Origin of the sequence: Rhodobacter sp. JA431 (assembly GCF_900217725.1) — a bacterium.
Classification (GTDB): domain Bacteria; phylum Pseudomonadota; class Alphaproteobacteria; order Rhodobacterales; family Rhodobacteraceae; genus Rhodobacter; species Rhodobacter aestuarii.
This window is the reverse complement of record NZ_OBMP01000001.1, coordinates 1-115343: the sequence shown is the minus strand read 5'-3', so window position 1 is coordinate 115343 and position 115343 is coordinate 1. Positions and strand designations below refer to the sequence as shown.

Annotated in this window: 61 protein-coding genes and 1 riboswitch (1 of these 62 running past the window's edge); of the genes, 24 read left to right on the top strand and 37 right to left on the bottom strand. The window is 59.0% G+C overall.

Annotated features, from left to right (window positions below; genetic code table 11):
* The 5 genes in view from CRO18_RS00300 to xdhA are tightly spaced (each overlapping or abutting the next) and all read right to left on the bottom strand, a layout consistent with a single transcriptional unit that may run on beyond the window.
* Window positions 1–285, bottom strand: partial view of an ABC transporter permease gene (locus tag CRO18_RS00300; RefSeq protein WP_097080662.1) — the beginning only. It extends 795 nt beyond the left edge of the window; only the first 285 of its 1080 coding nucleotides appear in the window; it begins with the start codon at window positions 283–285; the stop codon falls past the left edge of the window.
* The gene (locus CRO18_RS00295) at window positions 282–1799 is read right to left on the bottom strand and encodes an ABC transporter ATP-binding protein (RefSeq protein ID WP_097081078.1); all 1518 of its coding nucleotides are present in this window, start codon (window positions 1797–1799) and stop codon (window positions 282–284) included. Before CRO18_RS00295 ends, CRO18_RS00300 begins: the two co-directional genes overlap by 4 nt.
* Window positions 1796–2734 carry a xanthine dehydrogenase accessory protein XdhC gene (xdhC, locus tag CRO18_RS00290; RefSeq protein ID WP_097080661.1) on the bottom strand — a complete coding sequence of 313 codons (939 nt, stop codon included), beginning with the start codon at window positions 2732–2734 and terminating at the stop codon, window positions 1796–1798. The genes CRO18_RS00295 and xdhC overlap by 4 nt, the downstream gene beginning before the upstream one ends.
* On the bottom strand, window positions 2731–5019 hold the full coding sequence (xdhB, locus tag CRO18_RS00285) for a xanthine dehydrogenase molybdopterin binding subunit (protein WP_097080660.1): 2289 nt from the start codon (window positions 5017–5019) through the stop codon (window positions 2731–2733). The genes xdhC and xdhB overlap by 4 nt, the downstream gene beginning before the upstream one ends.
* Window positions 5016–6404, bottom strand: coding sequence for a xanthine dehydrogenase small subunit (xdhA, locus tag CRO18_RS00280; protein WP_097080659.1), 1389 nt, complete (start codon window positions 6402–6404; stop codon window positions 5016–5018). Before xdhA ends, xdhB begins: the two co-directional genes overlap by 4 nt.
* 204 nt (window positions 6405–6608) lie before the next feature.
* On the opposite strand from xdhA, the gene dnaE reads away from it, so the two are divergent.
* Window positions 6609–10118 carry a DNA polymerase III subunit alpha gene (gene dnaE / locus CRO18_RS00275; RefSeq protein ID WP_097080658.1) on the top strand — a complete coding sequence of 1170 codons (3510 nt, stop codon included), beginning with the start codon at window positions 6609–6611 and terminating at the stop codon, window positions 10116–10118.
* 2 nt (window positions 10119–10120) lie between these two features.
* Here dnaE and CRO18_RS00270 read toward each other — a convergent pair whose 3' ends face one another.
* On the bottom strand, window positions 10121–11194 hold the full coding sequence (locus CRO18_RS00270; RefSeq protein WP_170952508.1) for an AbrB family transcriptional regulator: 1074 nt from the start codon (window positions 11192–11194) through the stop codon (window positions 10121–10123).
* 45 nt (window positions 11195–11239) lie between these two features.
* Window positions 11240–11446, bottom strand: coding sequence for a SlyX family protein (locus tag CRO18_RS00265; RefSeq protein WP_097080656.1), 207 nt, complete (start codon window positions 11444–11446; stop codon window positions 11240–11242).
* Window positions 11447–11532: 86 nt separating this feature from the next.
* Here CRO18_RS00265 and CRO18_RS00260 point away from each other — a divergent pair, with 86 nt between their 5' ends.
* The 5 genes from CRO18_RS00260 to CRO18_RS18955 all read left to right on the top strand — a co-directional run bounded on the left by CRO18_RS00260 (window position 11533) and on the right by CRO18_RS18955 (window position 16412).
* Window positions 11533–11871, top strand: a complete 339-nt coding sequence (locus CRO18_RS00260; protein WP_097080655.1) for a hypothetical protein — start codon at window positions 11533–11535, stop codon at window positions 11869–11871.
* Window positions 11872–11941: 70 nt separating this feature from the next.
* Complete coding sequence (hisS, locus tag CRO18_RS00255; RefSeq protein WP_097080654.1) at window positions 11942–13441, top strand: histidine--tRNA ligase; 1500 nt, start codon at window positions 11942–11944, stop codon at window positions 13439–13441.
* Window positions 13441–14514 (top strand): ATP phosphoribosyltransferase regulatory subunit, encoded by a 1074-nt coding sequence (locus tag CRO18_RS00250; RefSeq protein ID WP_097080653.1) that lies wholly within the window; start codon window positions 13441–13443, stop codon window positions 14512–14514. The genes hisS and CRO18_RS00250 overlap by 1 nt, the downstream gene beginning before the upstream one ends.
* A complete protein-coding gene (hisG, locus tag CRO18_RS00245; protein WP_097080652.1) occupies window positions 14511–15218 on the top strand; it encodes an ATP phosphoribosyltransferase in 708 nt (235 codons plus the stop codon). Before CRO18_RS00250 ends, hisG begins: the two co-directional genes overlap by 4 nt.
* Before the next feature lie 99 nt (window positions 15219–15317).
* Window positions 15318–16412, top strand: coding sequence for a hypothetical protein (locus tag CRO18_RS18955; protein ID WP_212710036.1), 1095 nt, complete (start codon window positions 15318–15320; stop codon window positions 16410–16412).
* Here the strand turns inward: CRO18_RS18955 and CRO18_RS00235 are convergent.
* The 9 genes from CRO18_RS00235 to CRO18_RS00195 form a co-directional block, all read right to left on the bottom strand.
* On the bottom strand, window positions 16409–17347 hold the full coding sequence (locus tag CRO18_RS00235) for a glyoxylate/hydroxypyruvate reductase A (RefSeq protein WP_097080651.1): 939 nt from the start codon (window positions 17345–17347) through the stop codon (window positions 16409–16411). The two genes, CRO18_RS18955 and CRO18_RS00235, sit on opposite strands and share 4 nt — an antisense overlap.
* Before the next feature lie 9 nt (window positions 17348–17356).
* Window positions 17357–18496, bottom strand: coding sequence for a rod shape-determining protein RodA (gene rodA, locus CRO18_RS00230; protein WP_076484111.1), 1140 nt, complete (start codon window positions 18494–18496; stop codon window positions 17357–17359).
* 9 nt (window positions 18497–18505) lie between these two features.
* Window positions 18506–20440, bottom strand: a complete 1935-nt coding sequence (mrdA, locus tag CRO18_RS00225) for a penicillin-binding protein 2 (RefSeq protein WP_076484110.1) — start codon at window positions 20438–20440, stop codon at window positions 18506–18508.
* Window positions 20441–20450: 10 nt separating this feature from the next.
* Window positions 20451–20990, bottom strand: a complete 540-nt coding sequence (locus tag CRO18_RS00220) for a rod shape-determining protein MreD (RefSeq protein ID WP_097080650.1) — start codon at window positions 20988–20990, stop codon at window positions 20451–20453.
* Window positions 20983–21879 carry a rod shape-determining protein MreC gene (mreC, locus tag CRO18_RS00215; RefSeq protein WP_076484108.1) on the bottom strand — a complete coding sequence of 299 codons (897 nt, stop codon included), beginning with the start codon at window positions 21877–21879 and terminating at the stop codon, window positions 20983–20985. The genes CRO18_RS00220 and mreC overlap by 8 nt, the downstream gene beginning before the upstream one ends.
* Window positions 21880–21920: 41 nt before the next feature.
* Complete coding sequence (locus CRO18_RS00210) at window positions 21921–22955, bottom strand: rod shape-determining protein (protein ID WP_076484107.1); 1035 nt, start codon at window positions 22953–22955, stop codon at window positions 21921–21923.
* Window positions 22956–23239: 284 nt separating this feature from the next.
* Window positions 23240–24799 (bottom strand): 2-isopropylmalate synthase, encoded by a 1560-nt coding sequence (locus CRO18_RS00205; protein ID WP_097080649.1) that lies wholly within the window; start codon window positions 24797–24799, stop codon window positions 23240–23242.
* 271 nt (window positions 24800–25070) lie between these two features.
* Window positions 25071–26570: a sensor histidine kinase gene (locus tag CRO18_RS00200; protein ID WP_139327801.1), complete on the bottom strand. Its 1500-nt coding sequence runs from the start codon at window positions 26568–26570 to the stop codon at window positions 25071–25073.
* Between the two features lie 305 nt (window positions 26571–26875).
* Window positions 26876–28312 (bottom strand): MORN repeat-containing protein, encoded by a 1437-nt coding sequence (locus tag CRO18_RS00195; protein WP_097080648.1) that lies wholly within the window; start codon window positions 28310–28312, stop codon window positions 26876–26878.
* A gap of 146 nt (window positions 28313–28458) precedes the next feature.
* On the opposite strand from CRO18_RS00195, the gene CRO18_RS00190 reads away from it, so the two are divergent.
* On the top strand, window positions 28459–30117 hold the full coding sequence (locus tag CRO18_RS00190) for an NAD+ synthase (protein WP_097080647.1): 1659 nt from the start codon (window positions 28459–28461) through the stop codon (window positions 30115–30117).
* A 125-nt stretch (window positions 30118–30242) separates the two neighbouring features.
* Here the strand turns inward: CRO18_RS00190 and CRO18_RS00185 are convergent, their stop codons facing one another.
* Window positions 30243–31190, bottom strand: a complete 948-nt coding sequence (locus CRO18_RS00185; protein ID WP_097080646.1) for a 1-phosphofructokinase family hexose kinase — start codon at window positions 31188–31190, stop codon at window positions 30243–30245.
* A 157-nt stretch (window positions 31191–31347) separates the two neighbouring features.
* On the opposite strand from CRO18_RS00185, the gene CRO18_RS00180 reads away from it, so the two are divergent.
* Together CRO18_RS00180 and CRO18_RS00175 are read left to right on the top strand one after the other, a co-directional pair.
* A complete protein-coding gene (locus CRO18_RS00180; RefSeq protein WP_076484102.1) occupies window positions 31348–31557 on the top strand; it encodes a hypothetical protein in 210 nt (69 codons plus the stop codon).
* 14 nt (window positions 31558–31571) lie between these two features.
* Window positions 31572–32561: a DUF6976 family protein gene (locus tag CRO18_RS00175; RefSeq protein WP_097080645.1), complete on the top strand. Its 990-nt coding sequence runs from the start codon at window positions 31572–31574 to the stop codon at window positions 32559–32561.
* Window positions 32562–32658: 97 nt separating this feature from the next.
* Here CRO18_RS00175 and CRO18_RS00170 read toward each other — a convergent pair whose 3' ends face one another.
* Entirely contained in the window at window positions 32659–33579 is a 921-nt protein-coding gene (locus CRO18_RS00170) for an MBL fold metallo-hydrolase (RefSeq protein ID WP_097080644.1), read from the bottom strand.
* Between the two features lie 69 nt (window positions 33580–33648).
* Window positions 33649–34053: a metallopeptidase family protein gene (locus CRO18_RS00165; protein ID WP_097080643.1), complete on the bottom strand. Its 405-nt coding sequence runs from the start codon at window positions 34051–34053 to the stop codon at window positions 33649–33651.
* Between the two features lie 98 nt (window positions 34054–34151).
* Between CRO18_RS00165 and gltX the strand changes: the two genes are divergently transcribed.
* The 4 genes from gltX to gcvP all read left to right on the top strand — a co-directional run bounded on the left by gltX (window position 34152) and on the right by gcvP (window position 40194).
* Complete coding sequence (gene gltX / locus CRO18_RS00160; RefSeq protein WP_097080642.1) at window positions 34152–35480, top strand: glutamate--tRNA ligase; 1329 nt, start codon at window positions 34152–34154, stop codon at window positions 35478–35480.
* 157 nt (window positions 35481–35637) lie between these two features.
* Window positions 35638–35728, top strand: a riboswitch (glycine riboswitch).
* Between the two features lie 143 nt (window positions 35729–35871).
* Entirely contained in the window at window positions 35872–36981 is a 1110-nt protein-coding gene (gene gcvT / locus CRO18_RS00155) for a glycine cleavage system aminomethyltransferase GcvT (RefSeq protein WP_097080641.1), read from the top strand.
* A 17-nt stretch (window positions 36982–36998) separates the two neighbouring features.
* On the top strand, window positions 36999–37355 hold the full coding sequence (gene gcvH / locus CRO18_RS00150) for a glycine cleavage system protein GcvH (RefSeq protein ID WP_097081076.1): 357 nt from the start codon (window positions 36999–37001) through the stop codon (window positions 37353–37355).
* Between the two features lie 4 nt (window positions 37356–37359).
* Entirely contained in the window at window positions 37360–40194 is a 2835-nt protein-coding gene (gene gcvP / locus CRO18_RS00145; protein ID WP_097080640.1) for an aminomethyl-transferring glycine dehydrogenase, read from the top strand.
* Between the two features lie 43 nt (window positions 40195–40237).
* On the opposite strand, the gene CRO18_RS00140 is transcribed toward gcvP, so the two are convergent.
* Genes CRO18_RS00140 through CRO18_RS00120 form a run of 5 tightly spaced genes read right to left on the bottom strand, consistent with a single transcriptional unit; the run spans window position 40238 to window position 44034 of the window.
* Window positions 40238–41356 (bottom strand): beta-ketoacyl-ACP synthase III, encoded by a 1119-nt coding sequence (locus CRO18_RS00140; RefSeq protein ID WP_076484095.1) that lies wholly within the window; start codon window positions 41354–41356, stop codon window positions 40238–40240.
* A gap of 56 nt (window positions 41357–41412) precedes the next feature.
* Entirely contained in the window at window positions 41413–42354 is a 942-nt protein-coding gene (locus CRO18_RS00135) for a D-glycerate dehydrogenase (protein ID WP_097080639.1), read from the bottom strand.
* A complete protein-coding gene (locus tag CRO18_RS00130) occupies window positions 42354–42695 on the bottom strand; it encodes a tRNA-binding protein (RefSeq protein WP_097080638.1) in 342 nt (113 codons plus the stop codon). Before CRO18_RS00130 ends, CRO18_RS00135 begins: the two co-directional genes overlap by 1 nt.
* Entirely contained in the window at window positions 42692–43504 is an 813-nt protein-coding gene (gene proC / locus CRO18_RS00125) for a pyrroline-5-carboxylate reductase (protein WP_097080637.1), read from the bottom strand. The genes CRO18_RS00130 and proC overlap by 4 nt, the downstream gene beginning before the upstream one ends.
* A 26-nt stretch (window positions 43505–43530) precedes the next feature.
* The gene (locus tag CRO18_RS00120; RefSeq protein WP_097080636.1) at window positions 43531–44034 is read right to left on the bottom strand and encodes a YbjN domain-containing protein; all 504 of its coding nucleotides are present in this window, start codon (window positions 44032–44034) and stop codon (window positions 43531–43533) included.
* 850 nt (window positions 44035–44884) lie between these two features.
* On the opposite strand from CRO18_RS00120, the gene CRO18_RS00115 reads away from it, so the two are divergent.
* The 9 genes from CRO18_RS00115 to CRO18_RS18500 all read left to right on the top strand — a co-directional run bounded on the left by CRO18_RS00115 (window position 44885) and on the right by CRO18_RS18500 (window position 97626).
* A complete protein-coding gene (locus CRO18_RS00115) occupies window positions 44885–45898 on the top strand; it encodes a BamA/TamA family outer membrane protein (protein ID WP_170952507.1) in 1014 nt (337 codons plus the stop codon).
* A 219-nt stretch (window positions 45899–46117) separates the two neighbouring features.
* Window positions 46118–47413: a TolC family protein gene (locus CRO18_RS00110; RefSeq protein ID WP_170952506.1), complete on the top strand. Its 1296-nt coding sequence runs from the start codon at window positions 46118–46120 to the stop codon at window positions 47411–47413.
* 24 nt (window positions 47414–47437) lie between these two features.
* Complete coding sequence (locus CRO18_RS00105; RefSeq protein ID WP_097080633.1) at window positions 47438–89989, top strand: DUF4347 domain-containing protein; 42552 nt, start codon at window positions 47438–47440, stop codon at window positions 89987–89989.
* A 61-nt stretch (window positions 89990–90050) separates the two neighbouring features.
* Entirely contained in the window at window positions 90051–90377 is a 327-nt protein-coding gene (locus tag CRO18_RS00100; RefSeq protein WP_076484087.1) for a DUF3467 domain-containing protein, read from the top strand.
* Between the two features lie 134 nt (window positions 90378–90511).
* The gene (locus tag CRO18_RS00095; protein ID WP_170952505.1) at window positions 90512–92236 is read left to right on the top strand and encodes an efflux RND transporter periplasmic adaptor subunit; all 1725 of its coding nucleotides are present in this window, start codon (window positions 90512–90514) and stop codon (window positions 92234–92236) included.
* Complete coding sequence (locus tag CRO18_RS00090) at window positions 92236–94398, top strand: hypothetical protein (protein WP_143128577.1); 2163 nt, start codon at window positions 92236–92238, stop codon at window positions 94396–94398. Before CRO18_RS00095 ends, CRO18_RS00090 begins: the two co-directional genes overlap by 1 nt.
* The gene (locus CRO18_RS00085; RefSeq protein WP_170952504.1) at window positions 94382–96367 is read left to right on the top strand and encodes a preprotein translocase subunit SecA; all 1986 of its coding nucleotides are present in this window, start codon (window positions 94382–94384) and stop codon (window positions 96365–96367) included. Before CRO18_RS00090 ends, CRO18_RS00085 begins: the two co-directional genes overlap by 17 nt.
* Window positions 96336–97058, top strand: coding sequence for an efflux RND transporter periplasmic adaptor subunit (locus CRO18_RS00080; protein ID WP_097080629.1), 723 nt, complete (start codon window positions 96336–96338; stop codon window positions 97056–97058). The genes CRO18_RS00085 and CRO18_RS00080 overlap by 32 nt, the downstream gene beginning before the upstream one ends.
* Before the next feature lie 295 nt (window positions 97059–97353).
* Entirely contained in the window at window positions 97354–97626 is a 273-nt protein-coding gene (locus tag CRO18_RS18500; RefSeq protein WP_102026113.1) for a hypothetical protein, read from the top strand.
* Here the strand turns inward: CRO18_RS18500 and CRO18_RS19060 are convergent.
* Entirely contained in the window at window positions 97580–98977 is a 1398-nt protein-coding gene (locus tag CRO18_RS19060) for a pentapeptide repeat-containing protein (protein WP_249275956.1), read from the bottom strand. The genes CRO18_RS18500 and CRO18_RS19060 overlap by 47 nt on opposite strands.
* A gap of 910 nt (window positions 98978–99887) precedes the next feature.
* Window positions 99888–101429, bottom strand: coding sequence for an IS66 family transposase (tnpC, locus tag CRO18_RS00070; protein ID WP_170952503.1), 1542 nt, complete (start codon window positions 101427–101429; stop codon window positions 99888–99890).
* Between the two features lie 1342 nt (window positions 101430–102771).
* Here tnpC and CRO18_RS19230 point away from each other — a divergent pair.
* Window positions 102772–102915, top strand: coding sequence for an AAA family ATPase (locus CRO18_RS19230; protein ID WP_097080626.1), 144 nt, complete (start codon window positions 102772–102774; stop codon window positions 102913–102915).
* A 24-nt stretch (window positions 102916–102939) separates the two neighbouring features.
* Here CRO18_RS19230 and CRO18_RS00060 read toward each other — a convergent pair whose 3' ends face one another.
* The 3 genes from CRO18_RS00060 to CRO18_RS00050 all read right to left on the bottom strand — a co-directional run bounded on the left by CRO18_RS00060 (window position 102940) and on the right by CRO18_RS00050 (window position 106159).
* Entirely contained in the window at window positions 102940–103698 is a 759-nt protein-coding gene (locus CRO18_RS00060; protein ID WP_212710035.1) for a DUF3732 domain-containing protein, read from the bottom strand.
* A 173-nt stretch (window positions 103699–103871) separates the two neighbouring features.
* A complete protein-coding gene (locus CRO18_RS00055; RefSeq protein WP_097080625.1) occupies window positions 103872–105779 on the bottom strand; it encodes an SUMF1/EgtB/PvdO family nonheme iron enzyme in 1908 nt (635 codons plus the stop codon).
* Window positions 105776–106159, bottom strand: coding sequence for a CU044_2847 family protein (locus CRO18_RS00050; protein ID WP_097080624.1), 384 nt, complete (start codon window positions 106157–106159; stop codon window positions 105776–105778). Before CRO18_RS00050 ends, CRO18_RS00055 begins: the two co-directional genes overlap by 4 nt.
* A 1372-nt stretch (window positions 106160–107531) precedes the next feature.
* Here CRO18_RS00050 and CRO18_RS18735 point away from each other — a divergent pair.
* Complete coding sequence (locus CRO18_RS18735; protein WP_097080623.1) at window positions 107532–107801, top strand: hypothetical protein; 270 nt, start codon at window positions 107532–107534, stop codon at window positions 107799–107801.
* A gap of 54 nt (window positions 107802–107855) precedes the next feature.
* Here CRO18_RS18735 and CRO18_RS00040 read toward each other — a convergent pair whose 3' ends face one another.
* From CRO18_RS00040 to CRO18_RS00005, 8 genes are all read right to left on the bottom strand, one after another.
* Complete coding sequence (locus CRO18_RS00040) at window positions 107856–108785, bottom strand: hypothetical protein (RefSeq protein ID WP_097080622.1); 930 nt, start codon at window positions 108783–108785, stop codon at window positions 107856–107858.
* On the bottom strand, window positions 108786–109361 hold the full coding sequence (locus CRO18_RS00035; protein WP_097080621.1) for a hypothetical protein: 576 nt from the start codon (window positions 109359–109361) through the stop codon (window positions 108786–108788).
* 83 nt (window positions 109362–109444) lie between these two features.
* Entirely contained in the window at window positions 109445–110395 is a 951-nt protein-coding gene (locus CRO18_RS00030) for a hypothetical protein (RefSeq protein WP_097080620.1), read from the bottom strand.
* Between the two features lie 151 nt (window positions 110396–110546).
* Complete coding sequence (locus tag CRO18_RS00025) at window positions 110547–111881, bottom strand: CsgG/HfaB family protein (protein WP_097080619.1); 1335 nt, start codon at window positions 111879–111881, stop codon at window positions 110547–110549.
* A 12-nt stretch (window positions 111882–111893) separates the two neighbouring features.
* Entirely contained in the window at window positions 111894–112376 is a 483-nt protein-coding gene (locus CRO18_RS00020) for a hypothetical protein (RefSeq protein ID WP_097080618.1), read from the bottom strand.
* Between the two features lie 952 nt (window positions 112377–113328).
* On the bottom strand, window positions 113329–114021 hold the full coding sequence (locus tag CRO18_RS00015; protein ID WP_097080617.1) for a LuxR C-terminal-related transcriptional regulator: 693 nt from the start codon (window positions 114019–114021) through the stop codon (window positions 113329–113331).
* Window positions 114022–114174: 153 nt separating this feature from the next.
* On the bottom strand, window positions 114175–114672 hold the full coding sequence (locus CRO18_RS00010) for a hypothetical protein (RefSeq protein ID WP_097080616.1): 498 nt from the start codon (window positions 114670–114672) through the stop codon (window positions 114175–114177).
* A gap of 238 nt (window positions 114673–114910) precedes the next feature.
* A partial coding sequence (locus CRO18_RS00005; RefSeq protein WP_212710034.1) for a hypothetical protein occupies window positions 114911–115343 on the bottom strand: 433 nt, incomplete at its 5' end.

The window sequence follows — 115343 nt, the reverse complement described above, 5'->3', positions numbered from 1 at the left end:
CTGGCCCTCGGCCCCAATGTTCCAAATGCCCGCACGAAAGCCCACCGCAAGCCCGGAGGCGATCAGGATCAGCGGGCCCGCTTTCACCAGCAATTGGCCCCGGAAATAGGCCGCATTCGGACCAAAGAGCGGATCATAAAAGATCACCTTGATCGCGGCGATCGGGTCTTTGCCCAAAGCGGCAAACAGAATTCCCCCCGCCACCATCGTGGCAAACACGGCCAAAAGCGGCGTGGCATAGGCCCAAAATTGCGACGGCGTGGGGCGTTTGACGAGGGTGATCATCGTACCGCCTCCTGCATCCCATGCGCGCCGCCGAGCATTAGGCCAATCTCTTCCATACTTAGCCCCTCGGTCGGGCGCGGGGCGGAAAGCCGCCCCTCGTTCAAGGCACAGAAGCGGTCCGATATTTCCATAAGTTCATCAAGGTCTTGGCTGATCACGATCACCGCTGCCCCCTTGGAGGCCAGATCAAGAAGCGATTGCCGGATCGAGGCGGCGGCGGCGGCATCCACCCCCCAAGTCGGCTGGTTCACCACCAACACTTCGGGCGCTTGCAGCACCTCGCGGCCAATCACGAATTTCTGCAAATTGCCGCCAGAGAGCGCGCGCGCGGCCACATGCGGCCCCGGTGTGCGCACGTCAAAGCCCGATATGATCTCTTCGGCAAAGCGCTTCGCCGCGCCCATGTTCAAAAATCCATTGCGGGTAAGCGGGCGGCGCACGGTCCCGGTGAGGATCGCGTTTTCCGTGAGGCTCAGGTTTGGCACAGCGGCATGGCCGAGCCGTTCTTCCGGCGCAGCCAGAAGCCCCAAACGGCGCCGATCATTCGGCCCCAAATCGGCAATGTCTTGGCCATGGAGGCTGACCGTGCCGGGGGCAGAAGGGCTTTCCCCTGAAAGGGTGGAAAGGAGCTCTTCCTGCCCGTTGCCCGCCACACCGCCAATGCCGAGCACCTCGCCCGCCGCCAAGGTGAAAGACACATCTTTCAGCGCCGGGCCAAACTGGCTCATGGGCGCAAGGTTGAGATGCGCGACCTCAAAGATTTTTGCGCCAAGTTTGCGGCCTGCACGGTCGGTCGCGGCAAACTCGCCGCCCACCATCAGTTCTGCCAATTCGCGGGCCGAATTTTCGCGCGGGGTGCAGCTGGCGACCACCTTGCCGCCGCGCAAGATCGTGGCGCTGTCGCAGAGGCTACGAATTTCCTCAAGCTTATGGGAAATATAAAGGATCGCCGTGCCTTCGGCTGCGAGCTTGCGCAACGTGCCAAACAGAATTTCCACCTCTTGCGGCGTCAGCACAGAGGTGGGCTCGTCCATGATCAGGAGCTTCGGGTCTTGCAAAAGACAGCGAATGATCTCCACCCGTTGCCGTTCGCCTGCCGACAAATCGCCGACCGTGCGCGCGGGATCAAGCGGCAGACCATAGGCGGTGGAAATCTCATGAATGCGGCTGGAAAGCGCGCGCATCGGTGGCGGGTTTTCCATGCCCAAAGCCACATTTTCCGCCACGCTCAGCGCTTCAAATAGCGAAAAATGCTGAAACACCATCGCCACGCCAGCGGCGCGGGCGGCGCGCGGTTCGGGCGGCGTATAGGGCGCGCCTTGGAACTGCATCGTTCCGGCATCGGGCTTCACAAGGCCATAGATCATCTTGACCAGTGTGGATTTGCCCGCGCCATTTTCCCCCAAAAGCGCGTGAACTTCCCCCGGTGCGACCTGAAAGCCGACCCCGTCATTTGCCACGACGCCCGGATAGGCCTTCGTCAGCCCTTCGATCTTGAGCAATGCTCCCGTCACCCGGTGCATCCTTCTTTTGCGGCCGTTCCGGCTCTGATGTTGCGTTCTCTCAGTAGCGCGGCGGCGACCGAAATCGCAATGGCCTGTGGTGCCTTTCCAAGCAAAGGGTCGCCTATCGGGCAGGCAATGCGCGATATTTGGGCGGAAGAATGGCCAAGTTCCGTAAGGCGACGCTGAAATCTTGACCATTTGGTCTGCGAGCCAATCAGCCCGCAACCCGCGAATCCCCTGCCCAAAATGCGGTGGCAAAGTTCCAAATCGAGCGCATGGGAAAAGGTGACAATCAGGTGCCGGGCCTGAGGCGGGGCGAGGCTCACCAGATCGGCGGGGTTTTCTGCGATGAGGGGCGTGACATTGGGCGGCAACGTTTCGGGGAATCGTTCCGCTCCGGTATCGGCCCAAGAGATCGCCCAATCGGGCAGGGGGGAAAGCACAGTAACAAGCGCACGCCCGACATGGCCTGCGCCCCAAATCCAAAGCGGGTCGGGCGGCGGGGCGATTGGCTCAATCAGCCAGCCCTCGCGCAGCACGGGGGCTGTGAGTGCGCCGCGCCGCGCTTCGGCCAAGGCTTTGCGGATGGCCAAGGGCATATCTGGCGGACCCCCAAAAGGGCGGGCGAAAGCGGGGCCGTCGATTTTGGCAAGTGTTTCGGCGTTTACGGGTTCAAACGCCAAGGTCACAGCGCCCCCACAGCATTGCCCCATATCTGGCCCCAGCGCGAAACGCTCCACTTTCGGCGCGCGCAGGCCGCGGGCGCGGGCAATCGCTTCATATTCCAGTGTGCCGCCGCCAATCGTGCCCTGCGTGTGATCGGCCCAAACCAACATTTCTGCCCCCGGTTCGCGCGGGGCTGAGCCTTTGACCTCTATCACCAAAACCCGCACGAACGGGCCGTGCGTGGTAGCCTCAGTCAACAGATCAAGCCGTAAGCTCATGCCCGTCCCTCGGCGCGGTGCACGGCAGCCAAGACCGCTTCGGGCGTGGCGGGAGCTTGCAAATCAGGCCAATGCGGCCCGCAAGCGGCGCAAGCCTCCCCGAGCGCCAGAAAGGCCGAAATACCAAGCATGAACGGCGGTTCGCCCACCGCTTTGGACCGAAAGATTGTATCTTCGCGGTTGGGCACATCGTGCAGCGCCACATTGAAGATGCGTGGCCGATCCGAACAGGCGGGGATTTTATAGGTCGAGGGCGCATGGGTCATCAGCCGCCCTTTGCCATCCCACACCAGTTCCTCGGTGGTGAGCCAGCCCGCACCTTGCACATAGGCCCCCTCAACCTGCCCAATATCAAGCGCGGGGTTCAGGCTTGCGCCCGCATCATGCAAAATATCAGCCCGCAAAATCCGGTTTTCGCCGGTGAGCGTGTCAATCACCACCTCTGTCACTGCCGCGCCATAGGCAAAGTAAAGGAAGGGCCGCCCACGGCCCGCGACCCGGTCCCACGAGATTTTCGGCGTTGCGTAAAACCCGGTGGTCGAAAGCGAAATCCGCGCCTGATAGGCCGCTGAAATGACCTCTGCAAAAGGCCAAGACTTGCCCGCGGCCTTCACCGCATCACCTTCAAAAATTACCGTTTCTGGTGCGCAGCCTTCCCGCGCGGCCAAGAAATCAGCCAGCCGCCCGCGCAAGGTTTCACAAGCGGCTTTCACCGCCATCCCGTTCATATCCGCGCCGGACGAGGCCGCCGTGGCCGAGGTGTTGGGCACTTTTGCTGTATCAGTCGCGGTGATCCGCACGGTTTCAGGCGCAACACCCAAAACCGCACTTGCCACCTGTACCATCTTGCGATGTAGCCCTTGGCCCATTTCGGTGCCACCGTGATTGAGCGCGATGGAGCCATCGGAATAGATCTGCACCAAGGCACCCGCTTGGTTGAGATGGGTCAGCGTGAAGGAGATGCCAAATTTAACGGGAGAAAGCGCGATCCCCCGCTTCAATGTTGGATTTGTGCTATTCCAATCCGCTATTTCGGCTTTTCGAGCGGTATAATTGCTGGATTTTTGTAGCTTCTCGATCATCTCATGAAGCTGAAAATCATCGACTTCCTGCCCGTAATGGGTGGTTTGAACGGGCGCGGAGCCGGGGCGCGCGTAGAAATTGCGCCGCCGCAATTCTGCGGGCTCTAGTCCGATCACGCGGGCGAGATGATCCATCGCCCGCTCCATCCCCAACATGCCTTGCGGCCCGCCAAAGCCCCGAAAAGCTGTAGCGGATTGGGTGTTGGTGCGCAGCCGATGGCTTTCAATCCGCAGCGCGGGCACGAAATAGGAACTGTCGGCATGCAGCATCGCGCGGTCACAAACCGGTAGGCTCAGGTCTGGCGCCCAACCGCAGCGCGCCAGTTGCACAAAGTCGGCGCCCACAAGCTTCCCATCCGCATCGGCGCCAATCCGGTAACGGATGCGGAAATCATGCCGCTTGCCGGTGATGGTCATGTCATCATCGCGGTCATAGCGCATTTTGCACGGCCGCCCGGTGGCGCGTGCGGCCACGGCACAAGCAATCGCCAGATGGTTGCCTTGGCTTTCCTTGCCGCCAAAGCCGCCGCCCATGCGCCGCATTTCAACCCGCACATCGTGGAAAGCGAGCCCAAGCGCATGGGCCACTTTGTGTTGGATTTCAGAAGGATGCTGGGTGGAGCAATGCACCGTCACGCCCTCTTCGTCGGGCAGCGCGAGGGCCGATTGACCCTCTAGGTAGAAATGCTCTTGCCCGCCCATCTCAAACGCGCCTTCGGCAATATGCACGGCCGTTGCCAAGGCGGTGTCTACATCGCCGCGCGCCCAAGTGACGGGGCCGCCCTCAAACCAACTCTCGGCCGCAAGCGCTTGATCAATCGTAAGAATGGGCTCTTTGGGCGCATAGGTGATGCGTGCTTTACGCGCCGCAATGCGCGCTGCGCGATGGCTGGTGGCGGCGACCAAAAAGATCGGTTGGCCAAGGTAGTGCACCGTGCCCTCCGCCAAAACGGGCTCCGGTTCGGGCGCGGGGGAGGCGTCATTGGCATGCGGTAGATCTGCGGCGGTGAACACGGCCACCACGCCGGGGCTTTGCCGCACGGGGTCTAGGTCGACCGCGGTGATCGTGGCCGATGCTTCGGTCGACAGCCCAAAGGCCAAATGAAGCGTATCGGCAGGGCAGGGGATGTCATCCAGATAGCGGGCTTGCCCGGTCACATGCAGCCGAGCGGAGTCATGGGGGAGCGGTTTGCCAACACTCATGGCGTCACCTCCAATACCGAAACGGCAGCGCCCGAACGTTCGCGGCTGTAGCGCAAGGCCATCGCCTGCGCGGCATTCATGCGGTAGGCTGCCGAGGCGCGCATATCGCTCATGGGGGTGAAATCCTGCTCAAGTACGGGCAGCGCGGCGGCAAAGCTTTCTTCTGTGAAAGGTTGGTCGATCAAGGCGTTTTCAAAAGCTGTGGCGCGCTTCGGCACCCCTGCCATGCCGCCGAAGGCAACGCGTGCACTTTCAATAATCGAACCTGTAACGGTGATATTGAAGCATCCACAGACGGCAGAGATGTCTTGATCGAACCTTTTGCTCAGTTTGTAGCAAGCCAGATCAGGGGCTGCTTTGGGCAGCGTAACGCTTTCTACAAATTCCCCCGGCAACCGATCTTGTTTGCGATAATCGAGGAAGAAATCCTCAAGCGGCATGTTCCGGCGCACGTTCCCACGGCGCAGGGTAAGGCTCGCCCCCATCGCGATCAGCGCGGGCGGGCCATCGCCGATGGGCGAGCCATTGGCAATATTGCCGCCAATCGTCGCCACCTGCCGCACTTGTTCAGAGGCAAAGCGGCGCAACAGTACGGCCAAGGCCGGATGCGGCCCCTCGGCCCACGCGCGCAGCGCGGCGATGGTGACGCCAGCGCCGATTTCATAGCCGGCATCCGTTTCACTGATTTGCGTCAAGTCCCTGCAATGGCTCAAGAACGCGACTTCGGGCAGGTCGCGCAACTGCTTGGTGACCCAAAGCGCCACATCGGTGCCACCAGCAACCAAGGTCGCATCGGGGTGGGCTTCATACCAATCGGCCAGCTCATCTACGGTTTGCGGCAAAAAGGCAGGGTCTGTCTGCCCCGGCAACCCCGAAGATATTTGTGCAAAATCAAAGTTGAGATCACCTTGCATCCATTCCGGCACCGGCGCGTCCGCCGCCGCTTCCGCCGCGCGAATGATCGGCGCATATCCCGTGCAACGGCACAGGTTCCCAGCCAAAAGATCATCATAATCTGTGCGCCGGTTCGTATGCGCGGCGGCCATTGAAGTGATGAACCCCGGCGTGCAAAACCCACATTGGCTGCCGTGATGGTCGATCATCGCCTGTTGTACCGGGTGCAGTTCGCCTTTGGGACTCGCAACGCCTTCCACCGTGCGCAGCGCCTTGCCCGCCAATTGCGGCATCATCATCAGGCAGGCATTCACCGCGCGGGGACCGGTTTCATCGGTCACAATCACCGTGCAGGCGCCGCAATCGCCCTCGTTGCAGCCCTCTTTCGTTCCGGTGAGCCCCTCTGCGCGCAGCCAATCCAGCACGCTTTGCACGGGGGTCTTAACCGTCACCCGGCGGGTTTCTCCGTTGAGAAGAAACGCGATTTCCATGACATGTTCCGCCGCGATACCTGATTTTCGCCTCCCCGCTCGATGCGGCGTAGAACGGGGGCGCTCCCATCGGGCTAGCTTTGCCGATGGGAAACGGGGAGGCAAGGTTTTCGGCCCCTGAACTGGCGTAGATTGCACCACATGGTCAGAAAATGGGCAGTCAAACCCCTTCCGCTTGCCCCGCCCGCCGCCTAATCTGCGGCTATGACGAAGCCCCGATTCATTCACCTGCGCGTGCACACCCAATATTCGCTGCTTGAGGGCGCGGTGCCGGTGAAGACGCTGATCAAGATGTGCGATGGCATGAATATGCCCGCCGTTGCCGTGACCGACACGAACGTGATGTTCTCGGCGCTCGAATTTTCTGTTTTGGCGCAGGGGGCGGGGTTGCAGCCGATTGTAGGCTGCCAAGTCTCGGTCAATTATGACCCTGCCGCGCCGGGGGAAAAGCCGCGGATGCCTGCGGCTGTGGTGCTGCTGTCGCAGACCGAAGCAGGCTATATGAACCTGATGAAGCTGTCTTCTTGTCTATATGTAGACAAGCATGGGGAGTTGCCCCAGGTCACCGTCGAAGATTTGGAAACCCATTCTGACGGGTTGATTTGCCTCTCTGGCGGGGCCGATGGCCCGGTGGGCAAGCTTTTGCAGGCAGGTCAAGCCGGTAAGGCGCGGCTTTTGATGGAGCGTCTGGCAAAAGCCTATCCAAATCGGCTTTATGTCGAGCTTCAGCGCCATCCGGGTGAAGGCGGCAAGCTGCCAGAGCCTGAGCGCACCACCGAGCGACCTTTCGTGGAAATGGCCTATGATATGGGGCTGCCGCTGGTGGCCACCAATGATGTCTATTTTCCGAAATCGAACATGTATGAGGCGCATGATGCAATGATCTGCATCGCCGAGGGCGCCTATGTGGACCAAAGCGAACCGCGCCGCCGCCTGACGCCGCAGCACTATTTCAAATCCGAAGCCGAGATGGCTGCGCTTTTCGCCGATTTGCCGGAGGCGATTGAAAACACGGTTGAAATTGCGCGCCGCTGCGCCTTTGCCACCTATAAGCGCAAGCCGATCTTGCCGAAGTTCGCCGATGATGAGGTCGAAGAATTGCGCCGCCAAGCGTGGGAGGGGTTGCGCGCGCGGCTTGATGTGATCCCCCATGCGGTGCCGGTCTCTGAATATGAAGAAAGATTGAAATTCGAACTAGGCATCATCGAGCAGATGGGGTTCCCCGGCTACTTCCTGATCGTGGCCGACTTTATCAAATGGGGAAAGGCGCAGGGCATTCCGGTCGGGCCGGGGCGGGGCTCTGGTGCGGGCTCTCTGGTGGCCTATGCGCTTACCATCACGGACCTTGACCCGCTGCGCTACAGTCTCCTGTTCGAACGGTTCTTGAACCCCGAGCGGGTCTCAATGCCGGACTTCGATATCGACTTTTGTATGGACCGCCGCGAAGAGGTGATCCGTTACGTGCAGGAGAAATATGGCCGCGACAAGGTCGGCCAGATCATCACATTTGGTGCGCTTTTGTCCAAAGCTGCGGTGCGTGACGTGGGCCGCGTGTTGCAAATGTCCTATGGGCATGTCGACAAGCTTTCCAAAATGATCCCCGTTGAAGGGGTGAAACCGGTCAGCATTGAAAAGGCTTTGGCCGATGAGCCGCGCTTGCGCGAGGCAGCAAAGGCCGAAGAGGTCGTGCAGCGGCTTTTGAACTATGCCCAAGCGATTGAGGGGCTGTTGCGCAACGCCTCCACCCACGCAGCGGGGGTGGTGATCGGGGACCGGCCCTTGGATGAGTTGGTGCCGCTGTATCAAGACCCGCGGTCTGACATGCCTGCGACCCAGTTCAACATGAAATGGGTCGAGCAGGCGGGCTTGGTGAAGTTCGACTTTTTGGGTCTGAAAACGCTCACCGTGATCCAAAACGCGGTGAACCTGATCTTGAAGTCAAACCGGCCGCTGCATGTGAGTGCCTCGGGCGAAACGCTTTATACCCCTGCCGAGGGGGCCGAGAACCAGATCAACGCGATTCCGATCGACGACGCAAAGACTTACGCGCTTTACGCAGGGGCCAAGACGGTTGCCGTCTTCCAGGTGGAATCGACGGGGATGATGGATGCGCTGCGGCGCATGAAGCCCACCTGTATCGAAGATATCGTGGCACTTGTGGCGCTTTATCGCCCCGGCCCGATGGAAAATATTCCCACCTATTGCGAGGTGAAGCACGGGGTTCGGGAACTCGAAAGCCTGCATCCGACGATTGACCCCATCCTGAAAGAGACACAGGGCATCATCGTTTATCAGGAACAGGTGATGCAGATCGCACAGGTCATGGCGGGCTATAGCCTTGGCGGCGCGGACCTGCTGCGCCGCGCGATGGGGAAAAAGATCGCCGAAGAAATGGCGAAAGAGCGCCCGAAATTTATTGAGGGCGCCAAGGCGACGCACAATATTGATGCAAAAAAGGCGGGCGAAGTCTTCGACTTGCTTGAGAAGTTTGCGAACTACGGTTTCAACAAATCGCACGCGGCAGCCTATGCGATTGTGTCTTATCAAACCGCTTGGCTAAAGGCGAACCACCCTGTGGAGTTCATGGCGGGGGTCATGAACTGCGATATTCACCTGACCGACAAGCTTGCCGTTTATACCGCCGAGACGCGGCGGGGGCTGGGCATCGAGGTGGTGCCGCCTTGCGTGAACCGCTCGCTCGCCACCTTTGATGTGGTGGATCAAAAGCTGATCTATGCGCTGGGAGCGCTCAAAAACGTCGGTGTTGATGCGATGAAGTTGATCGTGGCGGCGCGAGAAGATCAGCCGTTCCGTGACCTTACGGATTTCGCGCGGCGCTGTGATCTGAAACGCATCGGCAAGCGGCCGCTCGAGATGTTGGCGCGGGCGGGGGCCTTTGATCAACTCGACCCGAACCGCAAGCGCGTGTTTGAAAGCCTTGAAGGGTTGATGGCATGGTCCGGTGCTGTGGCTGAGGCCAAAGCCTCGGCTCAGGTGTCGCTTTTTGGCGAAGCGGGCGATGATTTGCCGCCGCCGCGCATGGCCGATACCGATGATTGGCTGCCCGGCGAACGGCTGGCGGAGGAACACAAGGCGATTGGCTTTTATCTTTCAGGCCACCCGCTTGATGACTATCTTCCCGCGCTCAAACGCAAAAAGGTGCTGACGCTGGCAGATGTGACCGCCAAAGCGATCAATGTCGGGCCGTTTGTGGGCAAAATCGCGGGGCAGGTCGCGGCACGGTCCGAGCGCAAATCGGCCAAGGGCAACCGCTTTGCCTTTGTGTCTCTGTCTGACCCGACCGGGCCTTATGAGGTAACGGTCTTCTCGGATACGCTTGAGGCCTGCCGTAGCCATTTGGAGCCTGGGCAAGCGGTGGTGCTCACCGTCAAGGTCGATGTCGAAGGTGAGACGGTGAAGATGCTGTGCAATGCCGCGACGCCGATCGACCAAGTGGCGGCGGAAAGTGATGGCAGTTCGGGGCTGCTTATTCACCTCGAAACGCCTGAGGCGGTAAGCTCGGTTGCAGCACTTTTCGAACGCATTCTGGCCGAAGGGCGGGTGAAATCGCGTGGTCCGGTGACCTTTTCCGTCTTCGACCTTGAAAGACGCTGCCGCTACCAAATTGCTGCGGGGCGGGATCTGCCCGTCAACCCGCAGGTGAAGGGCGCCCTGCGGAGCCTGCGCGGTGTGGTGCAGGTGGAAGAGGTTTAGGGCTATTTGGCAAGCCGTGGCGCCAAGGCGCGCGCGGCGGCCACGGCCAAAACAATGCGCAAAGCATGATGCGCGGTCACAAAGACCGCGCTGAGTTGTAGCGACAGCGCCACAAGCGACATCTCCACCAGCCCGCCCGGCGCAAAGGCGAGGAATACGGCGGAGATAGGCTCATCCACCCAACGCGCGAGGGCGAAAGCAAAGATCGCCGCCAGCCCAATTGAGATCGAGGTCGAAAGCCCCGCCAGCCGTAAGGCGAGCCAAAATCGACGCAATTCCATCCCCGCGAAGCGCACGCCAAGCGAGGTGCCGATGATGAGTTGCGTCAGCGCCACAAGCCAGCTGGGCGGGGCCCCTTGGGCCAGCCCAGACAAGTGCACCAGTGCGGAAATCAGGATCGGCCCGGTGACCATGCCGCCCGGAATTTTGAGCCGCCAGCCGATCAGCCCGCCCATGACGCCTGCTCCCAAAAGCCAAAGCAAATCAATGGCTCCCGGTTGCGCGCGGCTCATGCTCGCCCCGCCCGCAGAGCCCACCGCATGGCCCGAAAGGGCCGTAAAAAAGAGCGGCACCGCGATCAGCGTGGTGATCAGGCGGAGAAATTGCAGCATCGTCAGCATGCGCGTGTCGCCGCCCATTTCCTCGCCCATCTGTACTGTTTCAATCAGCCCGCCGGGCGCCGCGCCGAAAAAGGCGGTGATCGGATCCAGCGTGCCGGTGGCGCGAAGCGCGCGAAAGCTGAGGTAATGGGCGAGCGGAATAAAGAGGCATAAGGCAGCGAGCGAGGGCAACCACGCCACCGCGCCGCGCAGGATTTCCGGCGTGAACGAGGCACCAATCGCCACCCCAATCACCGGAATGAAGAAAAGCCGCAGCTTGGCGGGGAATTGCACCGCACGACCGAGCGGTTTTACCCCCAAAAGGGCGGCCGCGCCCACCGCTAAAAGCGAGCCCACAAGCATCGGCAGCGGCAGATGCAGCGCTTTGGCCACAAAGCCGCCCACCGTGCCAAGGGCCAGCGTGGCTACAAGGCTTGCAGGGTGCAGATCAGCTGTAAACCGTGGGATCGGGCGCATAGGGCCTTCTACGCGCATGCGGCGCAATGCCGCAAGCGCTTCTGCTCACCAATGCGGCGGCTTTTGATCGGCCAAAGGAATTTGCCCGCCCGCCGTGAATTCGCGCTCTGCCTCGCGCTCCATCAAAAGGCCCGTCAACCGGGTCAGGCGGTCCAATTCACGGCCTTGGCGCGCGACGACGTCGCTCAATTCATCCAGCATCTTGGCCTGATGGGCCAGCATTTCTTCCAAATGGGTGGTGTCTTGCGCCATGTCGGGCCTCCTTGACGCATCTCATAGCGCGCCGCGCGCCGATATGCCACGGCTTGGCGACGGGAACGCAGATTTGGGAGGAGAAGATGCGCAAATCCCTTACGATCACGGCAGCCTTCGCTTTGGCCGCCGGGGTGGCTACAGCGCTTTGGGCTTACTCGGGTGAGCAATATGTTGTGTGCAACCTTAACCCCAACGGCGATAACTGGTTGGCGCTGAAGGTGGGGCCTAATATCAATTCCAAGCGGTTGATGAAATTGGGGCCCGGCACTTTCCTTGAAACATGGTCGCCCGATCCGGTTGGCGCATGGCGGGAAGTGACCGTGATGCGCGACATCAACGATTGGCACGGCAATGGCCCGCATGGGTGGGTGCATGTGAACTATATTTGCTACGTCGATTGGCGCGGGAAATCGGGCGGCTAGCGCCCGGGCCGCTTGCCCGTCTGGCCTTTACCCGCTAGACCCTCGCGCAGGAAATCAACGGGTAAAGACCATGGCCAAGGATAAAAAACCTCGTCGTCCGCGCGCCGAGACCCCGAAAGGGTTCCGCGATTATTTCGGCGCTGAGGTGACCGAGCGCGCACAGATGCTCTCACAGATTGCCGAGGTCTATCGCGCGCATGGGTTTGAGGCGCTTGAAACCTCTGCCGTGGAAACGGTTGAGGCTTTGGGGAAGTTTTTGCCTGATGTGGATCGCCCAAATGAAGGGGTCTTTGCTTGGCAAGATGAGGGCGGCGATTGGCTGGCACTGCGCTATGACATGACCGCCCCCTTGGCGCGGGTGGCGGCGCAGTTCCGCAATGATCTGCCCTCGCCCTATCGGCGCTATACAATGGGCCCAGTCTGGCGCAACGAAAAGCCCGGTCCGGGGCGGTTTCGTCAGTTTTATCAATGTGATGCGGATACGGTTGGCGCGTCTTCCGTGGCCGCGGATGCCGAGATTTGCGGCATGTTGGCGGATGCTTTGGAAGCCGTGGGGATTGAGCGCGGTGATTACATCGTGCGGGTCAACAACCGCAAAGTGTTGAACGGCGTGATGGAAGTGGCGGGCGTTTTGGACCCGACCGACCCGGAGAAATTTGCCGAGGAACGCGGCATTGTGCTGCGCGCGATCGATAAGTTCGACAAATTCGGCGAAGAGGGCGTGCGCGCGCTGATGGGCAAGGGGCGGATGGATGCCTCGGGCGATTTTACCAAAGGCGCGGGGCTTTCGGATGCGCAAGCCGATGTGGTGATGGGCTTCATGAACGCCAAGCGCGACACGGGCGCGGAAACCGCGGCGCGGTTGCGTGAATTGGTGGCAGGCTCTGATCTGGGCGCGCAGGGCGTCGACGAGCTTGAATATATTGCGCAAATTCTTGAGGCCCAAGGCTATGGCCCGGATCGGATTGTGATCGACCCCTCCGTTGTGCGCGGCCTTGGCTATTACACCGGCCCCGTGTTTGAGGCCGAACTCACCTTTGAGATTTTGGACGAAAAGGGCCGCAAGCGCAGCTTTGGCTCGGTCGCGGGTGGCGGGCGTTATGACGATCTTGTCAAGCGTTTTACCGGGCAAGAGGTGCCGGCCACGGGCGTTTCGATCGGGGTGGATCGGCTGCTGGCCGCGCTGCGCGCGAAGGGCCAGATTGGTGGCGAGACCGCAGGCCCCGTTGTGGTGACGGTGATGGACCGCGACCGGATGGGTGATTACCTTGGGATGGCCTCGGAGTTGCGTCGCGCGGGCATCCGGGCGGAAGTCTATTTGGGCAACCCGAAAAACTTCGGCAACCAGCTTAAATATGCGGATAAACGGCAAAGCCCGGTTGCGGTGATCCAAGGCGCGGACGAGGCTGAACGTGGCGTGGTTCAGATCAAGGATTTGGTCTTGGGCGCAAAGATCGCGGCCTCCGCTTCTGTTGAAGAATGGAAATCCCAACCCGCGCAATTTGAGGTTCCTCTGGCTGATATGGTTGCAAAAGTGCAAGAGATCCTTGCCCGCAACGGGGGTAATTGATGGCCGGAAAAGCGCAATCGCGGGCCGTGGGGCAACAAATCTTTGCGGCCTTTGAGGCGGCAGGGGCCACCGAAGTCACGCCGGATATCTTGCAGCCTGCCGAGGCGCTTTTGGACCTTTACGGCGAGGATATTCGCGCCCGCGCTTATGTGACGACGGACCCGCTGCATGGCGAGATGATGCTGCGTCCTGACTTTACCGTGCCGGTGGTGCAAGCGCATATGCGCGAAGGCGCAGAACCTGCGCGCTATGCCTATATGGGCGAAGTTTTCCGGAAGCAGGACCATCGCGGCACCGCGCGGGTGGCTGAGTATTTTCAAGCGGGCTATGAGGTCTTTGACCGCACCGATCCGGAAGCCGCAGATGCCGAGGTTTTTGCGCTGTTTGCCGGGGTGCTGAAGCCGCTCGATCTGAATGCCACCATTGGTGACATTGGGCTTTTGCGTGCGGCGGTTGAGGGGCTCGACACGCTTCCCGCCCGTAAAGCGGCGCTCGCCCGCCATATTTGGCGCCCGAAGCGGTTCCATCAGTTGTTGCAACGCTATGCGGGGCTGAGCCCAGTGCCGGAAAGTCGTGTCGCGCTTCTTTCTGGTGCGGCGCAAAGCGGGGCGCCGTGGATCGGCCTGCGCAGCGCCGAAGAAATGGCCGCGCGGATCGCAACGCTGAAAGACGATGCTGAAACTGCGCCGATTGCGGCCGAAGATGTGGCGCGGCTTGATGCGCTTTTTGCGCTGCGTTGCACCGCAGACCGCGCCCCGGCGATGCTGGCCGATCTTGGCATTGCCGCTTTGAGCCCCGCGATTGAACGGTTGGAAAAACGCCTCGCCGCGCTGGATGCCAAAGGCATTGACCTGACCGCGCTCGCCTTTGAGGCAAGCCACGGTCGCGCGACGATGGAATATTACGATGGTTTTGTGTTCAGCTTTGAAGCCGCCGATCCGGCGCTGCCCCCCGTTGCCTCGGGCGGGCGCTATGATGCGCTGACCCGCGTTTTGGGCGGCGGGCGTGAAATTCCGGCGGTGGGCGGCGTCATTCGCCCCGGCCTCGTCGCCGATTTGGGGGGGCTGTCATGAGCGCGATCAAGCTGGGCGTGCCTTCCAAAGGGCGGCTGATGGAGCAGTGCTTTGGTTGGTTTGCCGACCGGGGGTTGACCCTGCGCCGCACCGGGGCCGAGCGGGAATATGCGGGTGCCGTTGAAGGCGCGGAGGCCGTGGAGCTGGTGCTGCTGTCGGCGGGGGAAATCCCGCGCGAATTGGCGGCGGGGCGGGTTCATTTGGGCGTTACTGGGTCGGACCTTGTGCGCGAAAAGCTGGCCGATTGGGAAACGCAGGTCTGCGACCTTGCGCCGATGGGCTTTGGCCATGCCGATCTTATCATTGCTGTGCCCGCCTGTTGGGATGATGTCGACACGCTCGAAGACCTCGATGCTGCTGCCCATGCTTTCCGTGCTGCGCATGGTCATCGGCTGCGGATTGCCACGAAATATCATCGGCTTCTGCGCGAGTTCCTAACGCGCGAGGGCGTGGCGGATTGGCAATCGGTTGATAGCCAAGGCGCGACCGAGGGTACGGTGAAAAACCTCACCGCCGAGGCGGTGGCCGATATCACCTCTTCGGGGGAAACGCTGCGCGCGAACCACCTCAAGATCCTGTCGGATGGGCTGATCCACCAATCTCAAGCCACGCTTTTTGCATCGCGCGGCGCGGATTGGGCCGGGCTTGAAACGCCCTTTGCCAAGCTGTGCGCGCAATTGGGCGTGGACCTGCCTACGCTGTAAGCGAAGGTTGTAAGCGGGCGGTGTCACGCAACTATTGCTTGACCCAGTTGGGGCGGGCCGCATTTCATGGGGAGAGCCCCAGCGAAAGAGGCCCGCGCCATGTCCCAGCTTGCTAGCATTCTGCGCACGACCCTTGCCGCCTATAAAGAGGCCGCGCTTTGCCGCCTTGTCGGGCGCTGGCGACCAAAGCCTCCCGCTGCGCCGAGCTATAATTACAGCTCGGAAACCTTCACCGTGGAGCGGTTCGGGGATTGTCAAAAAGGCAGCTATATTGAGGTCTACCGCCCCGATACGCCTTGGCGCGATGCGCAGGGACGTATGCGGGCGGTGATCTTTTTGCATGGCTTCGTGCTTGGTGCGTCGCAAATCTACCGCGCGCATCTGGAGCATCTGGTGAAACAGGGCACGACCGTGTTTTTCCCCAATTTCCAAACCGGCTTTTGTAGCTTCCCCGATACCGGGCTGATGACCTTGGCCGAGCTTTTGGATGAGGTGATAGGAGAGGGGCGTCCGTCACAAGAAAAGTGGCTGCAAAACGCTTTGGAGAGTGTGGCCGGGGCCTATGAACGCTGCGGTTTTGGTCCGGGGACGGAGGTCGATACCTATGTCTACGGCCATTCGCTTGGGGGGCTCTTTGCGCTGAGCTGGCCCTATTATGTGCAGGCGGGCGGCTATCCGGCGCAGTTGATGCCACTGCAAGTGGTGACGGCTGATCCGATCCCGAGCGGAACGACCACCGCCAAGGCGCAGGCGCCCATGCAACTTGGCGCGGCACTGGCGCGCACGCAAAGCGATGTGGATTTGCAAGTGACCGGGGCCGCGTTGACGATGCCGGTGGCTATTCTGCACGGGGCAGATGATTGGATCGTGCCGAAAGAGCATTGGCAGGCCCCCTTTGGCTGGATCGCAACGCCGCATAAGAAAATGTTTCTGTCGCAAAGCGATACGCATGGCTGCCCGGGGCTTTTCGCGAACCACGAACAAGCCACCGATGATACAAGCTTTTTCCGCCCGTGGCTGGCCACGTTGTTGCTGGATGGTGTGGGCAGCGTTGATACGTTGGATTACGCCTACCTATGGCGTGGGCTGGATCAGGTGGTCGCCCAAGGCGTTCGTGCAGACCAGCTCGCCTTCGAGATGGGGCAATGGTCCGACGGCCACGCGGTCGCACCGATCGTGCCCTATCTGCCTTAATAGCCGCGCCTGCGCTCGACCAAATGTAGCGGCTCCTCGCCTGCCTCAAAACGGCGGATATTCTCGGCGATTACCCGTGCAGCAGAGGCGGGGCGGGTTTCGGCGGCAATATGCGGGGTCACGGTGACCTTTGGATGCGCCCAATAGGGATGCTCGGGCGGCAAAGGCTCTACCCGAAACACATCCAGCGTGGCATGAGCGATCTGGCCCGCATCAAGCGCTGCCAAAAGCGCGTCGTCATCAATCAGATTGCCACGGCCGGGGTTGAGGATCACCGCGCCTTTGGGCATCAGCGCCAGTGTTTCGGCATTCAGCAGATCGGTTGTTTCTGGCGTGTTGGGCAGCACGGTAACAAGGATTTCCGCTTTACTCAGCGCGTGGCGCAACCCTTCGGGGCCAGAGAGGCAGGTGACACCGGGCAGCGCCTTTTGTGTGCGGCTCCAGCCTGTCACGTTAAATCCAAGTCCTGCCAGTGTGGTCGCACAGGCCCCGCCCAAGGCGCCAATCCCCAAAATCACCACGGATCGGTCGCGGGCGAGGGGGGGCACATGGCCTTGGTGATGCCAGAGGCCATCTTGGTGGGTGAGGAAGAAATCAATGTCCAAATGCGCGCGCAGCACATGGCCCGTGACCCACTCGATCATTCCGCGTTCTAGCCCCTCATCGACCATGCGGCACAGAGGTTGCGTCAGCGTGGGGTTGCCCACCACGCGCTCCACACCGGCCCATAAGTTCATCACCGCTTTGGTGTTGGTATAGGCGGTGAAGTCCTGCACCGGGCCAAGGGGCGAATAGATGATGTAATCGACGCTGGCCGGATCAACCGGTGGCAGCAGGATCTGCGCCGCGATACCGGCCTCGGCCAGCACCGCCTTCAGCGCGGGCTCGTAGGCGGGCCAGTTTTCGATCCGATCGGCGAAGAGAAGGGTCAGCATTGGGGGCCTTTATCTTGGGCGGTGGACATGGGCGCTTTGCACAAGGCCAAAGGCGGCCAGCAGGATCATCATAGCGGTGCCGCCGTAGCTGACCAGCGGCAAAGGCACGCCGACCACCGGCATCAGCCCCATCACCATGCCCATATTTATGGCGAAGAAAAAGAAGAACGTCCCCGCCACGCCGAGCGAAACGAGCGAGGCAAAGCGGTCTTTGGTGGCAAGCGCGGTATAGGTCGCAAAAGCGATGATACCGACATAGAGCATCAAAAGCCCAAAGGCGCCCACAAAGCCAAATTCCTCCGCCAAAGTGGTGAAGATGAAGTCGGTATGCTTTTCGGGCAGGAAGTTCAGGTGGCTTTGCGTGCCTTGCATGAAGCCGCGCCCCGACCAGCCGCCCGAGCCAAGCGCGATTTGCGCCTGCATGATGTTGTAGCCTGCGCCGAGCGGGTCCGCGGCGGGGTCAAGGAAGGTGTCGATGCGCTTGAACTGGTATTCGTGCAAAAGTTGCCAAGAGGTGCCACGGCTTTCAAAAACGGCAAAGACAAGCCCAACCACCATCGCGATGACGGTGCCAAAATACCAAAGGCTCACGCCTGCGGCGAACATGACAAACCCGCCACCCATCACCAGCATCACCGCCGTCCCAAGGTCGGGCTGGGTGAGCACCAAGAACGTGGGCAGCAAGATCAGCGCCACCGGAATGGCCACCCAAAGCGGATGCGAGACCTTTTCCACCGGCAGCCAATCATAATAGGCCGCCAGCAGCATCACGATGGAGATCTTCATCAATTCAGAGGGTTGGATGCGGAGTGGGCCAATTTCCAGCCAGCGCTGCGCCCCCATGCCGATGGCACCAAAAAACTCCACCGCCAGCAACAGCAAAAGCGCCACCACATAGGCCACGCCAGAGATGTTGCGCCAAAACCAAATCGGCGTCAGCCCCACCACCAGCATCGCCGCCATGCCCACGCCAAAGCGTTTCATCTGTGGCTCGGCCCAAGTCTCCAAATTTCCGCCCGCGACGGAGTAAAGCATCAAGAAGCCCGCGCAGGCCACCGCAGTGAGCAAGATGATCAGCGGCCAGTTCAGGTACAGCACCTTCGCCGGGCCTGCGGGCATGGTTTTGAGGTTGCTCTCAAGGTAAGACATGGCCGCTCCTTACGCCCGGCTGCGCGTTGGTGGCGCGATTGTCTCCGGGTCGATCAGATCGAGATCATCAAGACGGCGCCGGGCTTGCTCGCGCTGGCTCGAAGGGTAAGCCGCGAGCGGGGGTAAGCCACCGGCCAGCGCAAAAAGCATGATGTCGCGCGCAATCGGTGCCGCTGCGGTGGAGCCGCCACCGCCATGTTCCACAATCAGCGAAACGGCATATTTCGGGTTATCGACCGGGGCGAAGCAGACAAAAAGCGCATGGTCGCGCTGTTCCCATGGCACGGAATTGTTGTTCACCACGGTCGAGCGCACCTGCGAGGTGCCGGTCTTGCCCGCCATCGTCCATTCCGCCGCCGCGATTTTGGAACGGCCCGCCGTGCCATGCGATCCGTTCACGACCGCCCACATGCCCTTGCGCGCCATCGCTAGGCTGGTGTCTTTCACATCCAGCTCTGGGGCGTCCTCAACGGGTACTTCGATCCCATCGCGCGCGCGCAAAAGCCGTGGTTTCACCGCCCGGCCAGAGGCGATCCGCGAGGCCATCACCGCAAGCTGTAAAGGCGAGGCCAGCACATAGCCTTGCCCGATCGAGGCGTTGATCGTGTCGCCCACAAGCCAGTCTTTGCCGTAGCGCGCGGCCTTCCATTCTTTGGTTGGCGCATTGCCCTCGGCCACCGCCGACATCGGCAGATCATGGCGAACGCCAATCCCCAATTTGCGCGCCATCGCCGAGATCGCCTCGATCCCGACCTTTTGTGAGACTTCGTAAAAATAAACGTCGCAGCTTTGCTCGAGACTTTGCCACGCATTCACCCGGCCATGGCCTGCGCGTTTCCAGCAATTGAAACGCCGACCGCCATATTCGACATAGCCCGGGCAGCGCACCGTTTCTTCGGGGCCGATCACGCCCGCTTCGAGCGCAGCCATCAGCGTGACCATCTTGAAGGTGGAACCGGGGGGGTAGAGACCCTGCACCGTTTTGTCGGCCAAGGGGCGGTGATCGTCTTCCATCAACGCCTTGTAATCGGCCGATGAAATACCGCGCACGAAGAGGTTCGGATCGAAAGAGGGCGCGGAGGAAATCGCCAGCACATCGCCATTCGTGACATCCATCACCACGGCAGCGGCGCTTTCTTCGCCCAGCCGGGCAAGGGCAAAGTTTTGAAGCCGTGTATCGAGGGTCAATTGCAAGGCCGTGCCCGGATCACCCTCACGGCGGCCCAGTTCACGCATCTCGCGCCCGGCGGAGTTCACTTCCACCCGGCGCTGTCCGGCTTTGCCGCGCAGATCGTCTTCCAGCTTCGCCTCAACCCCCGATTTCCCCAACTGGAACCGTGGGATACGCAAAAGCGGGTCGGGGTTTTCCAGCTTCGAAAGGTCATAATCCGACACCGGGCCGACATAGCCGATCACATGGGCAAAATCGGGCCCATGTGGGTAAAAGCGCGACAGCCCCACCTCGGGTGTTACACCGGCCAGAGCAGGCGCATTCACCGCGACACGCGAGAACTCTTCCCAACTCAGCCGGTCTGCCAAGGTGATCGGCGCATTTGGAGGGCGGCGCTTCAGCTCATCCAAAAGCTCTTCGGCCTCATCATCGGTGATCGGGATCAAGCGGCGTAGATCGGCCAGCTCCTGCTCCACATCATCGGCATCTTCGCGCGTCATGGTCACGCGGTAGTTTTGTTCATTGCCCGCGAGAAGCACGCCATTTCGGTCATAAATCAGCCCGCGCGCCGGGGGGATTAGCCGGATTTTGACCGAGTTACCCTCGGCCAGCATCCGGTATTCATCGGCTTGATCGAGCTGCATATGCCGCATCCGAAGCCCCAAGGTGGCCACGATGGCCGCCTGCGCCGCGCCCAACATCAGGCCACGCCGGGTGATCGTGGTGCGGCTGGCCTGAGTGGCAGCGGTATTGCGGCGACGCAGTCCCTTCATGCTACCCCCCTCAGATCGGTCGGCCGAAATCATCCACCTCGCCGGTGGCGGGGCGGCGCAGGCCAAAGGCCAATGCCGAGAAGGCCACGACGAAGGGATAGGCGATCAACGTCATCAGCATGCGCAAAAGCTCGCGCCCCAGTGGCGGTTGATCGACCATCAGAAGCCCCAAAACAAAGCGGTCGAGCACCTGCATCGCCACCATCACACCGCCCACCAATGCCATTTCCAGCGCAAAGGGCAGGTCGCGGGAGCCCTCTTCTCGGGCGCGCAGAAATTCGGTGCCAAAGAGCACGATCAGTGTCCAAAGGCCAATCGGGCGCCAAAGCATCAGATCTTCCAGCAAAAATACCGCCACAATCAGCAAGGCTGGCACATAATCGGGGCGGCGCATCACCCACGCGATGGTGAGCGCGACTGTCAGATCTGGTCCCGGAATGCCTGTTGACACCGGATTGGTCGGCAAAAGCCGCAAAAAGAGCAGCAGCAGCACGATAGCGAGGTAAAGCCCCATATGCATGACGCGCCGGGAGGTGATTGGATCAACCATCCGTATCCTCCGTTGCATCGGTGGGCAGCGGCGCTTCTGAGGGGGCGACCAGCGGGCCAATTTCGGTGATCGGCTCCACCGGATGCGAGCGGAGCACGCGCAAGAAATCGAGCCGTTCGTAATCTGCGGCCAGCAGCACCCGTAAGCGGCGGTCTTGGCCTTGCACGACTTGGCCAACCAAAAGCCCTGCCGGGAAGACGCCACCGTCCCCCGAACTCACCACCCGGTCGCCGGGGCGCACAAGATCGGGGTTTTCAAGGAAGTCCAAAGGCGGCAACATTGAATTGTCGCCCGTCAGCATCGCGCGCTGGCCCGAGGGTTGGATCGTGACCGGCACGCGCGAGGCGGTATCTGTCAAAAGCACCACGCGGCTGGTGGATTTGCCTACACCCGAAATGCGCCCCACAAGGCCAAGCCCGTCCATCGTGGCCCAACCATCCACAACGCCATCGCGTGCGCCCACGTTCAAAAGCACCGATTGCCGGAAGGGCGAGCCGCTATCGGCCAGCACCACGCCCGAGACCGAGGTCAGTTTCGGGTCAAGACGCACTTGGTTTTGCGACAGCAGCTTGGCGTTTTGCTGCTCAAGCTGCACCGCCGCCTCTTTCCAAGCCTTCATCTGCTGTAATTCGCGGCGCAGTTCTTGGTTTTGCTCGTAAATTCGAACGTAGCTTTGGAAGCCCTCGACCATGCCAAGCGCTTTGGTCACAGGGACCATCGCCCAGTCAAACGTCGGCACAAAACGGTCAATGAAGCCCGCGCGCAGCCGTTCTACGCGCACGCTATCAATGCGCCACGCCAAGAAGGTGATCGCCAGCAAAAGCGCAAGCACCGCAATCAGAATGCGGCGCAGCGGTCCGGCGTAATCTTCATCACGGTCTTTCGCCACGAAACCCTCCGCTCACGGCTCGGCACTTGGCGCTTGGGGCGTCAGCTGTCGTAGTCGATCACATGGCGCAGTTGCTTTTCGTATTCCAGCGCCTTGCCGGTGCCCAAAGCAACACAATTGAGCGATTGATCGGCAATCGAGATCGAAAGCCCGGTTTGTTCGCGAAGGCTCAGATCAAGTTCACCCAGCAACGCGCCGCCGCCCGTGAGCATCACGCCACGGTCCACGATATCGGCCGCGAGATCGGGCGGCGTGGTCTCCAGCGCCTGCATGACCGCATCGCAGATTTGCTGCACCGGTTCGGCCAGAGCCTCGGCGACTTGCGCGCCGTTGATCTCTATTTCTTTCGGCACACCATTCAGCAGGTCGCGCCCACGCACCAAAAGGCTGGAGCCGCGGCCATCATCGGGCATCCGTGCGGTGCCGATGGTGGTTTTGATCCGCTCTGCGGTGGATTCCCCGATCAGCAGGTTCATGTTGCGGCGCAGGTAGGAAATGATCGCTTCGTCCATACGGTCACCGCCGACGCGGACCGAACGCGCATAAACGATGTCACCGAGCGAGAGCACCGCCACCTCGGTGGTGCCGCCGCCGATATCGACGACCATGTTCCCCGTGGGGTCGGTGATCGGCATGCCGGCACCAATCGCCGCCGCAATCGGTTCGGCCACAAGGCCCGCGCGGCGCGCGCCTGCCGAAAGCACCGATTGACGGATCGCGCGCTTTTCCACCGGGGTCGCACCATGGGGCACGCAGACCAAAATCTTCGGCTTTGAGAAGGTCGTATGTTTGTGCACTTTGCGGATGAAATGTTTGATCATCTCTTCCGCGCTGTCGAAATCGGCGATCACGCCATCGCGCATCGGGCGAATGGCTTCAATCGAACCGGGCGTCCGACCAAGCATCAGCTTGGCGTCTTCGCCGACGGCCAAGACTTGCTTTTTGCCATCTTTAACATGGTAAGCCACCACCGAGGGCTCGTTGAGCACGATGCCCTTGCCCTTGATGTAGACGAGCGTGTTCGCCGTACCGAGGTCGATCGCCATATCGGAGGAGAAAATGCCGCCAAGGCCCATAGATCTGTTCCCATAGTGATTGGTCCGCGACTCGCCGCCCGAGTCCGGTGCCGGGACCATATATTCAAAGCCGCGCTTTGGGGGAAGACGATTCCCGAAATAGGCAAAAGGGGCGGGCGGTAATCCGCAAAGGGCTTGCCTTTTCGCGATTTATATTGAGGTGGAAATCTCGATAAGTTGCTCAAAGAGTCACTTTTGCAACTTCTCACGAATTCGTGCGCCTTTTGCGGTGAGCGCAGAAAAAAGGCGCCCCATTAGGGCGCCTTCGGGATTTTGGGCGGCGATCAGAGCTTGTAGCTGACCGATTTTACATCTGCATCGGGCGCGGTTTTCTGACTGCGCACCCGCAGGCGGTTCAGCGCACCGACATAAGCTTTGACCGAGGCCAAGATCGTATCGGTATCCGCTGCCGATCCGGTGACGATGCGACCGGCCTCTTCAAGCCGCACCGAAACCGTGGCTTGCGCATCGGTCCCTTCGGTCACGGCATGAACCTGATAAAGCTTCAGATGCGCATCGGTCGGGTAGATCGCCTTCACCGCTTTGAAGCAGGCATCCACCGGCCCATCGCCCGGCACGCGGGCGGATTTTTCTACCCCGTTGACCAGCAATTGCAGTTCCGCCTCTTGGCCATCCGAGCCGCAGGTCACGCGGAGCCATTTCACCTGCAGATAGTCGCTGTCGGTGTTGGCGGCGCTGTCGGTCATCAGTGCGATCAGGTCGTCGTCATAGATCTCTTTCTTCCGGTCGGCGAGCGCCTTGAACCGCACGAAGACATCGTTGAGCTGGTTATCGGCCAGTTCAAAGCCGAGATCATTCAATTTCGAGCGCAGCGCGGCGCGCCCAGAGTGCTTGCCCATCGCGATATTGGTTTCAGTGATCCCAATATCGGCGGGTTTCATGATCTCGAAGGTTTCGACGTTTTTCAAAACGCCATCTTGGTGGATGCCGCTTTCATGCAAGAACGCGTTCTTCCCGACGATGGCTTTGTTGAACTGCACCGGGAAGCCGGACACCTGCGCCACGCGGCGCGACAGATGCATGATCTTGGTGGTGTCGATGCCGGTTTGATAGGGCATCAGATCCTTACGGACTTTGAGCGCCATCACCACTTCTTCCAAAGCGGTATTGCCCGCGCGTTCACCCAAGCCGTTGATCGTGCATTCGATTTGGCGCGCCCCTGCCGAAACAGCGGCCAAGGCGTTCGCGGTCGCCATGCCAAGGTCATTGTGGCAATGGGTGGCGAAAATGATCTCATCCGCGCCGGGCACCTTTTCCATCAGCATGGCGATGATTTCGGCGCTTTCTGAGGGCAGGGTGTATCCCACAGTGTCGGGGATGTTGATCGTGGTGGCGCCCGCCTTGATCGCGCATTCTACAACGCGGCACAGGTAATCGCGCTCGGTGCGGATCGCATCCATCGCCGACCATTGCACGTTGTCGCACAGGTTGCGGGCATGGGCGACGGTATCTTGGATGCGGGTCAGCATCTCTTCTTGATCGAGGTTGGTAATGCCCCGATGCAGCGGCGAGGTGCCGATGAAGGTGTGAATGCGCGGGCGGGCCGCGTGTTTCACCGCCTCCCAGCAGCGGTCAATGTCTTTGTAATTGGCGCGCGACAGCCCGGCGATCACCGAGTTTTTGGAGGCTTTGGCGATGGCGGAGACCGCCTCGAAATCGCCTTCCGAGGCGATCGGGAAACCGGCCTCGATGATATCCACGCCCATCTCGTCGAGCAGCATCGCAATTTCGAGCTTCTCTTCATGGGTCATGGTGGCGCCGGGCGATTGTTCGCCATCGCGCAAAGTGGTGTCGAAAATCAGAACGCGGGATTTATCGGTCATGGTCTGGGTCTCGGTCAGTCGGATTTTTCAGTGTCTTAGCCTTGCTCGGTCCCAAATGCCAGCATCTCGCTTGTGGTTTGGGATGTTGGGCGCTGTCCATCTCTGAGCGGTCGCGCCCAAGGGCACGCTCAGAGCAGGCTCAGAAGAAGGAGACCGGACACGGAAAGACAGGGCGCAAACGCCCCGGTCGTACAAGCCAAACTGATCGGCATCCGTGTCATGGGGCGACTATGCCGAGGCGCGGGGAAAATGAAAACCCCCAAAAGCCGCCTCAGGCAGAATAGCGCAGGCCTGGAAACAGGCTTTGCGGGCGGCGCCCGTTCGGCTCTGGCGCAGGCTCGCCTTCGGCTTTGGCCGCCGAATGGGCATCATGAAACGAGATTGAGGGGACAGAGGCGGAAGGCGGCACATTGGCATTCATCGCCGCAGCCGTGTCATCCAGCGCGCCATCAGAAGCGGCAATTGGCAGCAACAGATGCATTGCCGTGCCCTCGTCCGAGGAATTGATCGAGAGGCTGCCGCCAGATTGGCGCACGAAGCCTTCGACCATGCTGAGCCCGAGGCCAGAGCCTTGCCCCACCTCTTTTGTGGTGAAGAAGGGTTCGGTCACGCGGCGCAAAATCTCGTCCGGAATCCCGGTGCCGGTGTCTGCTACGGTGACCTCAGCATATTCGCCTGCCGCCAAAACCGTACCATCGGCCAGTTGGTCTTCCGTGAACAAATGCACTGGGCGGGCTGTGACGGTGAGCGTCCCCCCATCGGGCATGGCATCACGCGCGTTCACCACAAGGTTCACCAAGGCGGTGATAAACTGGCTTTCATCAAGCGCCACCCAAAGCGGGTCGCGCGGTGCTTCAAAGGTTTGCGTGATGCGCGCGGGCAAAAGCCGCCGCGTGAGCAGTTCAAGCTGCTCCAAAAGCGCGCCCACATCGCGGCGGGCCACCTGCATCGGCGAACGCCGGGCATAGGCCAGGAGCTGTTGCACAAGGTCAGAGGCGCGAGAGGCCGCCATGCGCGCTTCGTTCACGGCCGCCTGACGATCTGCATCGGTCTCGAGCCCCTCGTAAAGGTCCAGATTGCCGATCACCGCCGTCAGGATGTTATTGAAATCATGCGCCACACCGCCCGCAAGCTGGCCGATTGCTTCCATCTTTTGCGCCTGAACGGAGCGTTGCGCCGCGCGTTCAGCCTCGATCCGGATACGGCGGTTGGTGAACATGGTCACCGAGAAATAGATCCAAAGCCCGCCGCCGGTCACCGCCACGCCGATCTGCGCGCTCAGCGAGTCGATCTTCAGCAGCGTTTCGTAGAGAATCCAAACAATCGCCGCGCCGATCACCGCGATCTCGCCCAACATGACCGTCAACACACGGTCGGCGCGATGGATCAAAAAGACAAGGAGCGCCCCAATGCCTGCCGCGCCGCCAATGCGGAGCGCAGGGTCTTCTTGCACGATCATCCAAGCGGGCAACCAGATGAAGGCCGCGACAACCGCCCAATAGGTCGCGCCGCTAATCAGCAGCTCGCGGCGCGAACAGGTTTCGCCGCGCGTGCGCATGTAGAGAAAATGGATCAGATGCAGAACGATAAGCCCTGCCATCCAGTAGAGTGACATCGGTAAGCCGGTGTATAAGTTCAGCGTGACGCCACCAAGAATGATCAACCCGAACCGGAAGGCGAGGTCGACCCTACGCCCATATTCGAGGTCGAACAGACGATCGATTTCCGCACGGGGATCCATCGTCAGATCTTCGTCGTAGTGCTTGCTCACCTTACCACCGAACCTGTTCCAATAGGCGCAAGAGCAAACAAATTCCGATCACCGATTCTGTTAACCGATTCCCGGACGTCACTTGTTTCCTACCGCACCCAACACTCTACTACTAGTTCCTTAACACTTGGTCACCCACAACCGGGAGTTGGCTTTTCCGATAGGAAATTAGGGCAAAACTGCGTCAAAACAACGGCGATCTGCCTTTTTTAAAAGGGCGCGCCAAACAAGTGCTGTCAGGATTCAGGCTTGCCGAGGCACGGCATGTTGAAAAAGGCGGCGATGGAGCAAATCGCCGCATCTGCCTAGTTTTTGGGCGCCTGTGTGTCGACCGGGGCCGGAGGCAGTAATTCGGCGGGTTCTGCCAGCCGATCTTCTTCCCAAACGCCGCCTTCGACCTCGCCCGAGGCATAGCGCATCACGCCTTTGCCTTGGCGGCGTCCGCGGACGAACATGCCCTCATAGACATCGCCATTGGCATAGGTGGCTTTGCCCGGTCCGTCGATTTCGCCATCGACCCAAGCGCCCGCATAGGTGAAGCCATCGGGCATTTGCAGCGTGCCAAAGCCCTCGCGCTGCCCAGCGACAAAGCCGCCGGTATAAATTGTGCCATCGGGATGAATGGCGGTGCCTTCGCCTTGCCGCTGGCCATCGGCCCAATCGCCTTCATAGGTGTAGCCATCGGGATAGGTCATTTTGCCCTTCCCGTGCTGGCGCGCGGCCAAGAAATCGCCTTCATAAACAAGCCCGTTGGCGTAGCGTGCCACGCCATGCCCCTCGATCACGCCCGCGGTCCAGTCCCCTTCATAGGTGGCGCCATCGGGGTAGGTGATGCGGCCCGTGCCCTCGGGCATGTCATATTTGAATTCACCCTCGTAGATCGAGCCATCGGGGAATTCGGCGCGGCCTTTTCCTTCGATCCGGCCCTCGACCCAGTCGCCAGTGTAGACATAGCCATCTGTGCCACGGAAGGTGCCGATGCCATTCGGTTTATCCAGCAGGAACTGGCCTTCATAGACATCGCCATTGGCGTAAAGCACTTTGCCCTCGCCCGAGCGTTTGCCTGCGCGCATGCCGCCTTCATATCGGTCGCCATTGGGTTGGGTTAGGACACCTTCGCCCTGCATTTGGCCATTGACCCAATCGCCTTCATAAACAACGCCCGTGGCCAGCGTCAGCTTGCCCTTGCCATGGCGTTGGCCCGCCGCCATGTCCCCCTCATAGCTTGCGCCATCGGGGTAGGTGATCTTACCGCGCCCGGCCTTGACGCCTTGGTCCCATGTGCCCTCATAGCGGTAGCCATCAGGGCCGGTCAGAACGCCTTCGCCGTGATGCAGCGCATTGATGAATTGCCCTTCATAGGTCGTGCCATTGGCATAATGCGCCACACCTTGCCCGGTGATTGCGCCCGCGACCCAATCGCCCTCATAGGTGCTGCCATCGGCGAAAGTGATCTTGCCTTTGCCATCAGGTTTGCCGCGGGCGAAAGCGCCGACATAGACCGATCCGTCAGGAAAGCGGGCCTGCCCTTGGCCGACAATCTCGCCCATGCGCCACTCGCCCTCGTATTCATAGCCCGAGGGGAGTCTGTACTTGCCAAGGCCGTCCTGCTTTCCATCGCGGAACGTGCCTTCATAGATGCCGCCATCCTCGTATTGCTTGGTGATGACGTCTTGTGCCCCCGCAGAGGTTGCGACAAGCGCCACCGCCAGTGCCAGTCCGAAACGACGTGCCTGCTTCATGGTGGTTCCCTGATCAGATCCCATGCACTTAGCCTAGTGTGCAGGCGCGGCAGAAACAAGCGCACCCAGAAGGTGGGAATGGGCGGCCAAGGCTTTTCTCTGCCGCTTGGGGCGGCTACATGAAGAAAAACCATTCCGGGATGCCAATGACCGACCGCTTCCGCCTGACCCTTGCCCAACTCAACGCCACCGTGGGCGCGCTTGATGCCAACGCCGAGAAGGCCTTTGCCGCTTGGGAGGCGGGGCGCGCGGCGGGGGCAGCCCTTGTGATGCTGCCCGAAATGTTCCTGACGGGGTATCAAACGCAGGATCTGGTGCTCAAACCCGCCTTTGTGCGCGATGCGATGGCGGCGATGGCGGCGCTTGCCGCACGGATCGAAGATGGCCCTGCGCTGGGCATTGGTGGCCCGTGGTGGGATGAAACGGGCAGCTATAACGCCTATTGGATTTTGAAAGACGGCCAAGTCGCGGCACAGGTGCTCAAACATCACCTGCCGCATGACGACGTTTTTGACGAAATGCGCCTGTTCGATTCGGGGCCCATCGGCGCGCCGGTGACGCTGGGGCCTTTGTGTTTTGGCCTGCCGGTTTGCGAAGATGCGTGGCACGCTGATGTTGCGGCCGCATTGGCAGGCGCGGGGGCGGAGATGCTCTTTGTGCCCAACGGCTCGCCCTATCGTCGCCAAAAGCTGGACTTACGCCTGAATGTGACCCGTGCGCGGGTGGCTGAAACGGGGCTGCCGCTTGTCTACCTCAACATGATCGGTGGGCAGGATGATCAGCTCTTTGACGGGGCAAGCTTCGTGCTGGATGCCAAAGGCGATGTGGTTGCGCAGCTTCCGGCGTTTGAAGAAGCCATCGAACATCTGGATTTTGAAAAAGGCGCCCAGGGTTGGGCCCCGTGCCCCGGCCCAATGGCGCCGCAACCCGGCGATATTGAACAAGATTACCGCGCAATGGTGCTGGGCTTGGCCGATTACCTTGGCAAGTCGGGCTTCAAAAAGGCGGTGCTCGGCCTTTCGGGCGGGGTGGATTCTGCGCTGGTGGCGGCGATTGCCGCCGATGCTTTGGGCGCGGAAAACGTGCTTTGCGTGATGCTGCCCTCGCGCTACACTTCGCAAGCCTCGCTTGAGGATGCGGCGGCAGCGGCGACGGGGCTTGGCTGCAAGCTTGATACGGTTTCCATTGAAGAGAGCCGCCATGCGGTGGAGGGCGCGCTGGCCCATGTTCTGGCGGGGACAAACCCGGATGTGACCGAAGAAAACATCCAATCGCGCCTGCGTGGCGTGATGCTGATGGCGATCTCTAACAAATTTGGCGGCATGCTGCTCACCACCGGCAATAAATCCGAAGTCGCGGTGGGCTATTGCACGATTTATGGCGATATGGCGGGCGGCTATAACCCGCTCAAAGACCTCTATAAAACCCGCGTCTTTGAAACCTGCCGTTGGCGCAATGAAAACCATCGGGCGTGGATGAAGGGGCCCGCGGGCGTTGCGGTGCCGGTGTCGATCATCGAGAAACCGCCCTCAGCCGAGTTGCGCGACAACCAAAAAGATGAAGACAGCCTGCCGCCCTACGAGGTGCTGGACGCGATCTTGGAGCGGCTCGTCGAAGAAGATCAGTCAATCGACGAAATCACCGCCGCGGGCTTTGACCGCGCGACGGTGCAGCGGATCGAACATCTGCTCTATATTTCCGAATGGAAACGCTTCCAATCCGCGCCGGGGCCACGGCTTACGACCCGCGCCTTCTGGCTTGATCGGCGCTATCCGATGGTGAACCGCTGGCGCGACCGGACCTGACGGGGCAGGGGGGGCGCAGCCCCCACTTGTCCCACGGAGAAATTCCCCGGGGGCAATATGTGCACCAAGGCGAAGATGAGGGGCGTTTAATCGGTGGGGCGGGGATCCGCACCGCCGATTGAAGATCAGATCCGCTCCAGCGTCGAGCCGCGCAGCAGTCGTTTCACATCGCGTTCGGTGCACAGGTCGGTGGCCGGGGTCGTCACCGCTGCCGCTGCGGCGGAGGCACCCCAGCGCAGCGCTTCGGGCAGGCTCAGCCCGCGCCCAAGGCTCAGCGTGAAAGCGGCCACAAAACTATCGCCCGCACCGACTTTAGAGATCACCTTATCGGGTACGGTTTGCGCCACCCAACGTTCGGTGAGCGTGGCAAGCACGTTGCCATCGGCCCCGCGCGCCACCACAACGGCATGGGCGATGCCCTTTTGCACCAACTCCTGTGCGAAATCGGCGCTGTCGGCACGGGTGGGCAGGCGACGCCCGGCCAGTTCTTCGGCCTCGAGATCATCCATCCGCAGCACATCAACCGGTTTGGCTTGCGCTTCCAGCAGGTGATGCAGCGCCTTGCCGGATGTATCAAGGAAGAACCGCGCTCGCGTGCGCGCGATGCGGGTCGCCAGACGCGCCGGGAAATCTTCTGGCACGCCGGGGGGCTGGCTGCCTGAAAGCACGACGATCCCGTTTTCGGGCGCGGATTTGCCGATCCGGTCCAGAACTTTGGTGACATCGCGTCCCGACCACGTCGGACCCGGCATCACGAACCGGTATTGCTCGCCGGTTTTCGCATCGGTCACGGTCAGGCTTTGCCGCGTTTCGCCGGGCGCGGGGAAGGGGGAAAGACCAATCCCTTGCTCTGCCAACAGGTGCATCACCTTATCTCCGGTGGGGCCGCCAAGCGCCACAAAAGCGGTCGAATGCCCACCAAGCGCGGAAATGGCGCGGCTCACATTCAACCCGCCGCCGCCGGGGTCCGTATCGGGGCGTGAGCAGCGCAGTTTGCGCTCTGGCGCGACCTGATCGGCAAAAATAGATAAATCTACGGTGGGGTTAAGGGTAACGGTCAATATGGCTGTCATACCGGGCCTTCCCGGGCCTCAGGGCCCATCTCAAATGCTTCGGCGCTAACATGGCAGGTTCAGCGCACATGTCAAAGGTAGGAATTTCCATTTTTTAGAAACGCGATCTTAACAGATTGCTGCGCTATTTCGTCGCGATCTCTATGGAGGAGCGCCCATGATTCCTGATCTGAACGATCCCCGCTGGAAGCGGGTTTTGACCAACGATTCTGACCTGTCTTCGGCCTCTCTGGCTACGCGCATTTTGATTACCCGTCTGCGCCGTGAGGTGGCGGACGCGCCTGCGACTCTTTCGGCCAAAATGGGCGAGTTGCGGGACTTTGTGGCGAAGAACAGCTTCGCCGTTGCTGACGTTGCGAAATTTTGACGGGAGAGACGCGTATGAAAAATGAAATGTTGACCGTCACCGAGGCTGCGGCCCGGATCGAAGCGGGCGATGTCATGGTGATCGCGGGCGACGAGGCTCTGCTGGTGCAACTGCCCAAGGGCGCGTGGATCGGTGGCACCACCGTTTATTTCGTGACTGAAAACGGCGGTGCCGTGGTGCGCGACAAGCTTTTCTGCACCACCTTTGCCAAAGCGACCGGCGCCACGCCGCGCCATGTGGATGTGGCGGGCCTGCCGACGATCTCCGAGGGCTACAAAGCGGGCGGCGTGACGATGATCATGATCCCGGCTTTCTCGGTGGCGCATTCGCAATTTGCCGTGGATGGCCAAACCTATCCGGGCCTGTTTGACCAGCCGCTTGCGGGTTGGATCACCGGCGTGCATCTGGATGACATCGGCAAAAAAGCCCCGAAAGTGTTCGATGGCTCGACCGGTGTGGGCTATGACGAAGGTGCGGTGCTGTTGCACGTGGCGCTGCCCGAAGGCGCGCAGATCGACCTCGATATTCTCAACATCTTTGCCCAAGGCGATGATGCGAAGCTGAGCTTCACCTTCGAAGACAATGGCTTCTCGGCTAAAACTGCGATGGTGAACGGCGAGCAAGTGAAACTGGCCGACTACATCACCGACAACAAGATCGACACCCGTCTGCCGCTTGTGGCGAACTATTCGGGCGCGCTGGTGAACGTCTCGATCCAATCGGTTGATACCGAAACCGGCGAAGTGAAGTTCTATGCCCCGGTCGTGGCGGGCGTCGAATATCGCATGGCCAATGCGCTTGGCTCCTATTCGCAAGCCTTCGCGCAAGGCGCGGGCGACGGTGGCACGGGCCAATATTCGTGCAACTGCATCCTGAACTATCTCTATGGCGAGTTGGAAGGCCAGCGCACCGGTGGCTTCACCGGCCCGGTCACCTTCGGCGAAATCGCCTATATCCTGCTCAACCAAACCTTGGTGCGCATGGATATCAACGACGCGGCTTAAGCGCCCGGTTCTAAACTACGTCTCTCAATCGGGGACGCGCCCGCCCCGGCGTGATGGCTGATGCCACCACGCCGGGGTTTGGCGTTTTGGGATAGGCTTAGAGGTCGAATTGATAACTTGCGGGAACGAAGTGGAAGCCCTCGCCCTTCGCCTCCAAGAAGCCAACGCCCGGAAATGGCATGTGATAGCCGATGAAGGGCAACCGTTCGGCGGCGATCATCCCCAAAAGCTTGTGGCGCGTGGCGGCGGCTTGGGTCGCGTCCATATCGTATTTCACCTCCCAATCGGGGCGCTCCAGCGACCAAACGTAATGGTTCGCCGTATCGGCCGTCAGGATCAGGTTCTGCCCGGCGCTGTCGATACGAAAGGCCATATGGCCCGGCGTGTGCCCCGGCGCAAAGATCGCGGTTAGCCCTTCGGCCGGGCTGTCGCCATCTGCCAAAAAGGTCATCTGATCGGCGAGCGGGCGCACTTTGGCGTCAAAGCCCGTGTTCCCCGCCCCGGCCCAATAGTCATATTCCACCTTGCCGGTGGCATAGCGCGCATTGGGGAAGGTGGGCGTGGTTCCATCGCTTAAGCCGCCGATATGGTCGCCATGCATATGGGTCAGCACGACAAGCGTTACCGCTTCGGGCGCAACACCTGCGGCGGTGAGCGCGGCAGTGATCCCTTCGGGGGCAAGCCCAGTGTCAAACAACACCACCTCAGAACCCGTCTCCACCAAAGTCGGCGTGAACCCGTTGAGCGAGGCATCGGCGGGAATAAACGCTTCCGCTGAAAGCGCGGCAAATTCCTCTGCTGTGGCGTTGAGCCCAAAGATTGTTTGCGGCTCCGTCATTGGCCGCGTGCCCGCCAAAAGCGTGGTCAAGGTGAAGTCCCCGAGTTTCAACCGCCGATAGGGCACACGCGGGAGCGTTTCTGTGGGGGCGGTTTGGGCGGATGCGCCCGAAATCAGCGCGGGGGTGGCAAGACCGGTTGCGGCGGCAATCAGCGTGGCGCGGCGGGTGAGTGTCGTCATCGGGGCCTCCTGTCTGGGCGCTACCAGATAGGCGGAGGCCTGTTTTGGTCCAGCCGCCTCGCAGAGCTGTTATTCCCACCAGCGGTCGATGGCGGCGATATCCTCATCCGACCAGCCGAAGTGATGCGCCATCTCATGCACAAAGACATGGGCCACCAATTCATCCAGCCCAACATCGCCGCGCGCCACCCATTCATCCAAGATCGCGCGCCGAAAGAGCCAGATCACATCCGGCCCGGTCGGGTCCGCGATGGATTTCTCGGTCATCGGCACGCCTTCATAAAGCCCGGTCAGCTCATAAGGGTCGTCAATCTCCAACTCTTCGAGAAACGTATCGGGGGCCACATCCTCGACCCGCAGCACCACTTGCGCCGCAGCCGCGCGGAACGCTTCGGGCAAAAGCGCTCGGGCGGCCTCGGCCATTGCTTCGATCTCTGCAAGGCTTGGCGCTTCGCAGTCTTTCCAACGGCTCATTTTCTGCCTCCCAACGCGGCGCAACCCGTTTGCGCGCCCTGCTCGATATGGACAAAACGGCCCGCCTGTGAAAGAGGATCACGCAACAGGAGATCGCCATGACCGTTGTGACCCGCTTCGCCCCCTCGCCGACCGGCTATATCCATGTCGGCAACCTGCGCACCGCGCTGATGAACTATCTGACCGCCCGCAAAAATGGCGGCACCTTCATTTTGCGCATTGATGACACCGATCAGGAGCGCTCGAAACAAGAATATGTCGATGCGCTGAAAGCCGACCTTGAGTGGCTGGGCCTGACCTGGGACCGCGAAGAGCGGCAATCTCTGCGGCTTGATCGGTACGAAGCGGCGGCGGAAAGCCTGCGCGCTTCGGGCAAGCTTTACGAATGCTTTGAAAGCCCGACCGAGTTGGACCTGAAGCGTAAGAAGCTTTTGAACATGCACCGCCCCCCGGTCTATGACCGCACGGCGCTGAAGCTCACCGCAGAAGACAAAGAAAAGCTGCGTGCCGAGGGCCGCGAAGGCTATTGGCGTTTCATGCTTGATCTGACCCGGATCGAATGGACCGACGGCATCATTGGCGACATTTCGATTGATGCGGCCTCGGTCTCTGACCCGGTGCTGATCAAGGCGGGTGGGCAGGTGCTTTATACCTTTGCCTCCTCGGTCGATGATATGGATATGGGCGTCACCCACATTGTGCGCGGCGGCGACCACGTCACCAATACCGCGACGCAAATCCAGATCATTGAGGCGATGGGCGGCAAGCCCCCGGCCTTCGCCCACCACAGCCTGTTGACCGGCGCGAAGGGCGAGGAGCTTTCCAAACGCCTTGGCACGCTGTCGATCCGTGATCTGCGTGAAAATGGCATTGCGCCCGAGGCGCTCTTGAGCCTGATGGCGCGGCTTGGCTCCAGCCAGCCGGTAGAACTCAAGCTCAGCCTTGAGGAGATCGCCGAAGGGTTTGAACTGTCGCAATTTGGTTCTGCGCCGACGAAGTTCGACCCCGAGGATCTGATCCCGCTCACCCGTGCGCGCAACCACCAACTGCCCTATGCGGCGGTGGAAGCCGATATTCGCGCGCTGGGCATTCCCGATGCGATGGCCGAGCAGTTCTGGGCCGTGGCCTCGCAAAACATCGACAAGCTGTCGGACCTCAAACATTGGGCGGAACTTGTGCTGGAAGGTGCCGAGCCGGTGATTGACGCCGAGGACGCCGAGTTTGTGGCCGCCGCGATGGCGCTTTTGCCCGAGCCGCCCTTCACCGCCACCACGTGGAGCGAATGGACCGCCAAAGTGAAGGCGGAAACCGGGCGCAAGGGGAAGGGCCTCTTCATGCCGCTGCGCAAAGCGCTGACCGGGCAAAGCCATGGCCCCGAGATGGCCGATCTGATGCCGCTTTTGCAAAAAGTGCGCGCCAAGGGCTAAGCACGGCATCACGCCAAAAGGCTTTTGAAACAGGGTCGGTACTGCCGGTCCTGTTCTTTTTTGTGCAATAGCGACCTGATTGGGTCGTTTTTATCTGTAAAGCGTCGGATTTGATTTTCTTCCTTGCAAGTGCCGCTTTGCCTCGGTTATGCGGGGGAAGTCAGGAACGGGAGACACTGGCCGCAAGGTCAGGGCCGAAGGAGCAACCGCCCCGGTAAACTCTCAGGCAAAAGGACCGGTCTGACAAAAACTCTGGAGAGAGGCCCGCCCATCGCGGACCCGCCGAAGGGATAATGATCTCAGGCGCCTGTGACAGGCACGGACAGGGGGGGCATCGAGCGGGCGCATTGCCCGAGAAATCGGTGCCGGGGAACCGGCTAAGGGGGATGACATGGCCGGGGATACGGGGTGCAAACGCACGTCGCTTTATGATCTGCATGTGGAATTGGGGGCGAAGATGGTCCCCTTTGCGGGCTGGGAGATGCCCGTGCAATATCCGATGGGCGTGCTGAAAGAGCATCTGCACACGCGCGCCAAGGCCGGGCTGTTTGACGTCAGCCATATGGGGCAGGTGATCTTGCCGATCGGCGCGGTCGCGGCGCTGGAGGCGTTGGTGCCGGTGGATATTGCCGGGCTTGGGCTGAACCGTCAGCGCTATGCGCTGTTCACCAATGACGCGGGCGGGATTTTGGATGATCTGATGGTCACAAACCGCGGCGATCATCTGTTTTTGGTCGTCAATGCCGCCTGTGCCGAGGCCGATATCGCGCATCTAAAGGCGCATATCGAGGGTGTCACCGTGGTGGAAGGGCGCGGGCTTTTGGCGCTGCAAGGCCCTGCCGCGGAGGGCGTCTTGGAGGCAATTGTCCCCGGTGCCGCCGCACTGCGCTTCATGGAAACGGCGACCTTTCTGTGGCAAGGCAATGATCTTTGGGTCTCCCGCTCTGGCTATACGGGTGAAGATGGCTATGAAATTTCGGTGCCCGATGAGGTGATTGAAGATTTTGCCCGGGCGCTTTTGGCGCATGAAGCCGTGGCCCCCATCGGCCTTGGTGCGCGCGACAGTTTGCGGCTTGAGGCGGGGCTGTGCCTTTATGGCCATGATATTGATGCCACCACCTCGCCGGTGGAAGCCGGGCTCACGTGGGCGCTGCAAAAGACGCGTCGTGCGGGCGGGGTGCGCGAAGGCGGTTTCCCAGGGGCCGCGCGTATCTTGCAAGAACTGGCCAATGGCCCCAGTCGCAAGCGCATGGGGCTGCGCCCCGAAGGCCGCGCGCCGATGCGCGAAGGCGTTGAGATTTACGCTGCGCCGGAGGGCGGCACGCCCATTGGCACCGTGACGTCGGGCGGCTTTGGCCCCTCGATCGAAGGGCCGATGGCGATGGCCTATCTGCCCGCAGACCTGCCCGAGGGCAGCACCGTTTATGGCGAAATGCGCGGCAAACGCCTGCCCGCGCGCATCACGCCCCTGCCTTTCCACCCTACAAGCTACAAACGCTGAGGAGCACCCCCATGACGATCCTGTTTACCGAAGAGCATGAATGGCTGCGCCCCGAGGGCGATCTGGTCACCGTGGGCATCACCGCCCATGCCTCTGAACAGTTGGGCGATGTTGTGTTTATTGAACTGCCCGAGGTCGGGCGCGTCGTCGAAAAGGGCGAAGAGATTTGCGTGATCGAATCCGTCAAGGCGGCCTCCGATATTCTTGCTCCGGTCGCGGGGGAGATCGTCGCGGTGAATGAGGCGCTGCCCGACACCCCCGGCGCAGTGAATGAAAATGCGCTTGGCACGTGGTTCTTCCAAATCCGGATCAGCGATCCGGCGGCGCTTTCAGGCTTCATGGATGAAGCCGCTTACACGAATTTCATCGGGTAAAATCATGACCTTCACCCCCACGACCTACAACACATATGATTTCGCCAACCGTCGCCACATCGGGCCGAGCCCAGCGGAGATGGAAGAGATGCTTAAGGTGGTGGGGGTGCCCTCGCTTGAGGCGCTGATTGACGAAACGGTGCCGCCCACGATCCGCCAGGCGAAACCGCTGAGCTGGGCCCCAATGACCGAACACGGGCTGCACAATAAGCTGCGCGAGGTGCAGCAAAAGAACGTCGTGATGACCTCGCTCATTGGGCAGGGCTATTACGGCACGGCCACGCCCCCGGTTATTCAGCGCAATATCTTGGAGAATCCGGCGTGGTACACCGCCTACACGCCCTATCAGCCCGAAATTGCTCAAGGGCGTTTGGAAGCGCTTTTGAACTTCCAAACGATGGTGGCAGACCTTACCGGGTTGCCTGTCGCCAACGCCAGCTTGCTCGACGAATCCACAGCCGCCGCCGAGGCGATGATGATGGCGCAGCGCGGGGCGAAATCGAAGGCCAAGGCGTTCTTTGTCGACCTCAACCTGCATCCGCAAACGATTGACGTGCTTGAAACCCGCGCCGCGCCCTTCGGGATTGAAATCCTCAAGGGCCAGCCCGATGAAATGGTGCCTGATCAAGTCTTTGGCGCGATTTTCCAATATCCCGGCACCTATGGCCATGTGCGTGATTTTACCGATTACATCGCCATGTTGCATGAGGTGGGTGCCATTGCGGTGATGGCGACCGACCTTCTGGCGCTGTGTTTGCTCAAAGAACCCGGCGCGATGGGGGCCGATATCGCGGTGGGCTCGGCGCAGCGCTTTGGGGTGCCGATGGGGTATGGTGGCCCGCATGCGGCCTTTATGTCCTGCACCGATAAGCTCAAGCGCACCATGCCGGGGCGGATTGTTGGCGTGTCGATTGATGCGCGTGGCAACAAGGCCTACCGCCTGAGCCTGCAAACCCGCGAGCAACATATCCGCCGCGAAAAGGCGACCTCGAACGTCTGCACCGCGCAGGCGCTTTTGGCGGTGATGGCGAGCTTCTACGCCGTGTTCCACGGGCCAATGGGGCTGCGCGCCATTGCTGAAACGGTGCATTTCAATGCGGTGCGGCTGCATGATGCGTTGGTCGCGGCGGGCGCCGATGTGGCGCCGCAGGCCTATTTTGACACGATCACCGTGCGCGTGGGCGTGGGGCAAATGGGGATCATGGCGGCGGCGCGCCAGCATGGGCTCAACTTCCGCAAAGTGGGCGAAGGGCGCGTTGGCATTTCGGTTGATGAGATGACCGATGACGATGTGATCGCGCGCGTTCTGGCCTCGTTTGGGATTTTACAACCGCCGCCTGCGGGCACGCATCTGGGCTTCCCCGAAGAGATGCTGCGGCAGACAGAATATCTGACCCATCCGGTCTTTCACATGAACCGGGCCGAGAGCGAAATGATGCGCTACATGCGCCGTTTGTCTGACCGCGATCTGGCGCTGGACCGGGCGATGATCCCGCTTGGGTCGTGCACGATGAAGCTCAATGCGGCGGCGGAAATGGCGCCGCTTACGTGGCACCGGTTCAACTCGCTCCACCCTTTCGTGCCCGCAGATCAAGCCGCAGGCTATGCCGAGATGATCGAGGATCTGACGGCAAAATTGTGCGAAATCACCGGCTATGATGCGTTTTCGATGCAGCCCAATTCCGGCGCGCAGGGCGAATATGCGGGGCTGATGACGATCGCCGCCTATCACCGCTCACGGGGCGACGACCAGCGCGATATCTGCCTTATTCCGATGTCGGCGCATGGCACGAACCCTGCCTCGGCTGCGATGGCGGGGATGAAGGTGGTGGTGGTGAAATCTGCCCCGAACGGCGATGTCGATATTGAAGATTTTGCCGCGAAGGCCGCAGAGGCGGGCGATAAGCTCGCCGCCTGCATGATCACTTACCCCTCGACGCATGGCGTGTTTGAGGAAACGGTGAAGACGATCTGCCAGATCACCCATGACCACGGTGGGCAGGTTTATTTGGACGGCGCGAATATGAATGCGCTGGTGGGGCTGGTGCGCCCGGGCGAATGCGGCTCGGATGTGAGCCATCTCAACTTGCACAAGACCTTTGCCATTCCGCATGGCGGTGGCGGGCCGGGCATGGGGCCGATTGGGGTGAAAGCGCATCTCGCCCCCTTCTTGCCGGGGCATTCCGAGACCGATGGCAAGCCCGGCGCTGTTTCGGCGGCGCCTTATGGCTCGGCGTCGATCTTGCTGATTTCATGGGCCTATTGCCTGATGATGGGTGGCGAGGGGCTGGCGCAGGCGACGCGGGTAGCGATTTTGAACGCGAACTACATCGCCGCGCGGCTGCGCAATTCCTATCCGATCCTTTTCATGGGGAACCGTGGCCGGGTCGCGCATGAGTGCATTTTGGACACCCGCCCCTTTGCTGAGGTGGGCGTGACGGTGGACGATATCGCCAAGCGGTTGATCGACAATGGGTTCCATGCGCCGACCATGTCTTGGCCGGTGGCGGGCACTTTGATGGTCGAACCCACCGAAAGCGAGACCAAGGCCGAGATCGACCGCTTTGTCACCGCGCTTGAAGCGATCCGCGAAGAGGTGCGCGACGTGGCCGAGGGGCGGATTTCGGCAGAAAATAGCCCGCTGCGCCACGCGCCCCACACAGTCGAGGATTTGGTGGCAGAGTGGGATCGCCCCTATTCGCGCGAGCAAGGCTGCTTCCCGCCCGGTGCGTTCCGAGTGGATAAATACTGGCCGCCTGTGGGCCGGGTCGACAACGCTTATGGCGACCGGAATCTGGTCTGCACCTGCCCGCCAGTCGAGGCTTGGGCGGCAGAGTAAACTGATCCTGCCCGGAGCCGCGCGCGGCGGCTCTGGGCGTGCTTTAATACCGTTCGACGATCACAGAGCCTACCGAATAGCCCGCGCCAAAAGAGCAGATCAGCCCTTTGTCGCCAGGGTTTAGGTCTGATGAGAACCGATCAAAGGCAATGATCGAGCCGGCGGATGAGGTATTCGCGAATTCTTGTAAGATATTGGGCTGCTCGCCGGGTTCTGGGTCACGCCCTAGCACCTTGCGGCCAATGAAATCATTCATCGTTTTGTTTGCCTGGTGCAGCCAAAGGCGCTTTAGGCTATCCGCTGGCACGGTTTCTTCGGTCAGATGTGCACCGATATGCGTGCAGACCAAGGGCAGCACTTCCTTAAAGACCTTGCGGCCCTCTTGCATGAACTGCATGTCGCGCCGGTCTTGCATCCCATCGGGGCGGTTGCGGCGCAAAAAACCGTTGTTGTTGCGGATCGCGTTCGAAAATTCGGTCGCGCAGCGGGTGGAGCGGATCAGGAAGCCATGTTCGGCATCCTCGGCGCGCTCAATCAGCGTGGCGGTGGCCACATCGCCAAAGATAAAGTGGCAATCGCGGTCGCGCCATTCCAAATGGCCTGAGGTGATTTCGGGGTTCACCACCAGCGCGCGCCGGACCGAGCCCGACCGGATCATATCCGCCGCCGCCTGAATGCCAAATGTGGCCGAGGAACAGGCCACATTCATGTCAAAGGCAAAGCCGCCCGCGCCCAGAAGCTTTTGAATTTCAATCGCAACAGCCGGATAAGCGCGCTCCATATTGGAGGCGGCGCAAATCACTAGATCGACCTCGTCGCCTTTGCGGCCTGCTTTGCTCAGCGCGGCTTCGCAGGCCGCAAGTGCCATTTCGGCCATGATACCGGGTTCGTCGTCAGAGCGTTGCCGCAGGTTCGGGTACATCCGCGCAGGGTCCAAAACGCCCGAGCGGTCCATCACATAGCGGTTTTCAATGCCCGAGGCTTTGACGATAAACTCAGAAGATGAATGCGGGATCGCGGCCATTTCCCCCGCTTCAATCGCGGCAGCATTCTCGGCATTCACCCGGTCAGCATAGGCGTTGAACGCGGCAACCAAATCATCGTTTGAAATCGCCTCAGGTGGGACAAAAACTCCGGTCGCGGTAATCGCTGGCTGATACATGCATGCTCCCCCAAATTTGCGCCACGTTCGGCCCGCTTTTGGGGAAGGTCAAGCGTTCAGACGGGGTTGGGTAGCGCTTTGCCGTCACGGAAGGCGCGTAAATTCTCAATCGCCATCATCCCCATTGCGTCGCGCACCTCTTCGGTGGCGGTGCCAAGGTGGGGCAAGAGGGTGACGTTGTTGAGCCTACGCAGGGCCTCGGGCACCAGCGGTTCTTGGGCATAGACATCAAGCCCCGCACCGCCGATCTGGCCAGCCTCAAGCGCCGTAATCAGCGCAACTCCATCCACCACATCGCCGCGCGCGACATTGATTAGATGCGCATGGGGGCGCATGGCCGCCAATTCCGCCGCGCCAATCATGTTGCGGGTTTCTGCGGTGGCGGGAACGGCGAGCACCACGAAATCGGCCCAAGCCAGCACGTCCGGCAAGGGCAGGGGGCGCGCCGTGAACGGCAAGTCTTTCGGGCTGCGGGTGGCATAGGCAATTTCCATCCCAAAGCCAAAATGCGCGCGGCGCGCCACGGCTTGGCCAATCCGCCCCATGCCGATGATGCCAAGCCGCTTACCCGTGACGTGGGCGCCCAGCATTTGCGTCGGCGCCCAGCCGGACCAGTCGCCCGCACGCAGCATTCGCTCCCCCTCCGAGGCACGGCGGGCAGACATAAGGAGCAGCGTCATCGCAATATCGGCGGTGGCATCGGTGACCGCACCCGGCGTGTTGGTGACATTGACCCCCGCCGCGCGGGCGGCCTGCAGATCAATATGGTTCACACCAACGCCGAAATTGGCCAGCAGTTTTGCGCGGACCGGCCCGGCAAAGGCCTCGGCCCCGAACGCATCGCCCAAAGTGGGCAAAAGCGCATCATACTCCGCCAAGGCGGCACGGGCTTCTTCCACGCGCATCGGCGCATCTTTGGTCCGAAATTCCGCACCGAATTCCTCGCGCAGAATCGTGCTCACACGTGCAGTTTGCGCGCGGCTCACCAAAAGCCGCATCAGAACATCCGCCCGCCAAGCGGCACCTCTTGGCCCGGACCAATCAGCACCACGGCGCCATCGGCATCGGGCAGGCCGAGCACCAAAGCCTCGGACATGAAGGGGCCGATTTGGCGCGGCGGGAAGTTGACGACGCCAAGTACCTGACGGCCCATCAAATCCTCGGGCGTGTAATGCACGGTGATCTGCACGGAGGATTTTTTCACCCCAATCTCAGGGCCATAATCGACCCAGAGCTTGTAGGCGGGTTTGCGGGCCTCGGGAAAAGGCTGCACATCCACGACGCGGCCCACACGAATATCGACCTTGGCGAAATCATCATAGGTGATCGGATCGCTCATTTCCCCAACTCCTTGCCGCGCGCCTCTGCCGCTGCTGTGGCACGTTGCATGAGTGGCGGCAGGCCGGCTTCCGGGTCCATCAACACCGCCAATGCGGCGGCGGTGGTGCCGCCCGGCGAGGTGACATTGACACGCAATTGCGCAGGAGAGACATCGCTGTCTTCGGCCAATTGGCCCGCGCCGCCGACGGTGGCTTTGGCAAGGCTCATGGCAAGTTCTGCGGGCAGGTTTAGGGCTTCGCCTGCAGCCGCCAAAGCTTCAATCATATGGAAGACATAGGCCGGGCCGGAGCCGGAAATCGCGGTGACGGCATCCATCTGATGCTCGCCCTCAAGCCGCACCACTTGGCCCACCGCCGAGAGCAGCCCTTCGGCCAAAGCCAGATGCGCCTCGGTCGTGCTATCATTGCCGCAAATTGCCGTAATGCCCCGGCCAATCGCGGCGGGGGTGTTGGGCATCGCGCGCACCACCGGAGTGGCCGCGCCAAGAATGGTTTCATAGGTGGCGAGCGTCGTGCCTGCGGCCACGGTCACAAACAGCGTTTCGCCCCCGCCCATAGCTTTAAGCGTGGGCAGCGCCTCGCCCATCATTTGCGGTTTGACGGCGACCAGCACCACGGCGGGCGCTTCGGGCAGTTTGCCATTGAGCGCAACGCCGGTGCCGCTCAGCCAATCTGACGGAAAAGGCTCGACCACATGCACCGCTGTGGGGCTTAGCCCTTGGCCGAGCCAGCCCGCCAGCATCGCCGAGCCCATTTTGCCACAGCCCAAAAGCACGAGCCCGCGTTTTTCGATTTCGGAAAAGTCCATCGCAATCTCCCTTGTCGCGGGGGAGATTAGGCGCGCCCGTAAGCCTCGGCAATGGCGACTTTCATCGCCGCTTCTGGCGTTTCTTCGCCCCATGTCGCCAGTTGCATCGCCGGATAGAACCGCTCCGAAACGCTGAGCGCCGCGCGGATCATTCGGTCGACTTGCTCTGGGCTTGCGATCTGCCCGCCCGACAGCACCAACCCATAGCGCCAGACCATCAGCCCCTGTTCCGGCCACCACGTAAAGGCCCCGGTCCAGCATTGGTCATTGATGCGGTTGAGCAATTCGTAAAGCGCGCCCATCCGCGCCTCGGGCGGGTCAAGTTCAAAGGTGGAGATCAACCGCAGCGTTTCATCTTGCTCAGACCAATCAAGGGTGAGCGCGTAGCTGCGCCACTGTCCCTCGACCGACATCGCGATCTGGTCATGGGCGAGGCGGTCAAAATCCCAGTCATGCGCTTGGGCAAGCATCTCGACCACGTCGATCGGATGGATCTCGGTGCTATCGAGATAGTCTTCGCTCAGTGCCATGCTGCCCCCGCTTGCCTGTACTGGTTTGAGGAATGTCCCCAAGAAATCGAATTCGATACTAGGCACGGCGGTTATCCACAGCGCCCCTACCAGATATCGTGCGGGCTGTGGCGAGGTCTGTAAAGTAGATTATGGTGGATAAGTCGTGAATGCGCGGCTTACCCACAAGAAATGCACAGGAAATAGGAGTTTCGGCGACTGTTCTGCACCTTTGGCCCGGACTGGGCGCGTGCGGGATGCTCCTGCGCAGGGTGTCCAGGACAAGAGGCCGATATTGGCATCAAGCTATTCGTCGGCAGCGTTGGGTGCGGCTCTGACACTGTCTGGCGGAACCAGAGCACGGCCTCTGATCCGCCCCATTCCCGCAGTCGTTGCAACCGCAGGTGTTATTTCGGCGGAAAAACGCTTGTCATGCGGGTCGTTTCAGGCAAGGTTACCGTCAATCGGTGAGCCACTTGGGGAGTGTGGGTCTGCGGTGCCGGGGAGAGAGGGAGGACATGGGGCGACTGCGGGCGCCCCAATCATTTCGCGGATGCCCGCCTGATTGGGGTGAGGCAATCTGTTTTCTTCAGTCCAGCGCGTAGAACATACCTTCGGGTGCGCAGAAGATACCTTTAGATCACGTTAACAAGACGAACGATTTCGGTCTGAACCTGAAATCTGGGTATATCTTTGGGTCCAGAGACGTGACCTGAGGGATGAACTCCCCGGAAAATGAAGGCTGCCAGCGATCGACCCTTCGTAACGTGATTGAGGTTGTAAAAATGCGAGGGGGAATATGCGAAGATATAGTCTGGTAAAATCATGTGTTTTGGTGTGTTTTTTCGCGCCTTCTGTCCACGCTCAGGACATGGATCTTGGCGCTGAAAAGGTTGGCTCGCTCGCCTTTGGGGTCGGCTATAATATGGATGCAGGTGCATCCGTATCTGGGCGTTTTCGGCATGACCGCTTTTTAGGCTATGACCAAACACTGGATTTTGGTTTTGACGTCTCAGAAGACGAACACTCCTACGACCTGCTGTTTCAAAACAATGGAATTGGCAACGGAAATCCGAAATTTGCTTTTGTCTTGAGCCACGTTACCAGTGATCGACAATCGCTGATGGGAATTGATACGACAGAGACGTTTTTTAGACCGCAGGCGGTTTTTACCAATCCGAAGTCCCGGCTGACGGTTGAGGCTATTTTTGGCCACGACGAAATCTCGAATGTTGCAGCCGCGCCTGCTGTTTTGCAGGCTGAGGAGGGCGCGCGAGACCTTTATGGCTTGGGTCTTGACTACTCGGCCAAGCGCGCGGGCTGGTCTTATGGCATCAGTGGGGAAGCCATCACCGACGGTCGCGACCTGTCTTACGGCAAGCTCGAAACGACAGCGTCATATGAAATTGCCTTCCCTAAATCTGAGACCGAAGTCGGTGTTCGCTTGGCTGCGGGCATGATTTCTGTGTGGGAGGGGCAAACAACGGTGAATGACCGGTTTTTGCCCTCTTCTGGGGCTTTGCGTGGTTTTGAGGCCGGTGGATTTGGCCCGGCGGACGCGTCCGTGCTGGATGGCGCGCCGGTTGGTGCAACGAATTATGCTGTCATGTCATTTTATGCGCGGCGCACGGGCGTAATCGCGTCGATGCCCGAATTGGCGATTGGTGGGTTTGTGGATTTAGGTTCGGCATGGGGTTTTGACGACAATGGTAATGCTGCGCGTGCCGCGATTGACGACGGTGCAAACCTGCGGGCGTCAATCGGTTTGACCGTCAGCCGCGAGTTTGGTCCTGCGCGGGTCGAGTTGGTTCTCGCGCATCCATTCCAGCATGAAGACACGGATCATCTGCAAGAAGTGCAGATCAACTTTACCAGTAAATTCTAGGAAACTGCTATGCTACAGGCTCCCTTCGTAAAGACGTCTGCTCTGAAGTACGCGGTGCGTGTGTCCTCGCTGTCCTTGGCGCTGGTTGCCGCGGGATGTGGCGGCAACATTAAATTCGAGAAATCCGCTGAAGAGCTTTTGGCGCAGATGGAAAAAGACGGTGCCGTCGTGCCGGTCCCGTCCAGCATGGCGCCAAGCCGGATAAGCACGTCCGGATCCTTGACGTCGTTTGCTGCTGTCGCGGCGCAGACAAGCCCCAATGTCGCGTCCGCGCAGCGTCAGATGATGGCGGCGCAGGCCCGGGTCACAGAGGCAGAACGCGAGTTCTATCCGCAAGTGGCTCTGACGGCTGACAAGATCAATACGCATCAAGTCATCGAGGAAAGCTCGAACCCGTCGTTTGCGGGTGATGATACGCGCTACGACACGACCAACATTGCTTTGACCGCCAATATGCGCTTGCTCGATTTGCCGATGTCGGCAGCGATCGTCGCGGCGCGTTCGGAAGCTGAAGCGCGCCAATCTGATTTTGAAGCGGCGAAACAAGATTTGCTGCAAAATGTTCTGACGGTTTACGCGGATGCTGCCGAGGCGATCGAGCGTTGGCGTCTTGCGAATGCTGAAGTCCAATATTTCAACGCGCGCGCCGAATTTGAGCGCACGCAGTCCGACGCAGGCGAGCTTCGCGCGTCTGAGCGGTCGGTTTCCGCAGCCGAGCTTGCACGTGCGCGCTCAGATGCGTCGATTGCGGCTGCGGACTATCGCATTCGGGCGGATCGTCTTTGCGGGATGGCCTATGACACGACCTGCCCGTATCCGGCTGCTGCGCGCAATGGCGCTTCGCTTCCGCGTCCAACCGCAATTTCGCAAGCGGAGCTAGATCGCGTTGAAAACTCGCCAGAAGTTCGCGCGATGGCGAGCCGTGTCAACGTCGCTTTGCGCGAGGTGGATCAGGCGCGTATGGCCATGTATCCACGTTTGTCCTTGGAAGTTGCCGTTGCCCAGCGTGACCGTGGTGGTTCGCTCTTTGATGGTTCGAGCTTGACCAACACCGAGGATGTGACGCTTCAGTTCGAATGGGATCTTTACACTTCTGGCCGTCTTCGGGCGATCCGGGACGCGCAGTTGAACGAAGCGCTGGCCATTGGTCACGATTACGACGCGCAGCTTCAAGCGGCGGTCAATGATATGCGCGGCGCGACATCGGCGCTCAATGCTTTGTGGCAGCATGATCGGTCTTTGAACGAGGTCATTTCGCTGCGCCGCTCTGCTGTGAATGAGATCTCGAAAGAGATCGAGGCTGGGCTCGCCAATGACCTCGACTTGGCCGAGGCCAAACTGGAATTGGTGCGTGCAGAAGTTCTGCAGCAGCGCACCCGCCGCAACTATATCCTCGCAACTATCGCACGTGCGCGCGCGACCGGGTCGATTGATGATGCGTTGGTCGCTTCTGTCGAACGCGTCTTGTCGGATAATCGTTACTCCGCGCGTGTTTACGGGCGTGTCGCCCGCTAATCCCAGCTCTCAGAAAGTTCCGCCATGAACAAGATGTTTGAGAAGCGCAAGAAGGCTCGTTCTTCTGCAGGTCGTCGTAAAATTGCGATTGAACCCCTAGAGGAAAGAATCCTTCTTTCGGTTGATCTGATCCCCTACGCGCCGGATGAGCGCGAAGAGGATAACGTCTTTTATGAGCGGCAGGTCGAACCCGTTCAGCCTGAGGTCGAACAGACCGCGCAGTCTGTTGAAGAACAGGCTGCGCGTGAGCTGGTGCTTTTGGATTCCACCCTTGGCGATCTTTCGCCCCTTCAAGCAGCGCTTGCAGATATCGGTTTTGGCGGAGCCGATAACAAGACCGTTGCGCTTGTCGGGAGCAAAGACGAAGCCATTGCAGCGCTGTCCACCGGTGTGCGCTACGATGCCATCCATTGGATTAGCCACGGCTCTGCGGATGGCTTCCAGATTGGTGACACGCTTTTAAGCGCGGATGTTGAGGCTGACGACCCGCTGGTGAATGCGTTGGCACGTGCAATGGGTCCCGACAGCGACCTGATGCTTTACGCCTGTGATCTTGCAGATGGCGGTCTGCCGCAGCGTTTGGCGGTGTTGACTGGGGCAGATGTCGCGGCGTCGACGGATACGACCGGGTCTGAAGGAGATTGGGACCTTGAGGCCGAATACGGGGCCATCGAAACCCAAGAGCTGAATTTGGGGGGCGCAATTGCGGCCCTTGGAACCGCGACGAACCTAGATGAGTATCTGGCCGACGCGCAGACCCCGACGGAGACCGTTGCGGATCTCTTTGGGGCCGGCGGGCTCTACGCTGGAGCGACATTCCCCACATCGACCGCTTGGCGTGACCTTGCCGATGAGGTGAGCTTTAGCGTCAAGGTTGGGAGTGCTGCTGCAGAGGTCTTTACGATCAAAGCGGGCGCTGCGACGGCGGACAATACCTTCACGCTATCGGCCTCAAGTGCGTCAAGCAGCGAGAGCCTTCAGGTTATTATCGCAGGCCGTACACTCAACTTTTCGGCCAATCTGAGCGGCCAATCCGCCCTAACGGCCGTTTTCGCTCAGACTGCCGTGACCTCGGCCTTGGCAAGCTTGGGGGTCAGCTACACCCAAACGAACAGCAATACGGTCGCGTTCGGTTACACCGCAACCGATCCGCTGTCGTGGTTTGGCGGTGCCTCGAGTGCATTGAACGAAATCGTTGGGATCGTTGAAGAAGCGACCCTTACGGCGGGGCGTGCGGCCCTTGCCGCCGAAGTTGCGTTGCTTCCGACGGCTGTGCGCACGGCGCTTTTTGATGAATCTGGCCTGACAGGACCTTACAGCGCGGCGAATGCGGCGCATCTTAGCGGCATCATGGGGGTCATCGCGGCAGGCGATTATCTTGCGGCCACGACTGTTTCGGGCGCGGATATTCTGACCACGGCCGACGTGAACCGTTTGGTTGCGGCTTTCAACGCGGGCGCTGAGACGATCAATTACGCGACCCTCGCAGGGGCGGATGCCACGGACCTTGTGTCCAACATCAAAGCGAGCCTCGCGAATTACGATCAGGCAAACTTCGCCGACCGGCATGAGATTGCAACGAAGCGGATCGTCTCGTTGTTTTCGAAAATTTCGGCGGGTCTGACGCTGGCCTCGCCGGACGAAGCTGCATCGAATAAGGTCGTTCTAGACCTCGCTCTCAGCGGAAACTGGGTGGGCCTGCCGCCGTCGCTCACCAATGGGTTTGGCAAGGTTCAGGGCACGCTTTCGCTGACCAAAGAGATTTCGACCGGGAGCGTCGATGTTCGCCAAGTTGCTGAGCTTGAATTGCGGGCCGTTACGGATGTGTCCGCAACGATTACGAATGGTGCAACGACCAACATTGTCTTGACGAACATACCGAACCTTGCGGTTCCGGCGTCTGTGACTTTGGGGGCGGCCTCGTTCGATGTGCTCCTTGATGCGACAGCTGTTTCCTTGGCCGAAGCCCTTAACGCGAATGCTGATTTTGCCTCTGCCATTGCGGCGGCTGGCCTGACGACGACGGTTTCCGGCAACACGCTAAGCGTTGCAAACAGCACCGGCTCCGATGTTGCGTTCCAGATTATCTTGAACAAAACCGGCGTGCGTTCGGCAACCATCGCGGCAAGCGGTTCACAGGCCGTGGCTTTCGCGGATCGTTCCTCTTCTATTTTGCCCGTACGTTTCCAATTTGGTTCAAAAGTCTTCGACGTTGTTTTGGATACCAGCGCCACGACTGTTGCGGCGGCCTTGGCGTCGAACGTTGATTTTGTGGCACAGGCTGCGGCGGCCAATTTGACCGTTGTCGTCAGTGACAACACGCTCACCTTTACCAACACCGGAACCGCAGCTGCCTCGTTCAGCTTTAATGTTCGTGAAGAGGCAACGCTTTTCGATGGCGCGATTGGCACAGGCTTCTTCGCGCGCGATCCGCAAGTTGATCTTGCCCGCACAAAACTGTTTGTCCGCGCGGCTGGCGGGGAGGCTGATAGCTTCCTGACCGATAGCGCTTGGGTCATGGCGATGCCGTTGGACTTTGGCGACTCTATTATGGGCGCCCAGTTCAGCAACACCTATACCTTTGGCGGGGCAGGTCTGGGTGCCCCCTCGATCGCCATTGATACGGATCAGCTCTATGGCAGTGCCGTTCCATCGGTGAACATGGTCTATGCCAAGCTGAACCCCACCGCAGCGGATACGCCCGTCAAAGCTTGGCTTGATGGCCTGACCTCAAAGGTTTCCTTGGATCACCCGGTTGGCCGTGATGCTTTTGCCCTGCTGGGTCTTCAGCGCGTTGTCGAAGATATGCGCGAGATCACGGCCCCCCTCACCAAAGAGGTTGTGACACCGGCGTCAGATAAATCGCAGACCAATGCGCTGCAGATCCCGGTTTTGCGCGATGGCGAAGCGTTTGTTGATACGCCTGACGCGGGTTTTGGTGACTTGCTGGGCACCAGCGCAACCGCGTCCGACACGCGCACCTTGGCCGAGCGTCAGGTTGCGGACCTGACATCTTTGCCGGAATTGGCGGGCATTGGCGCGCAAGACGGTGAACTGGCCGCAATTCTCGAAGGCTTGTCTGATGCGATCGCGCGGAGTTGGGCTGACCGGACCGAGAATAGTGCTGCCGCTGTGTCTACTGCCCTCGCGGCAATTTCGACAGATTTCGCGCTGGTGGGGCTGAATGGCTATACGGCTGCGAATTTGCTCGACGGTGCGGGCGCAAGCGCGTTTAGCCTGTCTTATGCGGCGGATGTGCTCGACGTTGATTTGACGGGTCTTTTGGTCCGCGAAGAAGCGGGCGTGCGCGCCGTTTGGGGCGAAATCCCGCTTTTGAAGAAAATCGGTGAACGCACGGCGGACATGTCGCTGGGGGCGACGGTCAAGTTCAACTCCACCTACAATGCCAAGCCCACGAACCTGAGTGTCGATCTGGCAGCTGAGGTTGTGTCGGTGGATACCAGTAATGCCGCTTTGGACATCAATTTGCCGGGGGAACCGCGCATTGATATGTCCACGCTGACGCTGGGTCTGTCGCAGGGGTTTGTGATTGGGAGCACGGGTTGGGAACTCGACCCCACTGACACAGATGACGCCGCAACGCTTTCGTTCGCGCTCGACTTCAACGATCCGCGTGGCGAGTTCAACACATGGGCGGAGTCCGTTCTGGACAAAACCTATTCGCTGTCTTTGGCCACATTCAATGACTTGCGCGTCGTGAACACGGGTTACACGGGCCTCTTTGATGGCGCGACCGTGCAAGAGGCGCTTTATTGGCTGAAAATGCGCGAAGCGGACACCATCATGCAAGATGGGTTCCTTGCTGGTTTGTTGGCGATGCCGGAGTTGAAGGGGCTGATCCCTGTTGTCGGCAACAGCATTGCAGAAATCATCGTCAACAATGATCCGACAACAGCAACGCAGGCTGATTTCCAGAACTACCTCGTCAACGCGCTGCAGACCCAGTTTGGATCGTTTGATGAGACCGCAGATCTGTCGAGCCTGATGACCGCGCTGACCGGGGCGGCCAACTACACGGCCAGCTTCAATTCGGCGGATGGTGTCACGCTCGACTTCTCAGGCTCTGCACTCACCCTGCCGCAAATCTTGATTGATTTCTCCCGGCTGAGCACGCTGTTGCTGTCCGGTGCGAGCTATCGCGTAACGCCAATCGCAGCCGCGCGCGTTCGCACGCGTATTCAAGCCGCGAATAACGAGGTGGCTTCGTATAACGGGGGCGCACTCGTCGAAGAAACCCTGACGTTTGACACGTGGTTTGAGCCGCTGGACACCGCTGGCGCGACGGACAACATGTTTGAATTTGACCTTGGTTTCTCGGGCGCCGGGGTTGGGGGCACAACGCTTCAGATCGATTTGGGCGAGTTGGGCAAACAAGATGTTTCCAACCCGACGTTTGGTCTCAAGGTTGCGTTCCGGCCCGAAACGCTTGCCGCGAATGGGCGCTTGCCGGGCGGTGAAAGCCCGCGCCTGTCGCCGCTGGTTTCCGATCTTGAAGGGCAGCACGATATCAGCTTCTCTGTCACGCAGGGCGATCAGTTCCGCGTCACGTTTGACAGCAATGTCACTTGGGCAACGGCGGCGGACATTGGCCAAATTTACATTGACGCCAACGGCGACCAGTTCCGTTTGACCGCGATTGCGGGGGATAGCTCGACCGCCGATTTTCTCCCGCTTGACGGGACAACAGCGCCTGTCGGCGGTTTGACGAATGCCGTTGCCTTCTACGAATTCATCCTCCCGATTGACTATGCCGGTCAGGCCGCAGGCACGACCTTTGCCCCGCGTTTCGTCGCCTCTGGGTTTGATCAGATCGTGGCGGATGATCCCCGCCTGCTGCTTGTGAATGATAGCGAATGGGAAATGAAACTGTTGCTCGACGAAGCCGCGCAACGGTTCAGCGATACGTGGCTGAAACGCGATGGTGCGCTCTCGCAGTTCGACCAGTTGCTGCAGCAAAGCGTTGCATCCGCCGATGGGTTGAGCGGGTTCATGACGCAAGACATCCCGCTTCTCTACGGAAAGAGCTTTATCGATCTGATCGAAGATCCGGATGCGAGCGTTTCGTTCGACAACCTGTCGCAGGTCATCACGGCCCATCTCGACGCGCTGAATGATTATGTGCTGAACGGCACGCCGCTGCATTTCAACGGCACGGATTACAACGGTGATCTTCGCGCCTATGTGGATGATCTGGCGCAGCAATTGTCGGTTATCACGGGGCTGGACGCAGATAAGCTCATCACACTTGAGGTGATCACGGGCAATGATGTCGGTGCCGGGTCTGCCTCGACGGTTCAAGAACTCGAAGACACTTTGTCTGCGGACGGTAAGCTGCTGGACGAAGTCCGCTACCGGATCAAAATCCAAGACCTTGTCACCTATGAGAAAAAAGTCGGCGAGGATTTTATCTCGGATCTCTTTGATCTGAGCGAAATGGGGATCTCGATGACCGGTAGCAACCGGGACATCGATGGGTACGAGTTTGGGTTGAATGCCGACCTCGACATCAACATCGACTTCGGTCTGAAGCGCGATGGCGGCCAGTTCGAGCCGTTTATCGAACTGTCCGAAGTGGCGGGGAACGTCTGGCTGTCGTCGACCGTCGTGTCTGATCCGATGCCGCAGATCACCTTCCGCAACGCGGCGACGGTGACCGTGGGCGATAAGACTTTCTCTGGCCTAACCAACACGCAGGTTCTGACCTTTACGCCGCGTTTTGTTTTCCGCCCTGTGGCGGGCGCGGTCGACTTTTCGGGCGGTATCGCGGCGGATATCGAAGGGGAAGCGAACTTCCAGTTCGGTCTAGACGTGGTGACCGCTGGCGCGGCGCCGATCATCACGGTTGATCTGCTGCCCGGCGCGGCCCGTGACGGTGATCTTTATATCTATACGGGCTCCGGCCCGCTGAACGCGACCGATTTTGCCGATCACCTGATGTCGGACACGTCGGCGACGACCGTGTCGGCTGGCCAGCTTGTTCTCAACGACGTTACGGGCGACGCCACGACCGGTGTCTTCTATCAATACATCGGCACCAGCGATCTGTCGGTCACCTCTTGGGCTGCGGTCGATTTCAGTGACGAAAGCCTTTGGGCCCAAGAAAGCCTGATGAGCCTTCAGGGCATCTTTACCACGGGTGTCGAGCGCATTGAGCGAACGGTTTCCGATATTCTGACCGGAACGACCGGCAGCGGTTATCTGCTGGCGGGGGGCAATACGATTTTGATCACGGCAAATGATGTCGGGATCACGCATTCCGGTTTGAACATCGTCATCAAACCTGCGGACAGCACGGTGTCGGGTCCGGTTGCAACCTTTGATGCCGCGACCGATACGCTGACCCTGCAGTCGAATGCGACGCTGGATTACATCACGCTGGTCGATCTGCTGAACCTAATCCGCGATGGAAACGGTCAGAAAATGTTCACCGCGCAGACCATCTGGTCGCCGCGTTTTGCCGTTGCATCGGACACGAGTATTTTTGAAATCGGTCAACTGCATCCGCTGTCCTTGACCGGACCTGGGGCGATCCGCACGACTGATATCGGCGCAACGGGCAGCGCGCTTGAGCGCATCGCGATCTTTGCGGATGGCACGGTCGAACGTGCTGTGATCTCTGGGAATTTCAACGATAAGAACCTGAACGAACTGCCCGGTGGCATTTCGTCCTTGACCTTCAAAGGCGATATTCGCGCTGCAGTGACCGCGCTTTCCTCTGCCTTTGAGGTTGGGTCTGGCGTCTTTGCAGACCTGTTCGAAGTGAAATTGCCTTTCGCGGGGGAACTCACCATCGCGGATGTGCTGACACGGGCGGAATCCGCAAACCCTGTTTCGATCTCTGAAGCCTTGCGTTTCAATGATCTGATCACCGCGCTCAATAGCGACGCGCTTGACCTCAACACGATTGGCTATGTGGCCGCGCAACTGTCCAAACAGTTTGATGCGTCGCATGGCAATATGGTGACAGACACGAGCCCGATCACGTTTGAATTTGACGTTCGGTCCGGCGATCTGATCATGAATTACCGCCCGACAATCGTGGTCGATTACACGGCCCGCGCCGCGTTGCGCGAAGAAGAACTGGCGGTTCTTCTTGGGATCACCACAGACACACCAGAATACGATGGCGCGCTGATCGATAGCGTTTTGCAGGGCGCGGCAAAGCTTTATGTTGAACCCAATATCCGTGTCTCATTTGCGGCGGATGGCTCATTCAAAATTGGCACAGGCGATGATGGTCGTATCGACTTTACCATCGCAAATGGGGATGCCACGGCGACCCGCTCCGCCGATTTGAGCGCGGCTGACAAACAGATTGATCTGTCGTTCAAAGACACCAACGGTGCCTCGATCGTGCAGAACCTGAACATCGGCGTGAATGGGGACGGCACCGAAACTGCCGACTTTACCATCTCGTCCGGTCGGTTGGACCTGACGGGAGACAAGGGTTCGTTCTCTGTCGCGGGTAATTCGGATGCCGGCGCTTGGATGACGGTGGAAGAGGCGCAAACGGATGTTTCGCTGACGCTCCTCCAAACCGAACTGTCCAAAGTTGAAACGCTCATTGCCACCGCAGATACGCGGACCGCAGAGATATTGGAACTTTCTCAAGATCTGCGCGACGCCCAAGACCTTGCGGCGGAGTTGGTGCAGCGTGCGAAATTGCTGCCAGGGTATTTGGCGGATCCGAGCATAGATCCTTTGGTTGGCGCCCAAACGGACAACCCGGCGCTTGCGGCCCGCATGGTTGCTGCGAACGCGGCTGTCTCTGCCGCACAAACTGCGCTTGCAAGCGCGCAAACCGCTTTGGCCTCGTTAATTGCGGACATCACGGCCGCGAAAGCAAAGCTGGATGTGGCCGGGAATTCGCTGGCTGAGATCGCGCTTGATGCACTGCAAAAATCGGGCGGGGACGCATCGGTTGGTGGGGCCTATGCGACATTGGTTGCGGATCAGACGGCGGCCTTTGACCGGCTTGGCAACACTTTGAACGCGTTGACGGTTGTTCAGGCGATTGATGGCGCGCAAACCGATGCAGAATTTGAAACGGTCAAAGCCTTCCTCGAAATCAAGGCAGAGGTCGAGGCGCTTTTGACCGAGGAAGCCGCGCGTAGGGCGACCTTTGCAGTTGTTGATCAGGCGGCAAAAACGGCTGTTGCACAGATTGGCTTGTCGGCGGCTGATCCGCTGGGCACGGCGACGGCGGTGAAATCTGCGCTTGATGACGCCAAAACCGGCCTGAGCACATTGAACGGGCAGGTGGGGCGTTTGGCGACCTCGGCTGCTGATCTTGTCGCACGCCTTGGTGCATTGACGGCGCCCGCGGGGTCCGAAAGCGAATTGGCCTCTCTGACGGCCCTCGCAACGGCTTCGTCCGCCCACATTTCGACGCTTTCGACCGAGCTCTCTTCCTATGTCACCTACATCACGCAAATCCGCGCGGCTGTAGATACCGAGATGGAGGTCGTTCGCGGTCTCTTTGAATCGGTGACATTGACCGAAAGTGCCTTCAGCGCTGCGGGGGAGGAACTTGTCGCGCTTCTCGCCGAAATGGCCGAGGCTGCAAGCAAGAGCATCGCGGCTCTGGCGACGGGGGCGAGTGCGACCCTTCTCACGCGTGCCCAAGCAAAAATCACGACCCTCTCGGATGGGCTGGATGCCCTGACGGTTGCGCTGACCGAAGTGAAAGCCTTGCGCGATGACGTGTTGGCGGCGGGCGTTGGCGCGCTTGACACTGCGAATGCTGCCTTTGTTGAACTCTTGGGGGCGGGTTCGCCGTTGATCCCGTCCTTGACGAGTGTCACCGCGCGACTGGGGGCCTTGGATGTTGCAGGTCTGGAATCAGATTTGGCGGCTGCCGTTGCAAACTTGACCGCGCTGCAATCGGCGCTGGACGGGGCCGATAGCGCGGCCATCACCACGCTTCTGACAACGCTGACGGGCGATCTGGAAACGGCGGGCGCGACCTATGCCGCCTTGGTTGGTGTCTTCACCTCTGACCGCCTGCCGCAGCTTGACCTGAGCAAATTGGATGCGGTGCTCAGCACAACGGGCGCGACAGCCACCATCGGCTCCGTGACGGATGCGATACAATTGGCGATCAAATCGCAATTGCCGTCTCTGGTGACGGCTGGTGCGGCTTCTGCGGCTCAGAACCTGATGGATTATCAGGCGTCTTCCTTGTCTGACCTGCGGTTTGGCGCGATTGACGGGCTCTCCTCTGTCTTGTTGGGGGAAGGGGCGACCGATCTGGCCAGCACCATCGACATCGCGCTTGCGGCGTTGCTGTCTGCTGACTCCGCGCCGACCGGCGTTTCGGTTCTCTACCAAGACCTTCCTGTCATCGGGAAAAGCTTGGCAGATCTGATCGGTCTTGATGACCAATTGGATACGATCAAGACGATTATCGCCAATGTCCCAGCGAAATCCTTGGGCCAGTTGGACGCTATTGTGGCCAACGCCTTGCCGCAGGGATCACCGCTTTCTGTCGAATTGATCCCGCCTGTTGCGAGCGCGGCCTCCTCGCCGAACCGTATGGGGGTGGTGATCAAGCTTGCGCTTCCGGCTGGCCTGTCGCCGGAATTGACGCTGAACCTCAGCGAATTCACCGAATTCTTCGGGATTTCGACACCGGAAATCCCGCCGTCGGCGGATTTGTCGCTGAACCTCTCGGGGGCTGTTCAATTCCGTGATTCGACCTTCACGCTGACCAAAGCACAGTACACGACCCTTGTGGCGGAGGCCGATGACCTCGGCGAGGCGTCACGTCTGCGGTTGCAAGATGCCAATGGGAAAACCGTTGCTGTCGGCGTCATTCGCACGGTCGATTATCTCGATGCCGCGAATACTCCCCAAGATTTCGTTGAAAATTCCAATACCACGCAGGTCCAATTTGGGATCGAATGGGACCGGGATTTCGACGAGACGACGGCGACGACGATTGTTCATGACTACCTCGCGACCGATCGCACGACAGCCGTTTCGAATACGGTCAACCTAAATGCGCTGACGGCGGTTTATGCCGCGGCGACGGCACCGGTTTTGGCGGCCTTCCGGTTCGAAGTTGATCTGCGCTCCGTTGAGGTTGGATACGCGGGCTATGATCAGACATCGGCAAGTTCGATGGTCGGTCGGAAGATCGCGATCATTGATGAGAATGGAAATGTCACCGGTCGTGGCGTCGTTGCGGGGGTAAGCGAAACCGGTCTGGGCCTCGTGATGAAGTCCGGTTCGGTCGGGGCCGGGGACACGATCCGCGTTCTCTCTGCAGACGGTCTGACGAGCAACGACATCGCGGGTGTGACGCGGTCTTATGAACTCGATTGGTCGGGCCCGAACACGGGATCGGCTGAGGACTGGGTGGGTAAAACCATCAATGTGTTCAACGCATCGGGGACCAAAGTTGGTGAAGGTCGGGTCGTTGCCGTTGAGGGAACACGCATCGCGGTGACGGTTCTTGATGGCGTTCTGCGTGCCGCCGATACGTTGGAACTCAGCGATCAGTCCGCATGGGGAATAGCGGGCTTCGTTTACAGCGTTGGCACTTTGCCGCTTGAAATGGTTGATGAATTTGGCACCCGCGCGGGGGCTGACATCACGCTGGACCTCGGCTCGGATGACGCCAATCCGGGTGTTTTGTTGGATTTCCAAACGAGCCTTGTCGGCGCGACCTCGGTTCGCGTGAATGTCACCGGCGGGTCGAACACAGAGGCATTGACCATCGGTCGCGCGGCCATCCGCCTGAAAATGGATGACGGTCTGCCGGATTACGAAGGTATTGTGCCCGCGTTTGAAGCCTCTCGTCTGAAGCCCGTTTCGGCGATTGAATTCGCCTCCGACGTGGATCTGGATGTCTCTGCCTCCATCGTTATCGCGGGGCAAACGATCACTCTTGACGATCTTGGCACGGCGACCCTGACCGCGTCTCTCAAGGACGGCAAATTTGGTCTGCCGCAATTGGGCTTTAGCACGGGAACGCTGATTGATGCGATGCGCTCGCAGCTCGCCCAAGCGAGCACGTTCACCTCTAATTGGTCTGACATTTCGACCTTTGCAGATGGGTTCGAGGCATTTGCGGAAGCCCTGATCGGTGATCTTGATAGCGACAATGGCCTGATTGACCTGACAATTCCGGGGGTGGGTCAGTCCATCGAAGATATGACGGGTTTGAAGGACGCCTTGCGCGTTGCCATTCAAACGCTCAAGGACGCGAAAGACGAGGCTTTGGATTATGGTGCAAGCCTGATCCATAGCGCGATGACTGATGCGTCAAGCCCGTTCCGGTTTGCCCCTGATGCGCTGCAAGTCGCGCTGTTGGAAGGCAACACCGATGTTGGTGGGTTGAAAGACTCCGTCATCCTGACGATGAAAGGGACCCGGCTGATCGAGGGGGAAATCGACCTCGGATTTGATCTGAGCGGTTTTGATATTTCCAACCTTGAGGCTTTGAAGTCGCTTCTGGGTTTGAGCCAACCTGATCTGCTGAGCATCACCGCGCTCGACGGAAGCCTGCTGCGTTATGCGGTGTCCGTTGATCTGGATGTTGCGGTCGAACTAGGTTCGGATGCGAGCGTCAAGTTCGTCAAGCAAGACCTGTCGACGGGCAACTATGTTGATCTTGTCGATGAAACCGTTGCGCCGCTCGCGATCCGCGCGCTTGCGGACCTTGGCCCGACTGATATCTCCTTTGCGATTGATGCGGGCAGCCTTGGCAAATTTGGCCTTGTTGCAGAAGACTCCCGGTTTGTCTTTGGTAAGGAGTCTAATACCACACCTGACCTAACAAAATCGCTGGCAGATCAGTTGCGTAGCAAAGGCGCGCAGCTTGACTTCACCGTAACGGATAGCTCTGGCACCCAGTCCGTCGGCACCAATACGGTTGGCGGTTTTGGTATGGGGCTCGCCCTGTCGCGTGCCTTTGGTGAGGCGCTTCAGCCGATCAGTGAATTTTCGGCCGCCCGCATCGCGGGGGATCTCTTGCCGCGTTCTGCGGCAGATATTGCCAATGGGCTGACACTTCCCGAGGTCAATATCGACTTCTTCGAAGTGCCCGAAGATCTGAACCTGCGGAGCCTGTTGATGCCGCAGTTGGACGACTTTGCGTCTTTCGGCATGTCCGACCTGATCAATATGGTCGATACCGCCTACAGCTGGGTCTTCGGGGTCGATTATCCCTATAATTACACCGGCGCCGCGATTGTTACGCCGGTCTTGAATGCGGTGACTGCGCCGAGTGGCAGCGACCTGACGGCAGAGCTGCCGTTCATCGGCCAAACCATCAATGATCTGCTCCCGTTGAACCAGATTTTCACCTCGGTTCACCTCGCGTTGGAAACCGCAGATCAAGTTGTGAACAATCCGGGCGGCACAATCCAAGAAGCCCTGCTGACCATTGAAAAAGAGGTCAATAAGGCGATTGCGAAAGTTGCCGGTTGGGATAGCCCGCCGGTCTTCTCGATCAATTTCTCGACTCTTTCGGGGAATGTTTGGACAAGCGGTATCCCGCACCGCGCCTTGGAAATCGCGCTCGATTTTGACAACGCGATTGTGGCGCAAAGCGCGCTCAGCCTTGATTTAATCGAGGCTTTGGGTCTGGCCGCCGAGTTGGACGGTACGTTCGGCCTCACAAGCGATCTTTCTGCGCAACTTTCGACTGGGGTTGGTCTGTCTGGGAAACTCGTTTTTGGTGGTGCACTCTCTGAAGATGCGTCGCTTCAAAGCCTCGGGTCTCTTCAGGGCGCATCGACGCTGCTTGATCCGATCCTCTATATCGGGAGCGCGTCGAACTTGTCGCTTTCGTTTGGTGCTGAGGCGTCGAACGTCGATGTGACGCTCGGCTTTGACATCGACGGAACCCCGTTGAACGCAAGTATCACGGACGGCTTCATCGGTCTGACCAATGCAGCCGGGGATGCGGATGCCTCGCTCACCTTTACCTTGACCTCAGATGACAACCCAGAGCAGGCGTTCTTCCTGCTTGATAATGGTGGGTTTAAGGCCGCGGCTGGGGCGGTTACGGCTGTTGGCACAACTGCGGCTTCGGCAACATCCAAGCTGGCGCGGCTGACGCTTGATAGCGCCGTGGCGCCGGGCTCATCGACCCAGATCGTCAACGTGACTTGGGCGGATAATCTCGCCAATACGCCAAGCGCGACCAATGCGGAGTATGTCGCGCTTGGCACGTCGCGCGTGGGGATCGTTGTCTCTGGGGCCTCGCAGTTCCTTGTCCAAGAAACCGGTATTCCGTCAGGCCAGACCTCGGCTCTGTCTGAAGGGGATACGCTGCAGCGGGTTATCAGCGGCGCGACCTTTGATGTGTCGAGCGTGTCCCGTGGCACAAACCTCGCGACGCTGACCCTTACAAACGGCACGGCCGCCCTCTTTGATGGCCTTGACCACGTTCTTCTAGAGATCTCGGACGGGGCGACGGGGACGTTGCAAGTGCCATTGATGGTTGTTCTTCCGTCGGATCTTTCGACGAATACCATCGACGTTGTCTTACCGGATGATGTGCTCACCCATGCTTGGGGCGGCGCGGTCAAGGTGCATGCGTTGACCCCGCTGGCGACCTTGGTGGAGCCGCCGGATGTCCGTGATTTCGACGCCCTGTCTTACATCTACGATGTGACCATCACCGGCGCCGGTGCGGTGTTCTCAGACGTTGCCAATGCGGCAACGCCGGAAGAGGCAAGCATTACCTTCGGCGCAGGCTCCGTCCAAGGCCGGGTGCTGGGTGTCAACGGCGATACGCTGACCCTCGTTCTGGATTCACCGGTTGACGCTATTCAAGAAACGCTGGCGAGTGGGGATGCTGCGGCTGTAAATGCGCTGCTGGCCACTTTGGCGGTGACCCAAGGGAATGCGCCGGTCTTTAATCCGTCGACGATCCGCCCGGCTCTTGATGCGGCGTTGACCGTTGATCTGGTGGCCAAGGCCGACCTTGTTGGCCTAGAAATTGGCACGCTGCAAAGCGCGCTGGATCTGGCGGACTTTGCGGATCTTGCCCTTTCGGGAACCCACTCGATCACTGACCTCTTTGCGGATCTGCGCACGAGTGGTGGCGGGACGGTTGATGGCATCTTTGATCCCACGAAAGCCGCCGCGGATATTCGCGCTTACGTCGAAGGCTCACTGACCTCTGTCACCAATGCAATCGCGCGTTTGAACCAACTGACACCGGCACAGCTGATCGACTATCTGCGCACGGGGATCGTGTCGTTGATCGAGGGTCAGGGCGCGGGCGCGACGGTTCTCAATGCCGATATTCCGTTTATTAATCAGTCGCTTGATGATTTGACCGGCCTGTCTACGATCTTGCGTGATGTGCTTGATCTATTGCCCCCAACGCAGAGCGGCGGCAGCGATCTCGACCTGAATGTTTGGCTGGACGCCGTCGCGAATACTGTGGGTCTGCCGAGTGGGTTCCTGACGCTCGAATACTCTGAGGATGCGACATTCCCGGGCCGTTGGATTGTCGATATCAACGTGAATTTCGACCGCATCGTCCAAGACAACCGGTTCATCGACATTGTTCTGGGCGACTTCGGCGACCTTGGGCCGATTTCTGGCTCCGCGCTCGACGACGGTATCAATATGAACCTCCGCATCGATGGTGCGGCACAGCTCAACCTCGACCTGCAACTCATTGGTCAGGGCCTGCTTCCTGTTGAACTGCGCATGCTCGAAAGCTCCGAGCTGTCGGTGGGGGCGGGGCTGCGCTTGTCCCAGACCGCCGAAGAGAACATCGGGCTTTCGGCGGATGTTGCGGGTATGCTGAACACGCTCGCGGGGTCGAGTTCCTTCTCCCCGCAATTTGCGATGGTGGGCGGGTCGATGTGGCTGTCTTCCAACGCGGAAGCGCAAACACAGACGCTGACCCTGAAACGCCGCGACGCAGGCCTCACCGCGTCGACCTTTGCGGTCGGTCAGTTGGTCACATCGGGGACGGGCGCGAGTTTCGATCCGGCGACTGCAAAATTCGGCATCGTCAAATCATGGAACCATGAGACGGGTGTTCTTGAACTGCTTGCGCCCTCCGCTGCGATAAGCGGCGGCAATCTGAACGTCTTTACCGCGGCGGACAAAGTCGCAACGGTCGATGCGGTCACGGGGCAAGTGAGCGCTTCGGGGTCGTGGAAAACGGTTCTGTCGGTCAATGCACCGGAGGGCCAAGACCTGCGTGTTGCGGTCGATCTGGGGGCTACCGGGATCGACATCAGCCGTATGTTGCAAAGTGATGCGCGTATCGCTGCTTTTGATGCCAGCGGGAACCAAATCTGGGTTGGGGATGTCACCACGACCGATATGGCAGACGTTGCTGCGGGCGATGCGACGTTGCTGGTCAATACCCTTGAGGGGGATCTCGTCAGTGCGGCCACCGGGACGACGACGTTTGACCGTGTTGTTGAATTCGAAGATGGCTCTAACGCCACAATGAGCGATCTGACCCGCGCGAATGTCGCGGATAGCGCTGTCGATAGCCGGGTGATTGCCGAAATTACGACTGTCGCGCCGCAGCCTGATCTGTCGATCCGCTATCGCGTCACGTTTGAAAGCGGCACGACGGATGTGCCTGCGGCGATGGTCGGCGGGCATTATGTCGATCAATCGGGCCGTTGGTTCCGCGTCGATAAGGTTGAAACCGGCGCGGTGTGGATCACGGCTGTCGGTCACACCGGGGCGCCGTTGGCGGGGGGCGCGCTTTATCGTCCGGTTGTGACCTTTACCAGCAACACGGCTGTTGATCTTGGGATGAACGGCAGCGTGCAGCGCGTCAGTGGTCTGGGCGGGGCGCCGATTGGGACCTGGCTCGAAGATCTGCGTCTGGTCCAAGATGCAAACAACGCTTGGTTTGAAATTGCCGCCTTCAACGCTGTCACGGGAAGCGTTGATCTGCGTCCGCTTGATCTAGCAGCGGCGCCAACGGCGACAGGCAACCTTTCCGGTGTGGCGCTGAACAGCCTTCTCGGGAGCTTGAGCGCAACGCCGACGCAACTCGCGGATCAAGCGGGTATTTCTGTGAGTGTGCAGCGCGGCGATAGCGCGGGCCTTCGCACCATCTCAAATGCGCCGATTGATAACGCTGTGCGTTTTGCGGCGGGGTCTGATCTGCTGCAATCGCATGAAATCAACAATGTCTTTGTTGATGCGAACGGCAATGCGTTCCGTTTGGACGCCATTGATGCGGACCGTATGGGCGGCACATTCACCTCTATTGGTGGCTCGTTCGTCGCGACGGGAACGCTCGTGTCGGCAACATTGGATGTCGTCAGAACCGAATCCGCTGAAGTGGGCGGTCTGGCCGCGCAGAAAGTCAAAATCGCGAATACAAATGCGATTGTCGGCGATTGGCTGAAACAAGTTGAAAATGGCAAAGTTGTACGGCTGAGCGATGGCACGGCGACCTTCCTCGTGGCCTCTTCCGATCCTGTCGAACAAACCATTACGCTTCTGCCTGCCGATGGTGTCTCGAGTGTGATCGCGCCGACGTCTTTGACCTATGGCATCGAGCAGGGCTATGTACGTCTGCCGCTGATCCTTGGGTCGTTGACGGTTGATTCAGCGTCTCCGTTGCAACCGCGGACCTTTGAGGTGACCGACCCATCGCTCCTCAGTGCTGACGGGGGACGCGTTGTCGAATTGGCGATTGGCGCTGATGGTCTGGTTTCCAATGTTGTGTCTTCGCGCGTTCTGGCGACCATCCAAAACGGTTTGATTTCCGGCACCACGCTCGCGGCTGGCGTTGACAGTGGCGCGATCCTTGATGGTGCTTCGGCGTCCTTCTTCGATAAGGCGGGGGTGAGCTATTACGCTTTGGCGGAGGACGGAAAATCCGCCGCTGCAGATAGCTGGATGTCGATGGCGATCACCGTCGCACCGACGACCGTGATGGATGCGACCACCTTGCTGGTGTTGGGGGCTGATGGCACGACGACCACCAGCATTTCGAGCGCGACCGCGGATAGTCTGAGCTTTGCTTTGACCAAAGCGGAAATGGCGACCTTGTTCAGCGCTTTGGCGGAAGGGGCGACGCTTCGGATCTCAAACGGCTCAACAACAGAAGATTTCGCGCTGTCGGATGCCACTGCCGCGCTGACGATTGTGAATGACGCTGACGCGGCCACGACGCAATATTTCGATGGCGGCAAAGCGGGTCGTTATGTGGTGACGGGGGATGCGGATAAGTCCATTTCCGTCGATTTGTTGGCGGCCTCTCTGCTCTCCACCCCGATCAGCAGCGATGATTTCGCGCTCTATACTTTGACGGCTCTGACCAAAGCCGTCGGCGCGGCGACTACGCCTGCCGCCTCGAGCTTGGGCAAGGTTGATCAATTGGTCTTTGCATCCGGCACCCGGTTGGCAGTTGGTATGGAGGTCAAAGACAGCGTCACCGGGGCAAGCGGGATCGTCATTGGGAAGTCGCTTGTCGGTGGCAACACCAACGTGCTGGTGCAGCGCATTGGCACCACGGCATTTGGGGCGACCTCCAACTTGACCGTTGTGGCGGATGAAATTGGCTACGACGCGGATATGTCTGCCAGCATCGGTATCTTCTTGCCGATGATTGCCAGCCTTGGCGGTGATCGTGCCGTCGGGATTCTCTCCGGCCGTGCGGGCCTTGATGGGGCGACTTTCGCGACACCAGAGCTGACCGTTCCGTCGACTTTGGTCAACTTCTTGCAAGCCAAGTACGATGCGATCGTGTCTTCGGCGTTGAACTCGGTCGCGAACCTGTCGGCCCTGTCTTATGGCGATATTGTTGGGGGTATCGTTTCTGCGATTGACGTGCTTTTCGGCACAGATGGCAATGCTGGCCTGATCGATCAAGAAATTCCCTTCGTTGGGAAGTCGCTCAATGAGCTGATTGGGCTGGACGGTATTCGCCAGCTGATTGTCGATCTGAAATCGTCGGGTGCACAGTCGCTCGACGCTGTAGAGGCCGCGCTGACCGCCGCGCTGGCCCCGTTCAACGCGACAGTCAGTGTTGTCTTCACGCCGATCACAGAAGCCGGGCAGAGTGGCCCGACCAAGATGAAAGCCGCGATTTCGATCACCGGCATGCAGCTTGATGAAAGTGTGCGTGTCGATGTGACCGATGCGGATCTTGAGGCCGCCCTTGGCGTTGATCTTGGCCCGCTGAGCTTTGAAGGTGGAGCCGAAGCGCGCGTTCAAGCGAATGCCAATTTTGCCTTTGATTTGGCGTTTGGGATCGACCCTGAGACGCCCATTGGCGAGACGCCGAACTTTGAACTTTATGTCGGCGATGGCAGCGGCTTTGCGCTGAACGTCACCGACTTCTCGCTCACGCCCACGGGGTCAACGACAATAGACCTTGGCTTTGCTGAGGGCACGGTAAGCCTGGGCGCCGCGGCGAAAATTGGTGTCGATGCGGGCACCATGACCATCGAAAACATCAATGAAACCGCCATCGCACCGGCAGATTTGCAAGCCCTTGTTGGCAAAACGCTTGTGCAAGGCACCAGCGTGTTCCGCGTGTTGGCCTATCGCGAGGATACCGTCGGAAACAACGGCACACTGTTGATCAAACGGATCAGCGGTCTGCCTGTGGGCGGTGATGCGACCCCACTTGTGGAATACAACGTCACTGGCGGAAGCTTTGGCAACCGTGTGGTTCTGGATGGCAGCAACGTCTATTTCGATAGCTGGTACGAAGACCTGCCGAGCTACACCACCTCCGCTGGGTCGTATTTCAGCGGGTTTGGCACGCTGAACACGACTGCGGCCCTGAATGGCGAAGGCGTGGTGCGTCTGTCTGACGGGACATCTGTTGGTGTCATCGGAACCACGGCCTTGGCTGAGGGGCTCACGGTCGACGAGTTCGCATTTGACGCGCAAAGCGGTTTGGCTGCCGTGAAAATGAGCGGCGCGATCCCGGCATCTATTGCTGTTGGGACAGGCGTTTATATCGCGGGTCTCGAAGCCATTGTGACCTCGTTGGATGGTGCTGACGTTCTGACCGTTGCCTTCATTGGCGCGGTGCGCCCGGTTGCACAGGGCGTTGGCGTGCGCGTTGAACTGCCGGTTGGCGGGCTGACCCACGATGGCAGTGGCAATACGTTCGCTATCGCTTCGGCGGCGTTGGTTGACGATAGCGACGCAATCCGTCTGGGGCTGACGATTGGGGCCGATCCGACCTCTGCGGCAGATATCAGCACGCGCAATACCGCGTTCAATGCGTTGCAAGTTGGTCAGATCATGTCTGGCGCGAACGGTGCGAAATTCCGCATCGTTAATGTGGATGTTGCCTCCGGTCTTGTTGATCTTCTTTGGCTGCAAAGCGATGCGAGCGCGCATGACGTTGTCTATGCGAGCGGTGCCGTCAGCTTGACGGTTGATGCGGTCGCGACCGAGGTTTCTCAAATGAACCTGACCGCTGAGGGCGTGGTTTATCTGTTGAAATCCACGGTCACTGAGGCCGCACTTGATGCGATCAAGGCCTCTCTCAGCGATGGGCTCACGCTCAACGGCGTGGCGGTTAATGCGAATGATCTGAAGTTCTCGAAAGCGAAACGCACATTGACCGTCAACTCGACGGCCAACCAGTTGAAAACTGGGGCACCCCAAACGGTCGTTGCGACACCAGCGGCGCTTGGTGCCGCGAATGTTCTGGCATCTGCAGCCGCAGAAGATGTTGTTCACAACCCGCTCTCCTTCGCTTTGCGTGTCAATGCGCCGACCGAAAACGATTTGAAGACCATCACGAATACCGTCGCGCTGAGTGATTTCGCGAATGGCGATGTGCTCTTCCAAGATGGGGTCGAATTCCGTGTGGATGCGCTCAATCCGGACTCGGATTCTGCCACCAATGATCTGACCATCACTGCGGTTGATGGGTCTTCGTCGCTCGATCTGACGAAGAAAGTCATTATCGGGAAAAACGGTCGTTCGGTTGAATTGGCAGCCGCATCGGGGAATGACTTCACGCTGGTGGGGGGCACCTACATCCCCGTGTCGAGCGCGACGGGCATTTCGCCTGAACTGTCGACCATGTTCTCTGGCGCGGGCGTTTATGCGAACCTGCCGCTCGACATCACGGGGGGCATCGGTGGGGTCGACCTGCCGACAATCGAGATCCCGTTTGATTTCGACTTCTCGCTGCCGTCCGTGAATTTCGGCATCGCGGGGCTGCTGCCGACCTTGCCGGGCCTGTCGCTGCCGTCGCTCTCGGGGATTTATCTGCCGAGCCTGCCGGATATGCCGACCTTGTCCCTGCCGGCTCTGCCGTCCTTACCGAGCCTGCCGGACTTCCCGTCGTTGATCGCCTTCCCGTCGCTGCCGGACTTCAATTTCGAACTGCCGACGCTCAACTTTACGTCGCTGTTTGGGGATCTGAATATCGGTTCGTCGCTGACTGCGCTGATCGAATTGGTTGAATCTGTCACCGATGACGTGATTTCCCCGTCAGGGATTTCGAACAAGGTTCTGACAACAGAACTGCCGCTGTTGAACTTCTCGATCGACAGCAAGTTGGGGCTTATCCCCGTGTTCCGTGTTATCAACGAGGCGGTGACCTCGCTTGATGATAACCTGCTGGAATTGCAGTCGATCCTCGACAAAGAGTTCGAGAAACTGGGCTTCGACGCGGGCACCGAAGGGCAGCCGCGCGTGACCCTGAAACGGATCGACTACAACGATCCGACAGGCTCCGGCGAACGCAACGACCTCGTCTTTGGTATCGACATTCGCAAGCAGGTCGATCTGGACATCGACCAGACTATCGACATCCAATCCTTGATCGGTGAGATCAACGGCATTGATGCCTCTGTCGCGAGTGCACTCGACCAGCTGTTCAAGCTTGAAGGCAATTATGACGGCAAACTTTCGATTGCGGCGGGTCTGAAACTCGATCTCGGTCTCGACCTGAATGATGTGACCGATCCGAAGGCCTTCATCGGGAAAGAGACGAAACTGCTATTGGATGTCGGCGTTGAGACGACCTCCGCCTCGATGGAAGCGGCGTTCGATGTTGGTGGGGCATTTGTGTCCGTCAGCACGTCTTCTGAGGCGGCGGCTGAGGCCGATAAGCTGAAGATCGGCATGGTCAATTCTTCAACCGGCGCCACTGTCGCCATCGAAGATGCGACCTCGTTCTTGGCCTTGGGCTTTACCTCCAAAGGCACGGCGGTTGGCGATAAGCTGATGGCCTCGGATGGCTATGATCTTGATCTGACCTCCGAAGAGCGTCTTGCCGTTCAAGTTCCGGTTCTTGGCGAAGTTACTGTTGGTGCGCTTGAGTTCGGTGCGCGGGTTTTGGACTTCAAACTGTCGCTCGATCCGCAGGTGATCATCAGCAATGGTAGCCTCACAGGGGTGACGCTGTTCGATACCGCCAATACGATCACTGGCTTCGATGCGCTCCGCGCAAATAGCTTCCTTGCGGCGGCCTATGAGTTCTCAGACGAGTTCTCGTTCGACTTTAATGTACTGAATACGCTTGCAAATATCGCGGCACAGCCGGTGTCGTTCACCATGCTGTTCGACAACCTCTACACCCTCGTAAATGGCATCAACACGGCGCTGACCAGCTTCGATGTTCCGTTCGTGAACGAGACCTTGGCAGAGCTGATGGGGATTGATGCGCAACTGGCGAGCATCATCGGCAATGATAGCGACCCATCGTCGATCCTTGGTGTACTCAACGATTTGAAAGTGTCGACGCAGCCGGGGAATGCGAACGAGAATGCCTCTGTCTCGTCGCTGATTGCGCTCTTCTACGAAACTCTGCTGCAGCAACCGGCTGGCACGAAGACGATGACTGGCATCGTCTTTGAAGCGCGCTTTGTCTTCGGGCGCGATAGCGACGGGGCATTGGTTGCCAATCGCCTTGATATCGATTTCTCGATCGACATCTTCAAGTTGCTTGGCGCCTACGGCGTCACGGTCCCCACAACCTTCACCAAAACGATCCGTCCGAGCGATTACCTGCCGCGCAACGAGCTGAATGCGATGCGCGCCTTGGGGATTGATGTCGATGTCGAGATGGACCCGATTGACCTGCAGTTCGCCTTTACAACGGGCGTCCAGGGCGGCGTTTCGGTGGCCATTGGGGGAACCGTTGCGAGCCCGACATTCTCGACCACATTGAAAGCGGAGTCGGGCGTCTTTGTCGGCATGGCCACCCGTGCCTATATGGATGAAGCTGTTCTGTCCGCAGGGCTGACGTTTATCCCCGGCGCAAAGCTTTCGGCGTCGATCGAAGAGGCGACCTTTGCCATCGACGGGGATGGTGCCGTTCAGCGCAATGCCGTTGGCAAGTTCGTCGATACGGATTTTGCGAGCATTCGCTATGTCACCGAAACCGATGTCGCGCAGGGCGGCACGATTTCCCTCAAGCTGAAATCGACGGGGCGCGCCGCGCTCATCTTGCCGGTGTACTTCCCCGTTGGCACCGCTCTTACGGGGTCAAGTGCGGCTGTCAACGGTGCTTTCATCACCGATGAAGCCGATCGCTATGCAAAATATGCCTCTGACGATGCGGACGGTTACGGTGAGTTGGTCGATTGGATCAACGAGGGCGGCGCGTCCTTCGCGCGCAACGCGATCTTTATCGGCTATGACCTTGGCAGCGATGACCTGATCGCAGACAGCCTGATTGGCAAAGATCGTCTGTATTACTACGTCCCGAACCCTGTCCCGCAACTGGGTCTGGGGATGTTTATTCAAGACCCGCTGCTGCTTGTTGATGGTCTGCGCGGGATGCTGGATGCGCTGGATAAAACCATCCGCCAAGCGCCTTTGTTCAAGATGGACCTCCCGTTCATCGGCGATGCGTTGCGGCGCGGTGCGTCCTTCATTGGCTCGACCCTTGTCGACCCGGTGGATGATGCCTTGGGCGATCTGCAAAACCTCATCCGCACCGAGAAATCCAAGCGCGATGGCGAGTTCACAACGGTTGATCTGCTGCAATACGCGCTCTTCGATCTCTTCCAGACCATCGAAGATGCGACGGGTGGCCGGATTGATTTCGTTGCCGAAGATGGATCGGCAATCGTCACCTATGACGATGTTGATGTCGTCTTGTCCGACGCCTTCGACGATCTAAAAATCGGTATCCGCGCGATGGGGGATATCTTCGACCCGATCCGTGTCGATATCGACGTGACTGGCGCTATGCCGGGCCTGCCGCTCTCGTTCGACTCGGATGCCGTTATTACGCTGGGGATGCAATATGACCTCTACCTCGGCTTTGGTGTCAGCTACATCGACGGCGCGCTCGACTTCTACATCGACACTTCGCGTCAGAATGAACTGATCCTCGAAGCCTATGGTGACCTCAACGACGATGCTTATATGAAAGCGTCGTTGGGCTTCCTCGATTTCGAGGTGACGAACCTGCTCAAAGACGGTCACAAGGAACTGTCTGCTGCGCTGACCGTTGACATCAAAGACCCGAATGCGGGCAAAGGTGGTCGTCTGGATGATGGGCGTCTGTCGCTTGTCAAAGAACTGCGCGGTGTCAAATTCAAAGAGGTTGTGGATGCGCAATTCAAAGCGCGTGCAGAAGTTAGCCTCGCGCTTGTCGGCTCGTTCGGAGGTTCGACGCAGTTCCCGCGCTTCCTAACCGATTTCCATTACAGTCAGATCTTTGCCGATATCAACCTGACCACGGGTGTGAAGCAAAGTGCGTTTGGTGGCACGCCGAACGTTGTGCTTGCCGATATGCGCCTCGACCTTGGGTCTTTCATTTCCGAGTTTGCAGGGCCGATCCTGAAAGAGGTGAAGAAGATCACCGGGCCAGTCGGCGATGCGCTTGACCCCATTCTTGATCCGCTGCCGGTCATCTCGACGCTGATGGGGCGCCCGACCTCTCTGCTGAACATGATTGAGATGTTTGGCGGTGCAAAGGCTGCCAATTATGTTGCGTTCTTCAAGGTGGTGAAAGGGATCATTGACCTGATCAATGCGCTGCCGAACCCCGATGACGCGAATGGTGTGATGATCCGCTTTGGCGATTATCAGCTTTCCGGCGGCAGTCGCGATGCGCGCAAACAGCAAAAATATGACTACAACGCTGTTAAGAAAGAAAACGGCAACAAGTCGATTGACCCGGTCTCGCAGGCATCGACGGGCAAATCCAACTCGTCCTCCACGCGCCCGACGTCTGACACCAGCACGAAGAAGGCCTCTGCAAAATCCAAGGGCTTCCTCAACAAATCGAAGGCGCTCGAAGGGCTGCGCTTCCCGATCATAAATGATCCAGCCACCGCCATTGGCCTGTTCACCGGCGCAAGCAATGTTGACCTTGTCGTCTTTGACCTGCCGGAACTCTACGTTGAGGGGAAAGTCAGTAAAGACATCTGGATTTGGGCGCCGTTCCTGTCTGCAACATTTGGCGCGGGGATCTATGCACGCGTCAACCTAAGCTTCGGCTTCGACAGCCGCGGTCTGAACCTGTTCCGCGACAGCGGGTGGAACAACCCGGAATATCTGTTCTTCGGGCTCCACGTGCGCGACTGGAACGATGACGGTTCGGAACGTATCGAGCTTCAAATCGGGTTCGAGGTCTTTGCATCCGCACAGATCGGTGGCGACTTTATCATCATGTCGGTGAAAGCCGGTGTTGCCGGTGGCATTTTCGCGACCGTCAATTTTGACATGAACGACGTTGCAAGCCGCGAAGGGACTTACGACGGTAAAGTTTATATCGACGAACTTGCTTACATGATCCAACGCGATCCGCTGGGTCTCTTTGACATCAGCGCCGAGGTGCGGGCAAAAATCTGGGCCTTCGTCGAGATCAAGCTGAAGCTTTTGTTCGTGACGATCACCATCTTCTCGAAAAAAGCGACACTGGTCGATGTCGTGTTGTGGCGGTTCGACTACCACAAACACTTCCAACTCCAGCCGCTGGGTTACGTTGATAACGGCACGCTCTATGTCTACACCTCTTCGGGTGCGGACCGTATCACCATTCACGAGACGCAAGACGGTCGCGTTATGGTCGATAACGCAGGCGACCTGCAGCGCTTTGACGATGTTGTGCGGGTTGTCATTGACGGGGGGGACGGCAATGATGAGATCATCATCGCAGACACCTTCACGCGCAAAGCGACCATCCGTGGTGGGGCCGGGCGCGATAACCTGATCTCTTATGCGGATGCCGAGATCTATTTCGATGGTGGCGCTGGAAACGACAAGCTCGTTCAATACGGCGATAGCGCGGTTACTTTCTTCGGTGGCGCGGGCGACGACGAACTGATCGGTGGCTCGGGCGCTGATACGCTTTACGGTGATGCCGGGAACGACATCATTTACGGCGATGAAGCGGGTTCACTTTACGGCACGGTCAACTCCGGCCAGCTGGGTGACGGCGACATGATCTACGGTGGGGACGGTGACGACCTGATCTACGGTCAATTCGGCGATGACGTGATCTTCGGCGATGCTGGCGCAGATATTCTTTACGGTCAGGACGGCGACGACCAATTGAACGCAGGGTCGGGTCGTGACGAACTCTATGGTGGCGAAGGCCGCGACCGCTTGATGGGCGTCTCAGGCGTGAACCTGCTCGTCGGTGGCGAGGATCAGGACGCTGTCTTGGGTGGGTCTGGCTCCGATACGATCCGTTGGGTCGTCGGGGACGATATCGACGTTGTTGACGGCGGCGGCGGGAACTCTGACGTTCTGGACCTCTATGCCGCTGAATTTATGGGTGGCGCGGCGTCGAAAGACTCCATCGAAATTCTGAGCGGTGAAGACGATAGCACCCTCATAAACTGGCGTGACGCGATCCTTGAATCGCTGACAGCGGTGAACACTGAGACCATTGATATCAAAACCGGTCTTTACGAAGACAGCATCGTTGTGCGGCGTGCCGCGACGGGTGTTGATGCGACAAAAATCATTCTTCAGCTTGGGTCCATTGCTGAAAATGCACCGGGGGACCGTGCGACAGATGTTGTGCGTATCCTGGGGACGGATGAAGAAGCCGAGCGCGATTACATCACCTCGCTTGCGGTCAGTGCTGACGAATCCACCTACAAGACCCATATCGAGGATGGGAACGGCAATCGCACGTTCCTTCAGTCGATCACCTTGCGTGATACGGCGCGTGGAACGGGTGAAGAAGATACCGTGCGCATCGAAACCGGCGCAGGCAATGATACGGTCGACTTGTCGGGTCAGCAGATCTTGCAAGGTGGCGCGGGTGGTCTGGTTCGGTCAATCGAGCTGGGCGACGGCGACGACTACTTCATCGGCTCGAAGCAAGATGAGATCATCTCGCTTGGGGATGGGGACGATACCGTTGATGCGGGTCTTGGCATCGACGTGATCATCGATGGCGGTGGCCGCGATACCTATGTCTATGATGCAAAAGCGCAAGGCGGCGACACGAACGCCGTTCAGTTCACGGTGGATGGCCAACAGGTTCGGATCGAGCAGGGCGGTGCTACGCAGGTCGAATACCTCTGGGATATGGAGGTTCTGAAGCTTTCTGGCACCTCGCAAGACGACACCTTCGAAATGACAGGCACGACGCAGCGCCTTGAAATCGACGGTCGTGACGGATCGGATGCCTATCTTGCGCGGTCGACGGCGGGCGTAACCCGCTTTGGCGTCGAGGCGTTCTCGGACAACATCGTGACCTTGTCGGACAGCGCGATTTACAGCGATGGCGACCTGCTGGTTGGCATGGAAACTGCGCGCGTCTTGGTCAATTCAGCGAATGGCGAATTCGTTGATTTGGTTGAAAACAGCACGGTGCTGCGCGGCGTGAAATCTGGCGTCATCGCCACACTTGCGAGCTACAGTCGTCAGACCGGTGAGTTGTTGCTCAAAAATCTGACGGGCGTGCCGGAGCAGGGCGAAACCTTTGAAGTTATTGGGGTTGCAGCCATCGACGGGACACTTGTGTCGATGTCGATCCCGACCGCTGCGGATGTGGCGAAAATTGCAAACGGTGATCTTCTGGTCATTGACGAAGCGCGCACATCGCCGATTGATGTCGCGTCCGGCGATATCACAAGCGCAAGTGGCACCGTGGGCTTTACGGTGAATGGGTCGGTCGCGGTTCCGGCGCCAGACTTCAGCCTCGAAACGGCCTTGGTGCGGGATGGCCAAATCATCGGCACGTTGAGAGAAATCTCTACCGCCGAACCGAAATACGATACGGCTGACGGCGCTTCGATCACGGTGCAAACCAATGATCTGATTGCAGATGGCGCCGCGCGTTACTTCTACATCGGGAGCGCGAACCTCGCTGTTTCGGATTGGGGTTCGGTGAACTTCTCCGATACGGCGCTTTGGAAAGTCGCGGAAAGCACCAAGTCGATTTCCGTCGACCTGAACGCTGGGGTGATCCTTGATGCGGCGGATACGCTGAAGCTGTGGCCGAATGGGACCGCCTCGGGTGAGGTCACCTTCGCCTTCGACCTGCTCGGGGTCGCGAGCGGTGAGGGGGTTATCCTGAGCGTGACCGATGACGCCTTGGAAAGCTTCGTTTCTGAAACAACGTTGCGGCGTGAAAACAACGGGACGTTTGAACGTATCGGTACGGTAACCCTTTGGAACAACACCACCAAAGCGATGGTCGTTGATCTGGATGACAGCATCACCCTTGCGGAGACTGACGCGCTTTGGATCGGAAGTGGCGATGACAGTATGATCCTGACGTCTTCGCCGGGCCTGAGCCAAGTCGTTGATATCGTGATTACCTCTGTCAGTAACGGTAGCGCGAAAGTCGATTACCAGAACGCCGATGTTTCGCCGGCCGGGGCGATTGGTGGAAAAGTCTACCAAGATGTGGGTGGAGCCGTTCAGTCGATCGGCACCACCGAGGCTGTCGGTTCCCAATCCATTACTATCAAAGTGGATGCGGATAAGACGCTTGTGATCGGGTCGCAGCTTGAGGCCACAGTCTCGCCGCATGCGGTGCTCCGGGTGGAATCTGTCGATGCGGCGTTGGGCTCGCTTGCGGGTCGCTTGATCAGCGGCACAATCCAAAGCGGCAACAACGTCTTTACCGTCGATCACACGTCGGAGCTTGTTACGCTCAACATCCGCAATGCGGAGCATTTTGCCGACAATCCGATCATCGTTCTCGAAAATTGGGATGATCCTGCGACGAGTGCCGATGACGTTGCGCTGGGTCAGATCATTGTCGATCCGGCAGCAGGGTCGGATGCGCTTTACCGCGTCGAGGCTTATGACGCTGACACCGTGACGGTAAGCTTGCTTGAAGGTCGCTGGATTACAACGGATGGGACCGCCGCACTCGACAGTGTCGCAAGCGGTCTTGCCGCGCCGACCCGAGCCCTTACAACGGCGACGCTTGACCTCAAGGCCTTTGCCGGGGAGACCACCTCGACCTTGCCAGCGGTTGGTGAGGTGTGGACCGTTGTGAATGATCAGGTGGATGCGGTGATTTACATCACGGCTGTCACCGCGACGACGGTCACGTTTGACCTGCTTTCAGGGCGTTTGGGCACGGGCTTTATCGACGACCGGCTGACCTATGTTGATAGCGACAATGTCGAGCATCTTGCGGTTGTCGATGAGTTTGGCATTGCGAAGTTTGGCGAGACAGAGCCGACCGCGATCATCACCCTTGGGGAAACCGCGATTTCTGCGGGCGCTGCCGCCGGGGTGATCCGCTTTGAAACCGAAGATTTGGCATCACTAGCCGGCACTTACCTCCAAAATGGTGACGCGATTATTCACGTGACCGGAACTGGCACGGGCCAAATCCTAAGCGGTCGCCCGGTCATTGGGGACACCTTCACGGTTCTGGGCACCTCTGACACGATCGAGTTGAAAACGCGCCGGATTGCGCTGGATAGCTCTTACGCGGATGCGCTGGAGTTCACGCTGCCGATTGAGGCGTTGAAAGACGATACGGGCGCGGCCTACGCGCTGCCGCAAGCGGGTGATTTCCTCGAACTGTCGACGGGCACCACGAGCGCCCTGATCCTCGTGACATCGCAGTTGGGCACTGAGCTGACCGCCAAGCTTCTGGATGGCGATCTGCCCTTCATCACCGATACCACTTTGCCCGAAGACGCGAGTGGAAATGCCTATGCCGAAGGGATCATTGGTCTGAAGGCCCTTGGGGCCACGGGTCCGCAATTCCTGCTTTCGCTCAAAGGCGCGGGCCTGTCGGCGGAGGCTGGCACCGGTGTCGTGGTGGATACCGATCTGCGTGGCGCCGTTGCGGATTATTGGGTGGCGCGCGATGCGCTTACCAACGCTGTGACGGCGGTTGTGAAATCGAGCGGCGGGTCTGTGACTGTGCTCGATGGCATGATCGACGAAGGCATGGTCTTGAAACAAGTTGCGGATGAAACCGCAGAAACTTGGACGCTGCGTTCGCCTGCACGTGTCAGCACGCTCGACGGTGCATTGTCGCCAGAGATGAAGCGTGATTACACCTACGAAGTGCTTGTCGAAGGCGACATGTCGGCGGTTCAAACCGTGGGCAAAGGTCTCTCTGAGCGTTTGGCCGAAAATGGGAGCGTCACCCTTTACGCGGTTGACGCGACGGGCAAACCTGTTGCGATCACGCTGACGGCGGTCAACGTGACCCTTGGCTTGATCGACATCAGTGGCCCGGCGGCCCTGCTGAAATCGGGTGTGGCGCTTTATGATGCTGGCGCGGGCAAGACCTTCAACACATCGGTCGCGCTGGACCTGACAGACGAAATCCGTCCGACCCTTCGCCTTGAGCGCGAAGTTGGTGCGGAGGGCGCCGCTTCTGGTGCCCGTCGCTTCACGTTTGTGGAAGCGGCCCCGCTCGAAATCTCGGCCACCGTTCGGGTGTTCGATGTGCTTGAAACAGCGACATCGGAAGACCCGATCCGTCTCTATGATTCCTTCGGCAATGCGGTCTTGATCTGGGGCGCGGATGCTGAGGATGGCACCATTAGCTTCCGCTTTGAGAGCCCATCGATCACCCAGTCTGGCGCAGAGCGCGCCCGTCTCGCCTATGGCGATATGGCGCTTTATGCGAGCCCGACGGCGCATGCTGTAACCGATCAGCCTGTGCTGCGTCTGGTGGCGCAGGTAGATGGTTCTGAGCAGGCATTGACCATGGCGGCAAACCGCGTGGCCAAGACCGAAACGACCACAGATGTGAAGCTCTCTGGTCTCACCCAGAACCTCTACAACAATTTGACTGTGGCGCATCTAAACGGGGGGGGGACCTCGGCGCTAACGACGGTTGCGGGGCTGTCGATTGATACCTCCGAGCTGAACCTGTCGATCGGGGATAGCGGGGCAGAGACAACGACCGAACTTGGCCTGTCGTCTGGCCTTGGTTTTGCCGTTTCGACCGATAGCATCGTGATCAACCTCGACACGGCCATTATTCGTATGCCCGCGGGCTTCGATGGGATCTTTGTCGAAGATCAGCCGGTTTATTCGATGGTTGATGTGGCTGGTACGTGGACCCCCGTCGAAATCGGTAAGGTCAAAGTCTACAAAGCCGGGGCGGGCGAACTGCACGTTACGCTCAACCACGATACCGATACGAATATGGTTGGTTTCGGGGATCGTATTTGGTCTGAATACGTGGCGGTTGGCGCGAATGCACATACCGGTACCGTCGTGAACACGGAACCGACCGACCTCAAGCTTCTGAACAAGCAGATTGTTTGGACATGGGTTGGCAGCAGCTTGATCAACCAGTTTGGTTTTGTCACCGGCGATGGCCTCATTTCCGAAGACGGGCGGACTCTGTTCGATATTGGCTATTTCGGCGGCAATTTGGATGCCTATGGCAACCCGACCGGTGACGGCACTTATGATCTGACGTTTAACCGCGTCCGAGTTCCGTTCCAGCCGTTCAATACGGGCGAACAGATCGAACTTCTGTCGCGTGCAGGGGATACCTACAGCGATAGTCTTGCGCAGATCTTCGTCGGCTCTGGCTCGCTTGACGTGTCCTTCGGCCCGTCGGGCTGGCAAATTCGTATTGATCAGATTTCGCAGCCTGGCTTCGAACAAGCGATTATCGATTATCTGGTGGCCGAAGGGCTTCAGACCTCCACCACCGAGATTGATCCTGCCGCCTTCAACACGGTGATCACCGATCCGACGCGGGATGGGCTTTATGTCTCGTCCGCGCCGACGGCTTCGGGCGCGCGTGGTCTGGACAGTGGCCGCATCATTGGCTGGGACCCCAACGAGCGCATCATCATGGTCGAAATCGTTGAGAGCGACCGTTCGGAGGCCAACCTCGCGGATAATCTTGGGGATGCCTTCTACCTGCGAGAAGCGCCCGTCTATCGTCTGGATGATAAAGTTCTGTTCAGCGATGACATTGGCGACAACCATGGTGACTTTGGCATCGCGGTTTCGGGGGTGAATGTTTCGATCACGATCCCGCTGGTGCGTGCCGAAGGCAATTGGCCGCTCGATGCGGATTACACCAATGTCTATGTCCTTGACGAAACCACCGGTGCGCTGGTCGCAACGGCGCGGATTGATGCGGCGGCCACGCAGGCATCGTTTGATGCGGCGGCCGCGATCAACCCGGTTGGTGGATCGCGTGTGGTGAAAGCCATCGCCGCCAGCAGCACGAACGGTTGGAGCGGTATTGACCTGACGGGCAAGAAGATCGTTTTGGCGGAAGCCTTCGATCAGATTGCCAATATGAGTGCGGTTTCCGCTGTCACGACCGATGAAGAAACCGGCAAGCGGACCGTTGAGGTGACGCTCTCCGCGAATGCGGCTGTCTATATCGAACACAGCGAAGATACGGGCACGCCGCGTTTCGCGCAGGTTATTTCGATGGCAGGGTCCGATACGATCTTTGGTCGTGTCGAAAGCGTGTCGGGCGATATGGCATCCGGTTACACGCTCACCGTGGCTTTGGGGCAGGGCGTTGCGGCCCCGACCACGGGCTTGGTGCGTGTCGCGACGGCAGATCGCGTGGCCGCGTTCCACCTTGGAACGGCCAGTTCTGCCTTCGTGCAGGCTGCCGAACAGCAATACACCGCCAAAGTGAACCTCTCTGAGCTTGAGTGGGAAGTTGATACAATCACCCAAGACCTGACCTTCGCTGCGGATAGCGGTCTGATTGTCGGCGATGTCCTGACCGCCGAAGGGATCGTTGCAACCGTCACGGCTGTGTCGAACGCGGGTAAATCGGTCACTGTCGCGTTGCGCCGTGATGGCGATATCTTCGATGGCGTGACCGAGTTGAAGATTGGCCGTGCGGACGACTATCTGGGGCAAAACGATTGGGTTGTGGACCCAGCGTCGATTACGCAGATCTATGAGCCCGTCGATAATGCGACTGGTTGGCCTGCCGACAACCGCGAAACAGCCGATTGGTCTGTCGAGGTTGGGTCAAACGCGCTTCGCGACGTTTATGCGATCGAACTAAGCTACACGCCGCATTCGCCCCTTGTTGGCACCGTTGCGGTGGGAACGGGCCAAACGATCACGGCCGTTTCTTATGATGACACCTATTCGATGGTCACGATTTCGCTTGATGGTGCGATCTCGACATCCGGATTCGGTGCGGGCTCGACCGTCGTTCTGGATGGGCAGAGCCTTGTTGTTGCGGCTTATGATGGCGCGACTCCGTCCGAATTTAAGGTTTCGGCTGTTTCGCTGGCCCCGTCCGAGGCGAGTGTTCTTGCGAAGCTGGCGGCAGATCCGCTGGCAGAGCTTACGGCAAAAGAAACGCTGATCAGCGAAGGCATCGTTCAGCCGCTGCGTCCGATTGTGAATGACCGTCTGGAGTTCAACGGTGCGACCTTCAATGGCAGTGCGGTGATGCCGGACCAAGCCACGGTCTTGGATATTCAAGACCTCGGCGATGCGTCGAACCCGTATAAGTTCCGTGTGTTTGTCGAAGTCACATGGCAGGACCTTCAGGACCCGGTCTTGATGGATGGCATGAGCTTGGCGCAGGCTGGATCTTTGATTTCGGCACCGGTTGCTTACGGCGAAACGGATAGCAAAACGACGCGTCTCAGCTTCGCCGATTATATGACCTCTCGGGCGAGTGGTCTGCAAAGCTCGGCCCCGAAAGAGTTCTTTGCGAACCAGCAGTTCACCCTGAAATCGGGGGCAACGACGATCGCAACGGGCCGCGTCACGGATTGGAATGGGGAACTCCAACAAATCACCCTTGCCGGTCTGAAAGCGACCCTGACGGGCGAGGCGGCCCTGAACACCACCTTGGGCGGGCTTGTGCTGAACGGCTACACGCTGTCGAGTGACATCGACGCGAGTGGGGCCGTTATCGTGGGCGAGCGTGTGCTTGTCCAACTCTCGGGCTCTCCGGCCGTGAAGGCTGGGACAGCCCTGCGGTTTGCAACGACCGACGTTGAGATTGGCCGCGTGCTCGGGTCTGCGGGTGGCGATTATTACGAAGTGCTGATCAACAAAGACGCCCTGATGGATGCCTCCGCGATTGAGAACGGCATTGGGGTCAAGTGGACCTCGGATGCGGTTGTCCCGCAAAGCGTGACGGGCACCATCACCGACCTACGCGTAGATGCGGTGATCTCGGCGGTTCTGCATCGTCCGGGTGCAAACAGCGTTGTGGCCGATAAAAACCGTGCAGAGATTGACCCGGCTCAGGGCGACGAGGTTTACATCGGCGCGAACCATGTTGGGGAAGTGATCGGCTTCGACCCGGAAAAAGGTCTGCTCTCGATTGCCGTCTTCACGGCGCAACTGGCGAATGTCTCGCTTGCGGGGCAAATCACGGTGCTTCCGGCCGATACAACGGACCTGAGCGGTGCGCTGCAAGATGCCGAGGGCAACACCGCCTTCGATATTGCAGAAATCCGACTGGGCTCTGTCCGGTATGACGGTGTTGGGACCATTCAATCGGCGACCTCTTCGGATACGAGCGTCTCGCTCGAAGGCCTTGCGCTTGGCTTCGATGGCGGTTCCGGGTCTGGTAAAATCCTTGTCCTGTCTGACTTGTCGCAATGGTCGACAAGCCGGACGGCGGCCTATAGCTCGGTCAGCTTCCTCAACCGTGACCGGATTGTTGTTGGCATCAACGCGATCCCGGAAACGGCGGTCAGCTGGCAAGAACAACGCGCCTTCTCGCTTCTTGATTTGGCGCAGGACTCCTACCTGTTCGACATGTCGCGGACGCAGATTGCGGTCGCGGCAGATGGCGGCATCGCTTACCGTCTTGAAAACGGTGAGTTGCAAGCCTCTACGGTCAAAGCTTCGCAGCGCTTCTTGAACTATTTCGGTGCGGATGAGGTCTTTATCCACGGCTCGAATGCGGCGGATGTCTTTAGCTTCGATAACACCAGTGCGCTGACCTATGCGTTTGGTCATGGCGGCAAAGATGCCTTCAACATCGGGTCGATCATCGAGGTCCGTCAGGCCCCGAACCCAGATGGCGAAGGCACCGTATCTGTTGTTGAGACCACGGCGGGCACGTCGACCGATACACGACTGTTCGGTGGCGGCGGCAACGACTACTTCCAAGTGTACCGAAACAAAGGCGAGACATGGCTCTTCGGTGACGCTGGCGACGATACCTTCTTTGTGAAAGCGACGCTGGGCATCACGAACCTTGGCTCCGGCAAAGGGAAGAACAAGGTTGGCTACAACCGCAACGCACCTTTGCATATCGACGGTGGTTCGGGCTTTGACACCTTCATCCTTGAAGGCACGGAGATCGGCGACCAATTCATCGTCTTTGTGGATGATGACGGGGTTCAGCAGATCAAAGGCGCGGGCGTCGACCTTGGCTCGGTCAAGAACGTCGAGAATATCCAGATCAACTCCATCGACGGCGATGACACGATCTATGTTTACGGCGTGAATACGCAAACCCGTCTGACCATCAATGCGGGCCGCGGCAACGACAATATCCAGATCGGTGGTCCCGCGCGCGTGTTCAATCCGGACTCGCAAACCATTGATCTTGATACCACTGCGGCGGCGGCTTTGGTCCCGACCATTGTCTACGAAGATGTGGAAGAGTTCGTTCCGGGCTTCACCCGTGTCGAGCGGATTGTGAATGCGGATGGCACGGAAACGGTGCGGCAGGTTGTTGTTCCGGGCTACACCCGGATCAAACAGGTCGCGACGGTGGTTATGGTGCCGGTTGCGTCCACAACGCAAAGCGAACGCAAGCGCTTCTCGCCCGACTCTGTCCGGATTGGTCGCCAAGATGACCTGAGCGCGTTTGACAACCTCGTCACCCTTGATGGGTCGGCAGGGGCGGACAGCGTTGATGTCAAACTCTACGGCAGCACAGATGGTAGCCGTGCCGATGGGGAATTTGGCGTCACAACGGCCCGCGAGATCCAGATCCGCGCGCTCAAGGCGATCTATGGTCAGTCCTATGTTCCGTCCGAAGATAAACTGATCCCGACCGATAGCCCAGACAATGAAACCTTCGGCTGGCTGACCGGCTTTGGTGGCAACTCGCAGGGGATCGTTTTTGATAACCTCGAGTTGGTGCGTATCCAGTTGGGTGACGCGAAGAACAACTTTATTCTGTCAGGCGTTGATAAAGACATCGACTACCTCGTGCTGTCGCTTGGCGGCGGGGACGATGTGGTTCAGGTCGGTGCCATGTCGGAAATCAAGGACCGCATCACGATGCTGTCCACAAATGTCACCGGCTATAGCCAAGCCATTCAGGATTGGTTCAACGCGGTCACCTTGACCAATGGGCTGACGGTGAGTGACCTGCTGATGCAGGCTGCCTATGACAATGTCGAAGCGGATACCGATGCGCTCGACGCCTGGCTGGCAGAACTCGATATGGCAGCGGTTGATACCGCTGCACTTGCTGCGGATAAGGCCGAACAGCTTGCGCTGAATGGGAAGTTCGTTGCAGACCTCGAACCCGAACTGCGGGATTGGTTTGTTGGCTACCAAAGCGTGCTTGATCGCATCAATGCGAAGTCCCAAGACCTGTATTCACAGGCGCTGATCGACGGCATTGATTTCACCGCAAGCATCTCGGATGTTCTCACCGCGCTGAACAATTGGTTCGTCACGATCGACTTCAAGGTCTTTGCCGCAAACGTTCCGGCCATTCAGGCGAAATGGGAGCGTGCAAACCCGCGTTATGCAGGGGTTGTGGGTTCGATCGAGAGCATCTTGTCCAAAGCCGTTCTCATTGGCGGCACGGGGCGCGACACGATCTCGATCTATGACAACGCGCGTGCCGAAGCGGTGTTGGCGCAGGTTGATGTCTTCTCGGCGAAACCCTACCAGCCCGATGATCCAAGCGTTGCGACGCCAGCACAGATTGCGGCCGACCCGATGCAGCAACGCATCGACTTTACCCGCATCAGCTTTGTGGCGCGCGATGGCGGCGCTGGGCCGGATGGATCGGTGGCGCTGAACAGCTTTGAGATGAGCACCATCTACCTTGGTGCTGCCAATGATAAGGTCGAAGTCAAAGCGGCGCTGCAGCCGATCAACATCTTCACAGGTGGCGGGGACGACGACATCTTTATCGGCTCTACGCCGGATGACGCGCTTAGCTCCAACCTTGATGGGATCGACACCACCATCCGTGTTGACGGTGGTATGGGCTCAACGCGCATGGTTGTGAGCCGGGGTGGTGACACCGATGGCACGGGCACGGTGTCCATCGGCGAAGGGGAAGTGGTTATCTATCACTTCGCGGGCGACGATAAATCGCTGCCGCCGCTGGTGACCGCAGTTCAGTATCAGACCTTGGTCGATCCGACCTTCAACCCTGCTGCGGCAGGTTACATTGCGGGGAGCTACAAATCGGATGTCGCCAATGGCTTTGACCGTGGCGTGACGGTGTATACGGGCGACGGGGACGATAAGTCGGTGCAGATCAAGTCGATCCGCAAAGAGGCGCCGACGCGTGTTTACCTCGGCAAAGGGGATGACATTGCCTCCGTTCTGCCGTCTCTCAATGGCGAGAACTACGGGCTGCAATTCCTCGCCGATCCCTCGCTGAACCCGCATGACAAACTGGAAGTCTTTGGCAACGACGGGAACGACCGGATCGACCTGTCGAAAGCTCTGGTGAATGTTCATGCCTATGGTGGCGCGGGCGACGACCGTCTGATCGGTTCCACGGGCTTCGATATCTTGATCGGTGGTGCCGGAAATGACTGGATCGAAGGGTACGGTGCAGAGCTGATCAACGACCCGAATGACCACTCGCTTTGGGGTCAGCAAGTCGAGGTTCTGATCGGTGACTTCCTTGGCCGTCTGTTCGAGGTCCAAGGGAGCAACGGAAACCTCGTTCGATATCAGTTGCCGGGCTATATCGACGTCAACAGCCAAGCTTTCGATGATCGCTGGATGGAGCGCGGTGGTGTCTATCTGTTTGACCGCACCGATGATGCTGGTCAGTTCATGGATCTTGACCTTGCCCTCGATGGCGACGGCATCCTGAAGGCCGAATATCGCGGGGGTAATCCGCTGGCCGAGTGGAACAGCCTTGCCTCCCCGACCCAGCTTTTGGGCGAAGGCGGCGATGACCTGATCTTCTCTGGTGTCGCCTTGCCGAGCGGCTTGGGCCTGAGCACCTTGGCGGATGCAGCGACCCGCAACGGCACCAACATCATCTTTGGGGGCGCGGGTCAGGACCGCATCTTTGCGGGCAATGCAGATGACTCTCATGCGTTTGGTCATGTCATTGTCGGCGACGAGGCGCGCCTGCGCCTGCGTGACGACACGGGCGGTCGCATGTTCCAACTGCGCGATATTGCGGCAGCGCGTCCGCCGCAAAACAACCCGCGTGGGGATGACTGGATCCTGTTCGGGGCCGGTAATGCGCAGGTTCTGTCGGGCCGTGGCAATGATGCCATCTTTGGCGGTCTGAACGCGGACGGGACCAACGCGGTTGGTCAGTATAATGTCAACATCGTCTCCAGCATGGGCGAGATCAAATTCGTCGAAGGTACGACCGATCTCAACTTCATGAAATCGCTCGAAGATCAGCCCGATGGAGATGATACTGTCCTGATCGGTGACGACGACGTTCGCTGGATCGGTGGCGGTGGCAACGACCGTATTTGGGTTGGCTATGAAACGGATCTGACTCAGACGGCGAGCTTCCAGCTTTGGAAGGCCAATGGCGACCAATTCGTCAATGGCACGTTGCGCGAGATCATGGGGCAGAACCCGGCGGCCTTTAGCCTTGAGACGATCCTGACCGAGAAGCGCGCCTATGACGTTCTTCCGACCGATGTTTACGGTCAGGATTATTCCTCGGCCTACCTGCTTGATGGCACCAACAAAGGCGTTTTGGCGACTTTGCCCGATAGCTGGACATGGAAACCGACGGTTTCGGTCATTGATACCTCGTCTGCGACCCGTCGGGTCCAGACCATGACCCTGTTGTCTGACTACGCTCAGATCGAGCGAATGGTTTATAACGATGCGGCGGGTGACAACCTGCCGGATGGTTATGAAAACACCGCGACGGCGACCGATCTCTTCCAAGCCGATGAAGTGGTTATCGTTGAAGTCGCGAAATCCGTCCCGCCTGCTGTAGATTTTGACAAAGTGCTTGCGGATCTCTCGCCGGCACTTGGGATCGAACTGCGCGGTTGGAACCGTGGGGACGCGGGCCATGACACGATCACCGTTGGATCGGCGCGTGGTCAGATCATCGCGGGTGAAGGCAACGACATTATCCAGTCTGCTGACAATAACGTTGCGACGGGGGCATCTGCGGATGCGTCGAGCGACCTCGTTGTCATGGGGGATGCGGGGCAGGTTCACCGGATTGCGGCAACGGACAGCCGTTACACAGCTGGCGGTGTGACAGAGTTCCCGCGGTTGATCCGTGTCTCAACCAGCGCCGAACTGACGCCTGTGCGTCCGCAAGACCTCAATGGTGAGAATGAATCCCAAGCCTATCGTGGTGGGAATGACACCATCAATCTCGGCATCGGCAACCATGTCGTGGTCGGTGGCCTTGGGGCGGACGATATCGATGTTGCAACGACCTATGCCTCGGCAAGCGGTCTGCGCCAGATCGTCTCGGGGGATGGCGCAACGATGCTGTTCGATCCGCGTCTGGATCTGTCTGACACCTTGTCGCTGCTTTATTACGAGACGATGGAGCGTAACAGCGCGCTGCTTTCCACCAGCCTTTCGTTGAATGATGACTCGATCGACATTGGCGGCGGGGATGTTCTCGTCACGGGTGGCGTCGGCAAAGATGTCATGACGCTGGGTGAGGGCCGCCAGTTCGTTGCGGGGGACTATGTGTCGTTCACGACGGTTCAGTACAACGCAACGCCGGATTACGCGACCGCAGGCCGTCAGCAGATGATCTTTATGGATCAGCGTGAAGCGGTTTATGGCGACGATGACACCATCACCTCGGCGGCAAATCAGGTTGTGTTCATTGGGGGGGCTGGCGACGATACTGCGACCCTCCAAAACGGTATGACCGAGGGTGAAGTCGGAAACGCCTTTGCGATCGGTGGTCGTGGTCAATTCGTGTTCGATCTGAATATGACCGGCACATCCGGCTTTGCTGGGAATGAGACCCGCATCGTGCCGGATATGTTCGATGTGCTGACCTTGGGCAACGCTTCGACCTTCGATTACGAACTCGCCCCTGAGTTCAGCACGGATGGTGCGGTGCCGGTCTTGGTTACGGTCAATGATCGGGTCAACGATCCGGTCAATGGCAAACGGTATCTCTATATCGCGAACCTCCCGACATCGGTGAGCGATTGGGCGGCGGTCGACTTTACCGATACGGCGAAGTGGCAAGAGGTTCCCGCAGCCGATATCGAAAACGTCGCGGGTGGGAATGACACGATCCACATGTCTTATGGCCGTATTCTGGCAATGGGCGGTGGTGGTGCCGATGTTCTGACCGCCCTTGGGTCTGACAACTCGGGGAATGCGAACAGCCGTGATACGGCGATCTTCGCGGGTGACTCTGCTCAGGTTGTTTTGACACCGGATGATGAAGCGTTCCTTGTTCAACTGTTTGAAACGCTTGTCGATAGCAACGGGCGGACCCACTTCACGGGCCTTCCGGGATCGACGGGCTATGCCGCAGACCGGATTGATCTGGGCTCGGGGCATATGCTCGCGATTGGCGGGGAAGGCGACGACACGATCACGAACGGCGATGGTCGCGCGATTGTCCTTGGCGACCATGGCCAAATGGTGTTCGCGGTCTCCAATGATCATAAGATCAACACCGTCTCGAACGCACCTGCTGCGAGCGAGACTGCCGTTTATGGCCGTCTCGCTGGCGATGACACGATTACACTCGGGGAAGGCACCGTCCAGGTCGTGATGGGCGGCGGCGGCGGCGATACCGTCGTGACCCAAGTCGATGCGAATGGGGTTCCGGTTGCAAACCTTGCGCAGAACGACAGCTACTTCGCGGGCGATCGTGCCACGCTGGTCTTTGATCCGACCGTTGCTGGTTTCCAAATGATCAGCTTCTCGTCTCAGGATGACGATGTTTCGGCGGCGGGTGATGACAGCTTCACCACCGGTGATGGCGATGTGCGGGTGATCCTTGGCTATGGCAATGACAGCCTGACCAAAGGGGACGGTCTTGCCGCGATCCTTGGGGATGGTGGCACGATCACCGCGACGCCGAGCCCGCTTGATCCCTCCATCTACGTGCTACGTCAGATGGTTTACCGTGCTGACGCGCTCTCGGCGCGGGATGGGGCCGATACCGTCCTCTCGGGTGACGGGAACCACTACATGATCATGGGCGGCAAGGGCGATAGCGTGACGACCGGAGACGGGGAAGTGGTTGCGCTTGGCGATTGGGGTCTGATCGACTTTGACGCGGACCACACGCTTCGGACCGTGTCAAACACGCCAAACGCGGGCATGGAAACGGTCGTGGCCGCAAACTCTGGCGACGACAGCTTCCAGTTGGGCGAAGGCCTGCGCCATGTTGTGTTCGGTGGGGCGGGCAATGACACCGTTCTGGCCCAAGTGGATGCGAATGGTAATCCGGTTGCGACCCTTGCGCAAAACGACAGCTACTTTGCGGGCGATCACGCAGAACTGGTCTTTGCGGCCTCGACCGCGGGTCAGTATTTGACCCAAATGCGGAGCTTCCGGTCTTCCGACTGGGCCGATCTGGCGGGCGATGACAGCTTCACCACAGGTGATGGCGATGTGCGTGCGATCTTGGGAATCGGCTCCGATACTTTGTTGCAGGGCAATGGTTTGGGCTATGTGATCGGTGACCTTGGTTCGCTGGATCAAGATAACCCCGCCTTTATCCTGTCGCGGATCGCCTCCCTGCCAGACGCGATTACGCTCATGAGTGCATCGAAAGACAGCTGGACGGCGGGCGATGGGGAGCATGTCGCGATCATGGGGGCAGACGACGATACCGTTGTTCTGGGCGATGGCCCGGTGCAGGTATTGCTCGATCATGGCTATATTTTGCGAGATGCGACCAACGGCAAGCTGATCCACACCGAAGATGAAAACACCACCGGATGGGGCAACGATAACCTTGTTGCTGGATCTGGTTGGGGCTTTGTCATCGGCGGTGGCGGCAACGACTTCATCGCCACGGGGCGCACCGCAACGGGTGAGGCCGCGACGGATGATGGCCGCCACGTCATCTTGGGGGATGCGGGCTATATTGATGCGGATCCGACCTTGGCGGGCAACATGGAGCTTGTTCAGGTCGAAGCCTATCTGCCCGCGATCTTCGGGGACGATACAATCTTTGGCGGTGCTGGAAACGACATCGTCATTGGTGGCGCAGGCCGTGATGCGGTTCATGGGGAAGTCGGTCGTGACTTTGTCGCCGGCGACTACCTGCTGATGTACTTCGATGCAGCGGGCCTGATCCGCGATGTCATCACGCAACGTGACCTGTATTTCATGGGGGCAGGCGACCTTGTGACCACTGGCTACGATGGCGACTTCGTCTTTGGTGGGACCCAGTTCAACGTTATGGGGGTGGCCGCTTCGGTCGACGTGATCTTTGAAACCTTCGGTCGCATCCTGTTCGAAGAGGGCCGTGATATCGAAAAGATCGAACGGCTGTTCAACCTCGGTGTTTCCTCCAGCTTGCTCGACGAACGGGTGAAAGATGGTCAGCTTCCGGGCTCGGGTTCGCGGAGCGAAAACGGCCAGCCGGAGTTCGGAACCGGATACGCTGGCGGTCTGACGGGCCAAGAAGACATCATGAACCAGAACATCGACAGCGCCTTCATGGATGGTGGCGCGGCTCCGACTGGAACTTCCCGCGGGACGGCAAAGACCTTCTTGTCTGACGTGGTTTCAGCAGGTGGTGCTGAGCAAACCCTTGCGCGTGTTGAAGCGGTGCAAGACGCGGCGGCAACGCCGACGAAGGTTGCAGTGATGAAGGCGGTGCAGCAGGGTCGTGAAGCCATTGTGGTCAAGGCGCGCGCGGCAGCACCAGTTGCTGAGGAAAGCACGCAGTTCGCTCAGAATTCTCTTGAAACCGATGAGGATATGCTGACCCTTCTGGAAGCAGGAGCGATGGCGATGTCCATGCCAACGGTCTATCGTCACTACGGAAAAGCCCGCAGCGTCGGCAGCCTCGAGCAGCGTCTACGTCAATGGACCTCTTCGGGCTTTGCGCTTCGCGGTGGGGATAACGGAAATGACACGCACGCTTAATGGCCTGCGTGTCGTGGGATAACCAGCAAGATTAAACAAAAGACAAGGATAGGAACCAAGAATGGCAAATGAGGCTAATCAGGCGGCGGGACGTAAAACGGTTGTGTTCCGCGATGGCAATATGCGCACCAGCTATTGCAACGTCGTGAACGTCGCCGCGACCTCTGAGGAATTTGCGCTTTTGATCGGCACTGGCCGCTCTTGGCATGGCAAGGGGGATGAGTTTGAAGTGGATCTCAATGATCGCGTGATCATGACTCCGCAGACCGCAAAACGCCTTGCTGCAATGCTCGTGAATGCCATTGCCCAACACGAGCAACGCTACGGCACCATTGATGCGTCTGCACAACCGCCGTCGCCGGAAACCAACACTGCGGTGCAAAACTAATCGGGTGCCTTTGGGGGCATCTGTGAAAGATACGGCCTAGGATGGAGCAAACAGCTTCGAGCCCGCATGATGAGAAGGGTCCGGAGGCGCAAAGCCCTGATCTTCTCAAACGGTTACAAAGTTGGTGTGAAGACTTGCAGAAACGGTTGCCTGGCCTCGTTGAGGTCGGGCTTCTGCGTCTGGATGGAGAAAGCGCGGGGCGTATCGCTGCCGTGCCTGAAACCATGCCAATGGAGCGGATTGGCTATCGTGAAGCCGTCGCGCGCATGCGCGCCACCAATGTGGCGGTTTTGGTGCCCTTGGACCGACCTGAAGATGGCATCGCAGAAGCGATTGCGATGCCAGTCAAGGGGCCGGGATTAGAGACACCTGTCGTTTTGCTTGTGGGTGTGAACGAGATGCCAGCGTCCCGGCTTCAGCTTTTGATCGCTCAGCTTGAGACCTCGCTCGGTTGGGTGATGCATCACCTGACGCTAGATACGATGGCGCAGACAAAACGGGAAATGGCGATCTACGATCAGGCCTTCCTGCTCTGCGCCGAAATGCTCGATACCGAGACCCCCTTAGAGGCGCGTCAGACGATGGCGTCTCTTTGTGCCAAGGACCTTGGCTGTGACCGTGTTGTCCTTGTTCGGCAAGGTGTCTTGGGGCTCAAGATCGAAGCCATTTCTGGGGAAACCCGTTTTGATCGCAAATCGCGGATCAACGATCTCACGCGTCAGGCGGCGCATGAGGCGCAGTTGCGGCGTGCGCCCGTGCGCTGGAACCGTGGTGATCAGAACAAAACCTCGATCATTGGTCGTCTGGCGGAAATGCATGGGGATGCGGTCGCTATGGCGGTGCCGCTGACGAATGCCAAAGGGGACATCGACGAGGTCGTCGTTCTGCATTGGGCGCGCGCAGACAAGGTGCCGGACCTGAAGGCATGGTCCGTGCTTTGGACGCTTTCTCGTCCGATCCTTGAGCAAAAAGACCTCGCGGCACGGAGCACATTTGCGCGCAACTACCATGCGGCCAAGCTGTGGTTGAAGCGCTTGTTCGGGCCGCGGGCGTTTAAGCTTAAACTGATCGTTTCTGTCTCTTTGATCGCGCTCTTTGCGATTTTCTTCGTGAAGATTGAGAACACGCTGCGGGCCGATGTTGTCATTGATGATCCCGATCTTCGGGTGATGAGCGCGCCTATGGATGGTTTTATCGAGGGGGTTTTTGTCATTCCCGGCGATATGGTCACCGTTGGCCAGCCTCTTGTTCAGCTTGAAGATGATGAAATCAAACTGCGGATTGCGGAGCTTGAGGCGCAGATAGCGCGCCACACTGCACGGGCCGCAGTCGCACGGGCAAATCGCGATCGGGCTGAAGCCGCAGTGGCCGATGCCGAGCGGAGCGAGGCGGAAGCGCGGCTTTCTCTTGCGCAGCGTGAGTTGGAGCAGACGGTCATCGTCGCGCGCACGGCGGGGCTCGTGCTCGAAGGGGATTTGCGTCAGCGCCTTGGGGCGCGCGTGACTTTTGGTGAGGAGCTTTTGCGGATCGCCCCACGGCAAGGCATTGAACTCCAGCTGTCAGTGCGCAACCGCGACGGGGATCGTTTGGCCGAGGGGCTGACGGGGCAGGTGCGTTTGGATGCGGCGCCTGAAGTGCCGCTGACGGTTGGGGTGACGCGGATCAAGCCCGGTGCCGAGACCATTGACGGCGAACTTCGCTTTGTTGCCTTTGGGGAGTTGCGCTCGGTTTCGTCAAACATCGAAAACGGGATGCAGGGAACGGCGCGGTTGTCTTTGGGCAAGGCGCCAATCTACGAAGTTTGGCTCAAACCCATTGCCGAGACCATCTATATGTTCCTCTGGCGCTGGATGCCCTAATGGCGCGTGTCCAGCTTCACAGTGAAGACTGGTATCGGGTTTCGGCTCTGTGTCCGCGGCTGAGACCTCAGGTCGATGTGGCGCTGCATGACTATCGCGGAAAGCCTTGGTATGTGCTGACCGACAAATCCTCGGGCAGGACATTTCGGGTCCACGCCGATGATTTCGAGATTTTGCGCCGTTTCGATGGGCAAACCCGGATTGATCAGATTTGGAATGACATCGCGTGGAGCCACAAACGCGATCTGCCTCCGCAGGATGAGTTTCTCGAACTCTTATCCCGTCTTTATGAAGCCGGTGTTGTGGCCGTTGATGCGGTGCCGCGTGCGGCACAGTTGGCGAAAGGCCAGACAGAGAAGTCTCGCGAATGGATCGCGCGGTTTCTGAAATCGCCGGTGTCACAAAAGATCGCGCTCTGGAACCCTTCGGCGGTTTTAGAAACCGAAGCCGTGACCGCATTCGCGCATGTTGTGTTCGGCCCAATTGGTTTTTTGCTTTGGGCGATTGCAGTGATCTGGGGCGGGTTCACGGCTTTGTCCTATTGGACACCCTTGACGGCGAACCTTGGTGACAGGGTTCTTGATCCGGGCAATCTGCTCATCATGGCTTGCGTTTATCCTGCGGTGAAACTGATCCACGAACTGGGGCACGCTTTGGCTGTGCGTCGCTTCGGCGGAACCGTGACCCAAGTGGGCGTGATGTTTCTTGTCTTCGTGCCGATGCCTTATGTTGATGCCTCTCAGGCCAATGCCTTTCGCTCTCATGGCGCGCGCGCCTTGGTCACGGCGGCGGGCATTTTGGCCGAGTTTGCGATTGCAGGTGTCGCGATGATCCTTTGGGCAGAGGCGGACCCGGGGCTCTGGCGGGCCATCCTGTTCAACACGATCTTGCTGTGCACGATCTCGACGATCTTTTTCAACGGCAACCCGCTTTTGCGGTTTGATGCGTATTACGTGGTGAGTGACCTGACACGAACCCCCGGCTTGGCCACGCGCGGACAGACGTTGATGGGCCGGATAGGCAAGCGTCTTTTGGGGATTGATCCGGGGCCGGATACGGAAACAGGTGGCACGCTCGAACGGGTGTGGCTTTTGTTCTATGCGGTCGCTTCGGGCATTTACCGGGTGGTTATTGTCTTTTCCATCGCCTTTGGTCTGGCGGATATGCTGGGAATGGCGGGGCAGATTTTGGGTGTTTGGGTGATCATCGGTGGGTTAATTTGGCCAAACCTTAAATCCCTGCGGACGCTTTCAACCTCGCCGGAGACGTTGAAGCGGAAATGGACAGTGATGCAACGCACCTCGGCCTTTATTGCCCTGTTTGCTCTTGTGATTGCAGTGATCCCGCTGCCGCTGCGCACAACGGTTTCTGCTGTGATTGCGCCGAGCCCGAATGCGGCCGTTTACGCGCGCGCAGAAGGATTTGTCGAAGAGCTATCGGTCACCGAGGGCACGGTTCTAGCGGTGGGGGACCCTGTTATGCTGCTTGACCGTGAGGCGATGCGCACAGAACTAGAGGCGCTTGAGGCGCGGCAACTCGCGACAGAGGCACGTTTGCGGGCCGCGCAGGATGCCAACGAAATCCCCTTGGTCGATGCGATTCAAACCGAACTGAGCGCGATTGCTGACGGGTTAGCGCAACTTCAGGCGCAGATTGCGGCGATAAACATCACGGCGGAACGGGCAGGGGAGTGGATGCCTGCTTTGCGACCTGTCGCGCTTGGAATGATGGTGACCCGCGGCCAGCAGTTGGGTTGGATCATTGGCCCTGACGACCGACGGATTGTTGCCCAAATTCCGCAGGCAAGCGGCCTCGCGGTGCGGTCCGGGATAACGGGCGCGCGGGTCATGGTGTCGGCTGGCGATGTCCGGCAGATTGATGCTCAGGATGTCAGCGTTCGCTCTGATGCGAGCCGTGTTTTGCCAGATCCGCTGTTGGCAGACCGTATGGGCGGGCCGATCATGACCGATCTGGAAAGCCCCGATGATCAGTTTTACGCGCTCAATCCCGCTTTCAATCTGGTGATTGAGGTTCCGCTGGAGGATTTGGCGATTGGGCGGGTGGTGCAGCTGAAACTGTCCCATCCACCGACATCTTTGTTCAACCGGTATTGGCCGCGCGTTGTGACGGCTGTGGGGGCGCGCTTTGGTCCTGGCGCCTGATATCCCTGCGCCGCGTGATGCGCTGTCTCTGTTCCCGCCTGAGCGGGAAATTCTGGCGAGCGAAAAGCGCGAATGGGGTTTGTTGAACCGATGGCGCAAGCTCCGGTTCCGCACCAAAAGAGCGCGGCTCAGCTTGGTTGAACGGGTCACCACGGCCCGTGGTTCGCTGGCCGATCTGTCCCCCGATGACTTGCGCGACCAAGCCCGTGCGGCTGGCATAGCCTTGGCGTCTGGCCCGGTCACGCTCCATAAATTGGCGGCGGTGATGACGGTCGTGGATGAGGCGCTGTTCCGCGCGCGCGGGTTCCGGTTTCACGATACGCAATTGCAGGCGGGTTTGCTGCTCTCGACCGGGCATTTCGCGGAGATGGCGACGGGTGAGGGGAAAACACTCACAGCAACGTTGCCTGTTGCGGTTCATGGTTTGGCGGGCTGTGGGGCGCATGTGGTGACCGTGAACGATTATCTTGCAGAACGCGATGCCGAGGAAGTCACCCCGATCCTCGAACAATTAGGCCTAAGTGTCGGCTGCGCCATTCATGATATGGAGCCCGCCGCCAAAAAACAGGCCTATGGCTGTGATGTGACCTATTGTGCGAACAAAGAACTGGTGTTCGATTATTTGCGCGAACGCGCCCGTGTTGAGCGGGCCTCGCCTTTGGCCTATCGGTTGCAGCTTGCGGGGATTGGTCGGGTCTTTGAACAAAGCGGGCCCTTGGTGCATCGCCTCGATTTTGTGTTGATCGATGAAGCGGATTCGGTGCTAATCGACGAGGCGAATATTCCGCTGATTTTGACCGAACCTGTCGATGATACCTTGTCAAAAGCTTTCGTTGGGCAAGCGATAGATTTGGTGGCGACCGCGTCAGAGGACGTTTGGGAAGCGCCCGATGCTTTGGGGTATCGTGGCTTGCGGCCCGAGGCGTTGATCCGATTGATCCGGGAAATCCCCGATGCCGCGCCTGAGTGGAAGTCACTCGCCATCGCGGAAGAGATGATCTCCAAAGCGCGTATGGCGCAGGACCGTTTTACCAAAGATGTCCACTATATCGTGGAAGAGGATAAAATCGTTCTGGTCGATCCGCAGACGGGGCGCCCTACACCCGACCGCACGCTGCCTTGGGGCGTTCAGCAGGTCATCGAATACCGCGAAGGTCTTGAGGTCAGTTCAAACCGCGCAGTGATTGCGAAGCAGAGTTTCCAAAACTTTTTCCGCAGGTATCACAAGCTCGCGGGGATGAGCGGCACGATCAAAGAAGTCCGCCGAGAATTGTCCGGAACCTATGCAACGCCCATTGCCAAGGTGCCAACCCATCGCCCCGTTCAGCGCAAAATGTTGGAGCGGCACGTCTTTGAAACCACAGCGGAAAAGCTGGAGTGGGCGATTGCGCGCGCCGACCGGATGGCCGCTGAGGGGCGCGCTATTTTGATCGGCGTGTCCAGTGTTCTCCTTTCCGAGCAGGTCAGCGATGCCTTGAGCGCAGTGGGGCGGCCGCATGATGTTCTCAACGCGCGACGTTTGGAAGAAGAGGCCGAGATCGTCGCGACTGCAGGCCAAGCCGGTCGTGTGACGGTTGTGACCAATATGGCAGGCCGTGGAACCGATATTAAGTTGCCGCAGGGGGTTAAGGATGCTGGCGGGCTGCATGTCATCATCCTTGATACGCTCGATACCAGCCGCTTGGAACGCCAGCTGTTCGGGCGTGCGGGGCGTCAGGGCGACCCCGGCAGTTACGATATTGCGCATGCGCTAGATGAACCCGAATTGAAGCGGATGATCGGAAAAACGATGCGCAAGGGGATCAGTCGGATACTGTCTCTATCAAAGCCCTTGGCGGTGCGTGTGCATTTCCCCTACGTTGAGTGGCGACGGAACCGGCTGGAAAAACATCGCCGCAATCGGCGGCTGAAACTCCTTAAGAGCGAGGAAAAACGGAATGAGCTGTTGGCGTTCACGCGTGCGGACTAGTGTCTTACTCGCGTTTCTGGCCTCTCCTTTAGCGGCTCAAGAAGGGGAGAGCGGATATTGTTTGCTGGCCCCGATCAAAGACACCAACCTCTCTTTTTCCGGGCGTGAGTTGGTGAAAGAGGTTGTGGTTCAATTGGGCCAAGAGGTTCATGCGGGCGATATCGTCATGCGTTTGGACGGGGCTGGTATGCCCGCACGCTACGAGCGCAGCCTTGCAGAACTCCGGCAAGCCGAGCGTGCAATGGAGCGGGCCGAAATGCTCGGCCGTGTCATGATCGCCGAAGAGCGCGACCGGCGGGAAACAGACCTCGCCGTCAAGGCCGCCTCTGCCCGCGAGATGGAGCTTGAACTCGAGCGCCTCAATCTACGTGCCCCGCATGATGGGATTGTTGTGTCGATCGCCGTCCAAGAGGGAGAGATGCTGGAAGACAGCGCCGCGATGCGGATCGTTGATCTGTCCCAACTTCTGGTCGAAATCGATGTCCCGTCCGACCGTTTTGGTCAATTTGATGCGGGCCAAGAGGTGAAGATCCGTACCGAGAGCGGCGCGATTGTTGCCGCCACGGTGGTGTTTGCGGATCCAATCATTGATCTGGCAAGTAAGTCGTTTCGCGTGAATGCTGTTCTCGAAAACGCGGATCGTGAATTCGTCGCCGGGACGAGTTGTATGTTGGTTTCCACTGCGAAGTGATGGGGGCAGACCCCGGCCCGACTGTGTCGTAATGCGCCTAGGTGAGGGGGCTGACCTCCCCCGGAAGTGACCGGGCTGGTGAAGGTGCCGTGTCGCCATGGGGGGATAAATCATGGTTCAGTGGCAGGCCACGCCTTTGCAGTTATTCAAAGCCAACATGTTAGGGGAACGGCTTGGTGGAGCTGAGGGGAGGAGAAACCAAATCGCCTTTGCGCCCTTTTTATATTGATGTTCAGTGGCTTGCGGGGCATGGATTGGTCAGCATGCGTTGGTCAGCATGGGATTTGGAGCGGTCATGGCGGGCAAAAGCAGCAAGGGCGCGGAGCGCCTGTTGAAGCTGAGAGGGAACAGTTGGTGGTTTCGCCGACAGGTGCCCAAAGCGGCCCGTTTGGCCCTCGATAGGGAATGGCTTCTGGTGAATTTGCAGACCTCCGATGTGGTGCGCGCGACAGGTTGCGCGCCTTCTCCGCTGTGGAATGGCAAATTGGTATCGTTACCGCCGCAAGGCCTACCCGGCTCGATCAATCGCTTCGCTGCTTTGCACGCCATCTTCGAGCCGCATCATTAAAAGCTTGCCGTAACTCCACTTTATCTTCCGTCGACTCCTGCGCAACGTGCCAAAAGTCTGGCGGCTCAAGACCCTCCGGTAAGATGGTGCGCCCGAAGCCTTGTTTGACGCCAAAAATTGAATTGACCTGTGCCGCAGACAAATTGGTAAGGCTAAAATCTGTCAATCTGGCGTACGTGGCGGCAAATGTGCACTTCGCCAGATTGGCAGATTTCAATAGCGCTCCGTTGAGGTTCGCCCCGCTGAGGTTCGCCCCGCCGAGGTCCGCCCCCCTGAGGTCCGTCCAGATTAGGTCCGCCCCGCTGAGGTCCGCATCACGGAGGTCCGAGTCGAAGAGATTCGCCCCGTTGAGGTTCGCCCCGTTAAGGTTCGCCCCTCTGAGGTCTGATTCGAAGAGCTTCGCTCCGTTTATGTCCGCCCCGTTGAGGTCGATTTTCGAAAGAATGCGATTGTTGCGCCCACGGCTCGTGGCATGCAGCCTTTCGAGGAAACGGAGCGCCCCGTCAGCGTTCCATTCGATGGTGACACGTTCCTCTTTAGAAGAACTGGCGCATGCTATTGCAGATGCTACGGCGAGCATGGAGGCCTCTGCGCAGCGTTGACAGGTTTCGAGTTCTCGGAAGTCGCCGATAGCTTCCATCTTATGTACGGGGAACCCATGCTGCTGGACCCAGTTTAGTATGCGCTCAAGGCTTCGCTTGACGAGGTGCAAGTCTTCCGCGTTCGAAGTGCTCGAGCTCGCCCGTCGCAGCGTTTCGTCGTAAAGGAAACGGATGACTTCAGGGGTGAGTGCCGCATCGCGAACCAGTTCCGCCCAACTAAGAGCGAAATAGCTTTCCTCCTCTTCATTCGCTTCAGATGTCCACCTTTTGTGCAACCTAATGGCCGCAGTCACGAGCCCTCTCGCGACCAAGTATTCGCCGAAGCTTTTGTGAATGAATTCGAACCCGGCGTCGGGGCCATCGATCGGGCGCGCATGGGTTTGTAGGATAACGCTGTCCATGTCGGGCACCTGCGGCCCAGACGTGCCTTTGAAAAGATGCCGCGCGTGGCGCTTGCAAACCGCGTCGAAGGTGGCTTCTGTCCCGGCCCGCCCATTGCCGCGCCATGCGGCGATGCCAAGGGCTTCCATGAGATGGAAGAATTGGTCTTTACTCCAGCTACACCCGTTGATCGGTTTGGCGGCATTCCTCGCGTGGACCTTGCAGAGAATATCTTCGTAGACCAAATTTCGGTTTTCTGCCGCCTCCGTCCATCGCTCGCCGCAATAGTCTGAGAGGATGAGCAGGTGAAGCAGCAGCGGCTCGACATTTAGGTCGGAAAGGCTTTCAGCCGTGACCGCCTCTGGCATCGACGCGGTGTTGCCCCGCGCTTTGGTCCAGTTGTGCCAGTATGCGGGGCGCTGGTCACAGGTGAGGTCCGATGCGAACTCGGATAGGTCAGGAATTTCGCATTCAGCGCGCTGCTCACCAGATGAGTTGTGCCGGGGAAGCTCAAGGTGTAAGCGGTGCAAAGGCCCCCGAAACGCCCCTAGTATCCGGATTATTTGTGGAGCGCGCCCGGCCAAGATCGTGTCCGTTAGGCTGGATCGAGGATCCGATTCGACAGGGCGGGGGCCATATCCATCCTGTTCCTCCGGGCAGTATGGCACTGTCATGATCGCTGAATCCCCCCGCAATGTGTGACGGATCGAACTCAGGCTTGCCTCTGAAGCCATCCCCCGAAAATAGTATTTTGTGTGTTCGGCAGGGCGTCCGCGACGCATGATCAGGGCGGTTCAGAATGGCAGACCGGGGCAATGGCCCGAAGAAAACCAAGCGGCGTCGGGGAAACACCCTCGAGAACTGGGAAGTCGCCTTGATCAAGGCGATGATCGCCCGGGGCGGAGCATTCACGAATGATCAGGACATCCTATCCACCCAATAAAGTAGTAGAGCAGATGCAAGCGGCAGGTTTCCCGCATTTCCGCATGCATGACCATACACAGCTATGGAAGCAGCTTGATGCGAAAAAACCGGGCAAGGGTTTAGGGTGCGTCGGGGACTATGGGAACTGGGTTTGGTTCGATCGCTGAATCGATCAGGTGCGCCAGCACTGCGAGGCTGAGGGTGATAAATTCCGTTAATGTCCGATATTCATGTCAGTCAGCTATGCTTTACTTGGTTCCAACGTCTTTGGGCCGGAAACCTCGCGGATTCCGGCTGCTTATTGTGATGACGGGCGAGACCTAGCCCGGCCCAATAGGCCGGACCCATTAGCGGTCAGTCGTCGAGACGCCCGGCCGGGCAATGCCAAGGCATCAGCGTGGCATGGTCGATCTCACCGCCGCTGCGCTCGATCCCCTCGACCACCCAGTTCAGATAGGCACGCGGGTTGACCCCGTTCAGCCGGGCGCTTTCGATCAAGGTATAAAAGATCGCCCAGACCTGCGCCGCCTCGTGCGAGCCAGCTCCGATCGAGTTCTTCTTCGCCAACGCGATCAACCGCATGCAGCGCTCGATGGGGTTGTTGTCGATTTCCAGCCGTCCATCGAAAACGAAACGCCGCAGGGCATCGAAGGCGTTCAGAGTGTAGTTGACAGCCTTCTTCAACTCCCCATGCGCCCGACCCTCGGCCCCGAGCAGCTCCGCGTGGATCTCCTCAAGGATCGGGAGGGATTGTTCCCGCCGGATCGCAAGGCGTGCGTCGGCGGGCAGGTCGGCCACCGTCTTCTCGATCTTATACAGCTTGTTGATCTTGCTCCTGACCCGCCCCGCCAGGCCACTGCCGGTCGCTTTCAGGGCTTCGTGGAACTTCCTCCGCGCATGAGCCCAGCATCGCACCGGGGCCATGGGTTGGTTCGCCCCGTCAGTCTTGAACAGGCGGTTGTAACCGGCATAGCCATCGGTTTGCAGGTATTCGATGCGGGAACCGGTCAGCAGTCTTTCAGCCACCTCACCTGCCCGGGTGGGAGCATATTCGTAATAGACTGCGGGATGCGCATCCGGATTCCAGCGCCGCTCATCGCGGCAGATGGCCCAGAGATAGCCGGTATCGCTCTTTCCGGTCCCCGGCGCCTGGATACGCAGCGGGGTCTCGTCCATATGCGCCACGGAGCCGGACCTGATGTATTCAAGCAGCTCCTCGCAGACTGGGCGCAGGAAACGGGACAGGTGGGCGATGTTCCGGCCGATGGCCTGGCGGGACAGGTTGATGTTGCTGTTGGACAATCGCCGTTCCATCCGATAGGTCGCGTTGCTTTCGAAGAACTTCTGGGCCGCGGCCTCGACGATTAGGCCGGTCTCGACACCGCGCCCCCTCATGATGAATTTCTTCGCCTTGGCCGCCACGGGCTTGTTCTCTTTGCAGCGTTCATCGTGATTGCAGGCACAGGTATGATAGACGTCCTTGACCACGACGACGTGCTCGGGAACGATCTGAAAGCTCCCCACACGCTCCTCCGCCTTGATCGATTTCATCTGACAACCGCAGGTGCAGCAGGTCATGTCCTCGGGGTAGTGATTGACCCGCCTGATCTTGATGTCCCTCGAGATCTTCCGCGCCCCTTTACCTTTCGTCTTTACCTCTTCTTCCGGGTCGTCCCCCTCGTCGGGATCGTCGCCCCATAGGTCGAGGTCGGCATCCGTGTCGAGGCTCCTTTCGGAGCTGGTGCCGAAATGCTCCTGGTTCAGCACCGCCAGCCGTTCTTTTAACGCCCGTACATCTTTCCGCAGGGCGCGGATCCGCTTCTTGGCGGTTTCAACCTCGGTTTCGGCTGCGGAGAACATCACCACGATGCCGCTGACCTGTGTGCCGATAGCCATTCTTGCGCTTTCGGGGAGGCCGGGAGCGGCATTGACGGCTGACAGGATGCCTTCACAAAGGAGGCCAACGGGGCTGAGCCTGCCCGAAGCCGGGCTAGGAGGCGGGCGCAGGGGCTCCGCCGGTTTTTGGGTTGTCATGGTCGTTCCTCATGGGGGGGATCGATCCCGCCCGGAGCCGGGCAGGTGCGTTCTCGCGCCCCGGCGGCCGGAGGCCGGTCGGGGATGAGGCTTCTCCCGGAGTGCAGGCATGGCGGTGCCGTTCCCGCCGTGCCGATTTACGGGCGGGCAAAGCTGGCTGTCAGCCGCGTCAGGAAAGAGGCCTGTTATGGTGAGGAAGACCGTCGCCCATGCGGATTCCTTGCGGCGGACCGCTGAATCTGCTAACAAACCAGTATCACGGCTGGTGGACTTCGGTCTTCCTGGCGATCACGTCGGAATGCGCCAACATTCCGGCGTTTTCGTATGTGGGGCATCAGGTCTTCATCGTGTTGTTCCTCCTAAAGTCGCGCGACCATCGCGCGGGACAATATACCTCGACCCGCCCGATTGAAAGAAATCAAGCTTTATCAACGGGTTGATCTGCCCCCAAGAGGGGGTACGTTTTTTCGCATCCCGCTTGGTGCCAATTGAGGGCAGGTCTTGTGGAGCAGACCTCTTGGAGCCGCGACAGACAGTTCTTCCGCTCCGGTCCGGATCGAGCTTCGGCAGTGCGAAAAGCAATCTGTCTGATTCCTGAATTTCGTCTGCTGCGAGTAAGTTCGTGGGAGATGCCCCTCTGAAGCGTCCCGGCAACTCTGGAACGGCCTGCTTTGCGTTTGGCGATTCGAGGCCGTTTTTCGGCGATCAGAGGGAGCATCAGGCTGAACGATACCCTTCGCCCGATCCGGCTGGATCAGCGTATCAGGCGGGAGGCCATAGGGGCGGTATGAAAGATCGTGTTCAGCATCATGGCCGTACCTTATTGCGGCGCTGTCCGACCCCGCAATCGGGAAATTTTGGGCCGATGCTGACCCGGGATATTGACCGTTGTAAAAAAGGCGCAATAAGTATTTATTTGGAAACCAATGCGGCACAAGGGGTTGCGGAACTCCCTTCCTTACAGTTTAACTGGAATATAGAAGGAAGGGATGATTGGCGGCCGCACTGAATAATAATCCTGCCTCCCCTTTCGATCTTCATCGTCATCCCCAAGAATCTTTTTTTTCGACATGGATTTCGATTGACAGCCCAACGACCCGTTATCGTTTTTGAAGCAGTTATGATGGACAAGGTCGGTGCCTGACCGGACGGTCGCGCGCCCGATGTGCTGTAAAGGGCTGTCCGGTGCAGAATTTATAGTGGAATGGAGCAAGTACGAATCCTTGAAATAAAGAGTTTTCGCTCGATCAAGGATATTTCCTGGCAACCCGCTGACGGCGTAAATTTTCTTGTTGGGCCGAGAGACAGCGGCAAATCGACCATTCTGGATGCCATTGGGATGCACTAAATGGCATTACGATCATTCACCAGCTCAGTTCTCCTTTTCTTGCGGCCAATCTTCTGGGACCAACGCTGGGGGTTTAGTCCATGGTATTTCGATGAGTGCGTCCTGAAACCACTGATCACGAAGATTCGCATGCTCAGTGACGATCAGTTGGAAGCCTGGAACATCGTCTTGGGTGAACTTCAGCAACAGCTCGAACAGCCGGCGCACCGCATTGAGGTTGGCGTCGGCTTCCGTCTTCTGCACCGAACCATCAGCATCCCTGTATACCTGCTCGGAGGGGAAGTAGACTTGGGTTGGTTGGTCGATCAAGAGGAAGCGCGGAATCGGACGGCTGTTCCACGCCGCGAATAGATGCAGGGCGAGCAATGCTGACAGATGGTAGGCCAAATGGTTCTCGCCGCCGCCAGTCCTGCCCATTGGCACAGGACGCTCGGGTCGATCGAAGACTATTGTCAACTGCGGCAGGTTGAGCCGCGCAGGGTATGGACCGAATTCGGCGTTGAACTTCTGGATGTATTGCGATGCCTGTGCGGAAATGTTGTTGAGGATCGATGTCAGGCGTTCGTTGCTGTCGTCAGCACCGATCTGCTCTTCAAGCTGCTTAACTTTGTTGTTGAGGCGGCGATTTTCCGATTCCAGTTTGGCAAGATCCTCATTCGGGAGGAGCGTTTCCAGGAACAGACTGATCCGGCCAACCGCAACAGGAACGAACCCGACAACAGGGACAACACCCTCGGGTTCCGCCCCGCGAGTACGCCTGACGGCCAGAGCCGATCGGTTCAAGGACCGGTCGAGAGAGCATCAAGGCGTCCGGGGCCGGTCATGAGCAGAGAGCCCCATGTCGGCCTTGGCCTTCGGGCGGTCGGCATGGGGCGGCTCTTCCCGTTTTGGGCCGAGCGGCACAGAAATTCGCTGGGGGCTTCGCCCCCAGACCCCCAAAAGATAAAGAAGAAAGATCAAAGGGGTAAGGGCGTCCTCGCGGGGCGGAACCCGAGGGAGTAGACCCTGACGACGGGCCCGCTCCTGTAGCGGTAGGCCGAACGGAGGTTCCCCGGGTCGAAGTCCCAGGAACCGCCGCGAACCACCCGGCGGCCGGAACGCGGTTCGTTGATCAAGGCCGCTTGGGAATGCGGGGACGAATAATCGTCTGACCAGTCATCCGCGCACCATTCATAGACATTGCCGTGCATTTGGCAAAGACGAAACGCATTCGGCGCAAAGTCCGGGAAATCGACCGGAACTGTCCGCTTGCGATACTCCCCGCCGGTTCCGGATGCGTCGAAATTGGCCTGCCGCGCGGTGAGGGTGTCGCCAAAGGCATAGCGTGTCTGGCTTCCCGCGCGGCAGGCATATTCCCATTCCGCCTCGGACGGCAGGCGCCACGCCGCACCGGTCCGCGCGCTGATCCAGTCGCACCAGGCCGTGGCATCGTCCCAACTGATGTTGATCGCCGGATGCCGGTCCCGGCCCCAATTTTCGTCATCGGGCTTCCCGCGCCCGGTCGCTTCGCAGAACAGATCATATTCCTCGAAAGTCAGGGCAAAGCGGGCAAGGGCAAAGGGACGGTCGATGACCACCTCGTGCTGGGGGCCCTCGTCAGCGTCCCTTCCCTCCTCATCCTCGGGCGAGCCCATCAGGAAGCGCCCCGTCGGGATCACCACCATTTCCGGCGCCCAAGGCTCGGGGCTGTCGGCAAAGATCGTGCCGGGCGGCAACAGGTCGGCCCGCCGCCCCAGCAACGCGGGCAACACCCTCCCCAGCCCGCGATACGCCTGCCCGGCGGCCTTTTGCAGATTGGCATTGCCGTTGCTGAGCTGTAGCGGGCGCATCTGCCGTCGCATGATCGCCAGGCCGATATTGCGCAAAAGCGCATCAGCCGATTGCGCGGCCTTGGCCGGGAAAGTCTCGGAATGACGGAAGGTCTCGAGCTTCTGGTGCAGGCCCGCCATCTCGCGGGTGGTTGTGTCGTCCAGCGGGATGGAGGTCGCGCAATGCGCGGCATCGGGCGACAGTTCCGCGCAGAGTTGCGCCAACCGGCTCAGGACCTCAAGTATTCCCGGTGCCCAGGCAATGCCCCCATCGTCACCATCGGTGATCTCGAGATGCAGGTTCAGCAGGTCGTGGATATCGTCGTCGGTCCAGTCTTGTGACGGCTTATCGATCACCGCGCGCGCGGCCTTGACGAAATCCCGCATCAACGGGCGTAAGTTGTCCCCGATCTGCGCGAGGAAATACTCGGTCAGCGCCTCGAAATGTGCCAGCGTGACATCAGCAACCGGCGTGTCGGTGCAATCAGCCAGAAGCTTCTGGATCTCGTTCGCCGGGATCGCATAGGCCTCTGTCTGGCCGGTGGCGTTGGGTCGCGATGAAACGACACCAAGAAGGCGCTCGCCCGGGCTTCGGTAAAAAAGGCCGGTCCCGCTCATCCCCTTATCGTTGAAGTGATCACCCGTGAGGGAAATCAGGCTTCCCTCGCCATGATGGACAGTTGCGGCACGGGGGTCGCCATCACACCGCGCCGTCAGGTAGTCAAGCGCAACGACTTCGTCACCGGATTTGGGCCGATGCGCCTCCATCGGCCGCCACGCCCCGTCGGGCACCTTCTCCGCAAGCGTCAGGAGCGCGATGTCGGTGCCCGGGGCCAGGCTAGGGTCGTAAGCGCGCCAACCGCTGATCGTTGCAGCCGTGTGGAGGCTCAGGCGGGGGAAATTGAGGACGACTTCGATATCGGGCTGTGATGGTGCCTCCGTCAGCACATGGGCACAGGTCACCGCCAGATGCGGCCCAATGAGGACGCAATGCCCCTTGAGGGTGCCATCAAGGAGCACTTCGCCGATGGCGTTGGCCGCAGCCTCGTAGATCATCCGGCGCGGCCCTTTTTCGGCTCCCAGGTCAACGAAACCTTCATGTCTGCCGTGGTCCCCGCCTGCGCGATGGCAAAGATACCGACTCCGGCCTTGAAGTCGAATTTGAGCCCCACATCGATGGTGACCTTCTCTGGCGTCACGTCGAGGCTCGAAACCATCTGCTGGACCGTCTTCGCGTAGTTGCTGAGGGACGTCATGGCAGAATCGAACTTCGCCGCGATCTTCCCGTCTGTCCCGCCGCCGTCCGTGGACAACGGCGTGGCCCCTTTGCGGATGGCCCCTCCGATTTGCTCGGTCGTGGCCTGAGCGGCGGTCGCGTCGTCCACCTCAATGTCGATGGGGCCGAAATCAGATTGCAGCGTCAATACCTTCGTCATGGAAAATCCTCCGATGCGTGCCCTTATTGATTAACCATGGGGGAGGGATGCGGCAATAGCGGTGTGTTCGGCGAATTCTTGCAAAGGTGAGGCTAATTCCTGGCTCTATTTCGGCGGGCTACTGTTCTAGAGAGTCCGGTTTGCGCATTTGTTCTCGACTTCGTTCAAGGTTGGACCAAATGGCACCTACGTTGTTCTGGCAACGGAGTGCGAATGGGATGGCATGCTCCGTCGCCGCGTCGCGCCCGAACGGCCGTTTTGAACAAAGCCGCGTCGCGACGCGACCGGCGGCAAAGGGCCGAGCATGTCGACGTGGCCAAGACCAACGTGAGGGGCGGTTTCCCGACCTTGACGTTGCGGCATTGCAGCCGCAGCAAATCGGCGATAGCGGCCATTATCGCCCCGCTCAGAAAGCTACGCAATCCGGGTATCACCATACTGGCAAGCGGTCCCATGAAAGAACCGCAAAACACGCCTGACACATGATCGCACCGATCACTCACCCAATATGCCAAAGCCATCTTGACCTCAGCCGGGCATCCACACATGGGTCGATACATTCTCTCGTTCCGCGCTTCGGTCAGAACCAAGTTTGCCATGAAAAGCGCTAACCGACGATAGGGCATGTGATCATCCAGGATGGAACACCAAAGCAAATGACTTCACAGATTTACACGATTTTTTCTCAACATCGCATCTAATTTTATCGCTCCACCTAATGCGAAATATCTTTGACCAAAGATAATCTCAACGCTCCAATGACAAATGGTGACGCCGCGGCGCTGTGCGCATTCTTATGACTGAGTAGTGTCTGTATTGGCTAGGCAGTTTGCTCACAAGAAGACTGGAGCCAGCTGTGTTCAAAAATGTAGACATTGTGCATGCACACCTCAGGTTTCTGCCATCGATGGGTCGGATCGGTGCCGCATTCCGTGGATCCAGCTTTTTCGTTCGTGCGGAAAGCATTGGTATCACGCCTGCGTCTTCATTGGATACTGAGGCTAGTGAGGACTGTGGGACGCCACGCAAAGAGATGAAGGGGGATAGTTTTCAATGCGAAGATCGGCGAAGCCTCGGCCCGCTCAGCCTTTTGCGGATATTATCAATAATACAAACTGCGCTTGAAAATCTGCGCGTAACGAGAGAGGGCGCGAAAGACAACGTTGATCGCAGTTGCGCGGCAACTCCTCCGAGCCTCACAGGCTCTGATACGACATCGGCGCATCCTGCGCCAATCGGCGCACTGCAGCAAAGAAAAAGACGCCCTGGGAACTGGGTTATCATACTTGAGCCCGATCCGTGCGAGAGTTTACTGTCTCCCGTTTGGACCAATGAACTAAATTATCTGCATTTCAGTGTTTTTGAGGTTGAAATGCTCAACGATCTGGTTGCCTGCGCGGGGCCGAGCGTGGCCTGTATAATTCTTGACGGCCGTTTTGAAGCGCGATCCTTGGCGGAGTTAGCGATCATTGATGCGAAGCAAAGCTATCCCGAGATCCGCTCGGTTTTGCTTGAATCGCCTCTCGGTGAAGAAAGAAAAACTGACAAAGTCACTTGGCCATTCGATGCGCGGCTTTATGGCCCGGTATCGCGTGCTCGTTTGAAATGGGCCATCGTCGCGGGCACAGTGGTGCAATCTTGAAAGAGAGCGCCTTCGCGCCCGGAAATGATCGAGAACCACTTTAGCAGCGCGCTATCATCGTTCCCCAACTTGTCCGGCATTTACCGCGCCAATGACCGTGGTGATCGCTCCGTTGATGCCTGCGGCAATATTATAGACTCTGGTGTCGACACGCGCGATTACCTCGGAATTATTGCTGGCGAGGTTCAACAAAAGCGCCGCCGCATCCGGTGTGCTCCCCAGTCGGGTTAATTGAAGAGACTGGGCTGCCGTTGTGTTGGTTTGTGTCTGAACAAGGTCTATCGACGCCCCCGTCTCCAGAAGCGCCGAGCGGATGCCAAGGTCTGGTCGATCTAGGTCGGCGTCCCATGCGACATCGATCCGCGTAATGATTTCGCCGGTGTTCACCGCGCCCAAAGCTGTTGCGGCCAAGATCCCAAAGTCGCTTTCGGTCCAATCCCACGCGGGCGGCTGTGCGACAGCAACGACGTCCGCTAATATGTTGCGCTGCAATTCGGTAGTCAGCACTGTTTGGATAGAGCCATCGATCCGGCTCCATGTCTGCGATTGCGCCGCCGCAAGGGCGCTGCCATCGCGTGCTTCCTCCCAAAGCGCCAATTGGCCTGCAGGGGGCAATTCATAAAGCGCAGAGCCGATTGGGTAGAGACCCGCCGAAAGCCCGGTTGCAATGGAGGCCGCTTGCGTTTGCGATATTTCAAGACCCGTAGCCCCGGCGGTGGCAAAGACCTCCTCTTCCTCGGCATCAAAGCCCACAACGACATTATCCCCGGGGCTGAGCAAGCGCGGCGAAAACAGTGCTTGTGCGGTGTTTTGCGCCACATTCGCCATCACCGCCATGAGAGGGGCGGGGCCCATGCTTTCAATCCGCGCGATCACATCGGCCAAAGTGGAGGCTTGCGCCTGAAGAGGGGCGATGAAAGCGAAAGCAACAGCCCCGAAAAGAAGGTGGGATCGCGCAGGATCGAGCGTGTCGATGAAATCCATCTAGTCTGCCTCCGTTATGTTCGAAATGGAAATGCTGATGCCGCCCAAATTGGATGAGCCGATGGCGGAGGTCGAAATACTCTCAAAGGGCAATCGATCTGCAGGCCCCAATAAGATTACGGCGCCGGAAACGGGTGTTGTGGTCATTGCGCCGTTTAGGGCGGTTGCGCCAAAGCTGGGGATCTCGCTCACCACTGCGCCCGGCTCCCCCAAAATGCTGACTGTGCGCGACAGTTCAATATGCCCTGTGTTGCTGGCGCCGATGCTGGAGGTGGCAATGTTCAACGGATCGGGCTGCACCGCGAGAGGTAATTCCTCGACCAAGGTGGTATCGCCCAAGGTCACAATCATCTTGTCAGCGGCCGCGCCGATCACGGCAATTTGGACAGATCCGTCAATCGGCGCGGCGCCGTCCTCGGCCGTCCCCTCGGTCCCGGCCTCGGCGTAATTGATATGCGCTGACCCCAGCGAAAGGGCGGGATCTTGGGCAATACGGTCCAAGACCTGGTCAAGGATCGTGTCCGCAAAGAGCGGTTGCGCCAGCAGCATCCCGATTGCCAGCAGCGCCCGCTCCAAGAATCTGCCCGCATTGTGCAACGCCGCGCCCCCATGGTGGAAACCCGGGCACCGAAGCGCCCGGGTTGGTGTCACGTGACGGATTAGTTCGCCAGTTGTTCGGTGCCGGTCGAAACGATGCCCGAAACCGCCGCGTTCACGCCCGAAACGATGGTGCCGGTGTTGACGGCCCCAAGAACGGTGGTCGCCGCGGCGCCAACGGTGCCATTCACATCGGCCATCGTCGTCGAGATCGAGCCGTTCACGCCGGTCATGTTCGACGCGATGTTGAGCACGATGGCACCGGTATCGGCCGAGCCGCCCAGTTGATCCACCACCGCCGAATAGGCCCCGGTCGTGGAGGTTTTGGCTTCATCCACGGCTTGGTTCACACCCAGCGTGATGTCGCCCGTGTTCACCGCGCCAAGCACAGTGGTCGACATATCGCCGAAGTTCGTCGTCGGCAGGTTCCACTCATAGGCAACGACGGTGTCATCCACAGATGCCATTTGCGTCGCTGAGGCCACAGCATCGCTGACGCCGTTCACGACATTGGTGATCGAGCCGTCGATGCCTGCATAATTGCCGGAAGCCACTTCTTCTGCGGTGGTGTTAACCGCCATGAAGTTGTCCACAACGAGCGCTGCATAGGCTTCAGCCGCTTCACGCGTTTCGAACGCGTTAGCTGGGACCTGAGTGGTACCAACATTACCGGAAACCGTAAAAGTTCCATCTTCCCCTTCTGTGATGCCGGCTTGGAGGCTGCCTGTCAGCATGGCATCGATTTGCGCGTATTGATCTTCGGATAGAACGAGATCAGTACCCATGGCACCTCCCGCCAATGCAACAAGCGCGCTATCGCCGGCAATGGTGTATTGAGTCTCGAGGGTAACGCCGCCGATGTTCTCGGCGATGTTGGCAAAGGTGCCATTCACCGAGGCGAGGTTGGTCGAGTTGTCGATTTCGCTGAGCACGCGCTCAAGAACCGACTGGGCCGAAGCGGCACCGGCCATGGCGACCAAGGCCACAGCAGTGGTAGCAAGAAGCTTTTTCATAGGTTTCTCCTGTCAACTTCACTTGCCATCCCTTTATGGCAAGCCGTTTTTGTGGCGTTTTTGAAGGGGCCACTGTTTTCCGCCTCGACGGCTGTGCCGACCCGTTGCGAAACTGGATGCGCGGGTGTGCGCGTATTGGAATGAAGCGTGATCACTTGCCCGGTCCCCCGGCGCGCTTGTCCTCTGGCAAGATCGGCCCGTCTTCTTGCACGGGCGCTGGTATGACGGGCGAAAGGGGGGCGGGCTCTTCTGTGTCTTCGGCGGCGTCATCTGCATTGCCGGCCATGTCGGTTGCATATTTCTGGGCGGCTTGAGCGGCAGTGATCGCCTTTTCGACGAGCGTGGCGACAGCATCGCCCTCGGGTCCGGTCAAGCCTTTGGCGGCGGCTTCGCGCAGCGTCTTGATTGCCAGCGTCATGTAACGCAGCGCTTCATCGGCGGCTTTGGAGGCCTCTTCCGGGGTTTTGGCCTTCAGCACGGAATCCGCTGCGGCGATCGCTTTGGCGGCATGAGAGGTGGCCGTATTGCCCAAGGCACGTGCCTGCGGCGGCACGGGTTTGGCGGGCGTTGCCGGGCGGCTCGCCTGCCCCCCGGTGGCGGCGGCAGCCGGAGTGGGTGCTGCCGCCGCAGTGGCCGCCGCGCGCGCCGCGTTGAGCGCTCTCCCATCGCCAAAGCGCGGCGGGGCAGCCGGGTCTAATAATACCTTGCCAGGAGCCGAGATCTTGCCAACACAGCTGGCCTCGTTCTTTGCAGGCGCAACTTGCGCGAGCAGATCAAAAACCGCATAGGCCAGAACTTGCCGCAAGGTATGGTGCAAGGCCTCACGCTCAAGCCCGCCCGCCTCAATCGTGGTCAGGGTCTCACCAAAGAACCGCCCGATCCAGAACCCCATTTCCTTGGTGTAAAGTTGTTTTTGGATCGAACTATTTGCGACGATTTTACCGTCATGAGCAGAGGTCAGGGCCAGATCCACGCCGACCAAGATGCGCGACTGGCGTATCCGTGGCCCCACCCCTGCCACTTGCACACTCGTGCCGCCACCGGGAATAAAATCGAGGCTGTTGATGCTGCCCGTGACATAGAAATCGCTTGGCGTTTGGGTGCGAATGTTGCGGATGCCCCAATTGCCTTCGGCCAGTGCGATGTTGGGGTCGCGCCGGTTCACCACCGTGAGCCCAGCCTCAAAAAGCGAGGACTGGATCATGTCGCCAGCGCCTTGCGTGATAAACTTGCCGCTGCCGCCGTCGGAGTATTGTTCTTTGCCGGTGGTGTCGGTGACATTCCCAACAGAAAAGGCCAGTCCCCCTCCAATTTGTTGGCCGACACAGGCCAATGCGCCGTCGAAAGGCGTGTCGATGGATTCGACCGGAGGGCCTTCAACCAGCTCCGCGTTCTCTCGAACGGGATCGGTGCTGGAAGGCACGCCCATGTCGCAGGCGGCAAGCCCACATAGGGCGATAATCGCATAGGTTTTCGCGCTGCCCATGGCACTGCAAGCTCACTCGCAGGGGCTGACGACAGGCAGATAGGCATAATCGGGCGTCGCATTTACAACCGACCCATCGACACAGCCATCGGTTGCCGCAGAGTTCACCGCATCGACGGTATTGCCATCGCCTTCAATGGTGATTTCGGTGCTGCCGGTGTTGAGCGAGCCCACCGCATAAGTGTTTTCGCCAATCTCATCCCCGTTTTGGAAGTCGGTTGTGACGTCACCTGAATCGGACAGAACCTCGACGTAGTTATTACGGTTGTCGTAATAGGTCTCGTAGATCGTCTGCGAATTGATGACGCCTGCTTCGGCATTGCGGATCGTCTGCGCCTGCGAAACGGCAACACTGCGATCTGTGGCCGAGGCGAAACCCCAACTGCTGGACCAAGTGTAGCCGTTGCTGGCATAAGTCTGCGCGCTCGCTGAAATCGGCAGAACCACACTCACAAGCGCGGCGTAAGAGATCGATTTGCGACATGTTTTTCTCACAGCAAATCTCCCGCATTGGCGGATGAGGTCGTGTCTCCGCTGGTTGCTGTGGCGCCATCGCTGCGTCCATCACCGTCCCTGTCTCCGGTTGTACTTACCTCTGAAATTCCGGTTGATCCGACGCTGGCAGCCCCTGCGGAATTGTTACGTGCATCCGCTTCGGCGGCTTCGGACACGGCGCCCGAAGACGCCGGCTCGGTAGATGCTTGCGAAGTGGAGGAGCTTCCATCGATACTGCTCTGGCTGCTGGATCCACCGCCCCCGGTTTCATCAGCGCCAATCCCAGCGACGTAGCCAGTCGCATCCGGTATGACCTCGCAAACAGGGTATGGTGACCATTTGTCATACGGAAGAATGTATCCTGGAGGCAGGAGAATGCATTTCTCGGCCACGACAGAATTGTGGGCTACGGGTTCACAGGCCGCCAATGACACAAAAGCACCCAAGCCCAGAAATGCGTAATTTTTTTCGCCCATTTGATAAACTCTTGTCAGGTCCTGTTGTTAGGAAGTTCTCAAATATTTTTAGCCCTTCCTAGGTATGCAAACGGCCTCTTTCAGAGCAAATTGATAATTTAAACGCGTAAGATAATGCGAGAAATTCTTTGGATAGTCTTATTGCCCAAAAGCGCCTTCATGTTGATCTAGGGGTTGCGATTACACATGTGGTTTTTGATTTTATCGAAAGATAAAAACTGTCCAATGTATAATAAATATAAACCTTGGCGTAATTGAAGGGGGGCGCGATGAATGTATAGTCAGCAGTGCAGGCATGTACATCCGCCCGATGGCTTGCTAACTGCTGCGCAGATGAGAACCAAGATACTGTCCCTAAGTTCTGCTCGAATCGTTTGCGCGTTACTAGCAGGGAGCGAAGGCTCCCTGCTTTTTTAATTTATCACTAATGTTTCAATTTGTCTTTTACGAAGCGCCGGGGGCTTTCCATTGCAATTTCAAAACGTACCTTCCAGCTTCGGTCGTGCTTTGCGGAGATGTTTACTTGCGCCCGATCCAAACCCACGTTCGCTAGTTAATTGCGCATAGGCTAGACAGGTCTGTACGCGCGTGGAAGTGCCTAATTTTTGCCCCGCCGACCGCATTAAAATTTTTACGGTCGATTCTTTGAGGCCCATAGCTTTCGCGATTTGCCCATTTGTTTCCCCAGTAGTCGCACGCCGGAGCGCGGCCTCTTCTTGTTTGCTCAGGCCAAAAAAAATCGCTGCGCTCTTAGGTTCGTGAAGCCACTCTGGCGATGCATAGACAACACCGCTAAGGACAACATCCAGTAAACTTGGAAGCGCTTTCAAACGGAGGTCCTCTGGGATGATGCCTTTCAGCCCAAGTTTCAGTGCTGGCCGCACGAGCCAGTGAGGTATTGTTCCTCCAAAAATAATGATTGGAATCTTCGATGGGTTCTGAATAATTTTATCTAGTGATGCGGTGCCATTTTCTTCTATTGCGCGATAGTCTAAAATCACCGCAGACAAATCCTTTTCTTTTTCTATCGAATCGTGAATATTATGTCCATCTTGAGGGGCAATGGCGTCTATTTGCGCGGCTTGGAGCGCCGAAACTAAGGCGTCTTGGAATATTATGTTTTTGTGAGCGACAAGTATCTTTCCTTTATGGAGAGAAGTTTCGCGCATTGCATCCTCCTTACTGCGGCTGATTAAAGCTCACAACTCCCCGTGGGCCGTTGCGGGGCTAAAATTATGATCTGACATATTGATAAATTGCGTACAGAGATATATCTAATGTGCAAATGCCAAACTGTTTGAGCGCTTTTCAAATTTCAGTATCTAACGGTAACTTTGCCCATCATACGGCATGACTGCATTTTCGGCGTGATCCGCAGCGCAAGCGATAGCGAGCTTTAGTGAGACCCGATCAACTGGAAGAGAAAGGGCAACGTCAAAGGGCCAACTTTCTTCTTTTGAAAAGCAGTGGGCACCTTGAATCGGTGAAAGGGATGTGATGCCGACCCAAGGGTAAACATCACGCAACTCAACAACGATCTGCGCGACTTCTTGATCAGAGTAGTCATCTAAATTGACGACTACACCAATCGTTTCATCGCCACGCGTGGCCAATAATGTTTCAAGCTGATCTAGTCGAGAATATTCACAGACAAAAGCGGGGAGTTCACGCAACCATGTTGCAAACCTGTATCGAACCTCATCCGAGCGAGACAGGATTGCGATGATATTCCCATGTGCCTCTGCGCGCTCAAGAAACTTCTCCTCGATTTTCAAAAAGAGCCCTGTCGCGAGGCTGTCGATCTCTTGGAAATGTCTCATATTTTTTTACCCCACAGGTTGCTGCGTCATTCCCGGCTATTTTTAGTAATTCTATCGTGGCTCCGAACGGTCTTACGCTGGAACGAAGTGCGTAGGAGTTCCCTATTGAGAATTAGATGCTGCAGGCGCATCGCAACGTGCAATGGTATGCGGCGAGGGCGTTTGGAGGGCGTGTTAATCGATCTCAAAAGAACCGGTGGCTGAACCATGTGGCCCTTAGGAAAAGAAAACGATGCCTCTACCCAATGGCTCGTGCTGAACGCGCACGGCATTGCGTCTCGGGTTTGCGCAGGTTTATACGCAGTTCGCGATTGATCCTCGCTTGAAGCATTGCGAGGTCCAAGGATGCCTCTGATACTGGTATCTGCAATGCAACATCGTAGTCATCTTGCGCCCGAGGGAGGAAGGTGTCCTTCATTCGGCTAGAGAGGGCAATCACCGCAACTTCAGGAAAGTTGCAGCGAAGCCGCGCCAGTTCAACGCGCACATCGGACAACGCGCCTAGCACATCTATATCGACGAAAATGTAGCCGTAGCTTTCGCCGCCATGCATTGCGGCGCGGAGTGTGGGCAGGTCATGATGCATCACAGTCGTAACCCGATCGATGGACAGCATCGACGAAAGGGTGATCGGCACAACACCTCTGTTGGGGATGATACAGCAGTCATAG

What these genes read in the sequence shown, in the direction of transcription:
- xdhC (WP_097080661.1), bottom strand. Translation starts at nt 2,734, where the DNA reads ATGAGCTTACGGCTTGATCTGTTGACTGAGGCTACCACGCACGGCCCG.
- xdhB (WP_097080660.1), bottom strand. Translation starts at nt 5,019, where the DNA reads ATGAGTGTTGGCAAACCGCTCCCCCATGACTCCGCTCGGCTGCATGTG.
- xdhA (WP_097080659.1), bottom strand. Translation starts at nt 6,404, where the DNA reads ATGGAAATCGCGTTTCTTCTCAACGGAGAAACCCGCCGGGTGACGGTT.
- dnaE (WP_097080658.1), top strand. Translation starts at nt 6,609, where the DNA reads ATGACGAAGCCCCGATTCATTCACCTGCGCGTGCACACCCAATATTCG.
- CRO18_RS00270 (WP_170952508.1), bottom strand. Translation starts at nt 11,194, where the DNA reads ATGCGCCCGATCCCACGGTTTACAGCTGATCTGCACCCTGCAAGCCTT.
- CRO18_RS00265 (WP_097080656.1), bottom strand. Translation starts at nt 11,446, where the DNA reads ATGGCGCAAGACACCACCCATTTGGAAGAAATGCTGGCCCATCAGGCC.
- CRO18_RS00260 (WP_097080655.1), top strand. Translation starts at nt 11,533, where the DNA reads ATGCGCAAATCCCTTACGATCACGGCAGCCTTCGCTTTGGCCGCCGGG.
- hisS (WP_097080654.1), top strand. Translation starts at nt 11,942, where the DNA reads ATGGCCAAGGATAAAAAACCTCGTCGTCCGCGCGCCGAGACCCCGAAA.
- CRO18_RS00250 (WP_097080653.1), top strand. Translation starts at nt 13,441, where the DNA reads ATGGCCGGAAAAGCGCAATCGCGGGCCGTGGGGCAACAAATCTTTGCG.
- hisG (WP_097080652.1), top strand. Translation starts at nt 14,511, where the DNA reads ATGAGCGCGATCAAGCTGGGCGTGCCTTCCAAAGGGCGGCTGATGGAG.
- CRO18_RS18955 (WP_212710036.1), top strand. Translation starts at nt 15,318, where the DNA reads ATGTCCCAGCTTGCTAGCATTCTGCGCACGACCCTTGCCGCCTATAAA.
- CRO18_RS00235 (WP_097080651.1), bottom strand. Translation starts at nt 17,347, where the DNA reads ATGCTGACCCTTCTCTTCGCCGATCGGATCGAAAACTGGCCCGCCTAC.
- rodA (WP_076484111.1), bottom strand. Translation starts at nt 18,496, where the DNA reads ATGTCTTACCTTGAGAGCAACCTCAAAACCATGCCCGCAGGCCCGGCG.
- mrdA (WP_076484110.1), bottom strand. Translation starts at nt 20,440, where the DNA reads ATGAAGGGACTGCGTCGCCGCAATACCGCTGCCACTCAGGCCAGCCGC.
- CRO18_RS00220 (WP_097080650.1), bottom strand. Translation starts at nt 20,990, where the DNA reads ATGGTTGATCCAATCACCTCCCGGCGCGTCATGCATATGGGGCTTTAC.
- CRO18_RS00210 (WP_076484107.1), bottom strand. Translation starts at nt 22,955, where the DNA reads ATGGGCCTTGGCGGCATTTTCTCCTCCGATATGGCGATCGACCTCGGT.
- CRO18_RS00205 (WP_097080649.1), bottom strand. Translation starts at nt 24,799, where the DNA reads ATGACCGATAAATCCCGCGTTCTGATTTTCGACACCACTTTGCGCGAT.
- CRO18_RS00195 (WP_097080648.1), bottom strand. Translation starts at nt 28,312, where the DNA reads ATGAAGCAGGCACGTCGTTTCGGACTGGCACTGGCGGTGGCGCTTGTC.
- CRO18_RS00190 (WP_097080647.1), top strand. Translation starts at nt 28,459, where the DNA reads ATGACCGACCGCTTCCGCCTGACCCTTGCCCAACTCAACGCCACCGTG.
- CRO18_RS00185 (WP_097080646.1), bottom strand. Translation starts at nt 31,190, where the DNA reads ATGACAGCCATATTGACCGTTACCCTTAACCCCACCGTAGATTTATCT.
- CRO18_RS00180 (WP_076484102.1), top strand. Translation starts at nt 31,348, where the DNA reads ATGATTCCTGATCTGAACGATCCCCGCTGGAAGCGGGTTTTGACCAAC.
- CRO18_RS00175 (WP_097080645.1), top strand. Translation starts at nt 31,572, where the DNA reads ATGAAAAATGAAATGTTGACCGTCACCGAGGCTGCGGCCCGGATCGAA.
- CRO18_RS00170 (WP_097080644.1), bottom strand. Translation starts at nt 33,579, where the DNA reads ATGACGACACTCACCCGCCGCGCCACGCTGATTGCCGCCGCAACCGGT.
- CRO18_RS00165 (WP_097080643.1), bottom strand. Translation starts at nt 34,053, where the DNA reads ATGAGCCGTTGGAAAGACTGCGAAGCGCCAAGCCTTGCAGAGATCGAA.
- gltX (WP_097080642.1), top strand. Translation starts at nt 34,152, where the DNA reads ATGACCGTTGTGACCCGCTTCGCCCCCTCGCCGACCGGCTATATCCAT.
- gcvT (WP_097080641.1), top strand. Translation starts at nt 35,872, where the DNA reads ATGGCCGGGGATACGGGGTGCAAACGCACGTCGCTTTATGATCTGCAT.
- gcvP (WP_097080640.1), top strand. Translation starts at nt 37,360, where the DNA reads ATGACCTTCACCCCCACGACCTACAACACATATGATTTCGCCAACCGT.
- CRO18_RS00140 (WP_076484095.1), bottom strand. Translation starts at nt 41,356, where the DNA reads ATGTATCAGCCAGCGATTACCGCGACCGGAGTTTTTGTCCCACCTGAG.
- CRO18_RS00135 (WP_097080639.1), bottom strand. Translation starts at nt 42,354, where the DNA reads ATGCGGCTTTTGGTGAGCCGCGCGCAAACTGCACGTGTGAGCACGATT.
- CRO18_RS00130 (WP_097080638.1), bottom strand. Translation starts at nt 42,695, where the DNA reads ATGAGCGATCCGATCACCTATGATGATTTCGCCAAGGTCGATATTCGT.
- proC (WP_097080637.1), bottom strand. Translation starts at nt 43,504, where the DNA reads ATGGACTTTTCCGAAATCGAAAAACGCGGGCTCGTGCTTTTGGGCTGT.
- CRO18_RS00120 (WP_097080636.1), bottom strand. Translation starts at nt 44,034, where the DNA reads ATGGCACTGAGCGAAGACTATCTCGATAGCACCGAGATCCATCCGATC.
- CRO18_RS00115 (WP_170952507.1), top strand. Translation starts at nt 44,885, where the DNA reads ATGGATCTTGGCGCTGAAAAGGTTGGCTCGCTCGCCTTTGGGGTCGGC.
- CRO18_RS00105 (WP_097080633.1), top strand. Translation starts at nt 47,438, where the DNA reads ATGAACAAGATGTTTGAGAAGCGCAAGAAGGCTCGTTCTTCTGCAGGT.
- CRO18_RS00100 (WP_076484087.1), top strand. Translation starts at nt 90,051, where the DNA reads ATGGCAAATGAGGCTAATCAGGCGGCGGGACGTAAAACGGTTGTGTTC.
- CRO18_RS00090 (WP_143128577.1), top strand. Translation starts at nt 92,236, where the DNA reads ATGGCGCGTGTCCAGCTTCACAGTGAAGACTGGTATCGGGTTTCGGCT.
- CRO18_RS00080 (WP_097080629.1), top strand. Translation starts at nt 96,336, where the DNA reads ATGAGCTGTTGGCGTTCACGCGTGCGGACTAGTGTCTTACTCGCGTTT.
- CRO18_RS18500 (WP_102026113.1), top strand. Translation starts at nt 97,354, where the DNA reads ATGGCGGGCAAAAGCAGCAAGGGCGCGGAGCGCCTGTTGAAGCTGAGA.
- CRO18_RS19060 (WP_249275956.1), bottom strand. Translation starts at nt 98,977, where the DNA reads ATGCCAGAGGCGGTCACGGCTGAAAGCCTTTCCGACCTAAATGTCGAG.
- tnpC (WP_170952503.1), bottom strand. Translation starts at nt 101,429, where the DNA reads ATGGCTATCGGCACACAGGTCAGCGGCATCGTGGTGATGTTCTCCGCA.
- CRO18_RS19230 (WP_097080626.1), top strand. Translation starts at nt 102,772, where the DNA reads ATGGAGCAAGTACGAATCCTTGAAATAAAGAGTTTTCGCTCGATCAAG.
- CRO18_RS00055 (WP_097080625.1), bottom strand. Translation starts at nt 105,779, where the DNA reads ATGATCTACGAGGCTGCGGCCAACGCCATCGGCGAAGTGCTCCTTGAT.
- CRO18_RS00050 (WP_097080624.1), bottom strand. Translation starts at nt 106,159, where the DNA reads ATGACGAAGGTATTGACGCTGCAATCTGATTTCGGCCCCATCGACATT.
- CRO18_RS18735 (WP_097080623.1), top strand. Translation starts at nt 107,532, where the DNA reads ATGCTCAACGATCTGGTTGCCTGCGCGGGGCCGAGCGTGGCCTGTATA.
- CRO18_RS00040 (WP_097080622.1), bottom strand. Translation starts at nt 108,785, where the DNA reads ATGGATTTCATCGACACGCTCGATCCTGCGCGATCCCACCTTCTTTTC.
- CRO18_RS00030 (WP_097080620.1), bottom strand. Translation starts at nt 110,395, where the DNA reads ATGAAAAAGCTTCTTGCTACCACTGCTGTGGCCTTGGTCGCCATGGCC.
- CRO18_RS00025 (WP_097080619.1), bottom strand. Translation starts at nt 111,881, where the DNA reads ATGGGCAGCGCGAAAACCTATGCGATTATCGCCCTATGTGGGCTTGCC.
- CRO18_RS00015 (WP_097080617.1), bottom strand. Translation starts at nt 114,021, where the DNA reads ATGCGCGAAACTTCTCTCCATAAAGGAAAGATACTTGTCGCTCACAAA.
- CRO18_RS00010 (WP_097080616.1), bottom strand. Translation starts at nt 114,672, where the DNA reads ATGAGACATTTCCAAGAGATCGACAGCCTCGCGACAGGGCTCTTTTTG.